The organism is Agrobacterium sp. K11 (assembly GCF_059429395.1).
Map to the genome: position 1 here is coordinate 115,344 of NZ_JCAHRB010000009.1, position 115,343 is coordinate 230,686.

General features: G+C 58.9%; 98 protein-coding genes and 2 riboswitches (2 of these 100 cut by a window edge). Of the genes, 47 read left to right on the forward strand and 51 right to left on the reverse strand.

The features are described from left to right. Window positions 1-191 carry the start of an NAD(P)H-dependent glycerol-3-phosphate dehydrogenase gene (locus AC5SEO_RS17160; protein ID WP_065688672.1) on the reverse strand. 793 nt of this gene lie to the left of the window's left edge, so 191 of the gene's 984 nt are visible here — the first part of the coding sequence; it begins with the start codon at window positions 189-191; the stop codon falls past the left edge of the window. Next, entirely contained in the window at window positions 191-1,288 is a 1,098-nt protein-coding gene (gene tsaD, locus AC5SEO_RS17165; protein WP_065688673.1) for a tRNA (adenosine(37)-N6)-threonylcarbamoyltransferase complex transferase subunit TsaD, read from the reverse strand. Before tsaD ends, AC5SEO_RS17160 begins: the two co-directional genes overlap by 1 nt. A gap of 73 nt (window positions 1,289-1,361) precedes the next feature. On the opposite strand from tsaD, the gene hemC reads away from it, so the two are divergent. From hemC to AC5SEO_RS17195, 6 genes are all read left to right on the forward strand, one after another. Beyond that, window positions 1,362-2,291, forward strand: coding sequence for a hydroxymethylbilane synthase (gene hemC, locus AC5SEO_RS17170; protein ID WP_019566045.1), 930 nt, complete (start codon window positions 1,362-1,364; stop codon window positions 2,289-2,291). 4 nt (window positions 2,292-2,295) lie between these two features. After that, window positions 2,296-3,036: a uroporphyrinogen-III synthase gene (locus AC5SEO_RS17175; RefSeq protein ID WP_065688674.1), complete on the forward strand. Its 741-nt coding sequence runs from the start codon at window positions 2,296-2,298 to the stop codon at window positions 3,034-3,036. A gap of 73 nt (window positions 3,037-3,109) precedes the next feature. Further along, on the forward strand, window positions 3,110-4,552 hold the full coding sequence (locus AC5SEO_RS17180; protein ID WP_065688675.1) for a COG4223 family protein: 1,443 nt from the start codon (window positions 3,110-3,112) through the stop codon (window positions 4,550-4,552). 3 nt (window positions 4,553-4,555) lie between these two features. Further along, window positions 4,556-6,163, forward strand: a complete 1,608-nt coding sequence (locus AC5SEO_RS17185) for a heme biosynthesis HemY N-terminal domain-containing protein (RefSeq protein WP_174068658.1) — start codon at window positions 4,556-4,558, stop codon at window positions 6,161-6,163. A gap of 10 nt (window positions 6,164-6,173) precedes the next feature. Then, window positions 6,174-6,662: a tellurite resistance TerB family protein gene (locus AC5SEO_RS17190; RefSeq protein WP_003516699.1), complete on the forward strand. Its 489-nt coding sequence runs from the start codon at window positions 6,174-6,176 to the stop codon at window positions 6,660-6,662. Further along, on the forward strand, window positions 6,652-7,383 hold the full coding sequence (locus tag AC5SEO_RS17195; protein ID WP_003516697.1) for a glutamine amidotransferase: 732 nt from the start codon (window positions 6,652-6,654) through the stop codon (window positions 7,381-7,383). Before AC5SEO_RS17190 ends, AC5SEO_RS17195 begins: the two co-directional genes overlap by 11 nt. Window positions 7,384-7,395: 12 nt before the next feature. Here AC5SEO_RS17195 and AC5SEO_RS17200 read toward each other — a convergent pair whose 3' ends face one another. Further along, window positions 7,396-8,628, reverse strand: a complete 1,233-nt coding sequence (locus tag AC5SEO_RS17200; protein ID WP_149910419.1) for an MFS transporter — start codon at window positions 8,626-8,628, stop codon at window positions 7,396-7,398. A gap of 137 nt (window positions 8,629-8,765) precedes the next feature. Here AC5SEO_RS17200 and AC5SEO_RS17205 point away from each other — a divergent pair, with 137 nt between their 5' ends. Both AC5SEO_RS17205 and AC5SEO_RS17210 read left to right on the forward strand, forming a co-directional pair. Beyond that, window positions 8,766-9,056: a YggT family protein gene (locus tag AC5SEO_RS17205; RefSeq protein WP_003516688.1), complete on the forward strand. Its 291-nt coding sequence runs from the start codon at window positions 8,766-8,768 to the stop codon at window positions 9,054-9,056. Continuing rightward, window positions 9,053-9,364, forward strand: coding sequence for a DUF167 domain-containing protein (locus tag AC5SEO_RS17210; RefSeq protein WP_174068659.1), 312 nt, complete (start codon window positions 9,053-9,055; stop codon window positions 9,362-9,364). Before AC5SEO_RS17205 ends, AC5SEO_RS17210 begins: the two co-directional genes overlap by 4 nt. A gap of 15 nt (window positions 9,365-9,379) precedes the next feature. Here the strand turns inward: AC5SEO_RS17210 and ppa are convergent, their stop codons facing one another. The 4 genes from ppa to AC5SEO_RS17230 all read right to left on the reverse strand — a co-directional run bounded on the left by ppa (window position 9,380) and on the right by AC5SEO_RS17230 (window position 14,835). Further along, on the reverse strand, window positions 9,380-9,913 hold the full coding sequence (gene ppa / locus AC5SEO_RS17215) for an inorganic diphosphatase (protein ID WP_003516686.1): 534 nt from the start codon (window positions 9,911-9,913) through the stop codon (window positions 9,380-9,382). Between the two features lie 169 nt (window positions 9,914-10,082). Beyond that, window positions 10,083-10,589, reverse strand: coding sequence for a GNAT family N-acetyltransferase (locus AC5SEO_RS17220; protein ID WP_174068660.1), 507 nt, complete (start codon window positions 10,587-10,589; stop codon window positions 10,083-10,085). A 215-nt stretch (window positions 10,590-10,804) separates the two neighbouring features. Next, on the reverse strand, window positions 10,805-12,625 hold the full coding sequence (typA, locus tag AC5SEO_RS17225) for a translational GTPase TypA (protein WP_003516684.1): 1,821 nt from the start codon (window positions 12,623-12,625) through the stop codon (window positions 10,805-10,807). A gap of 149 nt (window positions 12,626-12,774) precedes the next feature. Then, a complete protein-coding gene (locus tag AC5SEO_RS17230) occupies window positions 12,775-14,835 on the reverse strand; it encodes a M3 family metallopeptidase (RefSeq protein WP_111799124.1) in 2,061 nt (686 codons plus the stop codon). Window positions 14,836-15,011: 176 nt separating this feature from the next. On the opposite strand from AC5SEO_RS17230, the gene AC5SEO_RS17235 reads away from it, so the two are divergent. From AC5SEO_RS17235 to AC5SEO_RS17245, 3 genes are all read left to right on the forward strand, one after another. Beyond that, complete coding sequence (locus AC5SEO_RS17235) at window positions 15,012-15,437, forward strand: hypothetical protein (protein ID WP_013636902.1); 426 nt, start codon at window positions 15,012-15,014, stop codon at window positions 15,435-15,437. A 133-nt stretch (window positions 15,438-15,570) separates the two neighbouring features. Then, window positions 15,571-16,026 carry a MarR family winged helix-turn-helix transcriptional regulator gene (locus tag AC5SEO_RS17240; protein ID WP_003516681.1) on the forward strand — a complete coding sequence of 152 codons (456 nt, stop codon included), beginning with the start codon at window positions 15,571-15,573 and terminating at the stop codon, window positions 16,024-16,026. Between the two features lie 20 nt (window positions 16,027-16,046). Further along, complete coding sequence (locus tag AC5SEO_RS17245) at window positions 16,047-17,225, forward strand: multidrug effflux MFS transporter (protein ID WP_145166744.1); 1,179 nt, start codon at window positions 16,047-16,049, stop codon at window positions 17,223-17,225. Between the two features lie 55 nt (window positions 17,226-17,280). Here the strand turns inward: AC5SEO_RS17245 and AC5SEO_RS17250 are convergent, their stop codons facing one another. Next, window positions 17,281-18,504, reverse strand: a complete 1,224-nt coding sequence (locus AC5SEO_RS17250) for an argininosuccinate synthase (RefSeq protein WP_003516677.1) — start codon at window positions 18,502-18,504, stop codon at window positions 17,281-17,283. 339 nt (window positions 18,505-18,843) lie between these two features. Between AC5SEO_RS17250 and AC5SEO_RS17255 the strand changes: the two genes are divergently transcribed. Both AC5SEO_RS17255 and AC5SEO_RS17260 read left to right on the forward strand, forming a co-directional pair. Further along, complete coding sequence (locus AC5SEO_RS17255) at window positions 18,844-19,698, forward strand: SDR family NAD(P)-dependent oxidoreductase (RefSeq protein WP_003516675.1); 855 nt, start codon at window positions 18,844-18,846, stop codon at window positions 19,696-19,698. A gap of 151 nt (window positions 19,699-19,849) precedes the next feature. Next, the gene (locus AC5SEO_RS17260; protein ID WP_003516674.1) at window positions 19,850-20,497 is read left to right on the forward strand and encodes a LysE family translocator; all 648 of its coding nucleotides are present in this window, start codon (window positions 19,850-19,852) and stop codon (window positions 20,495-20,497) included. A 45-nt stretch (window positions 20,498-20,542) separates the two neighbouring features. Here AC5SEO_RS17260 and AC5SEO_RS17265 read toward each other — a convergent pair whose 3' ends face one another. The 7 genes from AC5SEO_RS17265 to AC5SEO_RS17295 form a co-directional block, all read right to left on the reverse strand. Continuing rightward, window positions 20,543-21,337, reverse strand: a complete 795-nt coding sequence (locus tag AC5SEO_RS17265; RefSeq protein ID WP_019566037.1) for an ABC transporter ATP-binding protein — start codon at window positions 21,335-21,337, stop codon at window positions 20,543-20,545. Further along, window positions 21,334-22,215 (reverse strand): ABC transporter permease, encoded by an 882-nt coding sequence (locus AC5SEO_RS17270; protein ID WP_003516669.1) that lies wholly within the window; start codon window positions 22,213-22,215, stop codon window positions 21,334-21,336. Before AC5SEO_RS17270 ends, AC5SEO_RS17265 begins: the two co-directional genes overlap by 4 nt. A 96-nt stretch (window positions 22,216-22,311) precedes the next feature. Continuing rightward, entirely contained in the window at window positions 22,312-23,265 is a 954-nt protein-coding gene (locus AC5SEO_RS17275; protein ID WP_003516666.1) for an ABC transporter substrate-binding protein, read from the reverse strand. Between the two features lie 108 nt (window positions 23,266-23,373). Beyond that, window positions 23,374-24,546, reverse strand: a complete 1,173-nt coding sequence (gene rlmN, locus AC5SEO_RS17280; RefSeq protein WP_075807724.1) for a dual-specificity RNA methyltransferase RlmN — start codon at window positions 24,544-24,546, stop codon at window positions 23,374-23,376. A 266-nt stretch (window positions 24,547-24,812) separates the two neighbouring features. After that, window positions 24,813-25,316, reverse strand: a complete 504-nt coding sequence (locus AC5SEO_RS17285; protein WP_003516662.1) for an invasion associated locus B family protein — start codon at window positions 25,314-25,316, stop codon at window positions 24,813-24,815. A 298-nt stretch (window positions 25,317-25,614) separates the two neighbouring features. Next, window positions 25,615-25,995, reverse strand: coding sequence for a YkvA family protein (locus tag AC5SEO_RS17290; protein WP_003516660.1), 381 nt, complete (start codon window positions 25,993-25,995; stop codon window positions 25,615-25,617). Window positions 25,996-26,046: 51 nt separating this feature from the next. After that, window positions 26,047-26,352, reverse strand: a complete 306-nt coding sequence (locus AC5SEO_RS17295; protein ID WP_025594571.1) for a 4a-hydroxytetrahydrobiopterin dehydratase — start codon at window positions 26,350-26,352, stop codon at window positions 26,047-26,049. A gap of 80 nt (window positions 26,353-26,432) precedes the next feature. Between AC5SEO_RS17295 and AC5SEO_RS17300 the strand changes: the two genes are divergently transcribed. Then, window positions 26,433-26,912 (forward strand): low molecular weight protein-tyrosine-phosphatase, encoded by a 480-nt coding sequence (locus tag AC5SEO_RS17300; protein ID WP_174068661.1) that lies wholly within the window; start codon window positions 26,433-26,435, stop codon window positions 26,910-26,912. Here the strand turns inward: AC5SEO_RS17300 and thpR are convergent. Then, window positions 26,846-27,439 (reverse strand): RNA 2',3'-cyclic phosphodiesterase, encoded by a 594-nt coding sequence (thpR, locus tag AC5SEO_RS17305; protein ID WP_003516655.1) that lies wholly within the window; start codon window positions 27,437-27,439, stop codon window positions 26,846-26,848. The genes AC5SEO_RS17300 and thpR overlap by 67 nt on opposite strands. Before the next feature lie 68 nt (window positions 27,440-27,507). Next, on the reverse strand, window positions 27,508-28,158 hold the full coding sequence (locus AC5SEO_RS17310) for an arylesterase (RefSeq protein WP_003516653.1): 651 nt from the start codon (window positions 28,156-28,158) through the stop codon (window positions 27,508-27,510). Between the two features lie 90 nt (window positions 28,159-28,248). Here AC5SEO_RS17310 and AC5SEO_RS17315 point away from each other — a divergent pair, with 90 nt between their 5' ends. The 3 genes from AC5SEO_RS17315 to AC5SEO_RS17325 all read left to right on the forward strand — a co-directional run bounded on the left by AC5SEO_RS17315 (window position 28,249) and on the right by AC5SEO_RS17325 (window position 32,473). Then, the gene (locus tag AC5SEO_RS17315) at window positions 28,249-28,959 is read left to right on the forward strand and encodes an ABC transporter ATP-binding protein (RefSeq protein WP_003516652.1); all 711 of its coding nucleotides are present in this window, start codon (window positions 28,249-28,251) and stop codon (window positions 28,957-28,959) included. Then, the gene (locus AC5SEO_RS17320; protein WP_112290092.1) at window positions 28,956-31,517 is read left to right on the forward strand and encodes an ABC transporter permease; all 2,562 of its coding nucleotides are present in this window, start codon (window positions 28,956-28,958) and stop codon (window positions 31,515-31,517) included. Before AC5SEO_RS17315 ends, AC5SEO_RS17320 begins: the two co-directional genes overlap by 4 nt. A 218-nt stretch (window positions 31,518-31,735) precedes the next feature. Beyond that, on the forward strand, window positions 31,736-32,473 hold the full coding sequence (locus AC5SEO_RS17325; protein WP_149910413.1) for a Bax inhibitor-1/YccA family protein: 738 nt from the start codon (window positions 31,736-31,738) through the stop codon (window positions 32,471-32,473). A gap of 135 nt (window positions 32,474-32,608) precedes the next feature. On the opposite strand, the gene AC5SEO_RS17330 is transcribed toward AC5SEO_RS17325, so the two are convergent. The 3 genes from AC5SEO_RS17330 to acnA all read right to left on the reverse strand — a co-directional run bounded on the left by AC5SEO_RS17330 (window position 32,609) and on the right by acnA (window position 37,028). Beyond that, window positions 32,609-33,001 carry a DUF2794 domain-containing protein gene (locus tag AC5SEO_RS17330; RefSeq protein ID WP_003516645.1) on the reverse strand — a complete coding sequence of 131 codons (393 nt, stop codon included), beginning with the start codon at window positions 32,999-33,001 and terminating at the stop codon, window positions 32,609-32,611. Between the two features lie 397 nt (window positions 33,002-33,398). After that, complete coding sequence (locus AC5SEO_RS17335; protein ID WP_003516643.1) at window positions 33,399-34,139, reverse strand: DUF1223 domain-containing protein; 741 nt, start codon at window positions 34,137-34,139, stop codon at window positions 33,399-33,401. 195 nt (window positions 34,140-34,334) lie between these two features. Continuing rightward, window positions 34,335-37,028, reverse strand: a complete 2,694-nt coding sequence (acnA, locus tag AC5SEO_RS17340; RefSeq protein ID WP_003516634.1) for an aconitate hydratase AcnA — start codon at window positions 37,026-37,028, stop codon at window positions 34,335-34,337. Window positions 37,029-37,300: 272 nt separating this feature from the next. Between acnA and ccmA the strand changes: the two genes are divergently transcribed. From ccmA to AC5SEO_RS17365, 5 genes are all read left to right on the forward strand, one after another. Then, the gene (ccmA, locus tag AC5SEO_RS17345; RefSeq protein ID WP_174068662.1) at window positions 37,301-37,942 is read left to right on the forward strand and encodes a heme ABC exporter ATP-binding protein CcmA; all 642 of its coding nucleotides are present in this window, start codon (window positions 37,301-37,303) and stop codon (window positions 37,940-37,942) included. Window positions 37,943-37,985: 43 nt separating this feature from the next. Then, window positions 37,986-38,645 carry a heme exporter protein CcmB gene (ccmB, locus tag AC5SEO_RS17350; RefSeq protein ID WP_174068663.1) on the forward strand — a complete coding sequence of 220 codons (660 nt, stop codon included), beginning with the start codon at window positions 37,986-37,988 and terminating at the stop codon, window positions 38,643-38,645. Between the two features lie 74 nt (window positions 38,646-38,719). Beyond that, window positions 38,720-39,481, forward strand: a complete 762-nt coding sequence (locus AC5SEO_RS17355; protein ID WP_141193423.1) for a heme ABC transporter permease — start codon at window positions 38,720-38,722, stop codon at window positions 39,479-39,481. A gap of 4 nt (window positions 39,482-39,485) precedes the next feature. Continuing rightward, window positions 39,486-39,659, forward strand: coding sequence for a heme exporter protein CcmD (gene ccmD / locus AC5SEO_RS17360; RefSeq protein WP_013636916.1), 174 nt, complete (start codon window positions 39,486-39,488; stop codon window positions 39,657-39,659). Then, the gene (locus AC5SEO_RS17365; protein ID WP_013636917.1) at window positions 39,656-40,261 is read left to right on the forward strand and encodes a DsbE family thiol:disulfide interchange protein; all 606 of its coding nucleotides are present in this window, start codon (window positions 39,656-39,658) and stop codon (window positions 40,259-40,261) included. Before ccmD ends, AC5SEO_RS17365 begins: the two co-directional genes overlap by 4 nt. Before the next feature lie 18 nt (window positions 40,262-40,279). Here AC5SEO_RS17365 and AC5SEO_RS17370 read toward each other — a convergent pair whose 3' ends face one another. The 7 genes from AC5SEO_RS17370 to AC5SEO_RS17400 all read right to left on the reverse strand — a co-directional run bounded on the left by AC5SEO_RS17370 (window position 40,280) and on the right by AC5SEO_RS17400 (window position 47,706). Then, entirely contained in the window at window positions 40,280-41,467 is a 1,188-nt protein-coding gene (locus tag AC5SEO_RS17370; protein WP_162633736.1) for a GGDEF domain-containing protein, read from the reverse strand. 121 nt (window positions 41,468-41,588) lie between these two features. Then, the gene (locus AC5SEO_RS17375) at window positions 41,589-42,185 is read right to left on the reverse strand and encodes a DUF2585 domain-containing protein (protein ID WP_174068664.1); all 597 of its coding nucleotides are present in this window, start codon (window positions 42,183-42,185) and stop codon (window positions 41,589-41,591) included. Beyond that, entirely contained in the window at window positions 42,182-42,832 is a 651-nt protein-coding gene (locus AC5SEO_RS17380) for a septation protein A (RefSeq protein WP_003516625.1), read from the reverse strand. Before AC5SEO_RS17380 ends, AC5SEO_RS17375 begins: the two co-directional genes overlap by 4 nt. Before the next feature lie 2 nt (window positions 42,833-42,834). Beyond that, window positions 42,835-44,265 (reverse strand): signal recognition particle-docking protein FtsY, encoded by a 1,431-nt coding sequence (ftsY, locus tag AC5SEO_RS17385; RefSeq protein ID WP_111799130.1) that lies wholly within the window; start codon window positions 44,263-44,265, stop codon window positions 42,835-42,837. Between the two features lie 30 nt (window positions 44,266-44,295). After that, window positions 44,296-45,570, reverse strand: coding sequence for a tRNA (N(6)-L-threonylcarbamoyladenosine(37)-C(2))-methylthiotransferase MtaB (gene mtaB, locus AC5SEO_RS17390; protein WP_141193425.1), 1,275 nt, complete (start codon window positions 45,568-45,570; stop codon window positions 44,296-44,298). Beyond that, window positions 45,567-46,469 carry a diaminopimelate epimerase gene (gene dapF / locus AC5SEO_RS17395; RefSeq protein ID WP_038492432.1) on the reverse strand — a complete coding sequence of 301 codons (903 nt, stop codon included), beginning with the start codon at window positions 46,467-46,469 and terminating at the stop codon, window positions 45,567-45,569. The genes mtaB and dapF overlap by 4 nt, the downstream gene beginning before the upstream one ends. A gap of 121 nt (window positions 46,470-46,590) precedes the next feature. Beyond that, entirely contained in the window at window positions 46,591-47,706 is a 1,116-nt protein-coding gene (locus tag AC5SEO_RS17400) for an MBL fold metallo-hydrolase (protein ID WP_174068666.1), read from the reverse strand. Window positions 47,707-47,988: 282 nt separating this feature from the next. On the opposite strand from AC5SEO_RS17400, the gene ffh reads away from it, so the two are divergent. From ffh to trmD, 5 genes are all read left to right on the forward strand, one after another. Continuing rightward, window positions 47,989-49,560 (forward strand): signal recognition particle protein, encoded by a 1,572-nt coding sequence (ffh, locus tag AC5SEO_RS17405; RefSeq protein WP_003516616.1) that lies wholly within the window; start codon window positions 47,989-47,991, stop codon window positions 49,558-49,560. A gap of 11 nt (window positions 49,561-49,571) precedes the next feature. Continuing rightward, window positions 49,572-49,889, forward strand: coding sequence for a chorismate mutase (locus AC5SEO_RS17410; RefSeq protein ID WP_013636924.1), 318 nt, complete (start codon window positions 49,572-49,574; stop codon window positions 49,887-49,889). 33 nt (window positions 49,890-49,922) lie between these two features. Then, complete coding sequence (rpsP, locus tag AC5SEO_RS17415) at window positions 49,923-50,300, forward strand: 30S ribosomal protein S16 (protein WP_003516612.1); 378 nt, start codon at window positions 49,923-49,925, stop codon at window positions 50,298-50,300. A gap of 204 nt (window positions 50,301-50,504) precedes the next feature. Further along, window positions 50,505-51,071, forward strand: a complete 567-nt coding sequence (gene rimM / locus AC5SEO_RS17420; RefSeq protein ID WP_174068667.1) for a ribosome maturation factor RimM — start codon at window positions 50,505-50,507, stop codon at window positions 51,069-51,071. A gap of 4 nt (window positions 51,072-51,075) precedes the next feature. Then, a complete protein-coding gene (gene trmD / locus AC5SEO_RS17425; protein WP_174068668.1) occupies window positions 51,076-51,765 on the forward strand; it encodes a tRNA (guanosine(37)-N1)-methyltransferase TrmD in 690 nt (229 codons plus the stop codon). Here the strand turns inward: trmD and AC5SEO_RS17430 are convergent. Further along, window positions 51,762-52,508, reverse strand: coding sequence for a sulfite exporter TauE/SafE family protein (locus tag AC5SEO_RS17430; RefSeq protein ID WP_013636926.1), 747 nt, complete (start codon window positions 52,506-52,508; stop codon window positions 51,762-51,764). The two genes, trmD and AC5SEO_RS17430, sit on opposite strands and share 4 nt — an antisense overlap. A gap of 267 nt (window positions 52,509-52,775) precedes the next feature. Here AC5SEO_RS17430 and rplS point away from each other — a divergent pair, with 267 nt between their 5' ends. The 4 genes from rplS to AC5SEO_RS17450 all read left to right on the forward strand — a co-directional run bounded on the left by rplS (window position 52,776) and on the right by AC5SEO_RS17450 (window position 57,749). Next, window positions 52,776-53,315, forward strand: coding sequence for a 50S ribosomal protein L19 (rplS, locus tag AC5SEO_RS17435; protein WP_003492508.1), 540 nt, complete (start codon window positions 52,776-52,778; stop codon window positions 53,313-53,315). A 249-nt stretch (window positions 53,316-53,564) separates the two neighbouring features. Further along, a complete protein-coding gene (locus AC5SEO_RS17440) occupies window positions 53,565-55,301 on the forward strand; it encodes a type I secretion system permease/ATPase (RefSeq protein ID WP_019566022.1) in 1,737 nt (578 codons plus the stop codon). After that, window positions 55,294-56,607 carry an HlyD family type I secretion periplasmic adaptor subunit gene (locus AC5SEO_RS17445; RefSeq protein WP_174068669.1) on the forward strand — a complete coding sequence of 438 codons (1,314 nt, stop codon included), beginning with the start codon at window positions 55,294-55,296 and terminating at the stop codon, window positions 56,605-56,607. Before AC5SEO_RS17440 ends, AC5SEO_RS17445 begins: the two co-directional genes overlap by 8 nt. Window positions 56,608-56,786: 179 nt before the next feature. After that, on the forward strand, window positions 56,787-57,749 hold the full coding sequence (locus tag AC5SEO_RS17450; RefSeq protein ID WP_019566020.1) for a hypothetical protein: 963 nt from the start codon (window positions 56,787-56,789) through the stop codon (window positions 57,747-57,749). A gap of 123 nt (window positions 57,750-57,872) precedes the next feature. On the opposite strand, the gene AC5SEO_RS17455 is transcribed toward AC5SEO_RS17450, so the two are convergent. Beyond that, on the reverse strand, window positions 57,873-59,150 hold the full coding sequence (locus tag AC5SEO_RS17455) for an MFS transporter (RefSeq protein WP_003516599.1): 1,278 nt from the start codon (window positions 59,148-59,150) through the stop codon (window positions 57,873-57,875). Window positions 59,151-59,578: 428 nt separating this feature from the next. On the opposite strand from AC5SEO_RS17455, the gene leuC reads away from it, so the two are divergent. Further along, the gene (gene leuC, locus AC5SEO_RS17460) at window positions 59,579-60,988 is read left to right on the forward strand and encodes a 3-isopropylmalate dehydratase large subunit (protein ID WP_003516597.1); all 1,410 of its coding nucleotides are present in this window, start codon (window positions 59,579-59,581) and stop codon (window positions 60,986-60,988) included. A gap of 62 nt (window positions 60,989-61,050) precedes the next feature. On the opposite strand, the gene AC5SEO_RS17465 is transcribed toward leuC, so the two are convergent. Continuing rightward, entirely contained in the window at window positions 61,051-61,557 is a 507-nt protein-coding gene (locus tag AC5SEO_RS17465; protein WP_111802469.1) for a DinB family protein, read from the reverse strand. Window positions 61,558-61,654: 97 nt separating this feature from the next. Between AC5SEO_RS17465 and AC5SEO_RS17470 the strand changes: the two genes are divergently transcribed. Further along, on the forward strand, window positions 61,655-62,251 hold the full coding sequence (locus AC5SEO_RS17470; protein ID WP_113291880.1) for a TetR/AcrR family transcriptional regulator: 597 nt from the start codon (window positions 61,655-61,657) through the stop codon (window positions 62,249-62,251). 12 nt (window positions 62,252-62,263) lie between these two features. On the opposite strand, the gene AC5SEO_RS17475 is transcribed toward AC5SEO_RS17470, so the two are convergent. From AC5SEO_RS17475 to AC5SEO_RS17505, 7 genes are all read right to left on the reverse strand, one after another. Then, entirely contained in the window at window positions 62,264-63,724 is a 1,461-nt protein-coding gene (locus tag AC5SEO_RS17475; RefSeq protein ID WP_025594597.1) for a M48 family metalloprotease, read from the reverse strand. Between the two features lie 307 nt (window positions 63,725-64,031). Further along, a complete protein-coding gene (locus AC5SEO_RS17480; protein ID WP_174068670.1) occupies window positions 64,032-64,748 on the reverse strand; it encodes a thiamine ABC transporter ATP-binding protein in 717 nt (238 codons plus the stop codon). Continuing rightward, complete coding sequence (gene thiP, locus AC5SEO_RS17485) at window positions 64,745-66,370, reverse strand: thiamine/thiamine pyrophosphate ABC transporter permease ThiP (protein WP_003516578.1); 1,626 nt, start codon at window positions 66,368-66,370, stop codon at window positions 64,745-64,747. The genes AC5SEO_RS17480 and thiP overlap by 4 nt, the downstream gene beginning before the upstream one ends. 19 nt (window positions 66,371-66,389) lie before the next feature. Continuing rightward, the gene (gene thiB, locus AC5SEO_RS17490; protein WP_003516576.1) at window positions 66,390-67,403 is read right to left on the reverse strand and encodes a thiamine ABC transporter substrate binding subunit; all 1,014 of its coding nucleotides are present in this window, start codon (window positions 67,401-67,403) and stop codon (window positions 66,390-66,392) included. A gap of 38 nt (window positions 67,404-67,441) precedes the next feature. Continuing rightward, a riboswitch (TPP riboswitch) is annotated at window positions 67,442-67,552 on the reverse strand. Between the two features lie 45 nt (window positions 67,553-67,597). Beyond that, window positions 67,598-67,990, reverse strand: coding sequence for a VOC family protein (locus tag AC5SEO_RS17495; RefSeq protein WP_003516574.1), 393 nt, complete (start codon window positions 67,988-67,990; stop codon window positions 67,598-67,600). Window positions 67,991-68,081: 91 nt separating this feature from the next. Next, on the reverse strand, window positions 68,082-69,908 hold the full coding sequence (locus AC5SEO_RS17500; RefSeq protein WP_003516572.1) for an ABC-F family ATP-binding cassette domain-containing protein: 1,827 nt from the start codon (window positions 69,906-69,908) through the stop codon (window positions 68,082-68,084). Between the two features lie 4 nt (window positions 69,909-69,912). Continuing rightward, window positions 69,913-70,566: a thiamine diphosphokinase gene (locus AC5SEO_RS17505; protein WP_174068671.1), complete on the reverse strand. Its 654-nt coding sequence runs from the start codon at window positions 70,564-70,566 to the stop codon at window positions 69,913-69,915. A gap of 90 nt (window positions 70,567-70,656) precedes the next feature. Next, window positions 70,657-70,733: riboswitch (SAM riboswitch) on the forward strand. Window positions 70,734-70,815: 82 nt separating this feature from the next. On the opposite strand from AC5SEO_RS17505, the gene metA reads away from it, so the two are divergent. Then, on the forward strand, window positions 70,816-71,742 hold the full coding sequence (gene metA, locus AC5SEO_RS17510) for a homoserine O-acetyltransferase MetA (protein WP_003516567.1): 927 nt from the start codon (window positions 70,816-70,818) through the stop codon (window positions 71,740-71,742). A gap of 74 nt (window positions 71,743-71,816) precedes the next feature. Further along, entirely contained in the window at window positions 71,817-72,836 is a 1,020-nt protein-coding gene (locus AC5SEO_RS17515; protein WP_174068672.1) for an aldose epimerase family protein, read from the forward strand. Between the two features lie 15 nt (window positions 72,837-72,851). Here the strand turns inward: AC5SEO_RS17515 and mtgA are convergent, their stop codons facing one another. Beyond that, on the reverse strand, window positions 72,852-73,598 hold the full coding sequence (gene mtgA, locus AC5SEO_RS17520; protein ID WP_003516563.1) for a monofunctional biosynthetic peptidoglycan transglycosylase: 747 nt from the start codon (window positions 73,596-73,598) through the stop codon (window positions 72,852-72,854). A gap of 135 nt (window positions 73,599-73,733) precedes the next feature. Here mtgA and AC5SEO_RS17525 point away from each other — a divergent pair, with 135 nt between their 5' ends. Beyond that, on the forward strand, window positions 73,734-74,648 hold the full coding sequence (locus AC5SEO_RS17525; RefSeq protein WP_174042945.1) for a polyprenyl synthetase family protein: 915 nt from the start codon (window positions 73,734-73,736) through the stop codon (window positions 74,646-74,648). Window positions 74,649-74,680: 32 nt separating this feature from the next. Here the strand turns inward: AC5SEO_RS17525 and AC5SEO_RS17530 are convergent, their stop codons facing one another. From AC5SEO_RS17530 to AC5SEO_RS17555, 6 genes are all read right to left on the reverse strand, one after another. Continuing rightward, window positions 74,681-75,343, reverse strand: a complete 663-nt coding sequence (locus AC5SEO_RS17530) for a YiaD family glycine zipper/OmpA-like lipoprotein (protein WP_019566011.1) — start codon at window positions 75,341-75,343, stop codon at window positions 74,681-74,683. A gap of 66 nt (window positions 75,344-75,409) precedes the next feature. After that, window positions 75,410-76,660 (reverse strand): flavodoxin-dependent (E)-4-hydroxy-3-methylbut-2-enyl-diphosphate synthase, encoded by a 1,251-nt coding sequence (ispG, locus tag AC5SEO_RS17535; protein WP_003516555.1) that lies wholly within the window; start codon window positions 76,658-76,660, stop codon window positions 75,410-75,412. 120 nt (window positions 76,661-76,780) lie between these two features. Continuing rightward, window positions 76,781-77,971, reverse strand: a complete 1,191-nt coding sequence (locus tag AC5SEO_RS17540; protein WP_003516553.1) for an MFS transporter — start codon at window positions 77,969-77,971, stop codon at window positions 76,781-76,783. Between the two features lie 12 nt (window positions 77,972-77,983). Continuing rightward, window positions 77,984-78,784, reverse strand: coding sequence for a DeoR/GlpR family DNA-binding transcription regulator (locus AC5SEO_RS17545; RefSeq protein WP_174068673.1), 801 nt, complete (start codon window positions 78,782-78,784; stop codon window positions 77,984-77,986). 144 nt (window positions 78,785-78,928) lie between these two features. Beyond that, window positions 78,929-82,390, reverse strand: coding sequence for a pyruvate carboxylase (pyc, locus tag AC5SEO_RS17550; protein WP_038492474.1), 3,462 nt, complete (start codon window positions 82,388-82,390; stop codon window positions 78,929-78,931). Between the two features lie 106 nt (window positions 82,391-82,496). Continuing rightward, the gene (locus AC5SEO_RS17555; protein ID WP_003516548.1) at window positions 82,497-83,234 is read right to left on the reverse strand and encodes a LuxR family transcriptional regulator; all 738 of its coding nucleotides are present in this window, start codon (window positions 83,232-83,234) and stop codon (window positions 82,497-82,499) included. 337 nt (window positions 83,235-83,571) lie between these two features. On the opposite strand from AC5SEO_RS17555, the gene AC5SEO_RS17560 reads away from it, so the two are divergent. Further along, window positions 83,572-85,335 carry a glucan ABC transporter ATP-binding protein/ permease gene (locus AC5SEO_RS17560; RefSeq protein WP_013636948.1) on the forward strand — a complete coding sequence of 588 codons (1,764 nt, stop codon included), beginning with the start codon at window positions 83,572-83,574 and terminating at the stop codon, window positions 85,333-85,335. 430 nt (window positions 85,336-85,765) lie between these two features. Here AC5SEO_RS17560 and AC5SEO_RS17565 read toward each other — a convergent pair whose 3' ends face one another. Next, window positions 85,766-94,261, reverse strand: coding sequence for a glycoside hydrolase family 94 protein (locus AC5SEO_RS17565; protein ID WP_174068674.1), 8,496 nt, complete (start codon window positions 94,259-94,261; stop codon window positions 85,766-85,768). 567 nt (window positions 94,262-94,828) lie between these two features. Here AC5SEO_RS17565 and AC5SEO_RS17570 point away from each other — a divergent pair. Together AC5SEO_RS17570 and AC5SEO_RS17575 are read left to right on the forward strand one after the other, a co-directional pair. Further along, window positions 94,829-96,007 (forward strand): M20 aminoacylase family protein, encoded by a 1,179-nt coding sequence (locus AC5SEO_RS17570; protein WP_174068675.1) that lies wholly within the window; start codon window positions 94,829-94,831, stop codon window positions 96,005-96,007. A 452-nt stretch (window positions 96,008-96,459) separates the two neighbouring features. Continuing rightward, entirely contained in the window at window positions 96,460-97,563 is a 1,104-nt protein-coding gene (locus AC5SEO_RS17575; RefSeq protein WP_174068676.1) for an NAD(P)/FAD-dependent oxidoreductase, read from the forward strand. 13 nt (window positions 97,564-97,576) lie between these two features. On the opposite strand, the gene AC5SEO_RS17580 is transcribed toward AC5SEO_RS17575, so the two are convergent. The 4 genes from AC5SEO_RS17580 to denD all read right to left on the reverse strand — a co-directional run bounded on the left by AC5SEO_RS17580 (window position 97,577) and on the right by denD (window position 102,358). Continuing rightward, window positions 97,577-98,551 (reverse strand): threonine ammonia-lyase, encoded by a 975-nt coding sequence (locus tag AC5SEO_RS17580; RefSeq protein WP_174068677.1) that lies wholly within the window; start codon window positions 98,549-98,551, stop codon window positions 97,577-97,579. A 127-nt stretch (window positions 98,552-98,678) separates the two neighbouring features. Continuing rightward, window positions 98,679-100,463 (reverse strand): IlvD/Edd family dehydratase, encoded by a 1,785-nt coding sequence (locus tag AC5SEO_RS17585; RefSeq protein ID WP_003516539.1) that lies wholly within the window; start codon window positions 100,461-100,463, stop codon window positions 98,679-98,681. A gap of 9 nt (window positions 100,464-100,472) precedes the next feature. After that, window positions 100,473-101,375: an NAD(P)-dependent oxidoreductase gene (locus AC5SEO_RS17590; RefSeq protein ID WP_065662961.1), complete on the reverse strand. Its 903-nt coding sequence runs from the start codon at window positions 101,373-101,375 to the stop codon at window positions 100,473-100,475. Further along, a complete protein-coding gene (gene denD / locus AC5SEO_RS17595; RefSeq protein WP_003516536.1) occupies window positions 101,372-102,358 on the reverse strand; it encodes a D-erythronate dehydrogenase in 987 nt (328 codons plus the stop codon). Before denD ends, AC5SEO_RS17590 begins: the two co-directional genes overlap by 4 nt. 200 nt (window positions 102,359-102,558) lie before the next feature. Here denD and AC5SEO_RS17600 point away from each other — a divergent pair, with 200 nt between their 5' ends. From AC5SEO_RS17600 to AC5SEO_RS17625, 6 genes are all read left to right on the forward strand, one after another. Next, on the forward strand, window positions 102,559-104,004 hold the full coding sequence (locus AC5SEO_RS17600) for an FAD-binding oxidoreductase (protein WP_003516535.1): 1,446 nt from the start codon (window positions 102,559-102,561) through the stop codon (window positions 104,002-104,004). A gap of 119 nt (window positions 104,005-104,123) precedes the next feature. Next, complete coding sequence (locus AC5SEO_RS17605; RefSeq protein WP_003516533.1) at window positions 104,124-104,840, forward strand: FadR/GntR family transcriptional regulator; 717 nt, start codon at window positions 104,124-104,126, stop codon at window positions 104,838-104,840. Window positions 104,841-105,046: 206 nt separating this feature from the next. Beyond that, complete coding sequence (locus tag AC5SEO_RS17610; protein ID WP_121556834.1) at window positions 105,047-106,207, forward strand: fumarylacetoacetate hydrolase family protein; 1,161 nt, start codon at window positions 105,047-105,049, stop codon at window positions 106,205-106,207. Between the two features lie 116 nt (window positions 106,208-106,323). Beyond that, complete coding sequence (locus tag AC5SEO_RS17615; protein WP_003516529.1) at window positions 106,324-106,854, forward strand: TRAP transporter small permease; 531 nt, start codon at window positions 106,324-106,326, stop codon at window positions 106,852-106,854. A gap of 4 nt (window positions 106,855-106,858) precedes the next feature. Further along, a complete protein-coding gene (locus AC5SEO_RS17620; protein WP_003516526.1) occupies window positions 106,859-108,136 on the forward strand; it encodes a TRAP transporter large permease in 1,278 nt (425 codons plus the stop codon). Between the two features lie 36 nt (window positions 108,137-108,172). Beyond that, window positions 108,173-109,180 (forward strand): TRAP transporter substrate-binding protein, encoded by a 1,008-nt coding sequence (locus AC5SEO_RS17625; RefSeq protein WP_003516523.1) that lies wholly within the window; start codon window positions 108,173-108,175, stop codon window positions 109,178-109,180. A 105-nt stretch (window positions 109,181-109,285) separates the two neighbouring features. Here the strand turns inward: AC5SEO_RS17625 and acs are convergent, their stop codons facing one another. Then, window positions 109,286-111,241 (reverse strand): acetate--CoA ligase, encoded by a 1,956-nt coding sequence (acs, locus tag AC5SEO_RS17630; RefSeq protein ID WP_003516521.1) that lies wholly within the window; start codon window positions 111,239-111,241, stop codon window positions 109,286-109,288. 232 nt (window positions 111,242-111,473) lie between these two features. On the opposite strand from acs, the gene AC5SEO_RS17635 reads away from it, so the two are divergent. Next, window positions 111,474-112,178, forward strand: a complete 705-nt coding sequence (locus AC5SEO_RS17635) for a DUF1013 domain-containing protein (RefSeq protein WP_003516519.1) — start codon at window positions 111,474-111,476, stop codon at window positions 112,176-112,178. 109 nt (window positions 112,179-112,287) lie between these two features. Here the strand turns inward: AC5SEO_RS17635 and AC5SEO_RS17640 are convergent, their stop codons facing one another. Next, window positions 112,288-112,947, reverse strand: a complete 660-nt coding sequence (locus AC5SEO_RS17640; protein ID WP_003516516.1) for a YggS family pyridoxal phosphate-dependent enzyme — start codon at window positions 112,945-112,947, stop codon at window positions 112,288-112,290. Between the two features lie 193 nt (window positions 112,948-113,140). Here AC5SEO_RS17640 and leuS point away from each other — a divergent pair, with 193 nt between their 5' ends. Beyond that, window positions 113,141-115,343, forward strand: the 5' portion of a protein-coding gene (gene leuS, locus AC5SEO_RS17645) for a leucine--tRNA ligase (RefSeq protein WP_113291835.1). The gene runs 428 nt beyond the window's last position; 2,203 of the gene's 2,631 nt are visible here — the first part of the coding sequence; the start codon lies at window positions 113,141-113,143; its stop codon lies beyond the right edge, outside the window.

Genomic DNA, 115,343 nt, shown 5'->3' on the forward strand with positions numbered 1-115,343 from the left:
AATTCCAGCGCATCCGGCAGGTCTACACCCGGCAGGACAGCCTCGTGAATACGATCAGCCCTAAGATCGGCCATCAGGGACGCATCACGGCCGAGCAGGGTCACGTCATGCCGGTTCTCCAGCGCGATGACGACGGCGAGCGCGGTTCCGAAGGCGCCAGCGCCGATGACGACGATTTTCTCCCGCTGCATCAGGCCTTGGCTCCCCTTTTGCCGAAACCGATCAATGTCTCCGCGCTGCCATCAAGCGGCCAGCGCGAGCGCGGCGCGATCTCCAGCGCATCGGGTTCCCGGCCGCATGCCATCCGCTCCAGCCCGGCCCAGGCAATCATCGCGGCATTGTCGGTGCAGAGCCGGTGCGGCGGTGCGACAAAGCGGAACCCGTGGACATCACAAAGCGCCTGGAGGGTCTGGCGGATTTCCGTATTGGCGGCAACGCCGCCGGCCACGACCAAAGCGGGCTCCGTCTCGAGATGCGGAAACTCTTCCTTAAAGCGGGCAAGGCCACGACCGATACGGTCCTTGAGCGTGCGTGACACCGCCTTCTGGAAGGAGGCGCAGATATCGGCAATATCCTGATCCGAAAGCGGAGCGATCGCGGTTGCCGCCTGCCGCACCGCTGTCTTCAGACCGGAGAAGGAAAAATCGAGTCTCGTCTCGCCGACCATCGGGCGCGGCAGTGCAAAACGGTCAGGGTTGCCTTTCGCTGCTGCCTTTTCAACCGCAGGCCCGCCGGGATAGGGCAACCCCAGAAGCTTCGCAGTCTTGTCGAAGGCTTCCCCAAGCGCGTCATCAATGGTCGTACCCCAGCGCTCGTATTCACCCACACCGCGAACCAGCACGAGCTGGGTGTGGCCGCCGGAGACCAGCAGCATCAGATAGGGGAAGGAAAGACCGTCGGTCAGACGCGCCGTCAGCGCATGGCCTTCGAGATGGTTGATGGCGTAAAGCGGCTTGTCTGCAGCCTTCGCAATCGCCTTGCCGGTCATCAGGCCCACCAGCAGACCGCCAATGAGGCCGGGGCCGGATGTGGCCGCGATGGCATCGACATCGGCAAGGGTGACACCCGCCTGTTCCAGCGCTTCTTCCACCAGCGTGTCCAGCGCCTCGACATGGGCGCGGGCAGCAATTTCGGGCACCACGCCGCCATAGGCGCTGTGTTCCTCAAGCTGCGACAAAACGACGTCGGACACGATCTCGCCACGTCCGTCCGCATGCCGAACCACAATGGATGCAGCGGTTTCGTCACAGCTTGTCTCTATGCCGAGGATACGAAGAAAGGGGGTCATCAATTCTGTTCGTTCATTGCGATCATGCGCTGAGTTGGTCTAAGACAACTCCGGTAACAATGGATAGACGCGGATGCAAACAAAACCTTTCCGAATCGGCACGCGCGGCAGCCCTCTGGCGCTCGCACAGGCTTACGAGACCCGTAACCGGCTGATGTCGGCACACGGTCTGCCGGAAGATATGTTCGAAATCGTCGTGCTTTCCACCAAGGGTGACCGGATAACCGACCGCGCTTTGTCGGAGATCGGCGGCAAGGGCCTGTTCACGGAAGAACTGGAGAGCCAGCTTCTTTCCGGCGAGCTCGATATTGCCGTGCATTCCTCCAAGGACATGCCGACCGTTTTGCCGAAGGGCCTTTATCTTTCCGCTTTCCTGCCGCGCGAGGATATGCGCGACGCCTTCATTGGTCGCACCGCACCGAAGCTTCTGGAACTACCGCAGGGCGCCGTTGTCGGCTCCGCATCCTTGCGCCGCCAAGCGCTGATCCGCCGCCTGCGTCCCGACCTGAGCGTCATCATCTTTCGCGGCCAGGTCGAAACCCGCCTGCGCAAACTGGAGGAAGGCCAGGCGGATGCTACGCTTCTCGCCTTTGCCGGCCTGAAACGGCTGGGCATGGAGAATGTCCCGACGGACATTCTCGACCCGAAGGAATTTCCACCAGCCCCCGCGCAGGGCGCGATCTGCGTCGAGAGCCGTATTGGCGACACACGCATGGACGAGTTGCTTTCACCTATCAACGACATACCCACCTACGATGCCGTTACCTGCGAGCGCGCCTTTCTGGCCGCCCTCGATGGTTCCTGTCGCACCCCGATTGCAGGCTTTGCTACCTGCCACGGCGAGGAACTTCATTTCTCCGGCCTGATTCTCACACCGGACGGACAGACGAGCCACAGCGTCGAGATTTCCGGTGCTCGCAAGGATGCCGAGGACTTGGGTCGCAAGGCCGGTGAAGACGTGCGCGCCAGGGCAGGCAGCAACTTCTTCGACGGCTGGAGCTGAGCCGATGCGGATCGTCGTCACCCGGCCGCTTCGTTCGGGCGAAAAGACGGCCGCAAAGCTTGAAGCCCTCGGTCACGAGCCGGTGCTTCTTCCGCTGTTTCATCCCGTCCACCACGGCGAGCGCGCAATATCAGCGCTATCGGAGCCGCTGTCGGCCATCGCCGTGACCAGCGCCGAGGCCTTGCGGGCGCTTAGAGATTTCCGCCACCGACTTGCGTCCCATCTTTCAAAACCGCTTTTCGCCGTCGGCGAGGCGACGGCGGAAGCGGCGAGGGAAATCGGCTTCCGAAACATCCTCACCGGATCTGGCGATGCGGTGGCTCTCGCGGGGCTTGTCTCGGAGCATCGCCCCCTAACGGAGAGCACAGATCCATTGCTCTATCTTGCCGGCACGCCGCGAGGCGCCGTGTTCGAGGACGGCATTGCCGCCGCGGGAATTTCCTTCCGAACCGTCGATTGTTACGAAATGCAGCCGTCAGATCTTTCAGACGATATGCTCGAAACAGCACTTGTGAAGACAGCTGCCGATGTGGTCCTGCTCTATTCGTCGGAAGCCGCACGGGCCTTTTTCCGCCACGCATCGTCGGAAAAATATGTGGCGGCGCTGACCACCACACAATTCGTCTGCATCAGCCGCAATGTGCTTTCACTGGTTCCGGAAATCTTCCGCGCGAACGCCGCAGCCGCCGAAGGGGCAAACGAGGCAGCCATGTTTGAACTTCTCCACCGAAAGTCTGGAACCTAATTCAGGCTCGCCTCTTTCCTTTGCCGCCGTCACTGACTAGGTTTAGACTATTGCAGGCAGAAATGAGGTTGTCATGGTATCGGGAAAGCCGCCACGCCACTCCAAGTCAAACGCCGAACCGGTCACCATCGACCTGGACGCAAAAGACGTGAAAGCAATTTCCGCCGACGTGGATGCTGCAAAGACTGATGACAAGACCGGCGAGACGACACCGGCAGCAGCTCAGCCAAACGTTCCTCCCAAGCCAGAAGCAGCCGAAACGTCCAGCCCGGCTCCCGTCTGGGAACAGACGCATAAAACACCCATGGAGCCTGCACCGAACGTTCACAAGGCGGAACCGGCAACCGGCAAGCCCCAGGTGGAAAAACCTGCCGGCAACCAGCCCGAGACAGCTTCGCCAAAACCCGAAGCGAAACCGGTGACCAGCGCGACTGACGCAAGCGCTGCTTCCGCTTCCGCGGCGGGCGCAAAGCCTGCGACTTTTGCTTCCACATCGTCGTCCGCAGCATCCGGAAGCGCGACTACTGGTGCAAAGCAATCGACAGGCGCGTCATCCTCCGGACCTGCCAAGCCATCCACGCCACAGCAACCCGAGCGCAAACAGGCGGCAACCTCCGGTGTGATCGCGGCGGGTATCGTGGGTGGCCTCGTGGCGCTCGCAGCTGCTGGCAGCATGCAATATGCCGGCATTCTGCCCTCGTTTAATGTGAGCAAGACCGGAAGCGATGAGATTGCCGCATTGAGAACCGAGCTAGGGAGCCTGCGTCAGCAGCTCGCCAATGTTCCCGCAGCAGGAGGGGATACCTCGGCGCTGGAACAGCGCATCGCCGCTCTTGAGGGCGCAAAGGGCGAAGCCCCGCAGGTGGACGCACTTTCGGAAAAAATAACCGCGCTGGAATCCGCGCTCACGTCAGAGCGCTCCGCGCAGGCCTCAGCAACGGCGGAGCTGACACGCCGCCTGACTGACGCGGAAACCAAGATCAATGAACCGCGCGACGATATAGAAGTCGCCCGCGCCATTGCCTCGGCCGCACTGAAAGCCGCGATCGATCGCGGTGGGCCGTTCCTCACTGAACTCGACACATTGTCCAAGGTAACCCCGGACGATCCGGCAATCGCATCCTTGCAGTCTTTCGCCGCAACCGGCGTGCCGTCGCGCTCGGAGCTGATGCAGAAATTCCCCGACGTTGCGAATGCGATGCTTTCGGCGATCAATCGGCCCGACCCCAATCAGGGCATCATGGAACGTCTGACGGAAAGCGCCTTTTCGCTGGTGAAGGTCCGCCCCGTCGGAAACATCGAAGGCGAGACCCCCGACGCCACGATCGCGCGCATGGAAAACAAGTTGCGCAACGGAGATCTGCAGGGTGCGGCACTTGAATGGAATGGGCTTCCGGAGGCCGCCAAGACAGCATCCGCCGACTATAAAAAATCTCTGGATGTGCGCATCGAGGTCGAAAACCTGGTGGGAGGCACGTTAAACCGCGCCATCACCAGCACCGGCAAGCAGGGGTAAGGCATGACCAGAATTCTGACTTTCGTCCTCATCGTTCTGGCGCTCGGTTTCGGTTTCTCCTGGCTGGCGGACAGGCCCGGTGTCCTCTCAATCGTCTGGCAGGGCCAGCTGATCGAAATGAGCCTGATGGTCGCCGCCTCCATCGTTGCTGCACTGGTTGCGGCCGTCATGCTGGTCTGGTGGGTCGTCAATGCCATATGGACATCGCCGAACGCGGCACGACGCTATTTTCGCGCCCGCAAGCGCGACCGAGGTTATCAGGCGCTCTCCACCGGCCTCATCGCTGCCGGCGCCGGCAACGCCATTCTGGCCCGCAAGATGACGGCCCGCACGCAGGGGCTTCTCAGTGCTGATCAGGAGCCGCTGATCCACCTGCTCGATGCGCAGGCCGACCTCATCGAAGGCAAATATGACGAGGCGCGGCGCAAATTCGAGGCGATGGCCCGCGATCCTGAAACCCGCGAACTTGGCCTTCGCGGCCTTTATATCGAGGCGCGCCGACAGGGAGCCCATGAAGCAGCCCAGCAATATGCCGAGGACGCAGCCGAAAAAGCCCCTTACCTGCCCTGGGCAGCACAGGCGACGCTGGAAACCCGCTGCCGCAACGGCGAGTGGGATGACGCGATCCGCCTGCTCGACCAGCAAAAAGCAGCAGGCGTCATCCAACGCGGCGAGGCTGAGCGGCTGAAAGCTGTGCTTCTTACCGCAAAGGCCGGTGAAAAACTGGAGAGCGACCCGGTGGGTGCGCGCGAAGACTCAAAACAAGCCCTCAAGCTTGCAAAAAGCCTTGTGCCCGCAGCATTGATCGCAGCAAAATCCTATCTGCGCGAAGACAATCTGCGCAAGGCCGCAGCGGTTCTGGAACCGGTATGGAAGAACGATCCCCACTCGCAGATCGCCGATCTCTATGTTCGGGCGCGCAGCGGCGATACGGCCATCGATCGCCTTAAACGTGCCGAACGGCTTGAGAGCCTGAAACCCAACAACATCGAATCCCTGTTTGCCGTGGCGCAGGCAGCTCTCGACGCCAAGGAATTTGCCAAGGCACGTGCCAAAGCGGAAGCCGCCGCCCGGATCGAGCCGCGTGAAAGCATCTTCCTGCTGATGGCCGACATCGAGGAAGCCGAAACCGGCGATCAGGGGCGGGTCCGTTACTGGATGGCGCAGGCGCTGCGCGCACCGCGTGATCCCGTCTGGGTGGCAGATGGTGTCACTTCGGAGAAATGGCTTCCGGTTTCGCCCGTGACAGGCCGTCTCGACGCCTTCGAGTGGAAAGCGCCTTTTGGCCAGCTTGAAGGACCTGTCGAAGACCTGACAATCGAAAATGCGATTGCTGCAGCACCGGCAAGGACCGAACAGGCTCCGACCCCGATCGTTGTTGAAGTGGCACCTCAGCCCATTGTTGTGACAAAACCCGCACCAATCGAGGTCAAGCCGGACGTATCTGCCCCGAAGGAGAAAAGGCCGGCAACAAATGAAGTTCCGGTGGAAGCCAGGCCAGCGGATGCGAAGACAGAACCAGTGCCATTTTTCGGTGGTGCACCGGATGATCCCGGCGTCAAGAAACCCGGCGTGGAAGCCGAACCCAAAACCCGGCTAAAACTCTTCTGACAGGCTATCGATGTTCAACCAGATCCAGTCGTTTATACAAAACCTCGTTGGCCAGCATGCGGATGAATTCAGCCCCGATGATCTGAGGGTCGCGGTGGCCGCCCTCTGTTTTCAGGTGATGGAAGCGGACGGCACGGTCTCCAAAAGCGAGCGTGATCGCCTTCGTGAGATCCTCCACGACTATTATCATCTCGATGCCGGCAAGCTGGACGCGCTTCTTGCCGCCGGCCAGGAGGCAGGCAAGGAAGCGGTAGACTATTATCGCTTCACCACCGATATCCGCCGCCATCTCGATGAAGAGCAGCGCGTGGAGCTTATTGGCATCCTCTGGGATATTGTTTACGCTGACGGCGAACGAAGCGAGATGGAAGATCATGTGATCTGGCGCGTGGCCGATCTACTCGGTGTTTCCGTGCGCGACAGGGTTCTGCAACGTCAGCAGGCCGCCACCAGGTCCGGACCCGCTGAAGAAAGCGAAAACGAAGACGATGCTGTTTGACCCCTCCAGGCAACAGAGAAAACAACCTTCGCTGCTCGTCATCCTGCATCAGGAACGTTCCACGCCCGGCCGCGTCGGCCAGATGCTGGTGGAAAAAGGCTATCGGCTGGATATAAGGCGCCCCGCGCTTGGAGACGATCTGCCGCAAACGCTGGAGAAACATGCGGGCGCCATCATCTTCGGCGGCCCGATGAGCGCCAACGACCCGCATGACTATATCAAAGCCGAAATTGACTGGCTGAAAGTGCCGCTGAAGGAAAACAAACCCTTTCTCGGCATCTGCCTCGGCGCACAAATGCTGTCCAAACATCTGGGTGGTAAGGTAGAGGCCGACCGTGAAGGCAAGGTGGAAATCGGCTGGTATCCGCTTCATGCGACCGAACACGGGCGATTGCTGATGCCGCATTGGCCGAAGATGGTTTATCATTTCCACCGCGAAGGGTTCGATTTGCCGCGGGGAGCGGAGCTTCTGGCATCGGGCGAAACCTATCCCAACCAGGCTTACCGATACGGAAAAAACGCCTGGGGCCTTCAGTTTCACGCAGAACTGACCCGCGCGATGATGCACAGCTGGGTGGTGCGTGGCGCACAGCGCTTCGGCATGCCCAATGCGCAGGTCGGCAGCCAGCATCTGGAGGGGCGCATGTTGTTCGACACACCGCTCCGGTCCTGGCTTGGCAATTTCCTTGATCTGGTTTTCGAAGGCAAACCGCAGCGCTGAGGCGCGTCAGCTTCAGCGTGGTGCGTCGAGATTATCGATCCTGCGCAGCTTCGAAAAGCCGAGTGCCCAGATGACCGCAACCGCAAGCGTGCCCGCCCCGCCGATGACGACGGCTGGCACGGCCCCGACGACATGGGCCATGGTGCCGGCGCGGAACTCGCCCAGCTCGTTGGACGCCCCGACAAACACCATGTTCACCGCATTCACGCGCCCGCGCACCTCATCCGGCGTCCAGAGCGCAATCAACGTTTCCCGCACATAAACCGACACCATGTCCGATGCGCCCATGACCACCAAAGCGGCAATGGACACCCATGCGGTTTGAGAAAGTCCGAACACCACGGTGGAAATGCCGAAAAACCCGACACCGACGAACATCAGCAGGCCGGCATGGTGGCGGATGGGCCTGAACGCCAGAATGACCGCGACGGTTATGGCGCCGATACCGGGTGCCGCGCGCAGAAGCCCAAGCCCCCAAGGCCCGAGTGTCAGCACTTCCTTGGCGAAAATCGGCATCAGGGCGACAGCGCCGCCGAGCAACACGGCAAAAAGATCGAGCGAGATGGCGCCGAGAACCACTTTTTCCTGCGAGATGAATTTGAACCCGGCCAGCATGGTCTCGAGGCTGATCGCTTTCGCCGGACCCCGTTGCTCCGGTTTGCGGATCGTCACCGCCAGCATAGCGGACACGATGAACAGCACGAGCGCCACGCTATAGGCCACGGCAGCGCCGAGACCATAAAGCAGGCCACCGGCGACAGGGCCAAGAATGGACGCCATCTGCCATGAAGAGGAGTTCCAGGCGATGGCGTTCGGCAAATCCTCGACAGGCACAAGATTGGGAGCCAGCGATTGCACCGCCGGCCCCATGAAAGCCCGCTCTATGCCGAACACGACGAGAATGGCAAAGACCGGCCAGGGAGAAAAGCTGTGTGCCAGCGTCAGGCCAAGCAGAGCCGCCGCGCAACCGGCCGCGATCAGAAGGCATACGGCCATAATGCGCCGGCGATTGTGCCTGTCCGCCACCGTTCCAGTGACAAGGATCAAAAGCAGCGATGGCAGAAACTGGAAAAGACCGATCAAGCCGAGATAAAAGGCATTGCCGGTGACCTCATACATCTGCCAGCCCACGGAAACGCTGACGATCTGGATTGCGAAGGCCGAAAAAAACCGGGCGCTGAAAAAACGGCGATAGGAACTATGCCGGAATGCACCGAAGCGGTTTTCGGCAGAAGGCAGGGACATCGGCTGGGTGCTCTCGAGACAATATGAGAAGTCTGCAATAGAGCGATACGACAAGAATCGCCAGCCCTATAGGCGCAACACTTGCCGGTTCACGAGCGAATGTCTAAATGTCTTGCAATCAAGATACGGAGATATTGATGCTTGCCCTGTTTCAGACCATCGATCTGGCTTTGAACCTCTATACGTGGGTGCTGATCGCCAGCGCCATTTTTTCCTGGCTTTACGCCTTCAACGTCATCAACTCCCGCAACCAGTTCGTGAATGCCATCGGCAGCTTTCTGGTCAACGTCACCGAGCCGGTTCTGCGCCCAATCCGTAGCATTCTGCCTAATCTCGGCGGCATCGATATTTCGCCGATCATCCTTCTGCTGATCATCTTCTTCATCCGCTCCTTCATGTGGAATACGCTCTATCCCATGGTCGCTTGAGCGACCTCTGGCAAAAACACGACGATCACATACGCCTGTCCGTTCGCCTCACCCCGAACGGGGGACGCGATGCCATTGACGGCGTGGAGCAGGATGCTGACGGAAATGCCCATCTGAAGGCTCGCGTCAGCGCAGTGCCTGAAGGCGGCAAGGCGAACAAGGCCCTGGTCATTTTGCTGGCGAAAAAATTCGGCCTGCCCAAATCGTCCATCACCTTCATTTCAGGTGAAACAGCGCGTAAAAAAATCCTCCGGATCGATACCGACCCGGAGGATTTCGAAAAGCTTTTTAGAAAGCTGGAAGTCTAAGGCAACGGGCTGAAATCAGCCCTGCGTCTTGTAGCGCTCGATGGCTTCGACGATCAGCTTCTTGGCAACGTCGACATCCTGCCAACCGCCCATCTTCACCCACTTGCCGGGCTCCAGATCCTTGTAGTGCTCGAAGAAGTGCTCGATCTGCTTCAGCGTGATTTCCGGCAGGTCGGTGTAGTTGTGGACCTTGTCGTAACGGCGCGTCAGCTTCGGAACCGGAACGGCGAGGATCTTCTCGTCCTTGCCGCCGTCGTCTTCCATGATCATGACGCCGATGGGGCGCACATTGATCACGCAGCCAGGAACCAGCGGGCGGGTATTGCAGATAAGAACGTCGATCGGATCGCCATCGTCGGAAAGCGTGTGCGGCACGAAGCCATAGTTACCCGGATAGGTCATAGGCGTGTAGAGGAAGCGATCGACGATCAGCGCACCGGCGTCCTTGTCCATCTCGTACTTGATCGGCTGGCCGCCAACCGGCACCTCGACAATAACATTCACGTCTTCCGGCGGATTCTTGCCAATGGAAATTGCATCGATACGCATTCGCTTCCCTCATTCGACGGGGTTGGATTTGGTTTTCGATACTGGGAAAGTCGCCGTATTGCAACATGGCTTTAGGCGGATAAGGCAGAATGCCGAATTTGAGGGCATCGGGATTGCGAATGGCCGACCGGAAAAAATGAAACCGGCGTGAAATCACCCGGCTGCGTACTTAGTTCCAGACGAAACCGATCTTGCGCAGCGACCTGCCGCCGAAATCTTCCATGCCCTCGGCGATGTCCCGGCCGCCATGCGAACGGAAAAACCGATTGGCAACCTCGCTATCTTCGAGGCACCAGACCACAACACCGCTGCAGCCGAGCGAGGTCAGCAGCCGGCGAGCTTCCGTGAATAGCAGCGAGCCAAGCCCGATGCCCTGATATTCCGGCCGCAGATAAAGCTCGTAGATCTCGCCGTCATGCGGCAGCCCACGCGCACGGCTTAAGCCCAGCGTGGCATATCCGGCAACCACGCCCTTCACTTCCACCACCAGCATGGTTGCGGAACCCCGGGTCGCCTTCTTCCACCAGATTTCGCCGCGGCGCTCCAGCATCTGCGTCAGCGGTCGGTGCGGGATCAGCCCGGCATAGGCCTGTTGCCATGACAGACGGTGCGCTTCGGCTATTGCGCGCGCATCTTGCGGTTCGGCTCGGCGAACATCTATGGATAACGTTTTCATAACGCGATTCTGGCCCCGACCATGAAAACTTGCCAGCCATAAAGGTTAACGACAGCAAGCTTACCCACAGCCTATTCATGTGGACGACCGAGAAAAATTAACGCATCCTTAACCTTTGACACAAGGGTCTTTCGACTCATGCACAAATAAAACATGCGCATAAAAAAACCCGGCTCGCGGCCGGGTTTTTTCAAATTCTTTACGGGAAGCCGCAATCAAACTGCGAGCTTCGCCTTTTCGAAACGCTTGCGATCGTTGGCGTCGAGGAACATCTTGCGCAGACGGATGGACTTCGGCGTCACTTCCATCAGCTCGTCGTCCTGGATCCAGGAAAGCGCGCGGTCGAGCGTCATGCGGATCGGCGGCGTCAGCTTTACGGCTTCATCCTTGCCGGCGGCGCGGATGTTGGTCAGCTGCTTGCCCTTCAGCACGTTCACTTCGAGATCGTTATCGCGCGAGTGAATGCCGATAATCATGCCGGCATAAACCTTCTCACCCGGCTCGATGATCATCGGGCCACGATCTTCCAAGTTGAACATGGCGTAGGCGACAGCTTCGCCCGAACCGTTCGACAAAAGAACGCCGTTAACGCGACCAGCAATCGCACCCTTGTACGGCTGATAGTCGTGGAACAGACGGTTCATGATCGCCGTGCCGCGCGTGTCGGTCAAAAGTTCCGACTGGTAGCCGATCAGGCCGCGGGTCGGAGCGTAGAACTTCAGACGAACGCGATTACCGCCGGATGGACGGAGCTCAGCCATTTCAGCCTTGCGCTCGGACATCTTCTGAACGACGACGCCGGAATGCTCTTCATCGACGTCGATCACGACTTCTTCGATCGGCTCCATCATGGCGCCGTTCTCATCCTTGTGCATGACAACGCGCGGACGCGAAACTGCAAGCTCGAAGCCTTCGCGACGCATCGTTTCGATGAGAACTGCCAGCTGCAATTCGCCACGCCCGGAAACGAAGAACGAGTCCTTGCCTTCAGCCTCTTCAATCTTCAGCGCGACGTTGCCTTCGGCTTCCTTGAACAGGCGGTCGCGGATGACGCGGCTCGTGACCTTGTCGCCTTCGGTGCCGGCAAGCGGGCTGTCGTTGACGATGAAGGACATGGTAACGGTCGGCGGATCGATCGGCTGTGCGGTCATCGCCTCGGTGACGGAAGGGTCACAGAAGGTATCGGCAACAGTGCCCTTGGAAAGACCAGCGATGGCGACGATGTCACCCGCATGGGCTTCATCGATGGACGTGCGCTCAATGCCGCGGAATGCGAGGATCTTGGAAATACGACCGGTTTCGATCGTCTTGCCGTCCTGGCCAAGTACCTTCACGGCCTGGTTCGGCTTGATCGAACCGGAAGCGATACGGCCGGTGATGATACGGCCGAGGAAGGGGTTGGCTTCGAGGATGGTACCGATCAGACGGAACGGACCTTCTTCAACCGTAGGCTCCGGAACATGCTCGAGAACCAGATCGAGCAACGGTGCAAGACCCTGATCCTTCGGACCTTCTGGGTTGACGTTCATCCAGCCGTCACGGCCGGAACCGTAAAGGATCGGGAAGTCGAGCTGCTCGTCGGTAGCATCGAGATTTGCGAAAAGGTCGAAAACTTCGTTGATGACTTCTTCATGGCGGCCATCCGGACGGTCGATCTTGTTGATCGCGACGATCGGACGAAGACCAACCTTCAGCGCCTTGCTGACGACGAATTTCGTCTGCGGCATAGGGCCTTCGGAACTATCGACCAGAACGATCGCGCCATCCACCATCGACAGGATACGCTCAACTTCGCCGCCGAAATCGGCGTGGCCGGGGGTGTCGACGATGTTGATGCGAACACCCTTCCACTCCACCGAAGTCGCCTTGGCAAGAATGGTGATGCCGCGTTCCTTTTCGAGATCGTTGCTATCCATCACGCGTTCCGCAACGCGCTGGTTGTCGCGGAACGAGCCGGACTGCTTCAGAAGCTCGTCAACGAGCGTCGTTTTTCCATGGTCAACGTGCGCGATAATCGCGATGTTGCGAATTGCCATTGTTCAAAATCTCTGAGGTTGGGCGCTACCGTCGTGAGATGCGCCAATTTAGTTTGGCGCGCTCATAACCTTTTTTTTGCAAATGCGAAAGGGGGGCATTGTCATATGCCCCCTGCGCTCAGGTTCTAGCTCAAGAATATGACAGTCTTTTATACGAGACCGCGCTTCAAAAGCATGGCATCGGGACTTGGCATCTTGCCACGAAAAGCGAGATAGGCCTCCTCCGGATCGATCGAGCCACCGACTGAATAGATATTCTCTTTCAGCTTGCGCGCCATTTCACCATCGAAGGCATTGCCGGTTTCCTCGAAGGCAGAAAACGCGTCGGCGTCCAGCACCTCCGACCACATGTAGGAATAATAACCGGCCGAATAACCATCACCGGAAAACACATGCTGGAAATGTGGCGTCGCATGCCGCATGACAATGGACTTCGGCATGTTCAGGGCGGAAAGCACCTCACCTTGCACGACCATGGGATCGCCGACGCTGTCACGGGTATGGAACGCCATATCGACGATAGCCGAAGAAGTGAATTCCACCGTGCTGAAACCGGCATTGAAGGTCTGTGCTGCCAGAACCTTGTCCAGCAGCGCCTTTGGCATCGGTGCCCCGGTTTCATAATGCAGGGCATATTTCTCCAGAATTTCCGGCACGGTCAGCCAGTGTTCGTAAAGCTGCGACGGCAACTCAACGAAATCGCGCGACACACCCGTTCCGGAAACGGAAGGATAAGTGACATCAGATAACATGCCGTGCAGGGCGTGGCCGAATTCGTGAAACAGCGTGCGCGCATCATCGAGCGAAAGCAGCGCAGGCTTCCCCTCTGCCGGTTTTGCAAAATTGCAGACATTGTAGATGATCGGTATTTCACCGACAGTGCCGTTCTTCAAAGGCAGCTTGTGCTGCGACTGGAACGAACTCATCCACGCGCCGGAACGCTTGGACGGGCGGGCGAAATAATCGCCGAGGAACATGGCCTTCAGGTCGCCCTTGTCGTCGCGGATTTCAAAAACCCGCACATCGGGATGATAGGCGGCGACACCCTTGATCTCGACGGCACGAATTGCAAAGAGCCGGTTGGCCACATCGAAACACGCATCGATGATCTTTTCCAATTGCAGATACGGCTTCAATTCAGTCTCGGAGAAGCTGAATTTCTGTGCCCGCAGCTTTTCGGCGTAATGGCGCCAGTCCCAGGGCATCACCTCGTGGTTCTTGCCCTCCGCGGCGATGATGGCGGCAAGTTCAGCCTCCTCCTCACCCGCGCGCAGCACGGCCTTTTCCCAGACCTGGCCCAGAAGACCGTTCACGGCATCCGGCGTTTTTGCCATCGTGTCGTCCAGCTTGTAGGCAGCAAAATTCTTGTAGCCGAGAAGCTGTGCCTTTTCCTCACGCAGTTCCAGCGTACGGCGGACGGTTGCGCGGTTGTCGGTATCGCCACCATTTTCGCCGCGAGCCACCCAGGCCTTGAAGGCTTGCTCGCGCAAGTCGCGGCGTTCGGAGAAGGTCAGGAATGGCTCGATGATGGAGCGGGAAAGGGTAACGGCAAATTTGCCGTCTTCGCCATGTTCGCGCGCGGCACCCGCCATGGCATCACGCAGAAAACCGGGAATGCCGGAAAGCTCGTCATCGGTAGAAAGCAGGAGCTTCCAGCTCTTTTCATCCGCCAGAACATTCTGCCCGAATTTGGCACCGAGACCGGCAAGCTCTTCATTGATGGCCGCCAGACGCTCCTGACGGTCCTTCTGCAACTTTGCGCCGGAGCGCACGAAACCCTTCCAGTGCCGTTCGAGAACGCGTTTTTCCTCGCCGGTCAGGGAAAGCGCATCGCGCGTTTCCCACAGCGTGTCGATGCGTCTGAACAGCGCCTCGTTCATGCCGATCTTGGAATAGTGCCGTGACATTTTCGGCGCGATTTCCCGCTCCAGTGCCTGAATGACGCTGTTGGTGTGGGCACCCGCCTTGTTCCAGAACAGCGCCGAAATGCGCGAGAGTTCGTCGCCTGCGATTTCAAGCGCGGTCACGGTGTTTTCGAAGGTCGGCGCCTGCGGATTGCCGGCAATCGCATCGATTTCCTGTTCATGGGACAAAAGGGCGGCTTCAAAGGCCGGAGCAAAATCCTCATCCTTGACCGCATCGAATTTCGGCAGACCGTTCTGACCGTTCCAGGTAACGAGTGCGGGATAGGGCGCGGTCGTGGATGGCATTTCATCTTCCTTGTACAATTCCGGTTTACGCCCATATGGGCATGCCTCCACCGCCAATTCAATATGCCGGAATTTGGTGTGGAAGACATGATCGTCAACACCGCCAAGTATTGACCGGCATGTCGACGGCATGTTTTGATTTCTCGTAATAATATCCCATGATGGAGATATGTATTATGGAGATTTATTCTTTAAGGTCTGCCAATAGTTTCATTTTCAGGGACAATTCCAAAAACAGCAGACCCGTGGGAAGCCCCGATTTCGGCAAGGCAGCCCCATCCGACGCGGCCACCGGCTTTGAAGAAACGATAGACCGCATCGATTTCACCCGCGTCAGCCCCCGGCAATTGCGGGAAATCGCGCAGGAATATTACGACACCGGAAAAATCAGCCACGATACCTGGCTTGAGCTTTCGTCCGAACTTCCGGCACAGACGCTGAATGCCAATGGCGAGGTGATTGACATTGCCGACGTGACCGACGACACGGATTTCGACTTCGTGACGTATTTTTCTGACCGGATCGAGATTGCCCGTTCCATTGGCACAACGGATGAAGTGGAAAAAATGCAGGACGTATTGTCTTTTTTTGCTTCGACGTGACGATGACAGGCAATGTTGTTGGACGTCCCGCAATCGAACTGACGAATACTTTACGCAATTTTCGATAATATGATTTATGCGCCATTGCTTATCGTCCGAAACTTAGTAAGGCTGGCTTACCAAAAGGCGAAGCATGGGCACACGCGAAAAAGATTCATTGGCATTTTTGCTGAACAGCGGCGCACGCCTGCTGAACAGTGCATTTGAGCGCCGTATCTCGGAAGCCGGACTGGGCCTTACCCCCGGCGAAGCAAGAGCATTGCTGACAGTTGCGGTTATCGATGGCAGCAAACAGGCTGACATCGCCGCCCGTCTCGGCATCGAACCCATGACGATCTGCGCCTATCTCGACAAGTTGCAGTCACTCAATCTGATAGAACGCCAGCAGGACCCGCAGGACAGGCGTTCCAAACGTATCGTCCTGACGAAAACCTCCGCCGACATGCTGGAAGCTGTCGGTCATGAAATCGACCAGCTCGTTCTTCAGGCCACACAGGGACTGAACGAAGAGGAAGTCGCGCTTTTCCGTAGCTTCCTGCAGACGCTTCGCAACAATCTGCAACCGGAACAGCAGGGCCAGAACGGCTGATCGCAATGTCGAAAACGATCATGTCCAGAAAGCGCACGGCTTTGCTCGGAGCATTGCTGACAGCGCTGGCGCCCATTTCCATGTCGATTTACACGCCGGCCATGCCGGAACTGACACGGGTTTTCGCAACCACCGAGTCCGCCATAAAACTCAGCCTGTCGCTCTATTTTGCCGGTTTTGCCTTAGCCCAATTGCTTGCCGGGCCGGCATCCGATGCCTTCGGGCGGCGCAAGGCGAGCCTCGTCTTCCTGTCGATCTTTCTGGGCGGTGGTGTGCTCGCCCTCTTGGCCCCAACCATCGAAGTGCTGCTGTTCGCGCGCCTCGTTCAGGGCATCGGCGCTTCCGTTGGCATGACTGTTGCGCGCGCCGTGGTGCGCGATCAGTTCACCGGCCCGGAAGCCTCCAGCATCATGAACCTCATCGGCATCATGCTGGCGATCGGCCCTGCGATGGGGCCGACGATAGGTGGTCTGTCACTTGCGGCTTTTGGCTGGCAATCGGTGTTTTTCCTCATGGCCGGTCTCGGAGCTATCGCCATCCTTTCGGTGGTGCTTTTTCTGCGTGAAACGACGTTGCCTGACAAAACCAGGATCCGACCCCGACACCTTCTGTCGGCCTATGCCACATTGCTGAAGCAGCCGCGTTTTCTTCTGGCCGCCCTCGTGCTCGGCGGCTCCATCGGCGCGCTTTATGCGCAAGCCACCATGCTGACCTTCATCCTCATCAACGAAGTCGGCATGTCCCCCACGGCCTTCGGTGTCGGCATGCTGATGCAAACAGGCGCCTATTTCTTCGGGTCGATTGCGTTGCGTTACATCGCGCCGAGACTGGGCGACCGGCGTTCCGTCGTGCTTGGCCTTTGTTTTTCCGGCACGGGCGGTCTTCTCATCATGCTGTCGGTTTTCCTCGTGCCGCCATCCTTCCTCTCCATCATGGGGCCCGTCGCAGTGGCGACCGTCGGGATCGCGCTGTTGACGCCTTCGATGGTCACGGCGGCCCTCGCCCCCTTCCCGCATATCGCCGGCTCGGCATCAGCCATGATGGGTTTCATCCAGATGGGATCTGGTTTTGCGGGTGGGGCAATGGCCTCGCTCATCGGTTCCCCGCTGACCAGCTTCGGCATCATCATTCCGGTTATGGAATTCGTGGCCGTTGCCAGCTACATCGGCTTTCGCGCCGTTTCCAGAAGAGAGACATGAAAAAACCCGCAGGCGTTGCCACCTGCGGGTTTTTCCAATTCATACTTAAGCAGAATTACTTGCCGAGATTACGCTTCGCCAGGGTGCGCAGGCGCAGGGCATTGAGCTTGATGAAGCCAGCTGCGTCCTTCTGGTCATAAGCACCGTGGTCGTCCTCGAACGTCACCAGCGCGTCGGAATAGAGCGACTTCGCGCTCTCGCGGCCGGTCACCATGACATTGCCCTTGTAGAGCTTCAGCGTCACTTCACCTTCCACATGCTCCTGGCTCTTGTCGATCAGGGCCTGCAGCATCTCGCGCTCGGGCGAGAACCAGAAGCCGTAATAGATGAGTTCGGCGTAACGCGGCATCAGATCGTCCTTCAGATGCGCGGCACCCCGGTCGAGCGTGATGGATTCGATCGCGCGATGCGCAGCCAGCAGGATGGTGCCGCCGGGCGTTTCGTAGACGCCACGCGACTTCATGCCGACGAAGCGGTTCTCGACCAGATCGAGACGGCCGATGCCGTTTTCGCGACCATAATTGTTGAGCGTCGCCAGAAGCGTGGCAGGCGACATTTCCACACCGTTGATGGAGCAGGCATCACCCTTGCGGAAACCGACCTTGATAACGGTTGCCTTGTCAGGCGCCGCTTCCGGGGAAATGGTGCGCATGTGCACATATTCTGGGGCTTCCTTAGCCGGGTCTTCCAGAACCTTGCCCTCGGACGAGGAGTGCAGCAGGTTGGCGTCGACGGAGAACGGAGCTTCGCCCTTCTTGTCCTTGGCCACGGGAATCTGGTTCTTTTCGGCAAATTCCAGAAGGTCGGTCCGGCTCTTGAAAGTCCAATCGCGCCATGGGGCGATGATCTTGATATCCGGGTTCAGCGCATAGGCCGAAAGCTCGAAACGGACCTGGTCGTTGCCCTTGCCGGTGGCGCCATGCGCAATGGCATCGGCACCGGTCTTCTTGGCGATCTCGATCAGGTGCTTGGAAATCAGCGGGCGGGCGATGGAGGTACCGAGCAGATAGACACCTTCATAAACGGCGTTGGCACGGAACATCGGAAAAACGAAATCACGCACGAACTCTTCGCGGACGTCCTCGACGAAGATTTCCTTGATGCCCAGCAACTCGGCCTTCTTGCGCGCCGGCTCAAGCTCTTCGCCCTGGCCGAGATCGGCGGTAAAGGTCACGACCTCAGCGCCGAGTTCCGTCTGAAGCCACTTCAGGATGATCGAGGTGTCGAGGCCGCCGGAATAGGCGAGAACGACTTTCTTAACGTCTTTCGGGAGTGCCATTATGATGTCCATCTGCATGATGACGGCATCGGGGTACCGCCATTTCCTTGGGATTTCGGCACTTTTACAGTGCAACCCGAAAACTGTGAAGCGATTTTCGGAAAAGATGCCCGACAAAACAACGAATAGGACGAAAGGGCAATAGGCATTTGCGAAAGGTCAGATCCCCGCAACAGCGCGTCATGACTGGAACGAACGAATTGTCACATGCATTATGCGATTTCGCGCTTTAACATGAAGCGGCGCGATCAACTTGAAGACCGTGAATGAAGCCACTCAGGGTTCAGGCAACGTTGCAAACGGCTGGAAACAGCACAAAACGACGCGAAAGGAAAACCTATGACGACCATCCACCCCGCATTCAAGGAAGATAATGTCGCCGTCATCACCGGCGCGGCCTCCGGTATCGGACTTGCCGCGGCCCGGAAATTTGCCGGTTTCGGCATGAGCGTCGTCCTCGTCGATCTCGACGGTGACAGGCTTGCCGCAGCGCATGCCGATATTCTGACCATCGCAAAGGACGGCGAAGCACAGATCGTCGCAATACCGACCGACGTGTCGAAACTCGATGAGCTTGAGGCGCTGGAACGCGCTGTCATCCAGCGTTTCGGGCGGGTTCATGTGTTGATGAACAATGCCGGCATCCAGCCGGGCAGCGCCATCTTCGGCGCTCAGGCCAACTGGGAAAAAGTCATCAACGTCAACCTGATGGGTGTCGTGAACGGCAGCCGGGTGTTTGGGCAGGGCATGGTCGCCCATGGCGAGGCCGCGCTCATCATCAATACCGGTTCGAAACAGGGCATCACCACCCCGCCGGGCGATCCGGCCTATAATGTCTCGAAGGCCGGCGTCAAAGCCTTCACGGAAGCGCTACAGCACGAGCTGCGCAATATTCCGAACAGCGCGGTTTCCGCCCATCTCCTGATCCCCGGTTTCGTCTTTACCGGCCTCACGGCAAATGGCAGGACGGAAAAACCAGCAGGAGCCTGGACCGGCGAGCAAACCGTTGATTTCATGATCGAGAGCATCGCCAGGGGCGATTTCTACATTCTCTGCCCGGATGGCGAAGTGGATCGCCCGACGGACGAGAAACGCATTCTGTGGGCAGCTCAAGACATCGTCCAAAATCGTCCGCCACTGTCGCGCTGGCACACCGAATATTCCGCCGCCTTCACCAGCTTCCTCAAAAACTGATCGCCCGACGCCGCCGCACTTTGAAAGTTGCGGCGGCTATCCACTTTTGATCATCCCCGGTTTTCGTATCAATGTCCCGGCGCGCAAAAACATTGGCAGAAACGCGAATTCGCGTTAAGCAACGGCAGTCTCCAGCTTTACGGGTGCCGCGATGGATTTCGTTCCGAGCCTGCCAACACTTGCCGCCTTCACCGTCGCCATCCTGCTTCTGGCGGTAACGCCCGGGCCTGACATGACGCTATGGATCAGCCGGTCAATACGCGAGGGCCGGGCAGCGGGTTTCATGACCCTTGTGGGCACCAATCTCGGTATTACCGTGCATACAATGCTGGTTGCCTTCGGCGTCGCGGCCCTCATCGTCGCATCGCCGACAGCCTTCCTCATCCTGAAGACCGGCGGGGCCGCCTATCTTGTCTGGCTCGCCATTCAGGCGATCCGCAAGGGCTCGGATTTCGTGATGGTCAAGACCACGGGCGAAAAACAGCAATCCTCACTGAAATCCGCCTTGCTGAACGGTATTTGGGTCAATCTGCTCAATCCAAAGGTCATCATCTTTTTCATGACCTTCCTGCCGCAATTCGTCAGCGCATCCGATCCGCATGTCACCGGCAAGCTTATTTTCCTTGGGCTCTGGTCAATCATCGTGGCGCTGCCGATCGGCATCGGCATCGTCGTTGCCGCCGATGTGCTGTCGGCCTGGCTCCAGCGCAACAAGAAGGTTCTGCGCGGGCTGGATTATACGATCGCCGGTGTATTTTCGCTTTTCGCCGTCAAGATTTTCCTCACCCAGACGCGATAACGCACAAATAGAAAAGGCGCCCGCAGGCGCCTTTCGGATAACTCATCAGCCAATCAATAGCTCATCGTCATCAAGCGTCTGGCCGCGTATCTTGCGGAACATGTCGATAAGATCTTCGACCTGAAGACCCTTGCGGCTTTCGCCGGACACATCGAGCACGATCTCACCGGCGTGCAGCATGATCGTGCGGTCGCCATAGTCCAGCGCCTGACGCATGGAATGGGTAACCATCAGCGTCGTCAGCTTGCGCTCGGAAACCACCTTGCGGGTCAGCTCCATCACGAACTCCGCCATGCCGGGATCGAGTGCTGCCGTATGTTCGTCAAGCAGCAACACGTCCGAACCGGAAAGCGTTGCCATGACAAGCGAGACCGCCTGCCTTTGCCCGCCGGACAACAGGTCCATGCGGTCCTTCAAACGATTTTCCAGACCGAGATTGAGCGAAGCGATACGCTCCCGGAAGAAATCCCGCCTGCCGCGCCCAAGCGCCGGCAACAAGCCGCGACGCTCTCCGCGAGACGCCGCAAGCGCAAGGTTCTCCTCAATTGTGAGCGCGCCACAGCTGCCAGCCAATGGGTCCTGAAACACGCGCGCCACCCGCCCAGCCCGGCTGGCGGTCGTTTTGCGTGTGACATCGGCGCCACCAACCATCACCTTTCCGGCCGTCGGCAGGACATCGCCCGCGAGAACGCCGAGAAGCGTGGATTTGCCGGCACCGTTGGAGCCGATCACGGTAACGAAGGAACCATCCTCGATGGTAAGATCAATCTTGGCCAGCGCCTGCTTTTGCAGCGGTGTGCCACGCCCGAAGATGACCTGAATGTCGGAAAGGGAAATCACGATGTTGCTCCCCCGCGGCGCAGTCGAGGCAGGATCAATGCGATGGCTACCAGTACCGCCGTAACGAAATTGAGATCGGAGGCCTTGAGACCCAGCACATCGCTCGACAAAGCGAGCTGGATGGCAAGGCGGTAGGCGATGGAGCCGAAAACACAGCCGATGAGCGCAATCAGAATGCCCCGCGAGCCGAACAGCGTTTCGCCGATGATGACGGCCGCAAGCCCGACGACGATGGTGCCGACACCGGCAGTCACATCGGCAAAGCCATTGGTCTGCGCAAAAAGCGCGCCGCCGAGCGCGACCAGTGCATTCGAAAGCGCCATGCCAAGATAGATCTGGTTGCCGGTCTTCACCCCTTGGGCGCGCGCCATCCGCGCATTTGCGCCCGTCGCCCGCATGGCAAGGCCCGCGTCGCTCTCAAGGAAACGCCAGACGAGAATGACAGCGAGCAATACCAGAACGCCGATAAAGAGTGGCCGCACGAGATATTCGGAAAGACCGAGACCGTAGAACGGCGAGATCATCGTATCCTGATTGAGCAGCGCCACATTCGGTTTTCCCATCACCCGGAGATTCACCGAAAACAGCGCGATCATCGTCAGGATTGACGCAAGCAGGTTGAGTATCTTGAACCGAACGTTGAGCGTGGCCGTAACGATGCCAGCACCGGCGCCGGCAACCATCGCAATCGCCGTCGCGACCCACGCATTGAGGCCGGCGATGATCATCACGGCCGCAACGGCTGCGCCGAGCGGAAAGGAACCGTCAACGGTCAGATCAGGAAAATCAAGTACCCGGAAAGCGAGATAGACGCCGATCGCCACGAAGGCGAAGACCAGCCCCAGTTCCACGGCACCCCAGAAAGCGATTTGGCTCACGGTAATGTCCTTGTTATTGCCGCCGCGTCGGCGGATACGGGCACCATTGCGTGCCGCGCAAAGCGGGCGGCGAGTGACCGCCGCCCGAAGTCCGGTTTAGTCGATGACCTTGGTGGCGCGCTTCGTCACGCTTTCGGGGAAGGTGACGCCAGCTTTTTCAGCAGCCTTCTTGTTGATCACCAGATCGGTGCCGACGGCAACGGTTGCCGGAATGTCGCCGGGCTTCTCACCCTTAAGAATGCGAACAACGACAGCGCCGGTCTGCTTGCCAACGTCGAAATAATTGAAGCCGAGAGCCGCAACCGCACCGCGCGCAACGGAATCCGTATCGGCGGCATAAAGCGGAATTTTCGCCTCACTCGCAACGCCAGCTGCCGCCTCGAAAGCGGAAACGATGGTATTGTCGGTCGGCACGTAGATCACGTCGGCCTTACCGACCAGTGCGCGCGTCGCGCCCTGCACTTCGGCGGATTTAGTGGCGACAGATTCAACGACCTTCAGGCCGGCCTTTTCAGCCTCAGCCTTCAGCGCTGCAAGCGTCGAGACGGAGTTGGCTTCGGCGGAGTTGTAGATAAAGCCGATGGACTTGGCGTTGGGCGAAATTTCCTTGATCAGCGCCAGATGCTCAGCAACCGGCAGCATGTCGGAAAGTCCGGTCACGTTGCGGCCGGGCTTTTGCATGTCCTTAACGAGCTGTGCGCCAACCGGATCGGAAACAGCCGTGAAGACAACCGGAATGTCGCGCGTCGCTGCAACGACAGCCTGGGCGGACGGTGTGGAGATCGGTACGATGACATTGGGGGCTTCGCCCACGAACTGACGCGCAATCTGCGCTGCGGTGCCTGGATTACCCTGCGCGGACTCGTAGAGGAACTTGAGGTTCTCGCCTTCCTTGTAACCGGCTTCGGCAAGCGCTGCCTTGACGCCGTCACGTGCGGCGTCAAGCGCCGGATGTTCGACAATGGCGGTGACGGCAACGGTGACGTTTTCAGCCTTGGCCGGCAGAACGAGGGCGCTCGCGGCCGCGAGCGCCAGAATGAATGCACGCATAGGTATCCTCCAGTTGGTTTCTTATTGCCGTCTTATTAGAAACAAGACCGCCCGAAATCAATCAAAGAACCGTAACGAACCAAGCTTTCTGCCGCGATTGGCGTCGATTCAGTCGTCCGCACCGTGGTTGGCAATCATCATCGCCTCGAAAGCCAGCCTTTCGGTTTTGCGCATGCGCTCGGATTCCGATTTCAGCTGGCCGCAGGCAGCGAGAATATCGCGGCCGCGCGGCGTACGGATCGGCGAAGCGTAACCCGCCTGATTGATGAAATCCGCGAACTTCTCGATCTGCGCCCATTCGGAGCACTGGTAATTCGTGCCTGGCCACGGATTGAACGGAATGAGATTGATCTTGGCTGGAACGCCCCTCAGAAGCTGCACCAGCATCTTGGCGTCTTCCAGACTGTCGTTCACATCCTTCAGCATCACATATTCGAAGGTAATGCGGCGGGCGTTGGAGACACCCGGATAATTGCGGCAAGCCTCGATCAGCTCCTTCAGCGGGTATTTCTTGTTGATCGGCACCAGCATGTCGCGCAGATCGTCGCGCACCGCATGCAGTGAAATCGCCAGCATGACGCCGATCTCATCGCCCGTGCGGAAGATTTCCGGCACGACGCCCGAGGTGGACAGGGTCACGCGACGCTTGGAGAGCGACAGGCCGTCACCATCGGTGGCGATCAGAAGTGCGGTCTTCACATGTTCGAAATTGTAGAGCGGTTCGCCCATGCCCATCATCACGATGTTGGAGACCTTGCGGCCTTCGCTCGGCACATAGGCGCCGACCGGCGTCGAACCGTCAGGAAAATCGCCGAGCCGGTCGCGGGCGAGCAGAAGCTGGGAGAGAATTTCCTCAGCCGTCAGGTTCCGCACCAGACGTTGCGTGCCGGTGTGACAGAAGGAACACGTCAGCGAACAGCCCACCTGGCTCGAAATGCAAAGCGTGCCGCGTCCTTCTTCGGGAATATAGACCGTCTCGATCTCGACAGGACGTCCCGCACCGCGCGGCGGAAAACGCATCAGCCATTTGCGGGTGCCGTCGTTGGAAATCTGCTCCTCGACGATTTCCGGGCGGGCAATGGTGAAGGCTGCTTTCAGCTTTTCCCTGAGTTCCTTGGCAACATTGGTCATGTTGTCGAAATCCGAGACGCCGCGCACATATAGCCAGTTCCACAACTGGCTGACACGCATCTTCACCTGCTTCTGCGGCACGCCGATCTCGGCCAGCGCCTCGCCCATTTCCTCCCGCGTCATGCCGATCAGCGACGGCTTGCCGGACATGAGATCGCTATTGGCGATCAGGGGAGTTTTGACTGCCAGACCGGCAGGGGCATGCAATACGGACATCACGCTATCCCATCATCCAATGCATCGCACGACCGGCCTTTAGGAAAGGCGGAAAATCGTCTGCATGTCGAGAAAATCAAAGGCGGAGCACTTTTCGCGCATCCGCCTGTCAATGTTGCCGCGCCTTTAGCATCAAACAAGCAAAAACGCAAATGGCCGGTCAATGACCGGCCAATCACAAAGCTGACGAAGCGTCAGAATTACTTGCAGCTTTCGATCTGCTTGAAAGCAGCCGAAATGCCCGAAAGCGAATAGGAATAGGAAGTCGCGGTGCCGCGGCCGGAGACCGCCTTCACCGTCATCGACTTGCCGCCCTTCATCGCGGCCACGAGAGCGGGTTCTTCGGCAGCATTTTCAACCCAGGCAGCCTTGTCCTTGGTAAACATCACGAAGTTCTTGTTGTCGATCGTGACATTGACCTTGGAGCCCTGCTTCAGCGGGTAACCCACCATGGCCTGCGGCTCGTAGGAAATATTCTGGCCCGGACGCTGCGACACGATGAAGAAGATATCGCCGTGATCGACGCTCGCCGGTTCCTTGGAAGTGGGGATGGAAAGAACGTAGCAGACGGTGCTGTTGCCCGATTTGTACGAATAGGCGCCCCATGCATTGAACTGCTGGATGCGCGTGGGCGACTGTGCAGATGCTACGCCGACGCTGGTCAGCAAAATGGCCACTGCGGTTGCTACACTTCTTACAAACATAGAATTTCCTGCCGGGTTATTGTCTTCCATTGGCCCGAAGCAGCGGCGGGCTCCATGTTTATGGATCGGCCACGTTCAGGTGCGGATCGTCTTTTCTCATTGTGGTCAGGAAGCGGTTACCAAACCGTCAACAACACGTATAAAATGCCGAAAACGTCTTGAAGTGTTACAGATCGGCTACGCCCGCACCCTGAGAAGAAAGGCGTGGCACGCCCTCCCCGTCATGTCTATGACACACAAATTCAGGCAACAATTTGTCACCTGCCCGGCTCCGAGGAGCCTCGTCATCACAGACGTGTTATTCGGCCTCCTGCTGCCGTTTCAGCATGGCATCCGCCGCATCGTAATGCTCCATCTTGATGTGGGCGCGGATCATCGCAAGCGCGGCCGTAATGACCGCGATGTCGTCGGTAAATCCAACGACCGCCAGCATGTCCGGTATGGCATCAAACGGCATGATGAAATAGGCGAGCGCGGCCAGAATGATGCCCTTGGCACGCAGCGGCGTATCCCGGTCGATCGCGCAATAATAGGCTGCTGCCGCATCGCGCGCGAAGGGCACTTTGGTCATCACACGCTTCAGCTTCGGCCAGAATTTGGCGCGCACGACGCGTTCGCGTTCGCCCTGGCTGCCCGTTTCCCCGGGCAAAAGAATTTCACCGATTTTCACATCATCCATGATCGACGGTCCTCCGGTCACGGTTATTATATGGGAGTTAAAGCCCGCCGTTCAATTCCCACGGCCCGTTGCCGCCTTCTGCATGGCCTCCGCGAGCAGGAAATCCCGCTCGGTCACGCCTTGCGAATCGTGGGTGGTGAGGCAGACCCTGACGCGCGAATAGACGTTGGACCATTCTGGATGATGATTGAGCTTTTCTGCCACGAGTGCGGACTCGGCCATGAAACCGAAAGCCTCCGCAAAACTCGCAAACTTGAACGACCGGACGATTGCCGCCCCGTCCTCGCGCAAGGACCAGCCTTCGAGTTTTAAAAGCGCCTGCCGGACGGCTTCCGGCTCAAGTCTGGGATATTTCATGCATCTTGCCTCCGCTTGACATGCGATCCGCTGTTTCGGACAAACATTAACGCCTCAACGACCGGATCGACGCATATTCAATGAAACATACAGCCGTTCTTTTTGTCTGCATGGGCAATATCTGCCGCTCTCCGCTTGCCGAAGGCATTTTGACAAAACTTGCCGAAACCGAAGGCGTATCTCGCCAACTCACTGTCGATTCCGCCGGCACCGGCGGTTGGCACACCGGTACCGCCCCGGATCGCAGATCCATCGCAATCGCCCGCAAGCATGGCATCGATATTTCCCTGCAGCGTGCACGGCAGGTCAGCCAGGCCGATTTCGAGACCTTCGATCTCATCCTTGCCATGGACGGAGGAAATCTCGCGAAACTGCTCCGAAAGGCGCCCGAAAACCGGAAGCACAAAATCCACCTGTTCCTGGACTACGCTTCGGGACGCCACGAAAACGTGCCCGATCCCTACTTCGGTGGCGACGACGGATTTCTGGTCGTCTACAACATGCTTTTTGCGGGATGCAGCTCGTTGCTCGAGAAGATGGCGCTGGACCGCGCTTCGTGAAGCGGGAACACCTCTTCCACGATGTAGGGTCCGCCACCCACCGATTCCTTGGACGACATCAGCACGAAACGACCGACCGTGAAGGCGGATGTGCGGAAATTGCCGCGCCCGGAAAGATACTGCACCACATCGTCCAGCCGTGAAGAGCGCAACCGCGCCAGCGTCACATGCGGCATGAACTTGCGCGGATCCGGCGGCAGGCCGATCCTCTGACAGATCCTCTCGACCTCCGCCTGAAGCGCATTCATTTCCGGCGAGGGGGAAACCCCCGCCCAGATCGAATGCGGTTTCTTGGAGCCGAAGGAACCCATCCCGTTGAGACTGAGCTGGAATTCCGGCCTGTCGATCCGGTCCAGCCTGTCAACGACTTCATCGGCAGTTCTCCCGTCGATATCGCCGATAAAACGCAGGGTTATGTGATAATTCTCCACATCGATCCACCGGGCTCCCGGCAGACCACCGCGCAACAATGACAGGCTCATAGCCGCATTGCGCGGAATTTCGAGGGCGATAAACAGTCTCGGCATGGCGAGCTCCCCGAATCTCTTGGCAGAACAAGCATAGCGAATCATGCAATGCAGGCGGGCGCAAGTGCTTATTTTTTTTGCGCACCGATTGTCTTGATGAAGCTTTCAACAGCCGGCAAAGATTTCTCCACCATCATCGCCACACCCTGCGTATTGGGATGCATCTTGTCCTCCAGCTTCAACTTATCATCCGTCACCACGCCATCCAGAAAAAACGGATAAAGCGGCAGGTTGTATTTTTCTGCAAGCTTCGGATAGATCGGGTTGAAGCGCTTGGCGTAATCGTCACCCATGTTCGGCGGTGCCATAATGCCGACTAGCAGCACCGCTATGTTGCGTTTCTGAAAGCCGGAAATGATGGCGTCGAGGTTCTTTTCCGTCTGTTCCGGCGCAATACCGCGCAACGCATCATTGGCGCCGAGTTCCAGAATGACCCCGTCCGTGCCATCGGGAACCGACCACTCCGCCCGAGCCAGACCGCCTGAGGACGTATCGCCGGACACACCGGCATTGGTGACGGTAACATTGATGCCCTTGGCCTTTAATGCAGCTTCAAGCTGTGCCGTATAGCCATCGGTGGGGGGTAACTGGTAACCCGCCATGAGACTGTCGCCCAGGCCAACCAGTTGCAATGTCCGCTCCTGCGCCATGGCCGCCGAGGCGGAAAAGGCGGCGGCGAAAATGACGATGAAGTGAAACAGGGCAGCTTTAAATCTCATCACGGCTTTCCTAACTTGGTTTGCATTGTCTGAAATACCGTCCGCATCGACACCGCCAGACTGTTTTCATCATATATAGGAACGAGAATTGTGACGAAAAGCATCATAGAGCTTAAGAAGGCCGACCTCACGCTCGGCAACGCCGCCGCCTCCGTTCACGTTCTCAAGAGCATCGATCTTGCCATTGGCGAAAGCGAGGCGGTGGGGATCGTCGGCCCTTCCGGTTCGGGAAAATCGACCCTTCTGATGGTGCTTGCCGGTCTCGAAAGGCTGGATAGCGGCGAGATCGTCATAGCGGGCACGGAATTGCATAAGCTCGGCGAGGATGCTCTCGCGGATTTCCGCGGCAAGAATATCGGCATCGTTTTCCAGTCTTTCCACCTCATCGCCAATATGACGGCGCTGGAAAACGTAGCCGTTCCGCTGGAACTGGCCAACGTGCCGAACCCCTTCGAGATCGCCAAACGGGAACTCGTTGCTGTCGGTCTCGGCGAACGCCTCAACCATTATCCCGGCCAGCTCTCGGGTGGCGAACAGCAGCGTGTTGCAATCGCCCGCGCGCTTGCACCCTCCCCCGCCGTGTTGATCGCAGACGAACCGACCGGCAATCTGGATGCGGATACGGGCCAGCAGATCGCCGATCTTCTTTTCTCAAAACAGGCCGAACGCGGCATGACGATGATCCTTGTCACCCATGATCCGTCACTGGCCGCCCGTTGCTCAAGACAGATCAAAGTGCGCTCCGGCGAGATAGAGGGTGACAGCGCCACTGCCCATATGGCCCGGGCGGTATCGGCATGATCGGCTCCATTCTCCCGTCTGTTGCCAACATCAAAAACGCATTGAGGCTCGCGCGGCGCGAAATTCGCGGCGGCCTTCGTGGCTTCTATATTTTCCTCGCCTGCATCGCGCTCGGAACCGGCGCCATTGCCGCTGTCAACTCCGTGTCACGCGCCGTCACCAGCGCGATTGCGACGGAAGGCCAATCGATACTGGCTGGCGATGTGCGCTTCGAGCTGCGCAACAGGGAGGCAACCGCAGAGGAACGGGCCTACCTCGATGGCCTCGGCAAAATCGCCGTTTCCACAGGGCTGCGCTCCATGGCGCGCCTTGCCGATGGTTCCGAACAGACGCTGACGGAAGTGAAGGCCGTAGACGGCGCCTATCCGCTCTACGGCGCGTTCGTGGCAGATCCAAACCGGCCTCTGAGCGAGCTTCTGGCTGCGAACGGCGATACCTATGGCGCCGTGGCCGCGCCGCTTCTCCTGGAGCGGCTGGGCATTAAGGTCGGCGACGACATCCTTCTCGGTAATGTGAAGCTGAAACTGACCGGCACGGTTGTCGACGAGCCGGATGCCCTGTCCGACGGCTTCGGTTTTGCCCCAAGGCTGATGGTCAGCCGCGATGCGCTTTTCGCCTCAGGCCTCGTTCAGAACGGAAGTCTGGTCGAACACGCCTACAAGATCATGCTGAACGATCCTGCAGCGCGGGCAACTATGACCGATGCAGCCAACAAGACGTTTCCCGATGCCGGCTGGTCCATCCGCACGAGTGACCGGGCAGCGCCATCGCTTACCGAAAACGTCAACCGCTTCTCGCAATTCCTGACGCTGGTAGGCCTGACCGCCCTCATCGTTGGCGGCGTCGGCGTTGCGAACGCCGTTCGCGCCTTTCTTGATTCCAAGCGCACCACGATCGCCTCGCTGAAATGCCTCGGCGCGCCGGCTTCCGTGGTCACCATGACCTATCTCTTCCAGATCGTGTTCATTGCCGCCGTTGGCATCATCATCGGCCTCGCTGTGGGCGCCATCGCCCCGCTGATCGCCATGCGGTTTCTGGAGGGTGTGCTTCCGGTGCCGAAAGAGCTTGCCTTTTATCCAGCAGCACTTGGTCTTGCCGCCCTGTTCGGCATCTTGACGACACTTGCCTTCGCCATCGTGCCACTCGGCCAGGCGCGCGAAGTTCCCGCGACCGCCCTTTTTCGAGAGCAGGGGTTCGAGGAGGGCAGCTGGCCGTCCTGGCCTTATCTTGCAGTGACGGGCTTGTTGTTGGCTGCGCTGGCCATACTTGCCATCTTTTCGGCAGAAGAACGTTTCATCGCCTCGGTTTTCCTTGCCGCCATCGCCTTCGCGTTTGTGGTGCTGCGACTGGTGGCGTCAGGCGTCAAGGCCATTGCCAAACGCAGCCCGCGCGTTCATTCCGCCGCCCTTCGCTTGGCGATCGGCAATATTCACCGGCCGGGTGCGCTCACCCCCTCGGTCGTTCTCTCCCTCGGCCTTGGGCTGACGTTGCTGGTGACCCTGACGCTTATCGACGGCAATCTGCGCCGCGAACTGACCGACAGCCTGCCGGAACGAGCGCCGAATTTCTTCTTCGTGGATATTCAGGGCACCGAGTTGCAGGGTTTCCGCGATCTTCTCAGGCAAGAAGCACCTCAGGGCACGCTGACCGAGGTGCCGATGCTGCGCGGCCGCATTCTGGCGCTCAATGGCGAGGACGTGACGAAGATAGACGTGCCGCCATCCGGCCGCTGGCTGCTGCGCGGTGATCGGGGCATAACCTATTCGCAGGATGCTCCCGAAAACGCCAAGCTGACCGAAGGAACATGGTGGGGACCAGATTATAGCGGCGAGCCGCTGGTCTCTTTTGCGGCGAAAGAGGCGCAGGAACTGGGCCTCAAGATCGGCGACACCGTTACCGTCAACGTGCTCGGCCGCAGCATCACGGCAAAGATCGCCAATCTGCGCAATGTCGAATGGGAATCGCTGTCGATCAATTTCGTCATGGTGTTTTCACCCAATACCTTCCGTGGCGCACCACATGCCTGGCTTGCCACACTCGCCGACCCCTCCGCATCCGCAAGCGAGGAGGGCCAGATATTGCGCGCCGTTACCAACGCCTACCCGACGATAACAAGCGTACGCGTGAAGGACGCCCTCGATGTGGTCAACCGGCTGGTCGGCCAGCTTGCCACCGCAATTCGCGCCGCAGCGGCCGTTGCGCTCATAGCCTCCGTCCTCGTCCTCGCCGGCGCTCTTGCCGCCGGAAACCGTGCCCGCACCCATGATGCGGTCATCCTGAAAACACTGGGCGGTACACGCAGCCTGCTGATCCGCGCCTTCTCCTATGAATATATGATGCTCGGTCTCGCCACCGCCGTTTTTGCGCTTTTTGCCGGCGGCGTCTCCGCCTGGTTCGTCATTTCCCGCATCATGAAGCTGCCCTCCAGCTTCCTGCCGGATGTGGCGATCGGCACGGTCGTCGTCGCCCTCGTCATGACGGTAGGCATCGGCCTCATGGGCACATGGCGAATTCTCGGGCAGAAGGCCGCTCCGGTTTTGCGGCAGGCGGGTGAATAATCTTCGGTTGTGCGCTGCTTAACTTTAACGATTAATTCTTTGTAATGATCGCTGAAACGTGAGCGCTTTTCGCGCATATGGTGTCTTTTCGACTGTGAAAGGCCTTGTATCGGACACGTTCTGCCATCATATTCTTGGGCAGGCTTGCTGAAGCTCCGCAGCGGCGCCCGGGAGGTATCCCGACACCGTAGCAATTACGGAGCTCAAAAGAGGAAACAATGGCTGACTTCAATAACTACCAGAACCGCATGGCCCAGACCCGTGCACAGACTGGTGCGATGATCGACGAAGGTCTTCGCGCCTACATGCTCAAGGTTTACAACCTGATGGCGCTGGCTCTGGTCATCACCGGCATCGCAGCGTTCGGCACATATACGCTTGCAGCTTCGAACGAAGCTTTTGCCACTTTGCTTTTTGCGTCACCGCTGCGCTGGGTCGTCATGCTCGCACCGCTCGGACTGGTGTTCTTCCTTAGCTTCCGTATCCAGAACATGAGCGTTTCCGCCGCCCAGACAACCTTCTGGATCTATGCGGCGCTGATGGGCGTTTCTTTGTCCTCGATCTTTATGGTTTATACCGGCCAGAGCGTCGTACAGACGTTCTTCGTGACCGCTGCCTCGTTTGGCGCGCTCTCGCTTTACGGTTACACGACGAAGAAAGACCTTTCGGGCATGGGTTCGTTCCTGATCATGGGTCTGTTCGGCCTGATCATCGCGTCCATCGTCAACATTTTCCTCGCCTCTTCCGCGCTTCAGTTCGCGATCTCCGCGATTGGCGTGCTGATCTTCGCTGGCCTCACCGCCTATGACACGCAGAAGATCAAGGAAATGTATTTCGATGGCGACGAAGTTGCCGTGGCTGGCCGCAAGGCGATCATGGGTGCGCTGACGCTCTATCTCGACTTTATCAACCTGTTCATGTTCCTCCTGCAGTTCATGGGCAACCGTGACAAGTAAGGGCAGGAACCCAACTGGCAAACATGCAAAAGGCGGCCATTCGGCCGCCTTTTTATTTACAAGAAATTCGAAACCTGACCGTCTCCCAACCCGCTGTGGCATCAAGCGGCGGAATGGGTAACCCGTCGTCCCATCTCACTCGATAAGCTTCAGGACCTTGTCGAAAACCTTGAGAACCTGCGGCAGTTCGTGGCCACGTTTGAGAATGCGGCCATCCGTATTCACCACGCAATAGGCGCCCTGTTTCGCCGCCAGCTTGGGGTTCTTCTCGATCCTGTAGAGCGGCATTTCACCCGAGCGTTTAAAGACTGAAAATACCGCCTTTTCCCTCAAGTGGTCGATGGCATAGTCGCGCCACTCGCCCTCTCCCACCATGCGGCCATAGATGCGCAGGATCGCATCCAGCTCGCGCCGATGGAATGTGATTGGCAGAGGGTCTTTGTCTTTTTTGTACTCGCGGAGATCGACAACGGTGGAACTGTCGCGTGAAGCGGTCTGAACCTGCTGCACATCCGGTTGATCGGTCATCCAATACCTCCGATTCCACCCAAGTCGTCCGATTAATGTGAGCCGGAGAAGACAAAATTGCAAGTCTCGAACAGCCATTGAACGTGAGATCGCAACTTTGGAGAAGGGTTTTACGGTCTTAGGACGGCAGCGAAACCCGGCGTCTGCGACGCAGAAAGACACCAGCCGATGTCCATAAGGACGCTGCCTTAGAAAAAAGCAGGGGTAAAAAAGGTAACCATTTAGGCAGCCATTTTAGCATGGCCTGCCGTATTTCGGTCAAACCATGGCCCGAATTGAATGGAATAGTCCTATTGTCAATTGATGCCTAGGCACCAAGATGACCCGATCCGGTGCATTGACCCTTTACCCCCAGCCCCCAATGCCCGGATCGGATCTTCCATCGCCAGACAGGCGATCAGGGTGTTTCATTCCCCAGTAAAATACTTGCACCGACGATTGCCGCCGGATCGCCGCTGGCATTTGCCGTTTGCAACAGCACGGCGCAGCCGCCCTTTTTCACCTTTGCCACCACGCTTGCCGGAAGCTTCACCGTCATCGGTGAACCATCCCACATGCCGACGGTCTGCACGTCATAGACGCTGTGCCAGTAGGACATTTTCTTCCCCTGGTTTTCGCCCTTCTGCACGTCTACCGTCTGCTCGCGCGTGAAATAGGCGACCACGACGTCGGCCTTGCCGCTACCGGCGCCAATATCGATCTCCACCTCGTCACCGGCAAATTTGGACGCGACCGGCACGTTCAGCCCCTGGCCCTCGCGCTTGAAAGCATCCAGCCTGTCGTAAATCCCGCGGACATCCGCACCCTTGACGTGGTCGCGACCGTTCAGGATGGCCTGCGGCGTATAGACACCGTTGCGGCCGAGAGCGCGCATGTAGCCATATTGCCGCTCTGTATTTTCCTTCGATGCCAGGGAATCTGTCCAGCCAAGATAATTCCAGTAGTCGACATGGTAGGAGAGGCCGACCACATCACCCTTCTGGATCATCTTGCGCAATGCTTCGTCCGCCGGCGGGCAGGACGCGCATCCCTGCGATGTAAACAACTCGACAACGCCCTTCACAGCCTCCTGCGCATGCGCGGATGTGACGAGGAACGTGCCGAGAAGACATATCGACAGGGGCAATTTCAGCGGCATTACAAGAACCTTTGTCCGGAGCAGATATCCAGACGAATTGATGCGATCAACCCAACCGGATGCAAACCGGAAAATAACGTCTATTCCACTTCAATAGAAAGTCACGAAGGGGTGAGTGGCAATCACAAAAAAAGAGATGATGAAACGCAAAGACGCCGGGAAAAATCCCGGCGTCCTTTGTTGGTCTGAGCTTTGTCAGGCAACCAGATCGCGAAGAACCGTCTGCAGAATGCCGCCATTGTTCATGTAGATCACTTCATCCAGCGTATCGATGCGGCATAGAAGCGGAACTTCCTTCACCGAACCGTCGCTGTAGGTGATCTTGGCGATCTTCTTTTCACGCGGCTTGATTTCACCTTCGAGACCATCGATCTCGACGACTTCATCACCCTTGAGATCAAGGCTTGCCCAGGTCGTGCCTTCCTCGAAGACGAAGGGAACGACGCCCATGCCGACGAGGTTGGAGCGGTGGATACGCTCGAAGGACTGTGCGATGACCGCCTTGACGCCGAGCAGGTTGGTGCCTTTCGCCGCCCAGTCGCGGGAAGAACCGTTGCCATATTCGACACCGGCGAAGATGACGAGCGGAACGCCCTCCGCCTTGTACTTCATGGCAGCGTCGTAGATCGACATCTCTTCCTTCGACGGATAGTGGATGGTGTAGCCACCTTCCTTGCCGTTCGGGCCGAGCATGTGGTTGCGGATGCGGATATTGGCGAAGGTGCCGCGCATCATGACTTCATGGTTGCCGCGACGCGTACCGTACTGGTTGAAGTCGGCAACGCCCACGCCGTGCTCCGTCAGATAGGCGCCGGCGGGCGAAGCAGCCTTGATCGAACCGGCCGGGGAAATGTGGTCGGTTGTGATCTTGTCGCCGAAGAGACCGAGAACGCGGGCGCCCTTGATGTTCGTAAGGCCCGTACCGGTCTTGCCCATGCCCACGAAGTAAGGTGGGTTCTGAACATAGGTCGACTTGTCGTCCCAGGCATAGGTCTGGCCCGGGGGAACCTGAACGGCCTGCCAGTTCGCGTCACCCTTGAAGACATCAGCGTACTTCGATTCGTAAAGTTCGCGGGTGACGTATTTCAGGATAAATTCCTGGATTTCCTGCGAGGTCGGCCAGATATCCTTGAGATAGACCGGATTGCCGTTCTGGTCGTCGCCGATCGGCTCCTTCGTCAGGTCCTTCTGGACCGTACCGGCAAGCGCGTAGGCCACGACGAGCGGCGGCGAGGCGAGATAGTTCGCCTGAACATCGGGCGAGATACGGCCTTCGAAGTTGCGGTTGCCGGAAAGAACGCCGGCCGTGATCAGGCCCTTGTCGTTGATCGTCTTGGAGATCGGTGCGGGCAGCGGGCCGGAGTTGCCGATGCAGGTGGTGCAGCCGAAACCGACGAGGTTGAAGCCAATCGCATCGAGATCCTTCTGCAGACCCGACTTGTCGAGATATTCGGCAACGACCTGCGACCCCGGCGCCAGCGAGGTCTTCACCCACGGCTGGGACTTCAGACCCTTGGCAACCGCATTGCGGGCGAGAAGGCCGGCAGCGATGAGAACGGAAGGGTTGGACGTGTTGGTGCAGGAGGTGATGGCGGCAATCGCCACATCGCCATGGCCGAGATCGAACTCCTCACCCTCAACCGCATAGCGGCTGTGGAGCTGACCGGGCTTCTTGTAGTCGTTCTCGAGAGCCGTCGCGAAATTCGGTGCAATGGTTTCGAGCGGCAGACGGCCTTCCGGACGCTTCGGACCGGCCATGGATGGCACGACGTCGCCGAGGTCGAGTTCAAGGGTGTCGGTGAAGACGAGGTCGGAACCGTCGCCGGTCCGCCACATGTCCTGTGCCTTCGAATAGGCTTCGACAAGCGCGATACGGTCCTTGGTGCGACCGGACATGGTCAGATAGTTGATGGTCTCGCCATCAACCGGGAAGAAGCCGCAGGTAGCGCCATATTCCGGACCCATATTTCCGATGGTGGCACGGTCGGCCAGCGTCATCGAATCGAGGCCGGGGCCGAAGAATTCGACGAATTTGGAAACCACGCCCTTCTTGCGCAGCATCTGCACGACGGTCAGCACGAGGTCGGTCGCAGTCACGCCCTCCTTCACCTTGCCGGTCAGCTTGAAGCCGATGACCTCAGGCAGGAGCATGGAGACAGGCTGGCCGAGCATCGCTGCTTCAGCCTCGATACCGCCAACGCCCCAGCCGAGAACGCCAAGACCATTGATCATGGTGGTGTGGCTGTCGGTGCCGACGCAGGTATCCGGGTAAGCGATCGTTTCGCCGTCCTCTTCCTTGGTCCAGACGGTCTGGCCGAGATATTCGAGGTTTACCTGGTGACAGATGCCGGTACCGGGCGGAACTACGCGGAAGTTCTTGAATGCCTGCTGGCCCCACTTCAGGAAGCGGTAACGCTCGCCATTGCGCTCATATTCAAGCTCGACGTTTCGGGCAAACGCCGTCGGCGTGCCGAATTCGTCAACGATAACAGAGTGGTCAATCACGAGGTCGACGGGAACGAGCGGATTGATCTTTTCCGGGTCACCACCGAGCGACACCATGGCATCGCGCATAGCGGCGAGATCGACCACAGCCGGAACGCCGGTGAAGTCCTGCATGAGAACGCGGGCGGGACGATAAGCGATTTCGTTTTCGGTCAGGCCCTTATTGTTCAGCCACTCTGCAACGGCCAGAATATGCTCCTTGGTGACGGACTGGCCGTCCTCGAAACGAAGCAGGTTTTCCAGAAGAACTTTCATGGAATAGGGGAGCTTGGAAACGCCCTTCAGGCCGTTTGCCTCAGCCTTGGGAAGGCTGAAATAGACGTAGTCCTTACCATCAACGGTAAGGACGGAACGACAATGAAAACTGTCGAGTGATTTGGGCATGGATAAAGAACCCCGCTTACTCTGATAGCCAACACGTGCGTGCGGACACCTATGCACTCATGCACATCAGGATGCGGGTACGACCATTTCCGCTGTCCGCACGTGAAAATTGCTCCTCGCAATCGTCAAGTCCGGCGCAAGATGATGTTCACGCCGGCCGCTGGCGTGGTTGACACCCATATAGATAATTTCTCAGAAACGTGCCAGACCATTCAGGAAATCAAATCGATTTTTTTATGCGAGACGATGAAAATCTTATACGGAAACGCAGCATGGATTTGACGGCGGAAAATCTTGGCGTGCGACGCGGCGAAGATTTCATATTCATGAACATTTCCTTCAAGTTAAGTGACGGCGAAGCGCTGGTGCTGACCGGCCGCAACGGCTCGGGAAAATCCACGCTTCTGCGCACTGTCGCCGGCCTGCTGCGCCCCGAGCAGGGGTGGGTAAAGATAGCCGGCAAAGGAATAGAAACGGACATGCGCCCATCGGAGGCCTGCCATTATCTCGGCCATCGCAACGCAATGAAAACGGAACTGACGGTTTCGGAGAATCTGTGGTTCTGGAAAGACTTTCTCGGTGACTTCACCGGCGGCGCCGGTGTCGATATTGATGAGGCGGCAGACATCGTCGGCCTTGCGGGCATCACCCACCTGCCCTTCGGTTACCTGTCCGCAGGCCAGCAGCGACGTTTTGCCATGGCAAAGCTTTTGATCGCGTGGCGGCCGGTGTGGATTCTCGACGAGCCGACAGCGGCGCTCGACAAAGCAGCGGACGGCATGTTTACGGATCTGGTCAAGAGCCACCTGAGGAGAGGCGGCATCGTCATGGCTGCCACCCATCAGCCGCTTGGGCTCGACAATGCGCGGAAATTGCAGATGACGGGATTTGCAGGTGTGGAGGCTTGGGCGTGATGGGTGCGTGTGCGGGGTATGCCCGCCTACCGAGGCGCCTCCAATGACCGCCCTCTTCCTCCGCGACCTGAAACTCTCCATCCGCGCCGGCGGTGGCGCGCTGATCGGCGTCTTGTTCTTCATGACCGTTGTCGCCGTCATCCCCTTCGGTGTCGGGCCTGATCTCAATCTGCTTGCACGCATCGGCCCGGCCATCGTCTGGATCGGCGCGCTGCTCTCCACCCTCCTCGGCCTCGACAGGCTGTTTCAGGCAGAGCGGGATGACGGCTCGCTAGACCTCATACTCATGCAGGAAAACCCGCTTGTGCTGACCGTGCTCATCAAATGCCTGGCACATTGGGTGGGAACGGGTCTGCCACTGGTCATCGCCTCGCCGCTCATCGGCCTGTTCATGAACATGGACGAAGTGGCGATCGGCGCGGTGATGCTCACGCTCCTTGTCGGATCGCCCGCCATTACCTTCATCGGCGCGGTGGGTGCCGCTGTCGCCGTTGCCTTGCCGCGCGGCGGCCTTCTGGTCTCCATCCTTGTGCTGCCATTGGCCATTCCGGTACTGATCTTCGGCGTCAGCGCGTCCTATGCGGCGGTGCAGGATCCGGCACCCTTTCTGCCGCCCTTCCTCATTCTCTGCGCGATCACGTTATTTTCAGCCGTGACCGGTCCTTTCTTTGCCGCTTTGGCATTGCGCAATGTTATGGATTGATGAAACCGCAATTGCCGATCTACGATTGACGGCGATCAATTGCGGGGCAGCCATTCTCGGGTTACACAAACGGCATGAACGAGCAGACTTTCACCATCACCAAATTCAGTGATCTCGCCAATCCCACGCGGTTTCTGGCGCTCTCGGCACGCATTCTGCCGTGGCTTGCGGTCCTGACGGCACTGGTGCTGGCCGCCGGTCTCTATCTGTCTTTCACGACAGATGGCGACTACCAGCAGGGTTATACCGTGCGCATCATGTATGTGCATGTCCCCTCCGCCTGGCTTTCGATGATGTGTTATACCGTCATGGCGGTCTCAGCGATCGGCACGCTCGTCTGGCGTCATCCGGTTGCGGATGTCAGCCACAAGGCGGCCGCACCCATAGGCGCTGCGTTCACGCTGATTGCGCTTGTTACCGGCTCGCTCTGGGGTAAACCCATGTGGGGAACCTGGTGGGTATGGGACGCGCGGCTGACGTCCGTCTTCGTGCTTTTTCTGATGTATCTTGGCCTGATAGCGCTCAACCGCGCCATGGACGACCCTTCCAGAGCCGCCCGTGTCAGTGCCGTGCTCATCCTCGTTGGTTTTGTGAATATTCCCATCATCAAGTTTTCAGTTGAATGGTGGAACACGCTTCACCAGCCGGCAAGCGTCATCCGCATGGGCGGCTCGGCAATCGATTCGGAGTTTCTCTGGCCGCTTCTGACCATGGCGATCGGCTTCACGCTACTATTCTTCACGTTGCACATCGCCGCAATGCGTAACGAAATCTGGCGCCGGCGCGTGGCAGCCCAACGGCGGCTTGCCGCCCGCATGGCAAACCGGGAGGCATGAGAACATGACACACGCCTTTTATATCGGCATGTCCTATGCGGCGACCGGCCTTGTTGTCCTCTGTCTCATCGCCTGGGTCATCCTGGATGGTCAGGCGCGCAAACGGGAACTGAAGGAATTGGAGGCATCCGGCGTGCGCCGCAGGGCAAAAGCCGGTTCTGCGGGTGAAACCCGATGACGCAGGCCAGCCAGGACCAGAACACCAAAGCCAAAAGCACGGGGCGCACGCGATATGCCCTGGCGCTTCTGCCGCTTCTGCTTTTCGGCGGTTTTGCCATTATCGCCGGCAAGATGCTCTACGATCAGGACGTCAACGGGCTGGATATCAGCGCCATTCCATCGGCGCTCATCGGAACCAAGGCGCCCGCACTGTCGCTGCCGCCGCTGGAAGGCTCAAACCTGCCGGCCCTCAACGATGCCGCCGTCAAGGGTAAGCTGACGCTGGTCAACGTCTTCGCCTCCTGGTGCATTCCCTGCCGTCAGGAGCATCCCATCCTTCAGGAATTGGCGAAAGACAAACGCATCACCGTCGTCGGCATCAACTATAAGGACAAACCGGACAACGCGCTTCGTTTTCTCGGCGAACTCGGCAATCCCTTTGCCGCGATAGGCGTAGACCCGAACGGCAAGGCCGCGATCGACTGGGGTGTCTATGGTATCCCTGAAAGCTATCTGGTCGGCGCCGACGGCACGATCCTCTACAAAAAGGTCGGCCCCTTCGATGCCCGCAGCGTCGAGCGGGATTTATTGCCGGCGATCACCGCTGCGGCCGGAAAGTAGCCCGCGCGCCGAACGATACTATGCCTTGGAAATCACCCTTAGCGACGGCCCTTCGGCTGTCGCCTGCAAACCCATCCCTTCAAGCACGACCTGATTGCGGCCACCACGCTTTGCCGCATACAGGCTGTCGTCGGCGCGTTTGATCGCATCGTGAATTGAATGATCTCCCCTCGCGACAGCTGAAACGCCGAAGCTCGCCGTGACCTTGGTGGCCACGCCACGGCTACGCCAATCCAGCGACAGAAGGTTCAAACGCATGGCATTGGCAAGGTGACCGGCCGCGGCGGCGGTGTGGCCGGGCAGGAAAACCACGAATTCCTCGCCACCGAAACGCGCCACCAGAGCGTCGCCACGCGCGCTTTTCCTGAGAAGGTCTGAAAGGCCGATGAGAACGATATCGCCGGCGGCGTGGCCATAGTCATCGTTGATACGCTTAAAATGGTCTATGTCGCACGCAATTACTGCGCCTATTGGTGTCCCGCTGCGAAAATCGGGAACGCGCCGGTCGAACCCACGGCGGTTCAGCACATCCGTCAGCGGATCGTGCTCAGCCGCTTGCAGGTGCCGGTCGACAGTCACGGAAATCTGGCTCGCGAGTACGGATAGCGCAAGCAGAAAGCCGAATATGCTCGCGGCAAGCTGCATGTAGAAAGCATAATCGGATTCGAAGAATTCACTGAGTTCGATCATCGAACCGTTCGGCGTCATCACCAGCAACATGCCGATGCGCACCAGCGTTTCGAGCACCACGAGTGACGCAATCGCCACCATCAGCCTGTCTGCAAGCGCCAGGGGCCGCTTCCGCACGATCCAGACCGGGATGGCGAGCAGCAGGGCGCAGACAAGATCACCGATGACCAGCTCACGTTTCAGATCCGGTGTGACGAAGACATGGAACGAGACCAGCAAAACCGCCGCAGCCACGATCGACAGTCGCGCCGTCGTATAAAGCGGCCGTCCGAAATGGGTAAGCAGCGCATGGCCGTAGAGAAAAAAGGCAGAGAAAAACAACAGGTTCGAGACGATCGCCTGTACTTCGAAGGGCAAGCCGCCAAGCACCAGAGGTGCGGCAAAACCAAACGCCGCCGAAAGATATCCGAAACCCCAATATCGCGCCGAAGCGTGGCCGGTCCTCTGCAGGAACAGGAATACCACACCGAATGTCAGCATGATGAAGGGGAGAAGGTAGGCGAAATTATCTTGCACAGTGTTCTGCCGGACGGAAAGACGAGCCTTTGAGCCCGGACACTACCGCAATGCCCTTAAGAAAACTTGCATATAACGCAGGGTTTTCGTGCCTTTCCGACGCACGTACGGGCAGATATCTTCACATTGGCGGAAGCGCGTTCTGCCATTGCTTGATCGCTTCGACGGGCCAGACAAGCATCACTACGTTCAGCGTCAGATTATCGCGGATCAGCCAGCCGGTGAAGATTTCAAAGAAGATGGCGATCACAACCGTCAGCCACACCGGCACGCGGGCGGCGAAGAGGAAACCCAGCGCCATGAAAACGGTGTCCATCGCGGAGTTCAGGATGCTGTCGCCGGTGTAACCCAGCGCCATGGTCGCCGTGCGGTAACGATCGATGATGAGCGGCGAGTTTTCGAGAATTTCCCACGCTGCCTCTATCAAAACCGCAAAAGAAAGCCGCATGGAAAGGGGTTTCTTGCGAAACAGCAGCCAGGCGAGCCCGTAAAACAAGAAGCCGTGGATAATGTGTGAGGGCGTGTACCAGTCGGCAAGATGCTGGGAATTGCCCGGCGTGTTCACACCGGGTTCGAACAGCTTCACATAACCGCATTCGCAAATGGGAATGCGGCCCATGGCATAGAGGATGACGATCTGTAGAAGAAGAAGTCCGCCGGCGACACCGAACCATTTGAACGAGCGCGGACGGGAAGCCGGCATCTCTGCAACTGTCATTTTTCGTCCTTGTTCAGCGGTTCGAGCGAATGACGCATGACGAGCGGCATTTGCGCCATGGTGAAGATGATCGTGATCGGCATCGTGCCCCACACCTTGAACGCAACCCATGCGTCGGTTGAGAACATGCGCCAGACCACCTCGTTCAGCACGGCGAGAAAGAGGAAGAACACGCCCCAGCGCAGCGTCAGCTTGCGCCAGCCCTCATCGTTTAGCCTGAAGGCCGAATTGAAGACATAGCCAAGCAGCGACTGGCCGAAAAACAGGCCTCCCAGCAAAATGACGCCGAACAGCGCATTGACGATGGTTGGCTTCATCTTGATGAAGGTATCGTTCTGCAGCCACAGCGTCAGCGCACCGAACACGAGAACCACAATGCCTGATATCAGCGGCATGATCGGCAGCTTGCGCGTCAGCATCCATGAGACGGAAAGCGCAATTGCGGTTGCGATCATGAACAGGCCGGTGGCGATGAAGATCGGCCCGCCGAACTCCGTCAGTACCGGAAAAGTGGAGGCCAGCCATTCGCCGCGGGAATTGGCGAAAAAGAACACCATAAGCGGGCCAAGCTCGAGCACGAATTTCAGGAGCGGGCTGATTTCCGCCACCATCTTTTCGCTTTCCTTGGAATTGCTTTCAATATCCATACTCAAACTCCCGCAATGGCCTTGGCGAAATCTTCCGCCTCGAAGGGCTCCAGATCGTCCACGCCTTCACCCACACCAATGAAATACACCGGCAGCTTGTGTTTGGCGGCAATGGCCACGAGGATACCGCCCCGCGCCGTGCCATCCAATTTTGTCATAATCAGGCCCGAAACACCCGCAACATTGCGGAATATCTCCACCTGGTTCAAGGCGTTCTGCCCGGTCGTGGCGTCCAGTGTCTGAAGCACGGTATGCGGCGCATCGGGATCGAGCTTGCCGAGCACGCGCACGATCTTTTCCAGCTCCGCCATCAGCTCCGTCTTGTTCTGCAAACGGCCGGCAGTATCAATGATGAGCACATCGCTTTTTTGCGCACGCGCCTGCTCATAGGCGTCGTAAGCGAGACCCGAGGCATCCGCACCGAGCTTGGTGCCAATGAATTGCGAGCCGGTGCGATCCGCCCAGATCTTGAGCTGCTCGATTGCCGCCGCACGGAACGTATCGCCGGCCGCGAGCATGACCTTGAGGCCAGAGCCCGAGAGCTTGGAGGCGAGCTTGCCGATGGTCGTGGTTTTGCCGGTGCCGTTCACGCCGACGACGAGAATGACATGCGGCTTGTGTGAAAGATCGAGTTCCAGCGGCTTGGCGACTGGTTTCAGGACCTTGGTGATCTCACCTGCCATGATGCGCGCCACGTCCTCGCCGCTGACATCCTTGCCGTAACGTTCAGAAGACAAGGCGCCCGTGATGCGCATGGCGGTCTCGACACCCAGATCCGACTGGATGAGAAGGTCTTCCAGTTCGTCGAGCGTATCCTCATCCAGCTTGCGCTTGGTGAACAGCGCCGAAATCTGGGTGGTAAGTTGCGAGGAGGTGCGCGCAAGCCCGGCCCGCAGGCGCTGGAACCAGCTGAGCTTCGGCTGCGGCGCTTCGGCGACAGGCTCTTCCCGCTCGCTTGCCGCCGCAAAACCTTTCGGCAAGATCGGCGAAACGGCAGAGGGCTCGACGGCACCGGCAGCCTCCGCCTCATCGAGCAGCGCATCCATCGCATCCGCATCGAGCACGGCATCGGCAGGTTCGGGCAAAACCTCGGCCTGTTCTTCGGCAGCAGCTTCGGCCTGCAACAGCGACAGCGGAACAACGCCGATGTCTCCGGCCTGCTCGGCGCCGGGCAGAAGCGGCGCGTCCTCTTCCTCTTGGTCGTCGGAAAGGGCCGCATCGGCATCCGGAGCAGGCCCACCGGCCGTCTCAATCTCCAGTTCGGAAACAGGGTCTTTCTCGACAATGGGATGCGCTTCGGCTTCGCTCAGCGCCTCATCGAAAGAGACATTTTCTCTGGCGCGTTCAAGCGCGGAATCCTCTTGCGGCTTGCCGTCAGTCCCGGCCTTGTCCTTGCCGAAAGAAAAGACTTTTTTGATGAAGCCGAGGGCCATGGTCGTTCCCGTGTCTTTTCCTGTGCCGCTTCAGGCCGCGTCCGCTGCGAGAAGCTTCATGTTCAGATGTTTGCCGTTGTGGCCGGTAATCTCAACCTGCGCAAGAGTGCGCGGGAGAAGATCGGGCGCCGCCACCAGCGTGAAATTGTCGGTATGCGCAAAACCGGTGTTTTCAACGAGGATCGTTTGCGTCGAACCGAGCATGTTTTGCAGATGCACGAGCCTGAGTGCCTCGCCACGTTCACGAAGCCTCGCCGCCCGCTCCTTCACCAGCGCACGGTCGAGCTGCGGCATACGCGCCGCCGGCGTGCCGGCACGCGGGCTGTAGGGAAATACGTGCAGGCTGGAAATGCCGCATTCTTCCGCAAGCGTCGCGGCGTTTTCGAACATCTCTTCGTTCTCGGTCGGAAAACCGGCGATCATATCAGCACCGAATGCGATATCCGGCCGGAGCGACCGCACCTCGTGACAGAAACGGATGGCATCGGCCCGCAGATGACGGCGTTTCATGCGTTTCAGGATCATGTCGTCGCCATGCTGGAGGGACAGGTGAAGATGCGGCATGAAACGCGGTTCACCGGCAATCAGATCCATCAGATGGTGGTCGGCCTCGATGCTGTCGATCGAGGATAGCCGAAGTCTCAAGATTTCCGGCACCTGCTTCAGCAATGTCTTGGCAAGAAGCCCTAGCGAAGGTTCGCCCGGCAGGTCGGCACCGTAGCTGGTAGCATCCACCCCGGTCAGCACGATTTCGCAATAACCGCTTTCCACCAGCCTGCGCGCCTGCTCCACCACAGCGCCCATCGGCACGGAGCGGGAATTGCCCCGCCCATAGGGAATGATGCAGAAGGTACAGCGATGATCGCAGCCGTTCTGCACCTGAATGAAGGCACGGACATGCCCGTCAATGTGCTTGACCATCTGCGGCGCGGTCGCCTTGATGCTCATGATGTCGTTGACGCGCAGCTTTTCTTCCGCCGAAACGCCGAAATCCGGCAGCGCGCGATAGGAGGCGCTTTTCAGCTTTTCCTCATTGCCCAGCACCGCATCCACTTCGGGCATCTCGGCAAAGGTCTGTTTTTCAGTCTGGGCAGCACAGCCGGTCACGATGATGCGCGCATGCGGATTGTCGCGCCTTGCCCGACGGATGGCCTGGCGCGCCTGGCGCACCGCCTCGCCGGTCACCGCGCAGGTATTGACCAAGACGGCATTGTTGAGCCCGGCCTTTTCGGCCTCCGCCCGCATCACTTCCGATTCATAGGTATTGAGACGGCAGCCGAAGGTTATGACCTCGACGCCGCTCATATGGCCCCCTGCTCAGCCACGGCATCGCGCGACCAGGCGCCGTTGATGGGATCGACCATGCCGGACCATTCCCATTCGGCCGGCCCCGTCATGATGACGTGGTTGTCCTCGCGCCACTCAATTGTAAGCGGCACACGCACAGGGCTGGAGGCGACATCGATGGTGACCTTCCTGCCCGTGCGGCCGGTGCGCGCAGCGGAAACGGCAGCGGCACATGCGGCAGAACCGCAGGCGAGCGTCAGCCCGGCGCCGCGCTCCCAAGTGCGGGTGCGAAGCGCACTGTCGGAAATAACCTGCGCCAGCGTGATATTGGCCTTTTCAGGGAACATCGGGTGGTTTTCCAGAAGCGGGCCGAAGCGTTCCAGATCGAACTCCATCGGATCGCGATCCACCCAGAAAATGGCGTGCGGGTTTCCCATGGACATGACGGCCGGCGAATGCAGGATCGGCGCGTCGATCGGCCCGATCTGCAACTCGATGCGGCTGGTATCGTGGAACTCTTCAGAAAGCGGAATGTCGCTCCAGCGAAAACGCGGCAGGCCCATATCAACGGAAATCATGCCGTCTTCATGCTCAACGGCGTTCAGGATGCCCGCCACCGTCTGGAAGGTGAAGGTGGTCTTGCCGGTTTCAGAGGACAGCGCCTGCACCACGCAGCGCGTGCCGTTGCCGCAGGCCTGCGCCTTCGTGCCGTCGCAATTGAGGATATCGATGAATGCATCGGTGCCGCCGACACGCGGATCGTGGATTGCCATGATCTGATCGAACTGCGTGGCGGGATCGGCATTGAGCGCAATGGCCGCCGCAGGCGTCACCATATCCCTGCGGCCGCGCATGTCGACAACGAGGATCTTGTTGCCAAGCCCGTTCATCTTCGCAAATTCGACCGTGTCCGCCATCGTACTGAACCTGAAAACCACCTGAAACCGGAATAAAGACGGGCTTTGCCCGCACTTTCGCTCTATATGGCGGAAAGGGCGGCAAATTACCAGACTGTTGCGGCGCAAACCGCTGAGCCGCTCAGGCGGAAGGTACGTCGAAGACTTCGCCGGGCCGCATGGGCTGGAAGTGGCTCTCGTCTATCCCCTGCTCAGCAAGCGCTGCCTTCAGCGCGACAAGAGGAGCTTCGACCGCTTCATCGGTCAGTTGCACAGTGCCCCAATGATGGCCGCAGACATGTGCCGCACCGCAGATCTTCATGCCTTCCACGGCTTCCGCAGGGTTCTGGTGCTGGCCCTTCATGAACCAGCGCGGCTCATAGGCGCCGAAAGGCAGGTTGGCGAGACGGAACTCACCGTGTTTCTTGCGCGCGGCGTGATAATTGAGGCCGTCGTGGAAGCCGGTGTCGCCGATATGATAAATCTTGCCATAAGGCGTTTCGATGACGAAGGCCGCCCACAGCGCCATGCGCCGGTCGTTCAGCCCACGCGCCGACCAATGGTGGCACGGCTCGAAATGAATTTTGACCGAACCAATCTCAAGGACATCGCCCCAGTCCCCCACCTTGATGCGCGCTGCCTCGACGCCGGTGCGGATGATGGCGTCATTGCCAAGCGGCGTGATGAAAAGCGGCTTGTGCGCCACATGCAGGCGCTTCAGCGTTTCCATATCCAGATGGTCGTAGTGATTATGCGTCACCAGCACCAGATCGATCGGCGGCAAATCCTCAAAACGGATGCCCGGCGGGTTGACGCGTTTGGGACCGGCGAAGCTGAACGGGCTGGTACGCTGCGACCACACCGGATCGATGAGAATATTCAGCCCTGCCGTCTGGATAAGAAAGGAGGCGTGACCGACGAAGGTGACGCGAATGTCCTTGCCGTCGATGCGAGGCTCCGGCTTTGCGAACGGAAACGGGCTGGGGTAGTTTTCCGGCCACGTGGCGCGCTCGCCGTTGAAGCGCCATTTCAGGAGGCCCATGAAATTGCCGGGCGGCGAGCCGCCGGGATTGAAGAAACGCACCCCGTCGAAATGATCGGAGACCGGCCCACTATAATAGGCGCTGGCGTTAGAGCGGCGCGCAAACAGGCCGCCGCCCGCAAGAGCAAGCAGACCAAGTGCGGAAAAACGAAAGAAGTTTCGACGTTTCATGGGAAAGGTATAAGAAGCCAGGCGACGCCGTTCAAGCACCGCCATCGCAGCTTTCGTCTGATCACGTAAAGATGACAAGGCATGCTTTGCCGCATGAAAACCGGCACTGTCTTGACTTTCACGGCACTTTCCTGTTTATCGCGGCCAATCAGCTGGCAGTTTCACGACTCCAAGCCGCCGACCGGGACCCGCAAAGGTATAAAGAGATCCCGGAGGTCAACACCCGACAGCGCGATGCGCCCTCGGGTGCTTTTTGGCTTTGCGTCTTGTTTTTGGCAGCGAAAGCACCGACGTTTCGGAGATCCCGGAACGAAGAAGGAAGAAACGATGTTTGAAAACCTCCAGGACCGCCTTGGTTCCATTCTGAATGGACTGACCGGCCGTGGCGCGCTGACGGAAGCCGATGTTGCCGCCGCCCTGCGCGAGGTTCGCCGTGCGCTTCTGGAAGCGGACGTTGCGCTGGAAGTCGTGCGTTCCTTCACCGACAAGGTGCGTGAAAAGGCTGTCGGCGCAGCCGTTCTGAAATCCATCAAGCCCGGCCAGATGGTCGTCAAGATCGTGCATGACGAACTTGTCGAGATGCTCGGCACCGAAGGCGTCTCGATCGACCTGCATGCGGCCGCCCCCGTCGTCATCATGATGGTGGGTCTGCAGGGTTCGGGCAAGACCACGACCACAGGCAAGATCGCCAAGCGCCTGACCGACCGCGACAAGAAGAAGGTGCTGATGGCATCTCTCGACACGCGTCGTCCGGCCGCACAGGAACAGCTTCGCCAGCTGGGCGTGCAGACCGGTGTCGACACGCTGCCGGTCATCGCAGGCCAGTCGCCGACAGATATCGCCGCGCGCGCCGTGCAGGCCGCCAAGCTTGGCGGCCATGACGTCGTCATTCTCGACACCGCCGGCCGCACCCATATCGACGAACCCTTGATGCTGGAAATGGCCGACATCAAGAAGAAGTCCAACCCGCATGAAATCCTGCTGGTCGCGGATTCGCTGACCGGTCAGGACGCCGTCAATCTGGCGCGCAACTTCGATGAACGCGTCGGCATCACCGGCCTCGTGCTCACCCGTATGGATGGCGACGGACGCGGCGGTGCGGCCCTCTCCATGCGCGCCGTCACCGGCAAGCCGATCAAGCTGATCGGTATCGGCGAGCGCATGAACGAACTCGACGAGTTCCATCCGCGCCGTATCGCCGACCGTATTCTTGGCATGGGCGACATTGTCTCGCTGGTCGAGAAGGCCGCCGAGAATATCGATGCCGAAAAAGCCCGCGCCATGGCCGAAAAGATGGCCAAGGGCAAGTTCGACCTCAACGATCTCTCCGACCAGCTTGCCCAGATGAAGAAGATGGGTGGCATGGGCGGCATCATGGGGCTGATGCCCGGCATGGCCGGCATGAAGGACAAGATGGCTTCCGCAGGCCTCAACGACAAGATGTTCGACCGCCAGATCGCCATCATCTCGTCGATGACCAAGGCCGAACGCGCCAATCCCGATATCCTCAAACACAGCCGCAAAAAGCGCATCGCCGCCGGTTCCGGCACCGATGCCGCCGAAATCAACAAGCTTTTGAAGATGCACCGTGGCATGGCCGACATGATGAAAGCCATGGGCGGCAAGGGCAAGGGCGGCATCATGAAGCAGATGATGGGCGGCCTTGCGGGCAAGATGGGGCTTGGTGGCATGATGGGCGGCGGCATGCCTGATCTGTCGAACATCGACCCGAAGCAGCTCGAAGCGCTTCAAAAACAGGCTGAAGCTGCCGGTCTTGGCAAGCCGGGCGCAATGCCCGGTCTGGGTGGTCTGCCCGGCGGGCTACCCGGTCTGGGCGGGACAAAGCTGCCGGGTCTTGGCGGCATGCCGGGCCTGCCCGGCTTCCCGAAAAAGAAGTGAGGGCGACGCCAGTGAACAACGCAGAAGTGAAAGCCCAGCTTTCCGAATACCGCCAGTCGATCGACAATATCGATGCCGCACTGGTTCACATTCTTGCCGAACGTTTCCGCTGTACCAAAGCGGTGGGAGTGCTGAAGGCAAAATACAATTTGCCGCCGGCGGACCCGGCGCGCGAGGAATACCAGATCGAACGCCTTCGCCGTCTGGCGAAGGATGCCAATCTGGATCCGGATTTCGCCGAGAAGTTTCTAAACTTCGTCATCAAGGAAGTCATCCGGCATCATGAAGCAATAGCCGCCGAACATGGCGGTAATGAAAAGACCGCCTAACCGGCGGACAAGCTATCTCAAGGAGTAAATAACATGGCACTTAAAATTCGTCTCGCACGCGGTGGTTCCAAGAAGCGCCCGTACTACCAGATCGTCGTTGCTGACGCCCGTTCGCCCCGCGACGGCCGTTTCCTGGAGAAGGTCGGTTCCTGGAACCCGATGCTCGCCAAGGACAACCCGCAGCGCATCGAGCTGAAGGCTGACCTCATCAAGGAATGGATCGCCAAGGGCGCACAGCCGACCGACCGCGTTCTGCGCTTCCTCGCAGAGGCAGGCCTTGCCGATCGCGCCGCTCGCAGCAACCCGGAAAAGGCACTGCCGGGCAAGCGCGCTCTGGAACGCGTTGCAGAAAAGAAGCAGAAGGCTGAAGACGCAGCTGCTGCCGCAGCAGAAGCTTCTGCTGCAGAATAATCTGCAATAGAATTTTAGAGAACGGGTGGCGTGGTTTTCCATGCCGCCCGTTTTTTGTTTATTTTGGTATCAACAAACTTTAGAGCGTCAGGAACTATGCTCTAGCGCGTTGGATCTGCGCATCGTGCCCTGTGAAAATCGATTCCGATTTTTACGCTGATGCTGTAAACCAGACGCAACCAACACCAGAAGACGGACGGCCCGATGGCAAAGCTGGAAAACCCGATACTCATGGCAAAGATCGGCGGCGCACAGGGATTGCGCGGCGAAGTCCGCGTCAGCACCTATACGGACGAACCGATGGCGCTCGGCGATTACGGCAATCTGGTCAGCGCCGATGGCCGCGTCTTCGAAATTCTGGAAGTCCGCGAGGGCAAGAATGTGGTTGTCGTCCGCTTCAGGGGTATCAACGACCGCAATGCGGCGGAAAGCCTGAACGGGCTCGAACTGTTCATCGAACGCAACAATTTGCCGGATGACGAGCTGGACGACGACGAATTTTATTATGCCGACCTCGAAGGGCTGGAAGCCGTCGATGCCGAAGGCAAAAGCTATGGCGCCGTCAGCGCCGTTTACGATTTCGGCGCAGGCGACCTCCTGGAGCTTAAAGGTGCGGGCCGCCGTCCCGCCCTCATCCCCTTTTCGGAAGCAGCCGTGCTTGAAATTGATCTGGAGGCGAGACGCATTCTCATCGATCCCATGGCTGCCGGCCTGATCGACAATCCGGACGACAAAGACGAAACCGGCGCATCGCCTTTCGGCAAGAAATAAGGCCATGACATTCAAGGCTACAGTTCTGACGCTCTACCCGGAAATGTTTCCCGGGCATCTCGGATATTCGCTGGCGGGCAAGGCGCTGGAGCGCGAGCAATGGTCACTTGAGGCCGTGCAGATCCGTGAATTCGCCACCGACAGGCACAGAAGCGTGGACGACACCCCGGCAGGCGGCGGCGCCGGCATGGTGCTGAAACCCGACATTCTGGCCGCAGCCATCGACCATGTTTCAGATGGAGATCCGCGACCGCGTCTGCTGATGAGCCCGCGCGGCAAGCCACTGTCGCAGGACCGAGTGCGCGAACTGGCGGCAGGCGACGGCGCGATTATCGTGTGTGGCCGCTTCGAAGGCGTCGACCAGCGGGTCATAGAGGCGCGCGGGTTGGAGGAAGTGTCGATCGGTGATTACATTCTCTCCGGCGGCGAACCGGCCGCGCTGACGCTTCTGGACGCCATTGTCCGCATTCTGCCGGGCGTCATGGGCAACGATCTCTCAGGCGTGCATGAGAGCTTCGAGGGTGGGCTTCTGGAGCATCCGCACTACACCCGTCCGCAGGTCTGGGAAGGCCGCGACATCCCAGCCGTTCTCACCTCTGGCAATCACGCCGTCATCGACAAATGGCGGCACGAGCAGGCGCTGGCGTTGACGAAGGAAAGACGGCCTGACCTGCTGGAAAAGGCCAAGGTTTAAACCGCGAAAAAATAATAGGCCGTCAGTACCAGCCCGACTGCAATGACCAGCCAGCGGATGATCCACTGCGGCACCCGCCTTGCCGTGTGCACCCCCACATATCCGCCAAGCGCGGCCGCCGGGAACATGATGAGGGCGGCCCACCAGGAAACGACGCCGCCGCTGACGAAGATCGTAATGGCGATGATCGCGATCACCACCGAGAGCAGGTTCTTCAGGGCATTCAGATGATGATAGCTGCCACCCGAGGTCATTCCGAGGATGGCCAGCATCATGATGCCCATGCCCGCCCCGAAAAAACCACCATAGATGGAGGCGAGCCCCTGAAAGAAGAGGCTCGGCACATTACCGGGTGAACGCTCGGCACTGGCCTTCGGTCGCAGCCACGGGCCAGCGGCGAAAACAACGGTTGCGGCCAGAAGCAACCATGGCACAAGCTGGCGGAAGGAGGGGTTGTCGAGCGACAGGAGCAAAAGCGACCCCGCCAGCCCGCCGACGATGGAGACGGCCGACAGGAGGATCGCTTCGCGCCAGTGGGCGCGGATTTCAGGCCCGTAGGCGATCACGGAGGTGATGTAACCGGGAAACTGCACGATCGCCGACGTGGCATTGGCGACAATCGGCGGCAGGCCTGCAAGCGTCATCGCCCCGAAGGTCAAAAAGGTGCCGCCACCGGCAATCGCATTGACCACGCCAGATAGAAAGCCGGTCGCAAACAGCATCATGATAATAAGTACGGACATGGCCCCTCCCAAGGTTTTCATGCCATAACCGGGGAAACGCACCTTCGCAACAGCCCGTACGTCGCCCACAATTGATAAAATATTGTCATGAAGGGATGACAAATGGCGCTGCCTCGTGTATGTGCCCGCGTGGAATTGGGGTTTTCCCCTTTAACCGCAAGCAAAGAATGGCGAACCCGCTCCTGCCGCACGGCATGGTCTGAAGGCATTGACCGACAGACGAAACGTTGAGCGCTCTGGCTGTTTCAGAAGAAATCAGAGGTTAACATGACCAATATCATTCAGCAGCTGGAAGCCGAACAGGCTGCCAAGATCGAAGCAAAGCGCACCCTGCCTGAGTTTTCTCCGGGCGACACGCTGCGCGTCAACGTGCGCGTTACCGAAGGTAACCGTACCCGCGTTCAGGCTTACGAAGGCGTTTGCATCGCCCGTTCCGGCGGCGGCCTTTCCGAAAGCTTTACCGTTCGCAAGATCTCCTACGGCGAAGGCGTCGAGCGCGTATTCCCGATCTACTCCCCGCTGGTCGAAGGCGTTGAAATCGTTCGCCGCGGTAAGGTTCGCCGCGCGAAGCTCTACTACCTGCGCGACCGTCGCGGCAAGGCTGCCCGTATCGTTGAAAACACCGGTACGCGCGCCCGCAAGCTGAACGAATCCGAGCGCCAGGCAGTCGCCGAAGAAAAGGCACGTCTGGAAGCTGAAAAGGTAGCAGCAGCACAGGCTCTCGCCGCCGAAAAGGCAGCAGCCGAAGCAGCAGAAGCCAAGGCAGCGGAAGAAGCAGCAAAGGCTGCGGAAACTGCAGCGGAATAAGATTTCCATTTTGATGGATTTACGGAGAAGGCGGTCTTTGGACCGCCTTTTTTGTTGCATCGATGCGCCATAACACTCTGGTGGGCGACATAGCGTCACGTCCAGCCTTCGACCCCATCTCCGTATCGACAGATCAAGATCAAAGTCGTATTGCTACTTATCTCTTTGCCTAATTTATTTAGAACATTCTCTAATAGCATTGCCTAGTTTCACTTATTGTGCAATTTTCGCGCAGTTTTAGGTGTTGATATGTTTTTTTTTAATTCTTTTTTAACAAAAAATAAGCGCGCTTTCTTCGCTGTCGGCCTTGCCAGCGCACTCATGAATATTCTCAACCTTTCTGGCTCCCTTTTCATGCTGGAGGTTTATGACCGGATTCTGCCGAGCAAGAGTATTCCTTCTCTGGTCGCTCTCGTTGTTCTGCTGGTTATTCTCTATGCCTTTCTTGTGGGGTTCGATGCTCTGCGCGGCCGGATATTGGCTCGCATCTCGGACAATATGGACGACGAGCTCAATCAGAAGCTCTTCAGGGCATCAATCAGCGCACCACTTGCCGCCTACGGCAAGGTAGACGGGCTGCAGATCGTCGGCGATCTCGATCAGATACGTCAATTCCTGTCCGGGCCGGGACCAGCAGCTTTCTTTGATATTCCCTGGCTGCCCATCTATCTGCTGATCTGTTTTGCCTTGCATCCCTGGATCGGTTTTGCCGTGCTTGGCGGCGCCCTGGTCCTTGTCGTGCTGACGCTCGTAACCAACTGGCTGACCGAAAGGGCGACCAAACAGGCCTACACCGTGCGCGGACAGAGAAATGCACTCGTCGGCAGCAGCCAGCGCAACATCGAGTCCATAAGAACCATGGGCATGATGAATGCGGTGACGTCGATGTGGGACGATCTGCACTCCAATTACCGCGCCGTCACACTCTCGACGTCGGACACGGCGGGCATGCTCGCCGCAATTTCCCGAACATTCCGCCTTTTGTTACAGTCGGGTGTGATGGCAATCGGCGCCCTGCTGGTTATCGAGGGGCATGCGTCAGCGGGTAGCATCATCGCAGGCTCCATCCTCTCGGCCAAAGCGCTGGGCCCTGTCGAACACGCAATTGCAAACTGGCGCAGCTTCATGACTGCGCGACAGGGCTGGAAACGCATCAACGAGTTTCTCGAACTCGTACCGGAACCCGCACAGCCGCTTTCCCTGCCACCACCGAAATACACCGTTGCCATCGATCGCGTGACCGGCGGTCCACCCAATGGCGCGCGAGATACCGTGGCCGATATTTCCTTCACGTTGAACGCGGGCGATGGCCTTGGCATCATAGGGCCAAGCGCTTCCGGTAAATCCACGCTGGCGCGTTTGATAACCGGTATCTGGCCCTATGAGCGCGGCTCCGTGCGCTTCGATGGGGCCGCACTGAATCAGTGGGATTTCGAGGTTCTCGGTAAATCCATCGGTTACATGCCCCAGCAGGTGGAGCTGATGCCAGGCACGGTCGCGCAAAATATCGCGCGCTTCGACCGTGACGCAACGGCGGAAGCCATCGTTTCGGCAGCCAAGGCCGCTCAGGTTCATGATCTCATCCTGAACCTGCCCAATGGTTACGACACCTATATCGGCGACCGAGGAGAGGCATTGTCAGGCGGGCAAAAACAGCGCATCGGCCTGGCGCGGGCGCTTTTCGGGGAGCCATTCTTTGTCATCCTCGATGAGCCGAACTCCAATCTGGACAGCGAAGGCGAGGCAGCCTTGCGCAACGCCATTGGCGACATAAGGGCGCGAGGCGGCATCGTGGTCGTCATTGCCCATCGTCCGAGCGCCATCGAAAGCGTCAATCTTGTGATGGTGATGAGCAACGGCCGCATGCTTCGCTTCGGCACCAAGGAAGAGGTGCTTGCGCAAATCCTGCGTCAAAATATTCGCCAGGTGCCGGAAACAGAAGAAGAAGTACGCAAGCTGGAAAGCCGGGTGGGTGAAAATGGTTGAGGGAGAAAAAACCGGCGTGACGAAAACATCTATCGTCAAACACTCAACCGCCGTAGTCGTTCTTGCTGCCGGCCTTCTTTTCGGCCTGGGTGGCTGGGCGGCTCTCGCGAAGCTTTCGGGGGCGGTCGTCGCCACGGGCCGGGTCGTTGTCGAAGGCAACTCCAAGAAAATTCAACACCTTTCCGGCGGTATCGTCAGCCAGATCAATGTTGCGGAAGGTGACACGGTGGAGGCCGGTCAGGTTTTGCTGCGGCTGAGTGGCACGATCGTTCAGGCAAACCTGTCCATTGTCGAAAATACGCTCGCGCAGCTTTATGCACGCCGCGCGCGTCTGCGTGCCGAAATCTCCGACGCCACCTCTTTCACAACGCCGGAAGATCTGGCCGTCTTCACCAATTCGAAAGCTGCCAAAACATTCATCGACAGTGAGCAGAACCTTTTCAACAGCCGTCGCAGTGCACTGATTGGCATGAAGAAGCAATTGGTAACGCGCAAGGATCAGCTAGCCGATGAAGCGCGGGGCATGGACGTGCAGATTGAGGCAACCAACAATGAACTTGCTATCGTAAGGGAAGACGTCTCAAAGACACGGGAGCTATATGCCAAGGGGCTGGTAACGCTTCAGCGCCTCAACCTTCTCAAGCGGCAGCTTTCCAATCTCGAAGGTCAGCAGGGCCAGTATATGGCCGCGCGTGCGCAGACGGTAGGCAAGCTGAGCGAAATGGACTTGCAGTCGCTTCAGCTTGACGAGGACCGCAAGTCCGAGGTCACTAAAGATCTGACGTCAATCGAAGCCACCGTTGCGGAATACGAGGAACGGCTTGCGGCAACACGCGACCAGCTCGACCGCCTCGATATTCGCTCGCCGATTGCGGGGCGTATCTACCAGCTGTCGGTACACAACATAAACGGTGTCATCCAGCCGGGCGAAGTGCTTATGCTGGTGGTGCCGGCAAAGGAAGATCTTGCAATCGACGCCAATGTTCTTCCAAACGACATAGACCAGATCTATGTCGGGCAGCCAGTGACCATTCGCTTCACGGCTTTCAATCAGAGCACGACGCCGGATGTAAGCGCTGAAGTCGCAGTCGTCGCCCCGGACTTGCAGACAGATTCCCGAAGCGGGGCGTCATTTTACGCACTGCGCATCAAGCCGAGCAAAACTGGAATGGACCATATACCAGGTGGACGGTTGTATCCGGGCATGCCGGCCGAAGTCTTCATACAGACAAGCGAAAGAAGCGTTCTTTCCTATTTTGTCAAACCGTTCCAAGACAGGCTTAGAAAGACGTTCCTGCAGGAATAAAAGACTTTCATTACATGTTTTCTTAGAAACGATTCGCAAATACACCAAGAGCGAGAATTTTTCCAAAAAAACAATTTCTCATATTGTCTTGCCATTTATAATGTACTAATTATCACCCGCAATATTTATTAAATTTAATTTCGATACATCGAATTCTCAAAAATTTATAGGAGAGTAAAATGGCGTTAAAAGTAACTTTTGGTAATGGCGGCGCGGCATCGGTTTCGTCGCTCACCAGCCTGATCGATCAGGAAGCATATAAGCTCCTCACGGAATCCACAGCACAGGTCAAAAACGGCTCTACGCTCGATTCAGGCGCTGTCAGCGTTGGCGCTGTGGCGGTTGCCGGTACCGGTGCTGGTGGCACTGTCGATGTCGGCTACGACCCCAACGCAAACGGCTTCACATTTGACGTATCCTCGGCATGGAATTCGGTGAAGAACGCTCTCGCCCAGTCTGACACCTCTGAAAACCTTAAGTTCAAGGATTTCGTACAGGTAGACGTTCACCTCGGCGGCACCGGTTCGTCCACCGTTGAAGTTCTCAATGCCAAGCGCGGTAACATCACGACCGGCGCAGGCAACGACACGGTTACCGTATCTGTCGTTTCGAACGAAAAGACCTGGGTCAACAATTTCAACATCGACACCGGCGCAGGCAACGACACGATCACCGTCAAGGCCGGCGCTGCCTTCAATGACACGTCGGCTGCGGGCACGGGCGGTCTTGCCGCCAATACCGGCGCTGTGAATGGTGGTGCTGGTATCACCGACGGCAGCTACACCTCCGTCAAGATCGATGCCGGTGCGGGTAACGACTCTATCGACCTGAGCGGTGTAAAGCTCGCTTCGTCGCTGGTCACCGGTGGCAAGGGCATCGACCACATCATCGCAAGCGGTGGCGCCGATACCTTCGTCTTCAATCTGGGTGACATGGCGAAGAGCTTTGCCACAGATACCATCGAAGGCTTCAACGCCTCCATGGACAAGCTCAAGCTGGTCGGTACAGTGATCGATAACTGGGCGGTTTCGACCTATGATAACGATACCGTCCTCAGCTACAACGTTACTGGCGAGCACAAGGGTGAGAAGATCATTCTCTCCGGCGTTCACCTGACCGGCAGCGATTGGTTCACGGCGTAATTTCTCTCGAAGAGAATTTCATCTGTTACCGTTTAAATGGATCATGGCCCGGACATATCCGGGCCATGATTTTTTACATATGCGGCGGTTCGGAAATTATGCCGGCTGCCGCTATCTTGCAGATCAGGCGGCCTCGGCCTGATTGCCCATTTTTCGCGCCGCGATGATGACGAGCACACCTGCCAGCGCAAGGCAGAAGGCAAGGAAGAACATCGGCGCAATGGTGCTGCCGGTCTGGTCCTTGATCCAGGGCACCACGTTCTGCGCCACGAAACCACCGAGATTGCCGACGGAATTGATGGCGGCGATGCCGGCAGCGGCACCGGCTCCCTTGAGGAAGCGGCCGGGCAGGCTCCAGAACACCGGCTGGCCGGCAAAAATGCCCGCAGCGGCGATGCAAAGGAAGGCGAACTGCAATACCGGATCGCTGAGCAGCGCCGACATCAGCAGGCAAAACGCGCCGACGAAGGCAGGGCCGACGATATAAGGCGTTTTGTTTTTTGCCTTGTCAGCCGCCAGGGGCACGACGAAGAGAGCGACGGCCACGATCACCCAGGGGATGATGTTGATGAAGCCATTGGCGGTGTTGGAAACGCCGAAGCTCTTTACGATCGTCGGCAGCCAGTAGCTGAGACCATAGGCCGCCAGCGGAAAGCCGACATAGCAAAGCGCCATGAACAGCACGCGCGGATTGATCAGCGCCTTGAAGCCGTCCTCCGCATGCTCTTCCATGCCCTTGTTTTCTTCGGCCAGTCGGTTCTTCAACCAGTCCTTCTCGGCCTGCGTCAGGAACTTCGCTTTTTCCGGCGTATCGTCCAGATAGAAGAAGGTAACGATACCGGCGATCACGGCGGGAATACCCGTCGCCAGGAACACCCATTCCCAGCCGGCATAACCGAGGAAACCATCGAGATCGAGCAGCATGCCGCCAAGCGGTGCGCCGATGGCATTGGCAAGCGCACTGAAGATCATGAACAGGCCGATCATGCGGCCGCGATAATCGCGCGGGAACCACAGCGTCATCAGGAACAGCACGCCCGGGAAGAAACCGGCCTCGCAAAGCCCGAGCAGGAAGCGCAGGATGTAGAACATCGTCGCATTCTGCGTGTAGGCAAGCGCGATGGTGACGGCACCCCAGGACACCAGAATGCGGGCGAACCATTTGCTGGCGCCGAAACGGTTGAGGAAAAGGTTGCTCGGAACCTCAAAGAGGAAATAGCCGATGAAGAACAGCGAAGCGCCAAGTCCGTAGGCATATTCGCTGAGGCTCAGCGCATCGACCATCTGCAGCTTGGCATAGCTGACATTCTGCCGGTCGATATAGGCGATGAGATAGAGAAGGCCAAGAAACGGCATCAGCCGCCAGGTGATCTTCGAGATTAGGGATTTTTCCGATACCATGTGCTTTTCCCTCCCTTCGATTGCTCGTCGAAATGCAAATGATAAGGGGACCCATCTATATGTGCGCCGCAAGATACGCAAGTTGCATTGCATCATAACCAATGCCGAAAGGGCTGCGAAACCGGCATTTTAAAGCCCTGAGTACATGATGCGGCGCACATCAAAGCCGCCGGGTCACCGTTTTACGGTCTGCGTGCATTCATATTGCCGCGAAACCGGCAATCTGCTATGAAGACCGCCATGGGATCTAAATTCGGATGTCTCGCGCAGAATGTTTATGTGCTGCAGGACCACAAGCGTCTGCCGGCACGGTTTTTTGCGCGCATTTCCGGGGCGCTCAACAGCCGACTTAGGCTCGCCTGACAGCACCCGCTGTCCACCGCCTTACTGAACCCTGATTTTACCTTTCCATGACAAGGCATAGAGCCATGAGCGCACCCCGCACCTTATACGACAAGATCTGGGACGACCACGTCGTCAATCGTGACCCGGACGGAACCTGTCTTCTCTATATCGACCGTCACCTGGTCCATGAGGTGACGAGCCCGCAGGCCTTTGAAGGCCTACGCATCGCCGGCCGTCCGGTCCATTCGCCCACCCGCACGCTTGCCGTCGTCGATCATAACGTGCCAACCACAGCCGACCGGCTGGAAGGCATCAAGAACGAGGAAAGCCGTATCCAGGTGGAAGCGCTTGCGCAGAATGCCAAGGATTTCGGTGTCGAATATTATTCCGAGCGCGACAAGCGTCAGGGCATCGTCCACATCGTTGGCCCGGAACAGGGCTTCACTCTGCCGGGCATGACGATTGTTTGCGGCGACAGCCACACCTCCACCCATGGTGCTTTCGGCGCGCTGGCGCACGGCATCGGCACGTCGGAAGTGGAGCATGTGCTGGCGACCCAGACGCTGATCCAGAAAAAGGCCAAGAACATGCTGGTGCGTGTCGATGGCAAGGTTCCGGAAGGCGTCACCGCCAAGGACATCATCCTCGCCATTATCGGCGAGATCGGCACAGCAGGCGGCACCGGCCACGTGATTGAATTTGCCGGCGAGGCGATCCGCTCGCTCTCCATGGAAGGCCGCATGACGGTTTGCAACATGACCATCGAGGGCGGCGCCCGTGCAGGTCTGATCGCGCCTGATGAGACCACCTTTGACTACATCAAGGACAAGCCGCGCGCGCCAAAGGGCGAGACGTTGGAACAGGCCATCGCCTACTGGAAAACGCTGAAATCCGATGAAGGCGCCCATTACGACAAGATCGTGGTGCTGGACGCCGCCAATCTGCCGCCGATCGTCTCCTGGGGCTCATCGCCTGAGGACGTGACGTCCGTCGAGGGCATCGTTCCCAATCCGGATGATATCGAGGAAGAAAACAAGCGTACTTCCAAATGGCGTGCGCTGGATTATATGGGCTTGAAACCCGGTACGCGCATCACCGATATCGCCATCGACCGCGTTTTCATCGGCTCCTGCACCAATGGCCGTATCGAGGATTTGCGCGCAGCGGCAAAGATCGTCGACGGCCGCAAGGTCGCACCCACCGTCTCGGCCATGATCGTGCCCGGCTCCGGTCTCGTGAAGGAGCAGGCGGAAAAGGAAGGTCTGGACAAGATTTTCCTCGAAGCCGGTTTCGAATGGCGCGAACCGGGCTGCTCCATGTGCCTTGCCATGAATGACGACCGCCTGAAGCCTGGCGAACGTTGCGCCTCCACCTCGAACCGCAACTTCGAGGGCCGCCAGGGCTACAAGAGCCGCACCCACCTCGTCTCCCCCGCCATGGCAGCGGCGGCGGCCATCGCCGGTCATTTCGTCGATGTGCGCGAGTGGCAATAAAATCCTGAAGCCACGCTTTTATGGAAGCCACCTGCCCCGCACCGGGGCGGGTGGCTTTTGCATTACAGGCCTTGCAAACGCCGTTGCGGCTGCGTTCCGTGCAGGAAAACGGCAAAAGTATCCCAGGGCGGCGTGATGGAGAGCTGGCTCAAAATACGCGCAACCTCACCTCGATGAATACCTGCATGCAGGATCATATGTGAAACCATTTCGGCCCGGGACATGTAGCCTTTGTCACCGTCCGTAAAGGTGAAAGCGACAAATTCGCCAAGCGATTCCGGCGATGTTTTCTCGATGTAATCGAGATACCAGCCATCCAGAGCCGCGACCTCCTTCGCAAGATCATCCAGCTGCGGCGTTGCCTCGGTATTGTCGGAGAGAAAGCCGTGCGCCGTTCCGGTGAGATGGCCCGAAAAAATCCTTGCGACCACGTAGTAGTGATTGATGAGCCGAATTGCGGTATGCCGTTCGGATGCGTTTTGGCCGGGATCGAGTTGTTGCAGCTTCTCGAACAAATCCCTGTTCGCCCATGCGTGATAGCCGAGCAAACTCCTGAGTAAATCTTTCACGGCAATATCCTTTACATCCGGAAAATGTGAGCACTATGTTTATATTTTCGTCATGGAGGCTGCCTTGTCTACTCGCATTGCCAAACGCAAGACCACGATGCGCAAAGAGCCGCGTCAGGAGCGTTCGAAGGCCACGGTAGATGCCGTCGTCCACGCAGCTGCTCGCATTTTGAGCGATCATGGATGGGCGGGTTTCACCACCAACAGGGTCGCCGAAACCGCCGGCGTCAGCATCGGCTCGTTGTACCAGTACTTCCCCGACAAGATTTCGATTGTGGAGGCAGTGCGCCATCGCCACCTCGAGGACTGTCTGGTCGTCATGAAAAGAGTGGCCGAGCAGCGGAACGCCCTCCCGCAATTCGTGGAGGAACTTGTAACCGGCATGATTGTGGTCCACAGCATCCATCCCGGCCTTCACAAGGTCCTTCTGGATGACGCACCCAGCCATGAGGGAATGAACGATCCCAACAGCGCTTTCGAAAAACAATATCTCGGTCTTTATTCGGAAGCGCTTGATGCCCATATGACGGCCGGCTCAAGGGCGGAAAGCGGGACTATGGCACTGATCGTGTCCGACGCCATCGACGGCATCATTCACAACGCCGCCCGACGTGGGCAATTGCAGTCACCCAAAATCAAACGGGAAATGATCGCACTCGTTGAGGCTTATCTGTGCCGGGAAACCAGCAACTGAGAGACCGCCAAATTACTCCGCAATGATCTTCACCCGCTGGCCGGGCTGAAGCGTGGCGGTGGCGCTCATCGCATTCATCATGCGGAACATGTCGAGCTTGCGGTCGGTCCCCATCATCCTTGCGGCAATCGTTGCCACGGTTTCACCGGGCTTGACCGTCACCACGCGCACGCGCAGAGGTTTCAACGATGCGATCTCCTGCGGCGTCATCTTGCGGAAACTCGTGCGCAACACGTTGGCGATGGAATCGAGCTGCGTGTTACCCTTCGGCACGGCCGTCAGGAAGCGGAATATCTGCTGACCGACACGGATGACGGTAACGTCAAAGTCCCATTTGTCCGCCGTCGCACGGGCTGTCGCGGCCTCCAGACCGTTGATCTGCGTTTCCTTCACGGTTTCCGGCATCAGGCCGGCAACCCAGCCGCTGGTAAGGTAATTGGCAAGAGTGGTCTGTTTCGGATCGGCCACGCCGTCGAAACGGATCGCCACATCGCCCGGCCCCGTCGCAAGAACGGCCTCCACCTTGTTGTCGATGACGAAACCTTCCGGCACATCGAAACGGATACCGAGCGTTCCGTGCAGGAAGGTCTGGCCCCGGACATAACCCTCCTGCGGGCTGTCGCCGTAAAGCAGGCCGTCTATGCCATCCAGAAACCAGTCGCGACCACGATCCCCGACCTGACCGTCCTGACCGAAGGCGCGGGCATGCCGGCGTGCAAGCTCGATGCGCTGCGGCGTGTTTGGGTGGCTGGAAAGAAAGTCGAGGCTCTGGTCATTTTCGGGATCAGCCGAGGAGAAACGCGCATAGGCTGCCATGGAATCCAGAAACCGCGGCGATGCGAAGGGGTCGTAGCCGGCCTCACCCAACATGCGCACGCCAATCACGTCCGCCTGCAATTCCTGCTGGCGCGAAAAAGCCGCAAGCCGCAGCTTGCCGCGCGCAAGCGCCTGCTTGCCGGCGAGATCGCTCGACAGAACCTCGGCGACCACGCGGCTTGCAATCACCTCCGCCTCTTCCCGGCGCTGGCGCTCGATGCCGTGGTTTGCGGTAACGTGGCCCATCTCATGCGAAAGCACGGCGGCCACTTCCGAGGCATCGTTGGCGAGAGCCAGAAGCCCGCGCGTCACGTAAAGATACCCACCCGGCAGCGCAAAAGCGTTGATAGCAGGCGAGTTGAGGATGGTGATGCGATAGGATTGCTGCGGATTTTCCGAAACAGCCGTCAGCGCGCCGGCGATACGGGCGACAAGCCGCTCCGTCTTGGCATCACGATATTCGCCACCATAACTCGCCACAATACGCGGATGTTCGCGCGCGCCCATCTGCGCACGGGGATCGTTCTTCTGCACCTCTTCCACGGTCTGCGGATTGTCCGAAGGTCGCAAGGTGGACTGGTAGGCCGGGCTGAAGAGAGACTGACACGATGACAGGAATACGGCAGACGCCGTCAGCACGGAACACACGGCAGCCATCCTGCCCGAACGGCGAAGGCCTGAACGGGAGAAAAGCCTCCACTGCGCAGTCATGCTATTTCTCATTCTCTATGCCTGCCCCTAACGTTCCTGATCATCCGTTAATTGCAGACCAGAATAACAGATTCGCCCCAACGAGCCATGAATGTCGAAACGGTAAAAACGATCCATCAAGTCCGGAATATTCCTGAAGAACGCAATAATTCTCGTCTTTTCTCGGGCAACGACTTGAAACTGGCAAGTGCAAATTAACGCCATTGAAGTTATCTAAAGCGATTGCCAGCGGCACGCGTCGAAAATAAGGCGATCAGCCGTTCAGAAAACTGTCGACCGCCTTCACATTTTGTGTGGCGAAGAAATCTGTGGTCGAGCCAGCATAGACAACGCGGCCACGATCAAGAAAAACCACCCGCTGCGCCAGCTTTTTTATGTCGTCTGGATGGTGCGTAACAATAATCGCCGTATTTTTTGTTTCGGCATGCAAGTCGAGAAGCAGGGAGGTCATGCCCGCCCGCAGCCCCGGATCTAGCGCCGCGAAAGGCTCGTCCAGCAGCATGACCGGTTTTTTCCGGACCAGCGCACGCGCCAGCGCCGCCCTTTGCCTTTCCCCGCCGGAAAGCGTGCCCGGCAAACGTTTGTCAAAACCCGCAAGACCAACGCGTGCGAGCGCCACGTCGATCCTCTGCCTGTCTTCCGCCCGCAGCTTCAGCCCGGGGCTGATGCCGAGCGCGACATTGGTGAAGATATCGAGATGGGCGAAAAGATTATTATCCTGGAAGATCGAGGAGACCGGTCGTTCGGAAGGATCGAGCGCCTTCATGTCCCGCCCGCCGATCAGGACGCGCCCGGAATCGGGCAATTCAAAACCAGCGATGAGATTGAGGAGCGTCGACTTGCCAGAACCGGATGCACCGACGACGGCAGTCATCTGGCCTTGCGGGAATATACAATCGAGATCGAAATCCTGCGTTCCGAGCCACAGTCTGACCTTGTCCAACCCCACGGCAAATTCGTCACCCGTCATATGCTCGCCCTTGCTGATTGGGATTGCCGTGAAACGCCGCCCGCGGCAAGCAGCAGGCAGACGACGCCAAGGATGAACGCGTATCCGGCGGCATCATTGGTGCGGTAGCTGCCCATATTGCTATAGACCAGCCATGGCAACGTGACGAAATTTTCCGATCCGAACAGGGCGACCGCCCCGAGATCACCGAGCGACAGAGCCATGGCAAAGGAAAACGCCATCAGCAGCGGCCGCCGCAGTACCGGCAGATCGGCGAACCGCAGCCGCGTCAGTCCCTGAAGCCCAAGGCTGGCGGAGAGCCGGGACGTGCGTAAAAAATGGCTGGTGAAGGCTGGCTCCAGCACCCGCATGGCAAGCGGCAACGCCATCAGCATGTTGATGAGCGCCACGAGAACGGGAGCATAAAAACTGACATCTCCAAAGGGCCGCAGCAACAGGAACCACCCGCTTCCCAGCACGACGGGCGGCACCAGCAGCACCAGCGATGACCCCGCCCCGAGCGTGGCGGACAAAAGGCGCAAGGGCTGAGCCGCGTGCCGTCTGGAGCCCACGGCCTGTCGCGCACCGATAATCGCAAAGCAGCAGAGCACGACGAGAGTTGCGGAGAGCGCAGCGATTGCAAGGCTGGTCGCCGCCGCACGCAGGAAGATCGGCGCTGACAAAAGACGCGGCAGATCGGCCCCCAAACCCGAGACGGTTATGGCAACAAGCGGCAGGCCGACCAGCAGAACCGCAAAAATGATTGCCGCTCCGTCCCACAGGCGCGCGCCAACGCGCTTGCCGTCGAAACGGCGAACAGGGCGGCCAAGCGAGGCAATTTCCGCCTCGGGCGATGGCAAAAAGGCAAGAAGGCCGAGCAGAACTGCTGTGACTGCAATCTGCAAAACCGAAAGCGCGATTGCCCTTTGCGGATCGAAATCAAACCGCAGCGCCTGATAGATTGCGACCTCAAGTGTCGTCGCCGCCGGTCCACCGCCCAGCAGAAGCACTAGCGTGAAGCTGGTGGCGCACAGCATGAAGACAAGCCCGGCAATACCGGGAACAAGCCGCGAGACGGCCGGCCACTCGATGAAGCGGAAAACCGAAACCGGCCCCATGCCAAGACTTGCCGCCATCCGCCAATATTCGCCCGGAATCCGCTCCAGCCCGGCCAGCATCAGCCGCACCGCAAGCGGCAGATTGAAAAACACATGGGCGATGAGAATGCCGGAAAGGCCGTAAATACTGAAGGGCTGCTCCGCACCGGCAAAAACAAGGGCAGTATTCAAAACACCCTGCCTGCCCCAGATCGTGATGATGCCGAAGGCGCCGACGATGACCGGCAGCCCCATCGGCACAGCCATCAACCTGATAATCCAAATCCGCCCCGGAAAATCCTGTCTGCGGGAGAGCGCAAGCGCCACCGGCAGGCCGAGAACAATGGAAAGAACAGTGGACAACGTTGCCTGATAGAGCGTGAAGCGCAGGATGCGCAGCGTGTAGGCATCCACGATTCCGGTGGCGGATGTGCCGGCATCGAAAGACAGGAGTGCTGATACAGCAAGCGCCATGAACAGGAAAACGGCGGCAAACGCCGCCGTTCCGCCAATGATCGACCATCTGTAGTCGCGACGCAGCATCATGCGCGGGCGTGCCTCTTGCTCAGTTCATGCTCATGGCCGCAAGCCATTCGTCGATCCAGGCCTTGCGGTTCTTCGCCACCTCTTCCGGGTCCATCAGGAAGGTCTTCTGCGGTACGACGAGTTTGGAAAATGCCTCGGGCAGGGGCGTGGACGTTGCCGCGACCGGCATCATCCAGTTGTTTTCCGGAATGGCATCCTGAAATCCTGATGTGAGCGTGAAAGCGAGGAACTGCTTCGCCAGTTCCTTGTGCGGCGCGTTTTTGAGAAGGCCGGAAACCTCGATCTGGATGTAATGCCCCTCGGAAAAACCCGCGGCCTGATAGCGATCCGTCTTTTCCGAGACCATGTGATAGGCAGGCGACGTGGTGTAGGAGAGCACCATCGGCACCTCACCCTTGGTGAAAAGGCCATAGGATTCCGACCAGCCCGGCGTGACGGTGAGAATGCGCTTCCGGAGCTTCGCCCAGGCTTCCGGTGCCTTGTCGCCGTAAACGGACTTCACCCAGAGCAGCAGGCCAAGCCCCGGCGTGGAGGTGCGCGGGTCCTGAATGGCGATTTTCTGTGAAGGATCGCCGTCCACCAGATCCTTCAGGCTCGTCGGCGGATTTTTTATCGTCTGCGTGTCATAGACAACGGCGAAATGACCGTAGTCGTAAGGGACGAAAATGTCGTCCTTGTAACCGCCCGGCACCTTGGCCGCCGATGCATCGATACCGCTGATATCGAAGAGGCCGGTCTGTTTCGCTTCCGCGACCAGATTGGTGTCGAGACCAACAACGACATCCGCCTTCGACGCCGCCCCTTCAAGCTTCAGGCGGTTGAGCAGCGCCACGCCATCCGCCACACCGACGAAATTGACCGTGCAATCGCACACTTTCTCGAAGGCCTCTTTCACCTTGGGGCCGGGACCCCATTCGGAAACGAAGCTTTCATAGGTGTAGACGGTCAGTTCCTGTCTGTCCTGAGCAGTGGCAAGACCGGGCAGAAACAACGAAACGGCAACGAGGGAATTCAGGAAAAGACGACGGCGCACGGGTATCTCCTCAAAAAACGAAAAGGGAAATAGCCGCTTGCCTTAAGCCGTCTAATCCCTCCGCCGGTATGAACCGGATCAGGTTCTTCGGGTTGGCAAGCCTCTCAGCCTTTTGCACGCAAGCACAAAAGACACCCCGTTAGATCAAGATGATGATGTAGTCCCGCTGTCTCTGATTGGCAAGATGGCTGCCGTCAGGCCTGCTGCACCATGTGCACCAGTTCCCAGACATGGCCGTCGGGATCCTGAAAACTACCGGCATACATGAAACCGTGATCCTGAACCGGTTTCCAGCTGCTGCCACCCGAGGCGAGCGCCGTTTCGATCATCCGGTCGATTTCCTCACGGCTTCCCGCTGTGAGACAGGTCAGGACCTCGGTGCTGCGTGTGGCGTCGGCGATATCGCCATTGATGAAATCGCGAAAACGCTCCTCCTGAAGAAGCATCACGAAGATGTTCTCCTCAACGATCATGCAGAGCGTGCGGTCATCCGAATATTCCGGATTGAAGGTGAAACCGAGAGCCGTGAAGAAGCTTCTCGATGTCTCGATATTCTTGACCGGCAGATTGACGAAGATCATGCGCATTTTCTGAACTCCTCCGAACCCGCACAGGAAACGGCAATTCCGCCTCCCTGTCAAAGGTGGATGAGACCTCAGTCAAGAAATCGCGACCAAGTCACCCTTCAATTTCCTCGCGCAGCATCTCCAACTCCAGCCATTCCTCTTCCATGGCTTCGAGCTTTTCGCGCAGCTTCGTCATTTCCTGCGCCAGCGTATTGAAGGTAGCCGGGTCCTTGGTGAACAGATTGGGATCGGCCATACGCTGCTCACGCTTGGCGATTTCGCCCTGCGCCTTCTCCATTTCCTTTGGAAGGTTTTCGAGCGCAAATTTTTGCTTGAAGGAAAGCTTGCCCTTGGCCTTTGAGGGGTCCTGCGACGCGGAGGCGGAAGGGGCGGTCTTTGCCTTTTCCTGCTTCTCCGCCTTGCGCTTTTCTTCTGCGGCACCCTTGCGTTGCGCCATCATGTCCGAGTAGCCGCCGGCATATTCGATCCAGCGTCCATCCGGCTGGTCCGGATTGGCGGGCGCGATTGTGGAGGTGACGGTACGGTCGAGGAAATCGCGGTCGTGGCTGACGAGAATGACCGTGCCGGAAAAGCCCGCAACGATTTCCTGCAACAGATCGAGCGTTTCGATATCGAGATCGTTGGTCGGCTCGTCAAGGATCAGCAGGTTGGTAGGCCGCGCCAGAATGCGCGCAAGAATAAGACGGGCGCGCTCACCACCGGAGAGGTTGCGGATGGGCGTGCGGGCCTGTTCCGGCTGGAACAGGAAGTCCTTCATGTAACCCGTCACATGTTTCAACTCGCCATTGACCAGCAAATTGTCGCCGCGACCGTCGGTGAGGTAATGAGCGAGCGTATCGTTTGGATTGAGATCTTCACGCTTCTGGTCAAGCGTCGCGATTTCCAGATTGGTGCCGAGCTTTACCGTGCCGCTATCGGGCTGAAGCTGGCCGGTCAGCATCTTCAAAAGCGTTGTCTTGCCGGCACCGTTCGGCCCGACGAGACCGATGCAATCACCGCGATGCACCCGTAGCGAAAACGGCGCGATGATCACGCGCTCGCCGTAAGACTTGGTGATTGCGTCTGCCTCGATGACCAGTTTGCCGGATTCCCGCACCTCCGCAGCCGTCGCCTGCACGCTCCCCTGCGGTCCCTTGTGGCCGCGATAGTCCGCACGCATTGCCTGAAGCTCGCCCACGCGGCGCATGTTGCGCTTGCGTCTCGCGGTCACGCCGTAACGCATCCAGTGTTCTTCACGCTCGATGGCCTTGCCGAGCTTGTGCTGCTCCAGCTCTTCCTCTTCCAGCACCTTGTCGCGCCATTCCTCGAAATACGCAAAACCGCGATTGAGACGACGGGACTGGCCGCGATCCAGCCACACGGTCGAGGTCGAAACCTTTTCCAGAAAACGCCTGTCGTGCGAGATCAGCACCAGCGCGCTACGCGTCTGCTGCAACTCGCCTTCAAGCCATTCGATGGTGGGCAGGTCCAGATGGTTGGTCGGCTCGTCCAGCATCAGAATATCGGGTTCAGGCGCCATGACGCGGGCAAGGGCCGCACGCCGCGCTTCGCCGCCGGACAGGCTATCCGGATGTTCCTGTCCCGTCAGGCCCAGATGCTCGAGAATATAGGTAACGCGATAGGGATCGTCGCCAGGTCCCAGCCCCGCCTCGGCATAGGCCTGCACGGTGTCGTAACCGGCAAAATCCGGCGCCTGCTCCAGATAACGGATGGTGGCGGAGGGGTGACGGAAAACCTCGCCAGACTGCGCCTCGACCAGACCAGCGGCGATCTTCATCAGGGTCGACTTGCCCGAACCGTTGCGTCCGACAAGGCAGATGCGGTCGCCCGGCTCCACCTGAAGATTGGCGCCGTCGAGCAGCGGGGTTACGCCGAAGGTCAGCTTGATGTCATCGAGTTTCAAAATTGGGGGTGCCAAGGCGTCAGGCTCCGGTCAGATCATAAGGGCGGGCGAGCACGATGGCTTTTCCGCTTTTCAGCGAGAAATGCACAGGGCCGCCATTCGCGACATTGGAAATAGTGCGGGAAGAGCCGAAAGCAAGCGGGAAATCCTTGAGAGGATAACGCACATTGCCGATATCGAGCCCCACAAGGTCGGTAAACCCGGCAACGGAAAACAGCGCACCGGGTGGCAGATCAAGATCGAACGACCCTGCCAGCAGCGGGCGGGCCTCCTCTTCGCCGGAGGTCAGCGTAACGTTGAGACCACGCTCAGTAAGCGCCACCGCGTAAAGAAGGTGCTGAAGTGCGTGGTCGCTTCTCGCTCCACCAAGCGCACCGGCAAGCACCAGAGAACGCGCGCCGCGGGCAAGGGCCTCCGACACCGCAATTTCGCCATCGGTCACAGCCTTTGCAGCGGGATAGGGCTGTCGCACCACATCGGGCCAGGCGTCCAGCAGGTCCTTATCGGCGGAATCGAAATCCCCCACCCAGAGCTCGGGTGTGAGCCCGAGCGGTGCGGCATGGCGCATGCCGCCATCGGCCGCAATCACACGGCTACCCTCAACCGCCGCTTTGAGGCGGTCGGTAACGGTGACATCGCCGCCAAGCAGAATGGTGAAGCGTTCTCTATCCATGCCCTGCCTTATCGCACCTCAGGCAAAAATGGAAAGGCAGAAACCCGATGAAATCAGCCGATATTGATTTTCGTCGGCTTCGGGATTATGAAACGCCTCAGTGGTGATTTGCCGACCGGCTTGCAGCCACTTTAAAGAAGTCGCTAAAGGGTCGAGGAAAAGGGTAATTTCCTGGGACCGGCTGCGATTTCGCTGCCGGTTTTTTTGTTTTCGCAACGTTCTTTACGTCATCCGAAAAGAGAGTTCGACATGCCGATCAAGATTCCCGATACGCTTCCCGCCTTCGACACCCTCGTTCATGAGGGCGTGCGGGTCATGACAGAAACGGCGGCCATCCGGCAGGATATCCGCCCGCTCCAGATCGGGCTTCTCAATCTCATGCCGAACAAGATCAAGACGGAAGTGCAGATGGCGCGCCTCGTCGGCGCATCGCCGCTGCAGGTGGAGTTTTCGCTGATCCGCATTGGCGGCCATCGTGCCAAGAATACGCCGGAAGAGCACCTTCTGTCCTTCTATGAGACATGGGAGGAAGTGCGACACCGCAAGTTCGACGGTTTCATCATCACAGGCGCGCCCATCGAGATGCTTGATTATGAAGACGTGACCTACTGGAACGAGATGCAAAAGATTTTCGACTGGACGCAAACCAACGTCCATTCGACGCTGAACGTCTGCTGGGGCGCGATGGCCGCCATCTACCATTTCCATGGTGTGCCGAAATACGAACTGAAGGAAAAGGCTTTCGGCGTCTATCGTCACCGCAATCTCTGCCCCTCGTCGATATATCTCAACGGTTTTTCCGACGACTTTCAGGTTCCGGTCTCACGCTGGACGGAAGTGCGCCGCGCCGACATCGAAAAACACCCGGAACTCGAAATCCTGATGGAGTCAGAGGAAATGGGCGTATGTCTGGTGCATGAAAAAGAGGGCAACCGCCTCTATATGTTCAACCACGTCGAATATGATTCAACCTCGCTTTCGGATGAATATTTCCGCGATGTGAACTCGGGCGTCCCAATCAAGCTGCCGCATGATTATTTTCCGCACAATGATCCGGAGCTTGCCCCGCTCAACCGCTGGCGCAGCCATGCCCATCTGTTTTTCGGCAACTGGATCAACGAGATATATCAGACGACGCCTTATGACCTCGAAGCAATCGGCAAACTAGCGGCGTAAATTGCGGGATTGCGAATTGCCGGAAAATGACGCAACGTCCGCCGGCAATTCAAAGATATCGGGAGAATGACGCAATGAGCGACGCGGCGGCACGGGAGAATTTCGGTTTCACGGCAACCGGCGAAAAGGTTGAGCGCGTCACCATCTCGATGGGCGGGCTGACGGCCAAGGTTATCACCTGGGGCGCCGTCATTCAGGACCTGCGCCTCGATGGGCACCAGCCGCCGCTCGTTCTCGGCTTCGATACATTCGAGGACTACAAATATTCATCCTATTTCGGCGCCACACCCGGCCGCAACGCCAACCGTATCGGTGACGGAAAATTCTCGATCGACGGGCACGAATACCAGCTGGAACTGAACGAAAAAGGCGTCAGCCACCTGCATGGCGGCAGCGACGGGATGGGCAAACGTAACTGGATGCTGATGGAACACGGCGAAAGCCATGCGGTTCTGCAGATCATCGATCCCGACGGCCGCGCCGGTTATCCCGGCAATTGCACGGTGACCGCGACCTATACGATCCGCGACGGCGGCGTGCTTTCGGTGGTCTATGAAACGGTGACCGACCAACCGACCATCGCCAATATCTGCCAGCATTCCTATTTCAACCTCGACGGTGCTGATACCGCACTTGGACATGAGATCAGCATTGCCGCTGACTTTTATCTGCCAACCAACGACAAACAGATCCCGACAGGCGAAATCCGCTCTGTCGAAGGCACCGTCTTCGACCTGCGCCACCCGACGCCGATGCGGCGAACGGAGGATGGCGAGCAGGTGCTCTACGACCATAATTTCTGCCTTTCGCCCGAGCGTCGCGCCAAGCGCAAGGTTGCCCGCGCCTATTCGCCCGCCTCCGACATTGCCCTTGAGGTTCACACCACCGAACCCGGCGTGCAATTCTATTCAGCCTTCAAGCTGAATGTTCCCGTTCCAGGCCTCGATGGCCGCCATTATGGCCCCTTTGCCGGTTTTTGTCTGGAAACGCAGATATGGCCGGATGCCGTCAATCATCCCGATTTCCCCTACGCGATCCTGCGTCCCGGCGAGACCCTGCGTCAGGAAACCGACTATATTTTTAAGAAGGGTTGAGGCGGCGGGCTGGGCTCAGTCCAGCACGCATCCCACATAACCGCCCGATGCTCGGGCACGCCGTTCGATAAGGCCGGCAAGCCGTTGCAAACCACGCCCCGGCTTGCTGGCAACGCGATCGATGGGATTGGGCAGGGAAACGGCAAGCAGTGCCGCCTGGCGGGAGCTTAGCTTTGCCGCCGGTACCTTGAAATGGTGCTGTGCTGCGGCCTCGATGCCGTAAATGCCGGGTCCCCATTCCGCAACGTTGAGATAAATCTCCATCATCCGTTTTTTGGACCAGACGAAATCGGCAGCAATCGCCAGCGGCAACTCCAGCCCCTTGCGCAAGAACGAGCGGCCGTTCCAGAGGAACAGGTTCTTGGCCGTCTGCATGGGAATGGTGCTGGCGCCACGGGTGGACGCGCCTTCGAGCGCATTGTTGACCACGGACTGCATCTGGTTCCAGTCAACGCCGCCGTGGAAACAGAATTGTCCGTCCTCGGACATCATTACGGATTGCACAAGGCGCGGCGAAATATCCTCGAGCGGCACCCAGCGCCGGTCATAACCCTGAAGTGTCACCAGATCGGCAAGCATCAGCGTCGAGACCGGCCGCATGAAAGGCAGGGCATAAACCGGGATCAGCAGATAGGGCAGGATCAGCAACGCCAGCAAGGTCATGATGATACGCTTTGCCAACGTGCGAAAATCCACCTTCGGACTGCTCCGGTCTTCCGCCAGCACGGCGTAATCTGCGTCGCTTTCAGGCGTACTGCTCAATATTCGTCAAAGCCCCGCACCAATCGAAGCCTTTCATATTCCATTGCCGCCTTCAAGGCGAGTCCGGTCAAACAGTTGACCTCAGGAATCACGAAAAGGTTGCCTGACCCCGCGCGCCATGCCAAAGAGCGCGGCATGGACGCTCAGATGACGAATTTCGAAACGAAGCTGCGCGATAACGCGGCACAGACCGAATCCCTGCTTGGTCGCCTGCTTTCCGCAGAGGCGCGTGCGGATGAGATTACGCGCCCGCAAAACCTGCTCGACGCCATGCGTCATGGTGTGCTGAACGGCGGCAAACGCCTGCGGCCCTTCCTGGTCATAGAAAGCACGGCCTTGCTCGGCGGAAATGCCGAAGCAGCCCATCATGTCGGTGCCGCGCTGGAATGCCTGCATTGTTACTCGCTGGTGCACGACGATCTGCCAGCGATGGATGACGACGACCTGCGCCGCGGCCAGCCGACAGTGCACCGCAAATTCGACGAGGCGACCGCCATTCTCGCAGGCGACAGCCTGCTGACACTCGCCTTCGATATTATCGCATCGGACGAAAATCCTCTCGAGGCAGACCGCAAGGCGGCTCTCGTTCTCTCCCTTGCCCGCGCTGCAGGCATCGGCGGCATGGCGGGCGGTCAGGCGCTCGATCTGGCTGCGGAAAAGAACGCACCTGATGAGACCGGCATTATTACATTGCAGGCTATGAAAACCGGTGCGCTGCTGCGCTTCGCCTGCGAGGCAGGCGCGATCATCGCCGGCAGCGATGTTTCCGAAAGACACAGACTGCGCCTCTTCGGTGAAAAGATCGGCCTTGCCTTCCAGCTTGCCGACGATCTCCTGGATCTGACCGCCGATGCCGCCACCATGGGCAAGGCAACCGGCAAGGATGCCGCACGCGGCAAGGGAACGCTGGTGGCACTACGCGGTGAAGACTGGGCGCGCCTCAAGCTTCAGGAACAGGTGGCGGAAGCCTCCGAACTTCTGGCCCCCTACGGCGAAAAGGCCGCGATACTCATCGCGGCCGCCAGATTCATCGCCGAACGGAAAAGCTGAGCCGGTTTCCCGGCTCACCGTTTCTCAGCCAATCAGCCCTTGAGCGGCGAAATCAGCACTTCGACGCGACGGTTCTGGGCGCGGCCATCCGGCGTTGCGTTCGAAGCGATCGGCTGCGAGGGGCCGAAGCCGAGCGTCGAAATACGGCGCTGGTCGACGCCGCGTGCGCCGAGATAGTTTGCAACAGACGCCGCACGACGCTCGGAAAGCGCCTGGTTGTGCTGCTGGCTGCCGGTGGAGTCGGTATGGCCGTTGATGTCGATGAGCGTGCGGTTGAACTTGTTCAGCACGATGGCGACGGAATCGAGTGTCTGATAGAAAGGCGGGATGACCTGATCCTGATCCGTCGCGAAGGTGATGTTCGACGGCATGTTGAGAACGATGCTGTCGCCACGGCGGCTAACGGAAACGCCAGTGCCCTGAAGCTGGGCGCGAAGCTCGGATTCCTGACCATCCATGTAATTGCCGATTGCGCCACCGGCGAGTGCACCGATGCCGGCGCCGATGAGGGCTGCGTTGCGGCGACCGACCGGCGAACCGCCGACAGCCAGACCACCGAGAGCACCGACGACAGCGCCGATACCAGCGCCGCCCGCCGTGTTCGACATCTTCTGCTCACCCGTATAGGGATCGGTGGTGGTGCACGCGGAAAGATAGGTCCCGCAAAGGGCAACGATCGCGATTTTTTTGATCATGTGTTTTGATGCTCCGAAGGGTTCAGGCGGTATGACAGTGGAATTTCGGCATTTTCACGGTAGTTTTTACTCCGCCGCATCTTTCCGGCCAAAACGCTTTTCGATGTAATCGATCACAAGCGCTTCAAAATCCGCGGCGATGTTGGGACCGCGCAGGGTGAGCGCCTTCTCGCCATCGATGAAGATCGGTGCAGCGGGGCTTTCGCCGGTTCCAGGCAGTGAAATGCCGATATCGGCATGTTTGCTTTCGCCGGGGCCATTAACGATGCAGCCCATGACAGCAACATTGAGCGCTTCCACACCGGGATACTTTTCACGCCAGATCGGCATGTTCTTGCGAATGTCATTCTGGATATTCTGGGCAAGTTCCTGAAAGACGGTAGAGGTGGTGCGCCCGCAGCCGGGACATGCCGCAACCACCGGAATGAACTGGCGGAAACCCATGACCTGCAGCAATTCCTGCGCCACCTGCACCTCGCGGGTGCGGTCGCCGTTCGGCTCCGGCGTCAGCGAGACGCGGATCGTGTCGCCAATACCATGCTGCAGCACATAACCCATGGCGGCAGACGAGGCGACGATGCCCTTGGAACCCATGCCGGCTTCGGTAAGACCGAGATGCAGTGCATGGTTGGAGCGTTCCGACAGCATCGAATAAACGGCAATCAGGTCCTGTACCTGGCTGACCTTGGCAGACAGGATGATGCGGTTGCGCGGCAGGCCGATTTCTTCGGCAAGCTCTGCGGAAATCAGTGCCGACTGGACGATGGCTTCGCGGGTGACCTGACGGGCAGAGAGCGGAAAACCCTCCTCCTTGTTCTTGTCCATCAGCGTCGTCAGCAATTCCTGGTCAAGCGATCCCCAGTTCACACCGATGCGAACCGGCTTGTCATAACGGATCGCCATTTCGACGATTTCGCCGAACTGCTTGTCCTTCTTGTCCTTGAAGCCGACATTGCCGGGATTGATGCGGTATTTCGCCAGTGCTTCGGCACAGGCCGGATGATCGGCCAGAAGCTTGTGGCCGATATAGTGGAAATCGCCAATCAGCGGCACGTCCATGCCAAGGCGCAGCAGCCGTTCGCGGATTTTCGGCACAGCGGCAGCGCTCTCATCGCGATCGACGGTGATGCGCACCATTTCAGAACCGGCCTGGAAGAGTGCCGCCACCTGCTGCACGGTGGCGTCGATATCCGCCGTGTCGGTATTGGTCATGGATTGTACGACGACAGGCGCACCGCCACCCACGATGACGCCCCCTACGTCGACGGCAACGGATGCACGGCGGGGCTTTGGATCGTAATCGGCGTGTGACGTCATGGCGGTCTCTGGAGCTTGCGGCAAGGTCTGGCAATTGAGGTGAAACAAGGGGGCCTGCTTGTCAACACCCAACGCATAAGAGCTTCTACTTTACCGCAATCATGGCAAAATTCGAGACGCCTATTCCTTGCCCGCACCATCCGCATGCCGGGCGAGCCGCGAAAGTAGCAAAACCACCACATGCAACAACGGCAGAGCGAGAAATACGCTGGCGAGGCCGGTATGTTCGGCAATGAAGCCGATGGCCGAGGGTGCTACCAGAATCCCGGAATAACCCATGGTGGTGACGACCGACAGGCCGATGCCGGGTGCCAATCCCGGCATGTTCCCCGCCGCCGAAAAGGCGATCGGCACCATGTTGGAAATACCGATGCCGGCAATCGCGAAGCCGATGATCACAAACGTGGAATTTCCCGCAAGACCCGCAATCAGAAGGCCCGCAATCGACATGACCGAGCAGAACCGCAGGGTATTGACCGCGCCGAACCGGTCGCGCACCAGATCGCCGGCAAAACGCATGGCCGCCATGGTCATGGAAAAGGCCGCGAAAGCGAAACCGGACTGGGACACGGAAGCGCCGAGTTCATTGCGCAGATAAAGGGCACCCCAATCGAGGATCGCGCCTTCCGGAATCATCGAAAACAGCGCCATCAGACCGATAATCCACGGCAAGGGCGTCAGCGGCAAGCGACCTTTCGGACGCTCCTCCTCGGCATGCGGGCGATCCGCAAGAACGCGCGGCCACGCGACGACGAGCAAAACAAGGGCGATGACCGTCAACGCGATCGCATGCCCCTGCACGCCAATGGCCGTGATGAGATAGCCGCCAAGACCGGCACCGATCAGGCCGCCCAGGCTCCAGAAAGCATGGCACGACGACATGATGGCGCGGCGCATGTCACGCTCGACCGCCACCGCATTGGCGTTCATGGCGACATCCATCGCCCCTGTCAGCCCGCCGAACAGGAAAACCGCAATCACACCTGCCCAGATCGTGTCTGCCCAGGAGATGAAAAGCAGTGTCGGCAAGAAAATAGCCGCACTCGCAAGGCTGACCGTTCGCGATCCGAAACGGGCGATCTGGGAACCGGCGATCGGCATGAAAACCAGCGAGCCGACGCCGAAAACCAGAATGATCAGGCCAAGCGCACTTTCACTGAGGGATAACCGCGCCGCAAATTCCGGTATTTTGGGCGCCCACGATCCCATCATGAAACCGTTCATCAAAAACAGCAGGGATACACCGAGCCTGTGCCGCGTCAGATAGGACGAGCGCTTGACCGTCGGCGAAAATGTCGTGGGGCCGTTCATCGGTAATATCCTTCAGACTTGACCGTGAGAGAGTTGGACGGCGTCATCGCCGCCGAAATGAACTTGTACGCCTTTAGCCGACAGCGCCTCGACCAATGTGCGGTCGGCGTCATGTTCCAGCACCAGGGAAAGAGGCGGAGAAAAGTCGTGCACGTGAAACGCCGCCTTGTGGCCCAGCTTTTCCGTGGTGATGGCGGCAACAATCCGCTGGCTGGCGCTGCAGGCAAGCCGCTTGAACACGGCATCCTCGAAAATATCCGCCGACAGGCCGGTCTCAGCCGCAACACCGCAAACGCCAAGAATACACAGCTCGGGCCGCATCAGCTCGAGTTGCCGCAACGCCATGGCGTCGATGGCCGCACCGACGGCCGGATCGACCTTGCCGCCGATCATGATCAAAGCGATATCGGCGCGCCCCGTGAGTTCAGCGGCAATAGCAGGCGTATTCGTTACCACCGTCAATTTGAGACCGGCGGGGATAGCCCTTGCGATGGCCAGATTGGTGGAGCCGGCATCGATGAAGACGACCATGCCCGGCTCAAGCAGCGGAATTGCTGCGAGCGCCAACGAAGCCTTGCGATCGGCATCCTCGGTGATCCGTGTCTTCAGCGGCACCGTCTTGTTATCGGAAAGCAACGCCCCGCCATAGACGCGCAGACACTCCCCGCGCGCCGCCATATCCCGCAGATCCCGGCGGACCGTATCTTCCGAAACGCCGAAATTCTGGGCCAGATCCTGCGCAAGCACGCGGCCGCTTTGCCGCAACTGTGCAAGGATGAGCGCCTGCCGCTCGCTGACAAAATGATCGCTCATCGGGACTCATGCATAAACAGGAATAAACGTGCACAAACATGCATATTTGAGTTTTAGCGAAGGTGCAACAGCAAAACGCCCGCCGGGAGGGCGGGCGTTTATAACGAAAGACAAAATATCGGGGCTAGCGATGCCGTGTGGGCATCATTCCGCGTAGGCGATCAGCAGATCCTTTGCGTCGATCTGGTCACCCGGGCGCACGAGAACCTCGGCGACCTTGCCATCGCGTTCGGCGTGAAGCGCGGTTTCCATCTTCATGGCCTCGATGGAGAGCAGCACGTCGCCGGCCTTGACCTCCTGACCCTGGTTGATGAAGACGCGGCTGATCACGCCCGGCATCGGCGCACCAATATGTGTGCCATTGCCGAGTTCCGCTTTGCGGCGCACCGCAGAGCCGGATGCGCCATGAGCGCGATCCGGCACCTTGATGCGGCGCGGCTGGCCGTTGATCTCGAAGAACACCGTCACCATGCCCTTATCGTCAGTGCCGGAAGAGGCTTGATTGACGATGACCAGCGTTTTGCCGCGCTCGATATCGGCAAACAGCTCTTCACCGTCCTCCATGCCGTAGAAATACGCATGGGTGGGAAGCACGGAAACCGGACCGTAGGTCTCGGATGTCAGCGCGAAATCGGTGAACACCTTCGGATACATCAGATAGGATGCGAATTCGAAGTCGTTCACGGAACGCTCGAGTTTGGTCTCGATCGCCTTTCTCTCAGCATCGAGATCGGCATCCGGCAGCAATGAGCCGGGACGAACCGTATAGGGCGCGTCACCCTTCAGCGCCTTTTTCTGCAGGGCTTCCGGCCAGCCGCCTGGCGACTGTCCAAGATCGCCCTTCAGCATCGAAACCACCGAGTCCGGGAAGGACACTTCGCGATCAGGATTTTCCACGTCGGCGACCGTCAGATCCTGGCTCACCATCATCAGCGCCATATCGCCGACAACCTTGGAGGACGGCGTGACCTTGACGATATCGCCGAACATCCGGTTGGCGTCGGCATAGGCCTGCGCGACCTCGTGCCAGCGGCTCTCAAGACCGAGCGAGCGCGCCTGCTCCTTGAGATTGGTGAATTGCCCACCGGGCATTTCATGCAGATAGACTTCCGAGGCAGGGCCCTTCAGATCGCTTTCGAAAGCCGCATACTGGTTGCGCGCCGACTCCCAGTAAAAGGAGATGCGGCGGATCCATTCCGTATCGAGACCCGTATCGCGTTCCGATCCGGCCAGCGCTTCCACGATGGAACCGAGGCAGGGCTGGGACGTGTTGCCCGAAAGCGCATCCATGGCGGCATCCACCGCATCCACGCCCGCATCGACGGCGGCAAGCACGGTCGCAGCCGCAATGCCGGATGTGTCATGCGTGTGGAAATGGATAGGCAGGCTGGTCGCCTCCCTAAGCGCCTTGAACAGCACCTTGGCAGCGGCAGGCTTCAGAAGTCCCGCCATATCCTTGACGGCGATGATGTGCGCGCCTGCACGCTCCAGCTCGGCGGCGAGGTTGGTATAATATTTCAGGTCGTATTTTGGACGCGCGGAATTGAGGATATCGCCCGTGTAGCAGATGGCCGCTTCGCAGAGCTTGTTCTCCTCGGCGATCGCATCCATCGATACGCGCATATTCTCCACCCAGTTCAGGCAGTCGAACACGCGGAACAGGTCGATACCGCCCTTCGCAGCCTGACGGACGAAATATTTCACGACATTGTCTGGATAGTTCTTGTACCCGACGCCGTTCGCACCGCGCAGCAGCATTTGCAGCAGCAGGTTCGGCGCACCCTCGCGGATCAGCGCCAGGCGCTCCCACGGGTCTTCCGTCAGGAAGCGCATGGAAACGTCGAAAGTGGCGCCGCCCCAGCACTCCAGAGACAGAAGCTGCGGCAAGGCCTTGGCATAGACGCTTGCGACGCCGGCAATGTCATGGGTACGCATGCGTGTGGCCAGCAGCGACTGATGGCCGTCGCGCATCGTCGTGTCCGTTACCAGCACCCGCTTTTCGTTGCGCATCCAGTCGGCAAAGCCCTTCGGCCCCAGCCGGTCGAGCAATTGCTTGGTGCCATCAGGCGTCGGCGCATCGATATAGGGAACCACCGGCTGTGCCGCATTTGCCGGTGGCTTGACGCGGCCCTTGGTTTCCGGATGCCCGTTCACCGTCACATCGGCAAGATAGGTGAGCAGCTTCGTAGCGCGGTCCTGACGCTTGACCTGTGCAAACAGCTCCGGCGTCGAATCGATGAAGCGGGTCGTATAGGTGTTGTTGCGGAAACTCGCATGGCCAATGATGGCCTCGAGGAAGGTGAGGTTGGTCGCAACACCGCGAATTCGGAATTCGCGCAGCGCGCGGTCCATGCGGCTGATCGCTTCATCCGGCTGCGGCGCCCAGGCCGTTACCTTCACCAAAAGCGGATCGTAATAACGGGTAATGATCGCCCCCGAATAGGACGTCCCGCCATCCAGACGAATGCCGAAGCCGGACGCCGAGCGGTACGCCGTTATACGGCCGTAGTCGGGAATGAAATTGTGCTCCGGGTCTTCCGTGGTGATACGGCACTGCAGCGCATGGCCGTTGAGGCGGATATCCTCCTGTTTCGGCACACCCGATTCCGGCGTGCCGATGGCGGCCCCTTCCAGAATATGGATTTGCGCCTTGACGATATCGATGCCGGTCACGACTTCGGTGACGGTATGCTCCACCTGAATGCGCGGATTGACCTCGATGAAGTAGAATTTGCCGGTATCGACATCCATCAGATATTCGACCGTGCCGGCGCCGATATAATTGGTCGCAGCCGCGATCTTTAAAGAATAGGCGGCCAGTTCCTGACGCTGCGCTTCGCTGAGATAGGGTGCCGGCGCGCGCTCAACCACTTTTTGATTGCGGCGCTGGATCGAACAATCGCGCTCGAACAGATGCACGACATTGCCGTGGGTATCACCGAGAACCTGGCTCTCGACGTGGCGGGCGCGCTCGAGCAGCTTTTCGAGATAGACCTCGTCCTTGCCGAAAGCGGCCTTCGCCTCGCGCTTGGCCTCGGTGACCTCGCGTGCCAGATCCTCCTTTTTGCGGATGGCGCGCATGCCGCGACCGCCGCCGCCCCAGGAGGCCTTCAACATCACGGGATAACCGATCTCTTCGGCCAGCCGCTCCACCTCTGCCATATCGTCCGGCAGCGGCTTGGTTGCAGGAACAACGGGAACATTGACCGAGATCGCCAGATTGCGGGCGGCAACCTTGTTGCCGAGCTGGCGCATCGTATCCGCCGTCGGTCCGATGAAGGTGATGCCAGCCTTGTTACAGGCCTCAACGAATTCGGGGCTTTCGGACAAAAGGCCGTAACCGGGATGGATCGCGTCCGCGCCGGAAAGTCTGGCCACGCGGATGACCTCCTCAATCGAAAGATAGCTCTCGATCGGTCCCATATCCTTGGCGAGATGCGGACCCCTGCCGACCTGATAACTTTCATCCGCCTTGAAGCGGTGCAAAGACAGCTTGTCCTCTTCCGCCCAAATGGCGACGGTTTTTATCCCCAGCTCGTTCGCTGCCCGGAAAACTCGGATCGCAATTTCGGATCGGTTGGCAACAAGTATTTTCGATATTTTCAAGACGGTCTCCCCACACGCCAAAACAGAATTTCTGCTGCACTGCGGAATTAAGCAGCAAAACCCGGTCTTGAAAAGGGCAATTCGGGAGAGAAGCGTACTGTCGTAACTAGCTCAGCAAGCCGTTGCGAAAGGCGAGTGCTACAGTATGCTGCCTGTTCTTGGCGCTGAACCGACGCTGGATTCCATTGATATACCAGTCGACCGTGTGATTGGAGATCGATAGCTGGCGTCCAATTTCGGTTGAGGTCATGCCATCAGCCATCAGCGTCAGCACTTCCATTTCCCGCCTTGTAAGTTCCAGAGCGGAAACATTCGGCGCGTTGTTGAGGTTATGGACCTGGCCTGAAAGATCGAGCAGACGCCAGAACACCGCGCGCGTGGCCGCATCCAGCAGCTCAACGTGCAACGAAGGCAATTGCCGGTCCTCGCCGCCAAGGAACACCGCGCCGATGAATCCCGCGCGCCCGTGCACCGGAAAGGCGTACCCACCCTGCAGACCGTAACGGCCGGCATCGTGAAAGAACACATTCGCCCTTTTTCGATGCATCGCGCGGGGCAGGCCCTCAAGCGCCTCTTTCCACTGAAACGGCTTGTGCACCATGCCGATCACCTTACGGACGGGATCGACAAGATTATATTTCTTGGCGCGGTAGACCTCGATCCACCCTTCCGGGAGATGTTGTGCGAGAATCTGGCCGGTGGAAGCAAGCTCCCCGGTCATCCGCCGGCTGACGAGGAAATATTCGAAACCATATTCGCGAATAAGTGTTACAAATTCGGAGCGAACACGATCAGCGTTTCCCGCCTGGTAGCACGCAGAGATGAAGTGAAGAATATCATGCATAAAGACACATGCCCGGAGCTTGGCTGGAAGGGATGACATGAAGGACATGGTCCCGCGAGGACGTCATGTTACTCGGGCGCCGGTCGGTTCAGACTGAACATATCGTCGTTAGCAATCCCTGAAACGAACATGCAAAATCTTGTGACGGCGTCCCCTAGAAACATCGGGTTCAGTTTTTTTTCGGTTCGCACGCGTGCTCGGTTTGTTAAGCCGCCATTCAGACTGAAAGAGCGATAATTACACAAATTTCGCCGTCTCATGCAACCTTGCTAAAACAGCATTGTATTGAGACCGAACAATCAACCGCTCGAAACAGACGCTGGACTGGATTGAAAATTTGACCTTGTTTCAGGTTTACACACGCGCCCTGCGCTATCTGACCGTACATAAATGGCGGGTGTTGATCGTTGTCATCGCCAACATCATTCTTGCAGCGATCACCATTGCCGAACCCGTGCTGTTTGGACGGATCATCGACGCCATCTCTTCCGGCTCCGATGTCACGTCCATCCTCATCCTGTGGGCGGGTTTCGGCGTCTTCAACACCGTGGCTTATGTCGCTGTCGCCCGCGAGGCCGACCGGCTGGCCCACGGTCGCCGCGCGACCCTGCTGACGGAAGCCTTCGGCCGGATCATCTCCATGCCGCTCTCCTGGCACCATCTGCGCGGCACCTCGAACGCGCTGCATACGCTTCTGCGCGCCAGCGAGACGCTGTTCGGCCTGTGGCTCGAATTCATGCGCACGCATCTGGCGACTTTCGTCGCGCTCGTGCTGCTTATTCCGACAGCCATTGCCATGGACCTGCGCCTCAGCTTCGTCCTGATCGGTCTTGGCATCGTCTACTGGTTCATTGGCAAGTGGGTGATGGGCCGCACCAAGGATGGCCAGGCTTCGGTCGAGGAGCATTATCACAGCGTTTTTGCCCATGTCAGCGATTCCATCAGCAACGTGTCCGTCCTGCACAGCTACAACCGCATCGAGGCTGAAACGAAGGCGCTGAAATCCTTCACCGAAAAACTGCTGAGCGCCCAATATCCGGTGCTCGACTGGTGGGCTTTCGCAAGTGCCTTGAACCGCACTGCCTCCACCGTTTCGATGATGATCATCCTCGTCATCGGCACCGTGCTGGTGAAGAACGGCGAATTGCGCGTCGGTGACGTGATTGCCTTCATCGGTTTCGCCAATCTTCTCATCGGCCGTCTCGATCAGATGCGTCAGTTCGTGACCCAGATTTTCGAAGCGCGCGCAAAGCTCGAGGATTTCTTCGTGCTGGAGGATTCCGTCAAGGAACGGGAAGAACCGGGCGACGCCCGCGAATTGTCCAATGTCTCCGGCACCGTGGAGTTCCGCAACGTCAATTTCGGTTTCGCCAACACCAAGCAGGGTGTCCACGACATCTCGTTTACGGCCAAGGCCGGCCAGACGATTGCCATCGTCGGACCGACGGGCGCGGGCAAGACCACGCTCATCAATCTTCTGCAGCGTGTTTATGATCCTGATTCAGGCCAGATTCTGATCGATGGAACCGACATCTCGACGGTGACGAAGAACTCGCTCAGAAACTCCATCGCCACGGTGTTCCAGGATGCCGGCCTTCTGAACCGCTCCATCCGCGAAAACATCCGCCTTGGTCGCGAATCCGCTACCGACGCGGAGGTCGTGGAAGCAGCAGCCGCTGCTGCTGCGACGGATTTCATCGACAGCCGTATCACCGGCTACCTGACCCAGGTGGGTGAACGCGGCAACCGCCTGTCCGGTGGCGAGCGCCAGCGTATCGCCATTGCGCGTGCTATCCTGAAGAACGCTCCCATCCTGGTCCTTGACGAGGCAACCAGCGCGCTGGACGTGGAAACGGAAGCACGAGTTAAGGCCGCCGTGGACGCGCTGAGAATGAACCGCACGACCTTCATCATCGCCCACCGCCTTTCCACGGTACGCGATGCCGATCAGGTGCTGTTCCTCGATCAAGGCCGTATCATTGAAAAGGGCACGTTCGACGAGCTCAGCCAGCGTGGCGGACGCTTCACCTCGCTGCTGCGCACCAGCGGCCTGCTGACAGAGGACGAGGGCCAGCCCCGGCCGAAAGCCATCGCCTCCTGACACTCTGGCTTACGGAATATAATAAGGGCGGGCACCGTGGTGTCCGCCCTTTTTCTTTGTCCGTTTTCCAAGGTCTGCGAAGCTGCAGACATGTGCCTTGATAATGCAGGAAAGGGCCAAGCCTTAGCCTTGGCCTTGGCCTTGGCCATCAGCATTCAGCGATAAAACAGCGCAGAAACATGGCTCTGTAAAACTGCTCTGCCTGCGTGCCACGTCGAGAGGAGCACGGCTCACATTCTCGTTGGCCCTTGCAAGACCGTCGCGAGGCTGTGTCATTTCTCTAATTGAGATGATGCTGGAGATACCCGCCAGGACAAAGCTGTTACCGCGCCTCCGTACAGACAAACAATACCAGGGCAGCCACAATAAAAATTAAGGCCCCTGCGTCACCGCAGGAGCCTGATTTTAAAAGCAAACGTAGAGCCGGTCGTCAGTCGAACGGGATCACCCGATCGTCAGCCGACAGGGGCTTGCCGTCGACGGATACAGAGACCTCTGCCGTGCCGGCCTTACGGCTGACGACGATGTCCTTTGCTTTACCGTCCAGCGTGATCTTCACCGAGAAGCCGCTCCAGTCTTCGGGCAGCGACGGCGCGATGTGAAGCTTGCCTTCGGTTCGGGTGATACCGAGAATGCCCTCGATCGCGGCGCGATAGAGCCAGCCGGCGGAACCCGTGTACCAGCTCCAGCCGCCGCGACCCGCATAAGCGCCCTCACCATAGACATCGGCGGTCACCACATAGGGTTCGACCCGATAGGTTTCGGAGGATGCCGCGTCGAGCGCATGGTTGACGGGGTTGAGCAGCTTGAAGCAGTTCCACGCCTCCTGCGCACGCCCCTGCTTGGCAAGGGCAAGCACTACCCAGGTCGCCGCGTGGGTATATTGTCCGCCGTTTTCGCGCACACCCGGCGGATATCCCTTGATATAACCCGGATCATGCGGTGCCCGCGAGAATGGCGGGGTGAACAGACGGATGATACCGGCCTTTTCATCGACCAGATGCTCAATGACAGCGTCCATCGCCTGCCGTGACCGCCCTTCTTCACCCTCGCCGGAAAGAACGCTCCAGCTCTGGCCAAGTGAATCGATCTGGCATTCCTCGCTGGTGGCGGAACCGAGCGGCGTGCCGTCATCGAAATAACCGCGACGGTAGTAGCTGCCGTCCCAACCCGCAGTTTCGAGAGCATTGCGAAGCTTTTCGCGATGCGCCGACCACCTGCCGACACGGTCTGCATCACCGCGCTTTTCGGCGATCGCGATGAAATCGCGAAGCGCTCCGGCCAGGAACCAGCCAAGCCAGACACTGGTGCCCTTGCCGCCGATGCCGACACGGTTCATGCCGTCGTTCCAGTCACCGCCGAGGATCAGTGGCAGACCGTTTTCGCCGGTGCGATGGATCGCGAGATCAAGCGCCAGCGCCGCGTGTTCGTAGAGGCTAGCGGATTTGTCGCTCGTCTCCGGCTGGAAGAAGGCATCGTGCTGCCCCGGCATCAATGCCGGTCCCTTGATGAAGGGGATGTTTTCATCAAGGATGGCCGCATCACCCGTAGCCGAGACATACTGGTTGATCGCATAAGCGAGCCAGACCACGTCATCAGAGATCGTCGTGCGGACACCTGCGCCGGTCAAAGGCAGCCACCAATGCTGGACATCGCCTTCCGCAAACTGGCGGCCTGCCGCACGCAGGATCTGCTTGCGAGCGAGATCCGGCTGGTAGAGCAGGAATGCCAGCGTGTCCTGAAGCTGGTCACGGAAGCCGAAGGCGCCGCTCGACTGATAGAAGGCCGTGCGCGCCAGGATGCGGCACGCCAGCGCCTGATAGGGCAACCAGCTATTGACCATGTGGTTGAAGCCGGCATCGGGCGTGGTAACCTGCAACTGGCCGGTAAAGCCAGTCCAGAACGCCTTGCTGCCCTCCAGCACCGACTGGAAATCCGCCGCACGGACTTGTTCGACCAGCGTTGCCGCCTCCTCCGCATTGTCGGCATCGCCGAGAATGAAGGTCATATGCCGTTCTTCACCGGGCTTCAGGTGGATTTCCTGCATCAAGGCGGCGCAGGGATCGCCGTCCACCTCGGTGCTGCCACTGAGTGCCGCACCGGACACAATGCCCTGCGGAGCCTGTGCAGAACCGAAGCGGCCGATGAATTCACGGCGGCTGGTGGTGAAGCCGCTTGCCTCGCTGTCGAGCGTCAGGAAGGCAGTGCGGGTGCTATAGTCGATGCTGTAAGGGTTGGAAGCAAAAATCGCATTGCTGCCGGCATCGTGCCTGCTCAGGATGAACGGCGCAGATTTCTGGCCATTATTGCCCAGCACCCATTCCACATAAGCATAGACCTTCAGGCGGCGGCTTTTCGAACCCTTGTTGCGTACGATGAGCTGCGAGAACTTGACCGGCTTTTCACGGTCTACCGTCTGCGTCACCTCAACTTCAAGCTTATCCGTCTTGCCGGTCATTACGGAGTAACCGAGACCGTGACGGGTTTCGAACAGGGCTTCCGGATCACGCGAAAGGGCAGCACAGGGCGTATAGAGCTTTCCTGTTTCCACATCGGCAACATAGAAGGCCTCGCCCGGCCGGTTGATGACCGGATCGTTGCTCCAGGGTGTCAGCTGATAGTCACGGGAATTGCGGCTCCAGGTGAAACCAGCGCCTTCCGCCGACACATGGAAGCCGAAACTTTCGTTCGAGATGACGTTGATCCAAGGATGCGGCGTGGATTGCCCACCATGCAGGCGCACGACATATTCCTCTCCGCTTTTGGCGAAACCACCAAAACCGTTCCAGAAATCGAGATCGCCCGCATCCTCGACAGCCTCAGCGACGGGGAACGCAGGCACCGGCAGGCGAGCCTGCGCGGCCTCAGTCGCGCCGTCAGGACCGCGATGCGCCGCAAAAAGCGACACGGCGCGGTTGATCTGGTCGACAATCTTGCCATTCCGCACATGCAGCACGACACGGGAGGCCGCCAGAAGCGCGCTCCAGGTCTCTTCGTCCATCAAGTCGCGGCGAACGGAGAACACATGCGGCCTACCACCATCGGCGGGATTGATTCGACGCTGTGCCTCGGAAATATGATCCAGCGCATGCTGCATATCCTGTGCATACGACGCGGCCCGTTCGTTGACGATGACGAGATCGAAGATCACGCCGCGCGAACGCAGATATTCGTGGGCGCTGAGCGCCTCACGGGCAATATCCATGTCCATATCGTCATTGATACGCAGGCTGAAGATCGGGAAATCGCCCGAAATGGCAAGCGGCCAAAGCGCCCGCTGCGAAGCGAGGCCCGTTTTCAGCGTTTCCGAATCCGCGCGCAGATGCATGTCCGGATAGGTCAGATAACGGCCGAGATGCTGGAAAGCGGCGGCCTGCTGCGAAGTGACACCCACATGGCGCATCTGCACCTGCGTGCGCGTCCATGCATGTACGAGTTCATGGGCAAATGCGTCCGGATGGCGATAACGATCGATCGCCTTGTCGACTTCCTCGCGGCTCGGCGCGGCAATCGTCCAGAAAATTACGCTCACCTTCTTGCCGGCCGGTACGCGCACAGTGCGGCGCAACGACAGGATTGGATCGAGCGTGAAGCCGTCGGTGTTGGAAAGCGTAGCACCCGTATCGAATGCAGCCGCTTCACCGAGCGATCTGCCGCGGCCGATGAACTTGGCGCGGTCCGTCTCGAACTCCGTCGGGCGCGACGGGCCGGCGTTATCGGCAGCAAGATGCGCGATGATCGTTCCGGGCTCATTCGGGCTGCGGCGGTTACGCCAGGCGCGGATGACATCGCCGCGCCGGCCGATCTCCGTCTGCACGAACATGCGCGAGAACAGCGGATGGGCGTTGTCGTCGTCTTCCGACGCAATGACCGGCTCCATATAGGAGGTCACTTCAATGTAACGATCCTCGGAACCGACATTGAGCAGCGTGACGCGGCGGCCATCGGCATCGTGCTCGGTGGCGACGATGCATTCAACGACGCTCTGCAGATCGCCGACATTCTTGTGGAATTCGGCCTTGTCGTCGGTGAAGATCGTCTTGGTCTTTTCGCCTTCGATGACACGCGGCTCAGCCGTCGCACTCCACCATTGTCCATTGGTGGTATCGCGCAGGAAGATGAAGGTTCCCCAACGATCTTCGGTCGGGTCGGCCTTCCAGCGGGAAATCGCCTGACCGTTCCATTTCGAATATCCAGCACCGGTTGAGGTGAGCATCGTCGAATAATGGCCGTTCGACAGGAACACCACTTCGCGGTCGCGCACGGCCGGGTCGGCGATGGAGCGCACTTCCGCACGCAGCAGGTCTGCCTGTTCCTTGCCTGGGGTTTCCGGCTCGTATTTGGCGCTCATGACAGGCACTTCGCGCGGTGCCTTTTCCTGCAACAGGAGTTCGGCCGCCTCGATTACCGGGTCGGAATGGAAGAGTTCGCGCAACACACCGTCAAAGGCGACGTTGGCGACAGCCGCGATCGACATGCCGTGGTGGTGGGCATAATAGTTGTAGACCACCGCGCAGACCTTGCCGTCAGGCACACGTGTCGGCGTGAAATCCACGGCATCATGGAAGCCGTACTGTCCAAGCGCGCCAAGCTTGCGCAGCTTGTCGAGGTTTTCCAGCGCACCGTCAGGATCGTACTGGCTGGCGAGAATCGACGCATAGGGCGCGATGACAGCATTCTGGCCGAGACCGCGCTTGAGGCCAAGCGTCGGCACACCGAAGTTGGTGTACTGGTAGTTCATGTTGTGATCGCGGGCGTTGAACGCCGCTTCGGAAATGCCCCATGGCGTGCCGAGACGGCGGCCGTGGTTCATCTGTTCCTTGACGATCAGATTGTTGGTCTGGTTGAGAATGCCACCCTGACGCTCCTGCATGACGAGCGGAGGCATCAGATATTCGAACATCGAACCCGACCAGGAGACCAACGCGCCCTGCGCACCGATCGGCACGACCTGGCGGCCGAGACGGTACCAGTGCTCGGTCGGCAGATCGCCCTTGGCGATGGCAAACAGGCTGGTCAGGCGGCATTCGGACGCCAGAAGGTCGTAGCAGGCCTCGTCCAGTTCCTTGCTTTCGACGCGGTAGCCGATCGACAGAAGACGGCGATCCTTGCGATAAAGGAACGTGAAATCCATCGAGAAAGCGAGGTTGCGGCTGCGGTCGCGCAGCGATGCAAGACGCTGGCGTAGCGGCTCCATATTGGTGAGGTCGATGGCGCTGTCTGAAATATGCGCCTCGCAGCAATCCACGAGCAATTGCGCCCAGCGGGTCACTTCCGCGCTCTGCGCAGACTTCACTTCGTGATCGACATTGGTAGCGAGCTTCTGGATGTCGCGCGCGAGTACCGCAAGATTGATGACGCGGATCGATGCGAATTCATGCTCGCGCTTGACCGAGGCAAGAGCGTTCGAAAAACCGATGATGCGTTCTTCGAGGCGGCGATGCAGCGGACGCAGGTTCTTGCGGTCGTCAGGCAGCGCTTTCAGCGTTTCGCGCAGAATACCGGCGAGATCGCCGATACCGTCGAGATTACCCTGAAGATGCGCGGAAGGCGCTTCTGCCCACTGGCGGCAGGCAGACGAAACCGCAATCAGGTGACCGGCGAGATTACCGCTGTCCACCGCCGAAACGTAACGGGGACCAAGCGTCTGCAGCGTGTCCGTATGGTACCAGTTGTAGAGATGGCCGCGATGTTTCTCCATCTTCTCGACGGTCTGGATCGTGTTCTCGATCCGCTCCAGCGTATCGGCAAAGCTGATCCAGCCAAACTGGCGCGCCGAAATGATGGAAAGCAGGTAAACGCCGATATTGGTAGGCGATGTACGCGAGGCAACAATCGGCTCCGGCGTTTCCTGGAAGTTGTCCGGCGGCAGGTGGTTTTCCTGTGGCGTCACGAAGGCTTCGTAATAACGCCACGTGCGACGAGCGATCTTGCGAAGCTCGAAAGAGACGTGTTCCGAAACGAACAGCCGGTCTTCGGTTTCCGCCGACTGGCTGACATACCAGGCAACGGCGGGAGACAGAACCCAGAGCAGAGTAAAGGGAATGCCGATCAGGAAGGCATTGTCACCGGGCAGCGCCGCAAACAACAGACCGAGCATGGCCACAACAGGCGCATGCCACATCTGGCGGAAATAATAGGTGATTCCGCCCTGGGCGCTAGACTGCATGCTGGCGGCGGTGCGCCATTCCAGCATCAGCTTGTGGCTGACAAGCAGACGGTAGAGCGAACGGACAATTGCATCCGTCATCATGCAGGCAGAATCGGCAATGAAGACGATACGCAACGCAACCTGCGCATTGGTGGCGCGGATTTCCGACCAGATGGTGTGGAAATGCGCCTGAGGCACGATATCAGTGGAGCGCGGCACGAGCCCGGAAAGCAGCGAGAGCGTCGGAGCGACGAACAGCGAGAAGATCAGCAGGATCTGCCAGATCAGCGCACCGAGCGGGTCCATGAAATACCAGCCGAGGATCGAGGCGAAGAACCAGGCAATCGGCGTCAGCGAACGGCGCAGGTTATCGACCATCTTCCACCGGCCGATCGCGGTAACACCACGGGCGCGGTCGAGAATATAGGGAAGCAGCTGCCAGTCGCCACGCGCCCAGCGATGCTGGCGCGAGACTTCCACCTCGTAGCGGGTCGGGAAATCCTCGACCAGTTCCACATCGGTCACCAGCGCGCAGCGCGCAAAGGATCCTTCGAGCAAATCATGGCTGAGGATGGAGTTTTCCTCGATCCGGCCCTTAAGAGCCGCCTCGAAGGCATCCACGTCGTAAAGACCCTTGCCGGTGAAGGTGCCTTCGGAGGTCAGGTCCTGATAAACGTCGGAAACGGTAAAGACGTAGGGGTCGATACCGCGATTGATCGAGAAGACACGCTGGAAGACGGAGGCATCCTTGCCCGTCGTCAGCGAAGGCGTAACGCGCGGCTGCAACAGGCCATAACCTTCAACCACACGTCCCGAGACCGGATCGATGACGGGGCGGTTGATCGGGTGATGCATCTTGCCGACGAGTTTGGTCACCGCATCGCGCATCAGGCGCGTATCGGCATCAAGCGTCATGACGTATTTGACATCGGCCGGCACGATATTGGCGCCACCGAGGAATGTCGTGTCCTTGTCGCCGCGCAGCAGCATGTTCAGTTCATGCAGCTTGCCACGCTTGCGCTCCCAGCCCATCCAGCAGCCTTCGGACGGGTTGTAGATGCGGCGGCGGTGCAGCAGGTAAAAACGCGTCTTGCCATCGAAGGCATAACGGCTGTTCAGCGCCGCCAGTTCGCGCTTGGCATATTCGAGAATCTCGAGATCGTCGCCGGACTGCTCATATTGGGCATCGCGCCAGTCGCTGACCAGCGCGAAATAAATCTCGCCGTGCGGATTGGCGAGATAATGCACCTCGATATTGCGCATCATCTCGTCGACGCTGTCGCGGCTGGTCAACATGCAAGGCACGGCAACAAGCGTGCGGGCGTCCTGTGGAATACCGTTCTTGAACTCGTATCCGACCAACCGGAACGGCTTCACGAAGAAAGTGACGAGCGTGTTGAACAGACCGGTCGCGCCTTCCGAAGCAGGCAATGCAAACATCAGGAGGAATGCGGTTACCACATACCAGGGCATACCCGCTTCGGCCAGGAACCAGCCGACGGCAAGCATGACGAGCGCGGTGATGAGAAACACTGGCGCCGCAATTGCGAGCCAATTGAACTTGCGCATAGACCGGACGATATGCTGCGAGACCAGCGGCCTGTAAGCGAGTACCTTTTCAAGCTCGAACCGGCGCTGGCCGACGAGTACGGAGCCGACATTGACGCGATGGTTTTCAGACACCTCGGCAGGCTCGCCGGATCTCGCCATTTCCACGGCGGCACGCGCGACCTCTACCTCTGTCTTGGGGGAGCGACGCGCCAGAAGCTCGATCGTGTTGCGATAGGTGTTGCGAGAACCGAAATCGAGAATCTCGTAATCGGTTTCCTCGCGCAGGACCTTGTCGATATGGCTGACTTCCTCGAACCACACCGACCATTCGGTATCGTCGATTTCCCTCAGGCTCTTGACGATATTGCCCATCGTCACATTGCCGGAGGCCAGCCGGTTGTGCTCCGACATCATGACGTTTTCAGCGTCGGTGCCCGCAGCATGCAGGCGTTCTTCAAGCCAGGCCACCGCAAAACCCGAAGTCTGCGAGCCGTTTCTGAGGCGATAGAGGAACTGCGTCGCAAACGTCGGGTCGTCGACCAGCGAATCGACCTGCTTGAGAAGCGCTGCGGAGGCTTCCGCATCGTTCAGGCGAATGATTTCGTCGACGACTTCATTCGCCTTCTGGCGCATGCGGCGCGAGCGTTCCACGCGAATGGAGATGCGGCGAAGATTTTCGATGAGGACAAAACGGATGATGGAGGGCAGCGCCCACAATTCACCGATCTGCAGCGTCTTCGACGTCTGGTAGCCATCCACCAGCGCCGTCATATTCTCGCGCGAGACCGTGCTGTGGGTATGGGCGACATAAAGCCAGCCGAGCGCCATGACCCGCGGGATCGTCACGCCGCCCACCGTCATTGTCGGCAGCTGGCGATAGAACTTGCGCGGAAAATCGCGGCGGACTTCCTGGATCGCCTCTTCGATGACGTAGTGGTTGTCGAGCAGCCATTCCGCCGCCGGCGTTATCGTCGCGCCATTTTCCGCGTCGACGGCCGTTGTGCGGTAGACCCGCAGGATTTCCTTCTCGTTCTCACGGTGGCGCTCGAAGAAGTCGAACTCCATGAAGCCGGGAAGGGTATCGGCACCGTCGCGCGAAAGCGCGGCACCGGCATCATGCAGTTCCTCGACCGTCATATAGGACGCGCGGATCGAATCATTGTGATCGATCTGCTTCGTCTCGGAATCACGGGCGGCGGCGGTCGGGGTAATATGAAATGACATCGGCTCGTATTCTGAACTTTATGGAGAATTGTTCGACTTGACCGGCGTTTCGTCCGTGGCGGGAATACGCACGAAATCGGGCCACGCTATATTTATGACTTATCCTGAACCTTCGGTGAACCGGATCAGACGTTGTGTGCAACGCATCGTCAAACGGCGAATATCCGCAAGCACGGCGTTTTGCTGCGCGATCCCTCCGAGCATGCAAAGCCGGGGATCTCTGCGGAGAATGGATTTTCGACGACAGGAAAATTTCGCCCTATGGCCCGGCAATGCCGTTCCAACCGGATTTCGCACCTTCCCCCACGGCGAAAATTGTTCGCGCAACGTCAGATAGTCCCCCTTTGACACCTGAAGGGCAACGCGAGGCCGAGAAGGCCTGCGCCACATCCGAAACGCTAATGCCCCAGGACGTCTATAGTTCCATGCCACCTGTCGCGATACGATGCAAGCGATGAATTTCAAGGCATTCCGGCTCCGGGAACGCCCCTTACATGCCCGCGTATATGCTGCTATGAAATTTGCAAAAAGCGCTGGAAAAAAGCGGCGTAACCAGGGACTTCGAAAATGACCAGACAGACCGCAAACATTGCCTCCTTCGCCAACCATATGCCGGATGTGGTGGCAATCCGCCGCCACCTGCACCGGCATCCCGAAATCGGTCTTTCCGAATTCCAGACCTCGGATTTCATTGCCGGACAGCTGGTCGAAATGGGTTACGAAGTAACGCGCGGACTTGCCGGAACCGGTATCGTCGCCACGCTCCGCAATGGCGACAGTGCCCGCACGCTCGGCATTCGCGCCGATATCGATGCCCTGCCGATCCGAGAGGAAACCGGAGCGGAATATGCAAGCGCCAATGATGGCGTCATGCATGCCTGCGGCCATGACGGACACACGGCCATGCTCCTGGGAGCCGCGAAGATCATCGCCGAACGCAGGAATTTCGATGGGACCCTGCATCTGATCTTCCAGCCGGCGGAGGAGAATTTCGGCGGCGCCCGCATCATGATCGAGGACGGACTGTTCGACCGCTTCCCATGCGATGCGGTTTTTGCCCTCCATAACGATCCCGGCGTGCCCTTCGGGCAATTCGTCCTGCGCGACGGCCCAATCCTTGCCGCCGTCGATGAATGCAGGATCACCGTCAACGGATATGGCGGCCACGGCGCCGAACCGCAGGATGCGGCCGACCCTATCGTTGCGGGCGCCAGTATCATCATGGCCTTGCAGACGGTGGTGTCCCGTAACATCCATCCGCAACTGTCGGCGGTCGTCACTGTTGGCGCATTTCATGCTGGTGTTGCGAGCAACGTCATTCCCGAGAAGGCGGAAATGCTGCTCACCATCCGGTCCTTCGACGCGGGTGTGCGCGACGAACTGGAAAAGCGTATCCGGGCGATAGCCGAAGGCCAGGCGGCCAGCTATGGCATGAGTGTCACGCTCGATTACGAGCGCGGCTACAATGCGACCGTCAACCACAAGGCGGAAACGGATTATGTCGCCGGTCTGGCCCGTCGTTTCGCCGGGGCGGAAAAGGTGGTTGAAATGCAGCGCCCGTCCATGGGCGCGGAAGACTTCGCCTACATGCTTGAAAAACGGCCCGGCTGCTACTTCTTCCTCGGTACCGCGCGCACCGCAAACGACCCGCCGCTGCACCATCCGAAATTCGACTTCAACGACGATATCCTGCCAATCGGAACAGCCTTCTGGGTCGATCTGGCGGAGGATTATCTGAAGGTGTGAATGAATATAAAAAGGCCGGTCGGAGGAGCGACCGGCCTTTTTTTCTCAAGTTTCCTGATGAGAAAATCTGGGAGGATCAGGGAACGAGACCGAGTATGACCGCCGCGACAAAAGCCACGCACACGCCGACAAGAGCCGCGTGAACCGAATCTCTCCAGTTTCGCTGCGACTGGGGCTGCGAGACAAAGTCTTTTGCTTTTCCGGCCTTGGAATAAGACATTGTACAACTCCCTTCCCTGCTCGGCCCGTCAAAGCGGGCACTGCTTATTTCCCGTGAAGAATAGCTTTATTCCCCACTGTTTCAGTAGAGATAAAATTCCATAAGTTCGGCGCATTGGGAAAAATACGGATCGCGACTTGCCGCCGGACAAGCATCAATCTACCCATTGCGCAGGATCAACGTCGCAGACGGCATTTCCGTTCAAAATCATTGGCAGGCTCGGATAAGGACCATGACGGATATCGACGCCATCATCATAGGAGCCGGGGTGATCGGACTGGCGACGGCCCGCGAGCTGGCGATGCGTGGTCTTTCCGTCATCATCCTCGAAGGCGAAAAGGAATTTGGTTCCGCCACCTCTTCGCGCAACAGCGAGGTTATTCACGCCGGGCTTTATTATCCTGAAGGCAGCCTCAAGGCACGCCTTTGCGTTGAAGGCAGGGAGCGGCTTTACACGTTCTGCCAGAGCCATGGCGTTTCGCACCGCCGCTGCGGCAAACTCATCGTGGCAGCGAACGCGGACGAGACGGCTCTCTTGGCGACCCTCAAGGAAAAGGGTAACGCCAATGGCTGCGACGACCTCGCACTGATCGATGCCACGCAGGCGCTGTCGCTCGAGCCTGCGCTCACCTGCGTAGCGGCCCTGCTTTCACCTTCGACCGGTATCATTGATAGCCATGGTTATATGCTGGCGCTGCTCGGCGACGCGCAAGACCATGGCGCAGCCCTCGCCCTGAATGCACCATTCGAAAGCGCGGAAGCGACCGGCAACGGTTTCCGCGTTCACGTTGGCGGCAAGGAACCTCTCAGCCTGACATGCCGGCTCCTCGTCAACTCCGCCGGCCTTCTGGCACCGCTGGCGGCAAAACAGATCGAGGGATTGCCGAAGCACACGATCCCGGAGGCGCGTTTCGCCAAAGGCAGCTATTTTTCGCTGACCGGCAAGTCGCCTTTTTCACGGCTCATCTACCCCGCTCCGCACACCCACGGCCTTGGCGTGCACCTGACGCTGGATCTTGCCGGTCAGGCCCGTTTCGGGCCGGATGTGGAGTGGGTCGACACCATTGATTATGCCGTCGATCCCCGCCGCATGGAGGGTTTTGGCGACGCGATCCGCCGCTATTGGCCGGGCCTACCGGAACACGCGCTGATCCCGGCCTATTCGGGCATCCGGCCGAAGATTTCAGGACCCGACGAACCGGCCATGGATTTTCGCATCGACGGGCCGGAAACCCACGGCCTTACCGGTCTCGTCAATCTTTTCGGCATCGAAAGCCCAGGCCTCACCGCCTCGCTGACGATAGCCAACGAGGTTGTGGCACGGCTCGAGGCCTGATCCCACCCCGTTATCAGCCGAAACGGGACAGTGCGCTCGCCATGATCTCCGGATCGACATTGCCGCCGGAGGCGACCGCAATCACCGTTTCGCTCTCCAGCTCCTTGCCGTGAAACAGCGCCGCCGCCAAGGCCACCGCGCCGCCCGGCTCGACGACGACTTTCAGCCTGTTGAAGGCGAGAACCATGGCCCGCAGTGCTTCCTCTTCGGTCACGGCAATGCCTTTTCCGCAAAGCCCAACCATAATCGGGAAGGTGATGTTACCGGGCTGAGGCGTGACGATTGCATCGCAGATCGAACCGGAAGTCGTTGCATTCCGCTCGATCCTGCCCGCTGCGAGTGAGCGCGCCACATCGTCGAACCGCTCCGGTTCTGACGTCCTGACCTTGTAGTTCGGCGCTTTCGCCGCAAGGGCAAGGGAGATGCCGGATGTGAGGCCGCCGCCGCCGCAGGGCACGAGAACCTCGGCCGCATCGATACCGAGTTCCAAGCCCTGTTCGGCGATTTCCAGCCCGACAGTCCCCTGCCCTGCAATCACCAGCGGTTCGTCGTAGGGCCTGATCAGGGTCAGTCCGCGCTCGCTCGACAGGCGGTCGCCAATGGCGTCGCGATCGTCATTCGCCCGGTCATAGAGCACCACTTCCGCACCATAGTCGCGGGTATTGTCGATTTTGATTTTTGGTGCATCGGAGGGCATGATGATGACGGCAGGCACGCCATGCAGACGAGCAGCAAGCGCGACGCCCTGCGCATGGTTGCCCGAGGAAAAGGCGATCACGCCACGGGCGCGCACATCGGCCGGCAGACCGGATACCGCCGACCAGCCGCCGCGAAATTTGAACGAACCCGTTCTTTGCAGGCACTCGGCCTTCACGAACAGCTTCCTCCCGGCAATCTCATCCAGAAAATGCGACGACAGAAGCGGTGTCCGCACCGCATGTTCGCCGATGCGCTGGCGCGCTGCCTCAATCATCGAAATATCTGTCATGCCCTGCCCCTGTAATGCGGATGTTGGGTGTACATTAGGAGGTCGCAATTAATAGTGAAACCGGCTGGACAAGAAAAATCCCCGGTCTTGGCCGGGGATCTTTCGTCATGCGCTTGCAAATGAATGCTCAGTGGTTGTGCCGGGGCATCTTCTCGGCAATCCGGCGGAAATCCGCGGCCCCTTCCAGAACCGCACCGTCCGAAAGCTGGGTCACCGATTGACGATAGATGCGCTGCCAGGGCGTGGCATCCGCAGGCACCGCAGGAATGCCATCGGCCTTTCGGGCAGCAAGCTCTGCATCCGGTACCAGCGCGTCGCACTTGCCTTGATTGAAGTCGATGCGGATCACATCACCGGTGCGAAGCCATGCCAGTCCTCCACCGGCGGCACTTTCTGGCGAGGCATTGAGGATCGACGGGCTATCCGCGGTTCCCGATTGCCGGCCGTCGCCGATTGTCGGCAGGCTGGTTATGCCTTTTTTCAACAGCGCGTCCGGCGGCTGCATGTTGACGACCTCAGCCGAACCCGGCCAGCCGAGCGGTCCGGCCCCGCGAATGACGAGAATGGTGCGCTCATCGATATCGAGAGACGGATCGTTGATACGGGCGTGATAGTCTTCCGAACCATCGAAAACCACACATTTGCCCTCGAAAATCCCCTCTCGACCCGGCTCACTCAGATAACGCTGCCGGAATTCCGCCGAGATCACACTCGTCTTCATGATGGCGAAATCGAACAGATTGCCCTTGAGGACGAGGAAACCGGCCCGTTCCTTGAGCGGCTTATCGTAAGGAAGGATCACGTCGCGGTCGGTCGATTCCCGCCCGTCCAGATTTTCCGCCACGGTCTTGCCGGTCACGGTCGGACAGCTCCCATCAAGCTTGCCTGCCTTCAGAAGCTCCCACATGATGGCGGGCGTACCGCCGGCACGGTGATATTTCTCGCCCAGCCATTTTCCGGCGGGCTGGACATTGGCGATGAGCGGAATGTCATAACCGTGAACCTGCCAGTCTTCCTCGCGAAGTTCGACGCCCGCATGTTTCGCCATCGCCGCCAGATGCGGCTGGGCATTTGTCGAACCGCCGATTGCCGAATTGACGCGGATCGCGTTCAAAAACGCCTCGCGCGTCATGATATCCGAAGGCTTGATATTCTCGACAACCAGTTCGACGGCGCGGCGGCCGGTGCGATAGGCCATCTGGCCGCGTTCGCGGTAAGCGGCCGGGATTGCGCCGCAGCCGGTCAGCGACATGCCGAGCGCTTCGGCAATGGCATTCATGGTAGAGGCCGTGCCCATGGTGTTGCAGTGACCGACCGACGGAGCGGATTCCAGCGCCGCCTGCAGGAATTCCTCGCGGGTGATTTCGCCGGCGCCGTATTTGCGGCGCATGCGCCAGATGACCGTGCCGGAACCAACCAGATCGCCGTCATGGTACCCGTCGAGCATCGGCCCGCCGGATAAGACGATAGCCGGAATATCAACCGTGCTTGCCGCCATCAGCGCCGAAGGCGTGGTCTTGTCGCAGCCCGTGGTCAACACGACGCCATCGAGTGGATAACCGTAAAGCACTTCCACCAGGCTGAGATAGGCAAGATTGCGGTCAAGCGCCGCTGTCGGTCGCTTGCAGTTTTCGAACATCGGATGGGTCGGAAACTCGATGGGGATGCCGCCCGCATCACGGATACCATCGCGCACCCGCTTGACCAGTTCGACATGGACGCGGTTGCAGGGCGTCAGGTCGCTGCCGCTCTGCGCGATGCCGATGACCGGCTTGCCGGAACGCAGCTCTTCCGGCGTCACGCCATAATTCATGAAGCGCTCCAGATAGAGCGCCGTCATGTCGAGATGGTCAGGGTTGTCGAACCAGTCCTGGGATCGCAGCCGCCGCACGGGTGTCTTGTCGTCGCTCATGAGACCGCCTCAGCCCTGTTCCCGGTTGTTGAGTTTTTCGAGGTAAAGCAGGATACCGCTATGGTCGATATCGGCTCCACCATCGCTGACGAAATCATCGAACTCCCGCGTTACCTGCTGGGTCAAAGGCAACGTCAGGGACAAATCCTTCGCCGTCGCCAGCACCCCGTTCAGATCCTTGAGCTGGAACTTGGAGGGTCCGCCTGGCGCGAAATTGCGCTTCACCATGCGTTCGCCGTGCAATTCCAATATCCGGCTTTCGGCAAAACCGCCACGTATGGCGTTACGGAACCCTTCGCGGGATGCCCCGCCCGCTTCCACAAGCATCATCGCCTCGGCAACCGCGCCGATGGTGATGGCGACGATCTGCTGGTTTGCGAGTTTGCAAAGCTGGCCCGCACCGGAGGGGCCGACATAGGTGAGCCTGCCCATCGGCGCGAAGAAATCCGAAAGACCAGAGATCAGCGCCTCATCGCCACCGGCCATGATCGCGAGCGTACCCGCCGTTGCGCCCGGCACACCGCCGGAGACCGGCGCATCGACATGATGAATGCCCATTGCCCGTAGCCGGGAGGAGTGTTCGCGCGCAATAGGCGGCGCAATGGAGCTGCTGTCGATGACAACAGCGCCTTTTTCCAGCGCGTCCGCCACACCCGCCTCGAACAGCACCTCGCCCACGGCTTTGCCGTCGCTCAGCATGGTGATGACGATATCGGCACCCCTGGCGGCTTCGGCCGGCGATGCCGCGAGAACCGCGCCATCGGCAACCAGCGCCTCAGCCTTTTCGACGCTGCGGTTCCACACCGCAACCGAAAAGCCCGCGCCCAGCAGACGCCGGGCCATCGGCCCGCCCATCAGGCCTGTGCCGATAAAGGCAACCGACCGCTTCTTCTCCTCCCCGCCGACACTCATTTCAGTGAACCTCCCAGTTCGTCCTCGATATGAACCTGAATGATCTCTTCGAAGGAGCTTTCAGCCGTAAAGCCAAGTTCACGGGCGCGCTTTGCTTCGAAACCGGGCGCCCAGCCTTCGCACATGCGCATGATCATCTCATTCGGCTCGCGGCGAATGAGGGCAACAGCCTTTTCGCCCGCAACCTTGCGCAGCGCTTCAATCTGTTCGCCAACGGTGGCGCTGAGGCCGGGCATGGACAGGTTGCGGCGCGGACCGACCTTTTCCACGTCGATCGTCGCGCCATGAAGAAGGAAACCAACAGCGGAACGCGGCGAAGCGTGCCAATGGCGAATGCTTTCCGGCACCGGCAGAACCGCTTCCTGACCAACCAGCGGCTCGCGCAGAATATTGGAGAAGAAGCCGGAAGCAGCCGCATTGGGCTTGCCGGGGCGAATGCAGATCGTCGGCAGGCGAATGCCGATACCGTCGAAGAAACCGCGACGGCTATAGTCGGAGAGCAGCAGCTCGCAGATCGCTTTCTGCGTGCCGTAGCTGGTCAGCGGCGTGGTGTGGAACTCATCCGGAATCGGATAAGGGAGCGGCGCACCGAATACGGCGATCGACGAGGTGAAGACCACGCGCGGCTTGTAACCGTCCTTGCCGTTGGCAATGCGGATGGCGTCGAAGAGATAACGCGTGCCATCGAGATTGATACGGTAGCCCTTGTCGAAATCAAGTTCGGCTTCACCGGATACGATGGCAGCAAGATGAAAGATCACATCGGGGCGGGCTTCGACCAGCTTTTCGGCTTCGCCCGGCGCGGACAGATCGGCTGCGCGCGCATCAACCGCACCGGAGAAGCCGGCGGGCGCTTCAGGCTGAAACACGTCGATAAGCGTGAATCTGTCAATCGACTTGCCGCCAAGCGATCCATCCTTGACGAGACGCTGCGTCAGCTTACGGCCAACCATGCCTGCAGCACCGATGATTGCGATATGCATATCTTCCTCCTCTTTGGCCCGGTCATTCTCCCGAGACCGAAAAAACATCATCGGCTCGTGAACCGATAAATTAGCTTGTAAGGTTGTCTGATAACCTTATATGGTTTGATTGAAAATAGTATTTTTTCACAAACCGGCAAAAGCAAGGGCGAAAGACCTTTGCCCGGATATTTTAGGGCGGATTGGACGGAGAGGGTGGAATGACGATCGTGAGCGAACACGATATCGAGGAATTGCGGTTCTCGCTGAAGAACAGGCTGGGCGAGGCATTGCTGCTGACATCGCAGGAAGACATGCTGCGCTATTGCCGCGACTGGCATGGCGACGTCACCAGTTCGGCGGTAGCCGTCATCCGCCCCCGTTCGACCAAGGAAGTCTCCGATACGGTTCGCGCCTGCGCTGAACTCGGTCTCGCCATCATCCCTCAGGGCGGCAATACCGGGCTGGTGCTCGGCGGCATTCCCGATGAGCCAAAGCGTCAGGTCGTGCTGAGCCTCGAGCGCATGAACGCCATCCGCACCATAGACAGCGACGATTTTTCGGCTGTCGTTGAAGCCGGCTGCATTCTGTCGGAATTCAAGGATGCGGTTCAGGACAAGGGAATGTTCTTTCCGCTGTCGCTCGGCGCGCAGGGCAGCTGCCGCATCGGCGGCAACGTCTCGACCAATGCTGGCGGCATCAACGTTCTGCGTTACGGCATGACCCGCGAACTGGTGCTCGGTCTCGAAGTGGTATTGCCTGATGGCACCATCTGGAATGGCCTGTCGACGCTGCGTAAGGACAATCGTGGCATTGACCTGAAGCAGCTTTTCATAGGCGCGGAAGGAACACTCGGCATCATCACGGCCGTGTCCGTAAAGCTCTACCCCAATCCAGAACATGTCGAGACGGCACTGCTCGGCCTCAATTCGCTGGATGACGCCATCAAGCTTTATCGCCGCGCCCGCCGCGAATGCTGCGACCTGATGTCCGCCTTCGAATTCATGCCGCCCGTCGCCTTCACGCTCGCAATCGAAGCAATCCCTGACCTTAAAATGCCGATCGCCGGAGATTATCCGGCCTATGTGCTGATGGAAATTTCCGGCTCGGGGCTAGTAGACACTGCCGACCTGATGGGACGGTTCCTCGAGGGCGTCATGGAAGACGGTCTGGTGCTGGACGGCGTCATCGCCTCCTCGCGAGCACAGGCGCAATCGCTGTGGCTTTTCCGCGAGGGCATGAACGAGGGTCAGGCGCTGCGCGGCAGCCATATGCGCACCGATATTTCCGTGCCGCTGTCAAAACTTGCGGCGTTCGTGGCCGAAGCAGAGGCTGAACTGGCGGAAAAACTGCCGGAATGCCTGGCGGTTTCCTATGGCCATGTCGGAGACGGCAACGTCCATCTCAACGTGCTGCCGCCAAACGGAGCAACGCCGCAGGAGCGCGAAGCTTTCATCTACAAATCGAAAACCCTCGTCAACGAAGTCCTTGACCGTTACGTCGGCAGCATCAGCGCCGAGCACGGCATCGGCCGCCTGAAACGCTCCGATTTCGAAAGCCGGCTATCTGATGTGCAGCGCCGGATGATCACGGGTTTGAAAAATGCCTTTGACCCCGATTTGCGTATGAATCCCGGTTGCCAGATAACCCTGCAACCGGATAGCTAATCGACAAACAGCAAAGGCGGCGGAATACGCTGCCTCTGAAAACCCCGCTGACGGCGAAGGAGGAAGTCGCCTGCTGCGGGAAAAAACGGACCAATCGTTTCTGTGGAACGGGAGCAATCATGACGCTGGAGTTCAGTCAGATACATCGCAACGATCATCTGCCCGGCCGGATCGCCGCGGAGATCGCCCGCGAAATCAATGATTCGAAACTCGGGCCGGGCGACAGGCTGCCGACGGAACATGTTCTGGCGAAAACCTTCGGCGTCAGCCGCTCGGTCATTCGTGAAGCGATCGCGCAATTGCGCAACGAAGGTTTTGTCGAAACACGGCAAGGCGTGGGCGCTTTCGTCACCGATCCCCGGCAGAGACTGTCCATTCGCATCGAGCGGTCCCGTCTGAACGATCCGGAAAATTTCCGCGATCTCTTCCAGCTTCGCATGCCGATGGAAATCGAGGCGGCGGGTCTGGCAGCACTCCACCGCAACCCGCAGCAGCTGGCGCGGCTGGCGGCGGCACTGGAAAAGATGCGAACGACCGACGACTGGTCGACGGAGGGCGTTGCGGCCGATCTCGACTTTCACCGTATTCTGGCGGAAGCGACGCAGAACGAATATTTCCTGATGTTTCTCGGCTTTATCGCAGAACGCATCAGCTCGGCTATCAACATCGCCTTCTCCCGTGCTATTTTCGGGGAAATCCTGGAGGTGACGATCGCCGAACATGTGGCAATCTTCGAAGCCGTCGAACGCGCCGATGCGACTGCGGCCAAGGATGCGATGCGCAAACATCTGCTCGGGGCAGCAAGCCGGGTCAATCTGGAACTGGATATCTTCTGAGCCGCAAACAGAAGCTTAAACGGCAAAGCTATAGGACAGGTTTCGCTGCTTTCCGGCAATCCAGAGGCGAAAGACGATAATTTTGTCTGCGGTGCCGCTAGACTCGCTGTAAAAGTCATACTAAGAAGAATGAGATTAGGTTGTCAGACATCCAGACAATATGACCGCAGGAGGCGGCTGTCGGAGGGCTGAAGGGGAGGATATATATGACCGGCTCAAGGTCCATCGACGCTACCGCTATTTTGCCTGAAGACTTTGAAAACGCCCTGCTCGTCGGCCGCGTATGGTCGAAAAGCGAAGGCGGCCCCTGCCCCGTTCTGCTAAAAGGCGGCGTGCTTTACGACCTCACCTCTCTTTCGCCGACCATGTCTGAACTTCTGGAAAAGACGGATCTGGTGGAGCTGCTTGCAGACACCGGCACATTCGTGGCGCTTGGCGCGCTCGAGGCCTTTCTGGATGGCTCCGCTGGTGAACTTCTCGCCCCCAACGATATTCAGGCCGTCAAGGCTGCAGGCGTGACCTTCGCCGACAGCATGCTGGAACGCGTGATCGAGGAGCAGGCCAAGGGCGATCCACTTCGCGCGCAGGAAATACGCGGACGGCTGGCGCCGGTTCTCGGCGACAATCTCAAGGGACTTGAGGCCGGTTCGGAAAAAGCAGCCGAAGTGAAGAAACTGCTGCAGGAAATGGGCCTGTGGTCGCAATATCTGGAAGTTGGCATCGGTCCGGATGCGGAGATATTCTCCAAGGCGCAGGCCATGGCCTCCGTCGGCTGCGGCGCGCTGATCGGCGTTCACCCGAAGTCGCAGTGGAACAACCCGGAGCCGGAAGTGGTGCTGGCCATTGCCTCCGACGGCCGTATCGTTGGCGCGACGCTCGGCAACGACGTCAACCTGCGTGACTTCGAGGGCCGCTCCGCGCTCCTGCTCAGCAAGGCAAAAGACAACAACGCATCCTGCGCAATCGGTCCCTTCATCCGCCTGTTTGATGGACGCTTTACCATCGAAGACGTGAAGAAGGCGCAGATATCGCTTCTGGTCGAAGGCGAGGACGGCTTCACCATGACCGGTGCAAGCGCAATGCAAGCGATCAGCCGCACGCCGGAAAACCTCGCTTCCCAGCTCTTGAACCGCAACCATCAGTATCCTGACGGCGCCGTCTTTTTCCTTGGTACGATGTTTGCGCCGGTAAAGGACCGCCATGGCCCGGGTCTCGGCTTCACCCACTCCAAGGGCGACCGTGTCGAAGTCTCCACGCCCAAACTCGGCAAGCTGATCAACTGGGTCACGACGACAGACGAATGCCCGGAATGGACATTCGGCACCGCGGCCCTCATGCGCAACCTGGCGAAACGCGGGCTGCTCTAGGCAATCCAGCAAAACTGCATCGCGGTTTTGCGCCCAGAATTGCGAAAACCCATAGGTGGAGCATTGAGGGCGATCCTTCGTCGAAAATGCTCCAGATATTTCTTCGGGAGGGGAAAATGCAAAAGACCATCAATCTCTTTTACCGGATTCTCGAAATCATTCTCGTCCTGCTGCTCGCCGGCATGTCGATCATGGTCTTCGTCAACGTTGTCATGCGTTACACGATGAATTCCGGCATCAATATCTCGGAAGAATTGTCGCGATACTTCTTCGTATGGCTGACCTTCATCGGCGCCGTACTGACCTTCCGTGAAAACAGCCATATGGGCATCGAAACTCTCGTGATGTTCCTGTCGCGCCGCGCCCGTGTCGTGTGCATGGTCTTGTCGAACATCATTATTCTGGGCTGTTCCGCCATCTTCTTCTGGGGAACATGGAAGCAGTCTGCCATCAACGCCAGCATGCATGCGCCTGTCACCAAGCTGTCGATGATCTGGGTCTACGGCATCGGCATGTTCACCGGCGGCCTGATGTTCATCATCGCTCTGGAACGCCTCTACCGTTATGTGACGGGCCGCGTGACAGAGGATGAAATCGCCCAGTTCGCCGGCGAGAACCTCACGATCGAACAGCTTTCGGAGCGCTGATACCATGACACTTTTCGTTTTTGTCGGCTCTCTTCTCGGAGCCATGGCGATTGGCGTTCCCGTCGCTTTCTCGCTGATGTTCTGTGGTGTCGTGCTCATGTGGTACATGGGCATGTTCAACACAGCGATCATCGCCCAGAACATGATCTCGGGCGCGGACACCTTCACGCTGCTCGCCATCCCCTTCTTCATTCTGGCTGGCGAACTGATGAACTCCGGTGGTCTTTCCCGCCGCATCATCGACTTTGCGATTGCGCTTGTGGGCCATATCAGGGGCGGTCTCGGCATCGTGGCGATTGTCGCGGCCATCATCATGGCCAGCATCTCCGGTTCGGCCGCTGCCGACACCGCAGCCCTTGCCGCAATCCTCATCCCGATGATGGCGAAAGCCGGTTACAACATTCCGCGCTCCGGCGGCCTCATCGCTGCAGGCGGCATCATTGCCCCGGTCATTCCGCCCTCCATGGCCTTCATCGTCTTCGGCGTCGCCGCGAACGTTTCGATCACCCAGCTTTTCCTTGCCGGTATCGTACCCGGCATTCTGATGGGCATTTCGCTGATCATCGCCTGGCTGATCGTGGTCCGAAAGGATAACATCAAGCCCCTGCCCAAGACCTCGGGCAAGGAACGTCTGGTTGCCACGGTCCGCGCTGGCTGGGCGCTTGGCATGCCGGTCATCATTCTGGGCGGCATCAAGGCAGGCATCATGACGCCGACGGAAGCCGCCGTTGTCGCTGCCGGCTACGCTCTTTTCGTCGGCATGGTGATCTACCGCGAACTGAAGCCGGCGGATCTGTTCCACGTTCTTCTGCGCGCTGCCAAGAGCACCTCGATCATCATGTTCCTTGTCTGCGCAGCCCTCGTCTCCGCATGGCTCATCACGGCTGCGAACATTCCAAACGAAGTCGCCGGTTATATCGAACCGCTGATCGATCGTCCGATGCTTCTGATGGTTGCCATGATGGTGCTGGTCTTCATCGTAGGAACCGCGCTCGACCTTACACCGACCATCCTGATCCTGACGCCCGTTCTGATGCCCATCGTCAAGCAGGCAGGCATCGACCCGGTCTATTTCGGCGTCCTCTTCATCATCAACAATGCCATCGGCCTGATTACCCCGCCGGTCGGTGTCGTGCTGAACGTCGTCTCAGGCGTCGGACGCATCCCGCTCGGCAAGGTCACGATCGGTGTCTGGCCTTTCCTCGTTGCAGAAACCATCGTTCTGGCGTTGCTCGTGATTTTCCCGGACATCGTGATGGTTCCGCTGCAGTACCTTCGTTAATCGCCACTTCTCAACCAAAATCCAAGGGAGGATATTATGAGAAAGCTTCTTCTGACCACCACGGCCATCGCTTTCGCGGTGGGCGCCGCAGCCCCGGCAATGGCTGAATTCAACAGCCGCAACATCCGCGTTTCGAACGGCATCAACCAGGACCACCCGGTCGGCAACGGCATCAAGGCGATGCAGGCCTGCCTCGACGACAAGTCGGGCGGCAAGCTGAAGCTGACAGCATTCTGGGGCGGCGCTCTCGGCGGTGACCTCCAGGCGACGCAGGCCCTGCGCTCCGGCGTTCAGGAAGCAGTTGTTACGTCCTCGTCACCGCTCGTCGGCCTGATCCCGTCGCTCGGCGTCTTCGACCTGCCGTTCCTGTTTTCCAACGCCAAGGAAGCCGATGCCGTGATGGATGGCGCCTTCGGCGACATGATGAACAAGAAGCTGGAAGAACAGGGCCTCGTAAACCTGGCCTACTGGGAAAACGGTTTCCGCAACCTCTCGAACTCCAAGCACGCCGTGAACAAGTGGGAAGACTTTTCCGGCCTGAAGGTTCGCGTGATGCAGAACAACATCTTCCTCGACACCTTCCAGAACCTCGGCGCCAATGCAACGCCGATGGCTTTCGGTGAAGTGTTCTCGGCACTTGAAACCAACGCGATCGACGCACAGGAAAACCCCTATGTGACGATCGACACCTCCAAGTTCTACGAGGTGCAGAAGTACATCACCGAGACGAACCACGCCTACACGCCGTTCCTCTTCCTCTTCTCCAAGCCGATCTTCGACAGCTACACGCCCGAAGAACAGACGGCCCTGCGCGAATGCGCAGTCGTCGGCCGTGACGAAGAGCGCAAGGTCATCCGCGAACTGAACCAGAAGTCGCTGGAAAAGATCAAGGCTGCAGGACTTGAAGTGAACTCGCTGTCTGCGGAAGAGCAGGCACGTATCCGCGAAAAGTCGATGGTCGTCTACGAAAAGCACAAGGCTGAAATCGGTGCCGACGTCGTTGACGCCGTTCTGGCGGACCTGAAGAAGATCCGCGGCCAGTAATCCTGTCTGGATAAAATTAAAACACCCGGAGGTCAGCCTCCGGGTGTTTTTGTTTATGCGAATACAGAAAAGAAAAAGGCTGCCAAAGCAGCCTCTTCCAGAAAATCAGGACGCCGTGCGGTTTTGCCGGTTGGCGATGAGATCTTCGACCACCGCGGGATCTGCAAGCGTCGATGTATCCCCAAGCGCGCCGAAATCATCCTCCGCGATCTTGCGCAGAATACGCCGCATGATCTTACCCGAACGGGTCTTCGGCAGGCCTGGCGCGAACTGGATCTTGTCTGGCGTCGCAACCGGCCCGATCTCGTTGCGGACGTGCTTTACCAGCTCCTCGCGCAGCGCATAGTCGCCGCTCTGGCCTGCCATCAACGTGACATAACAATAAATGCCCTGCCCCTTGATGGCATGGGGGTAACCCACGACCGCCGCTTCCGAAACCTGATGATGCGAAACAAGTGCCGACTCGACTTCGGCGGTGCCGAGGCGGTGGCCGGAGACGTTCAGCACGTCATCGACGCGGCCAGTGATCCAGTAATAACCGTCCTCATCGCGCCGGCAGCCGTCACCGGTGAAGTACTTGCCCTTATAGGTCGAGAAGTAGGTGTCGACGAAGCGCTGGTGATCCCCGTAAACAGATCGCGACTGGCCCGGCCAGCTGTCGATGATGCAGAGATTGCCGTCGGCCGGCCCCTCCAGCACGTTGCCTTCGGCATCGACCAGCTGCGGCTGCACGCCGAAGAACGGCCTTGTCGCCGAACCCGGCTTCAGGTCCGTCGCACCCGGCAGCGGCGAGATGAGAATGCCGCCCGTTTCCGTCTGCCACCAGGTATCGACGATGGGGCTCTTGTCCTCGCCGACCACATGGTAATACCACTCCCACGCTTCGGGATTGATAGGCTCGCCCACCGTGCCGAGAAGCCGCAGGCTTTCGCGCGACGAACGCGTGACGAACTGGTCGCCCGCCCCCATCAGGGATCGGAGCGCCGTCGGTGCGGTGTAGAAGATGTTGACCTTGTGCTTGTCGATGACTTCCCAGAACCGTCCCTGATCCGGGAAGTTGGGAACGCCTTCGAACATCAGCGTCGTCGCACAGTTCGCCAGCGGCCCGTAGACGATGTAGGAATGGCCGGTGACCCAGCCGACATCGGCGGTGCACCAGAAGACCTCCCCGTCCTTGTAGTCGAAGACATATTCATGTGTCATCGACGTATAAACGAGATAGCCGCCCGTGGTGTGCAGCACGCCCTTCGGCTTGCCGGTGGAGCCTGACGTGTAGAGGATGAACAGCGGATCTTCCGCTCTCATCTTCACCGGCGGGCAATCCGGTTTCACCGTGGCGATTTCCTGATGGTACCAGATGTCGCGGCCGGGCGCCCAGCCCGTCTTGCCGCCGGTGCGGCGCACGACCAGAACCTTGTTGACGATGACATATTGCTTGGCAGCAATATCGATCGCCTTGTCGGTATTTTCCTTGAGCGGGATCGGCTTGCCGCCACGCACGCCTTCATCGCAGGTAATGACGAAGGTGGACTGGCAATCGACGATGCGGCCGGCCAGGGCTTCCGGCGAGAAGCCGCCGAACACGACCGAATGAATGGCGCCGATGCGGGCGCAGGCGAGCATGGCATAGGCCGCCTCGGGTATCATCGGCATATAGATGGTGACCCGGTCGCCCTTCTTGACACCATGCTTCTTCAGCACGTTCGCCAGGCGGCAGACATAGTCATAGAGCTGATTGTAGGTGATCTTCTTGTCGATATAGGGATTGTCACCTTCCCAGATGATCGCCGTGCGTTCGCCATGCGTCTTCAGGTGCCGGTCGATGCAGTTGTAGGAGACGTTCGTCAGGCCGTCCTCGAACCACTTGATCGGCACTCTTCCCTTGAAGGACGTGTTCTTGACCTTGGTATAGGGCTTGAACCAGTCGATCCGCCGGCCGTGCTTGTCCCAGAACTTCTCGGGATCCTCGACGCTCTCCTGATACCATTTCTGGTAACGCTCATTGTCGATGAGCGTGCGGGCTTTCGCCGATTTGAGCACGGGGTAGATTTTGGCAGACATGAACTCCTCCTGGAACCAGATATGGCTTGATATGCGCGACCTTGAGACTCCCACCTCAGGCATGTGTTGAATTCATAGCAGTTCAAATGCACACGGCAATTAGACAAAGGCATTTGTTTCGCAAAGAATTGCAATTATGATGCAATCCGGTTATAGAGCGCCAATATCCCGGAAATCAGTGGTTGATACCACGCCCGCGACCCCGGCGCGGACGGACAGAAGGACTGTATCTATGGCTCAACAATTGCTCATGCCAAAAGCTACGGCTGTATGGCTGGTAGACAACACCGCGCTGTCGTTCGATCAGATCGCCACGTTCTGCAAACTGCATCCGCTCGAAGTCAAGGCAATCGCCGACGGTGAAGCCGCGCAGGGCATCAAGGGTCTCGACCCGATCGCGACCGGACAGCTTTCCCGCGACGAGATCGCCCGCGCTGAAGGCAACCCGAACCACAAGCTCAAGCTTTCCGAGCCAAAGGTTCGTGTGCCGGAATCCAAGCGCCGTGGCCCGCGCTACACGCCGGTTTCCAAGCGTCAGGATCGTCCGAACGCCATTCTCTGGCTGGTCCGCAATCATCCTGAGCTGAAGGACGCGCAGATTTCGCGTCTTGTTGGCACCACCAAATCCACCATCGAGCAGATCCGCGACCGCACCCACTGGAACTCGGCAAACCTCACCCCGATGGACCCGGTAACGCTTGGTCTCTGCAGCCAGATCGATCTCGATCTTGAAGTTGAACGCGCATCGCGCGGCCGCCCGCTGCCGACAGCAGAAGAGCTTGGCAACACGCTGCAGCCGGCAACGGCGACGGAAGGTCTGGATTACAACTTCCAGCGCGACGAAGAAGAAAAGCAGATCGACGCGGATGCCGTCTTCAAGAAGCTCAGCTCGTTGAAATCGGCTCCGAAGGACGAAGACGAGGACGATCACTACTGATCGAAAGTCTTTCCGTTTATGAAAACCCGGCCGTCGAGCCGGGTTTTTTTGTTTTCAGAGCTTCAGGGCACTTCCAGTAAACCGGCTATGCGCTTTTACCGGAAATGCTCTAGCGGGCACCGAAGATTGCCGAGCCGACACGCACACTGGTGGCGCCGAATTCTATCGCCGTCTCGAAGTCCCCCGACATGCCCATGGAAAGCTTCTCGAGGCCGCATTGTCTGGCAAGCTTCGCCAGAAGCGCAAAATGCGGACCGGGATTTTCATCCGCAGGCGGAATGCACATCAGGCCCTCGACCGACAATTTCAGCTCGTCCCGGCAAAAAGCCACGAAGGCGACGGTCTCGCGTGGATCGATGCCAGCCTTCTGTGGCTCCAGCCCGGTATTGACCTGCACATAAAAACGAAGGCTGCGGCCCTGTTTGACGCACTCCTCGGAAAGCGCACGGGCGATCTTTTCCCGATCAACGCTCTGTACGACGTCGAACAGCGCAACGGCATCCGCCGCCTTGTTGGATTGCAGCGGCCCTATCAGGTGCAGCTCTATACCCGATGTCTTTTCTTTAAGCGCAGGCCACTTGCCCTGCGCTTCCTGTACGCGGTTCTCGCCGAACACGCGCTGGCCGCTGTCGATGACCGGCTGGATCTCTTGAGCATCGAACGTCTTCGAGACGGCGACGAGAGAAACATCCGTCGCCTTGCGGCCGGACTTTTCCGCTGTCTCCGCTATGCGTTGCCTGACATCCTCAAGACGTGCTTCGATTTCCATCACAGGACCTCTATTTGAAACATTCTGAACGCTAACTAGACGCCGATTGCCTTGATGCCAAGCGGGTTTAGCACCATTTGAGGCACGCTGGCCAAGATTGAACGCCCGGAGGCCCCGCCAAACTTGACGCCCCGGTCGTTTCATGGTGAAGGTCAGCGCAAATTTTTCCCCTCGATACCCGGAATTCTAAACAATGGCCATCGAACGTTACAATCCTCGCGACGCCGAGCCGCGCTGGCAGCAGAAATGGAACGAAGACAAGGTTTTCGTGACCGACAACAGCGATCCGCGCGAGAAGTATTACGTTCTAGAGATGTTTCCCTACCCGTCGGGACGCATTCACATGGGCCACGTCCGCAACTACGCGATGGGCGATGTCGTTGCGCGCTACAAGCGCGCGCGCGGCTTCAACGTTCTGCACCCCATGGGCTGGGACGCCTTCGGCATGCCTGCCGAAAACGCGGCTATGCAGAACAAGGTTCACCCGAAGGACTGGACCTATCAGAACATCGCCACCATGCGTGGCCAGCTGAAATCCATGGGCCTGTCGCTGGACTGGACCCGCGAATTTGCGACCTGCGATGTGGAATATTACCACCGCCAGCAGGCGCTGTTCGTCGATTTCATGGAAAAGGGTCTGGTCTACCGCAAGCAGTCCAAGGTGAACTGGGATCCGGTCGACCATACCGTTCTGGCCAATGAGCAGGTCATAGACGGCCGCGGCTGGCGCTCCGGCGCGCTGGTCGAACAGCGCGAATTGACGCAGTGGTTCTTCCGAATCACCGATTTCAGCCAGGATCTGCTGGACGAGCTGGACACGCTGGATCAGTGGCCGGAAAAAGTGCGCCTGATGCAGAAGAACTGGATCGGCCGCTCCGAAGGCCTGTCGCTGCGCTGGCAGACCGTTGCTGGCACAGTGCCGGAAGGCTTTGGCGACATAACCGTTTATACCACGCGTCCCGACACCCTGTTCGGCGCATCCTTCCTGGCAATCGCCGCCGACCATCCGCTGGCAAGAGAGCTGTCGGAGAAGAACCCTGATATTGCCGAGTTCTGCGACGAGTGCCGCCGCCATGGCACGTCTCTCGCAGCGCTGGAAACAGCGGAAAAGAAGGGTATCGATACCGGCGTCAAGGTCGTGCATCCGCTGGACCCGACGTGGGAACTGCCGGTCTATGTCGCCAACTTCGTGCTGATGGACTACGGCACCGGCGCGATATTCGGCTGCCCTTCGGGTGACCAGCGCGATCTGGATTTCGCCCGTAAATACGATTTGCCGGTGGTGGCCGTCGTTGCGCCGGAAGGCCCCGACGCCGCCAGCTTCACCATTGAAGACGTCGCCTTCACCGATGATGGCGTGATGATCAACTCCGGCTTCCTGAACGGCATGAACACGACTGACGCCTTTGAGGCGGTCGTGCAGAAGCTCTCTGCCCAGACGCTGGGCAACACGCCGCAGGCCGAGCGCAAGGTCAATTTCCGCCTGCGCGACTGGGGCATTTCCCGCCAGCGTTACTGGGGTTGCCCGATACCCGTCATCCATTGCGAAGTCTGCGGCGTAGTTCCGGTTCCGAAGAAGGACCTGCCGGTCAAGCTGCCCGACGACGTGACCTTCGACGTGCCCGGCAACCCACTGGATCGCCACCCCACATGGCGTCACGTTGCCTGCCCGCAATGCGGCCATGACGCACGCCGTGAAACCGACACGATGGACACATTCGTCGATTCCAGCTGGTACTACACGCGCTTCACCGCGCCTTGGGAAGATGAGCCGACGGATCCGAAGGTCGCAAACCACTGGCTGCCGGTGGACCAGTATATCGGCGGCATCGAGCATGCTATTCTGCACTTGCTCTATTCGCGCTTCTTCACCCGCGCCATGCGCGAGACCGGCCATGTCGGCGTCAAGGAGCCCTTCAAGGGCCTGTTCACGCAGGGCATGGTTGTGCACGAGACCTACAGCCACGGTGAAGGCCTGACCCGTGAATGGGTAGCGCCCGCCGACCTGCGCATCGAAGAGACTGACGGTGCCCGCCGGGCATTCCTCTTGTCCTCCGGTGCGGAAGTTAAGATCGGCTCGATCGAGAAGATGTCGAAGTCGAAGAAGAACGTGGTCGACCCGGATGATATCATCGCATCCTATGGTGCGGATACCGCTCGCTTCTTCGTCCTGTCGGATTCCCCGCCCGACCGCGACGTCATCTGGTCCGAAGCCGGTGTGGAAGGCTCAAACCGCTTCGTACAGCGCGTCTGGCGTATCATCGGCGAAGTCGCGACCGAACTGAAGAGCGTCACGCCGAAGCCCGCGAGCGAGGGCGAGGGCCTGGCAGTATCCAAGGCGGCCCACAAGACGCTGAAGGCCGTTCAGGAGGATCTGGACAAGCTTGCCTTCAACA

Coding starts and splice junctions, on each gene's coding strand:
- AC5SEO_RS17240 (WP_003516681.1), top strand. CDS start 15,571: ATGGGCACACGCGAAAAAGATTCATTGGCATTTTTGCTGAACAGCGGC.
- AC5SEO_RS17180 (WP_065688675.1), top strand. CDS start 3,110: ATGGTATCGGGAAAGCCGCCACGCCACTCCAAGTCAAACGCCGAACCG.
- AC5SEO_RS17330 (WP_003516645.1), bottom strand. CDS start 33,001: ATGACCGATCAACCGGATGTGCAGCAGGTTCAGACCGCTTCACGCGAC.
- hemC (WP_019566045.1), top strand. CDS start 1,362: ATGCAAACAAAACCTTTCCGAATCGGCACGCGCGGCAGCCCTCTGGCG.
- AC5SEO_RS17480 (WP_174068670.1), bottom strand. CDS start 64,748: ATGACGGGTGACGAATTTGCCGTGGGGTTGGACAAGGTCAGACTGTGG.
- AC5SEO_RS17245 (WP_145166744.1), top strand. CDS start 16,047: ATGTCCAGAAAGCGCACGGCTTTGCTCGGAGCATTGCTGACAGCGCTG.
- acnA (WP_003516634.1), bottom strand. CDS start 37,028: ATGCCCAAATCACTCGACAGTTTTCATTGTCGTTCCGTCCTTACCGTT.
- AC5SEO_RS17440 (WP_019566022.1), top strand. CDS start 53,565: ATGTTTTTTTTTAATTCTTTTTTAACAAAAAATAAGCGCGCTTTCTTC.
- AC5SEO_RS17375 (WP_174068664.1), bottom strand. CDS start 42,185: ATGACAGTTGCAGAGATGCCGGCTTCCCGTCCGCGCTCGTTCAAATGG.
- AC5SEO_RS17470 (WP_113291880.1), top strand. CDS start 61,655: ATGCGCAAAGAGCCGCGTCAGGAGCGTTCGAAGGCCACGGTAGATGCC.
- AC5SEO_RS17565 (WP_174068674.1), bottom strand. CDS start 94,261: ATGTCATTTCATATTACCCCGACCGCCGCCGCCCGTGATTCCGAGACG.
- AC5SEO_RS17260 (WP_003516674.1), top strand. CDS start 19,850: ATGGATTTCGTTCCGAGCCTGCCAACACTTGCCGCCTTCACCGTCGCC.
- AC5SEO_RS17190 (WP_003516699.1), top strand. CDS start 6,174: ATGTTCAACCAGATCCAGTCGTTTATACAAAACCTCGTTGGCCAGCAT.
- AC5SEO_RS17185 (WP_174068658.1), top strand. CDS start 4,556: ATGACCAGAATTCTGACTTTCGTCCTCATCGTTCTGGCGCTCGGTTTC.
- denD (WP_003516536.1), bottom strand. CDS start 102,358: ATGCATATCGCAATCATCGGTGCTGCAGGCATGGTTGGCCGTAAGCTG.
- AC5SEO_RS17455 (WP_003516599.1), bottom strand. CDS start 59,150: ATGGTATCGGAAAAATCCCTAATCTCGAAGATCACCTGGCGGCTGATG.
- AC5SEO_RS17195 (WP_003516697.1), top strand. CDS start 6,652: ATGCTGTTTGACCCCTCCAGGCAACAGAGAAAACAACCTTCGCTGCTC.
- AC5SEO_RS17355 (WP_141193423.1), top strand. CDS start 38,720: ATGAACGAGCAGACTTTCACCATCACCAAATTCAGTGATCTCGCCAAT.
- AC5SEO_RS17615 (WP_003516529.1), top strand. CDS start 106,324: ATGCAAAAGACCATCAATCTCTTTTACCGGATTCTCGAAATCATTCTC.
- AC5SEO_RS17175 (WP_065688674.1), top strand. CDS start 2,296: ATGCGGATCGTCGTCACCCGGCCGCTTCGTTCGGGCGAAAAGACGGCC.
- AC5SEO_RS17525 (WP_174042945.1), top strand. CDS start 73,734: ATGGACGCTCAGATGACGAATTTCGAAACGAAGCTGCGCGATAACGCG.
- ccmB (WP_174068663.1), top strand. CDS start 37,986: ATGACCGCCCTCTTCCTCCGCGACCTGAAACTCTCCATCCGCGCCGGC.
- AC5SEO_RS17505 (WP_174068671.1), bottom strand. CDS start 70,566: ATGGATAGAGAACGCTTCACCATTCTGCTTGGCGGCGATGTCACCGTT.
- AC5SEO_RS17205 (WP_003516688.1), top strand. CDS start 8,766: ATGCTTGCCCTGTTTCAGACCATCGATCTGGCTTTGAACCTCTATACG.
- typA (WP_003516684.1), bottom strand. CDS start 12,625: ATGGCAATTCGCAACATCGCGATTATCGCGCACGTTGACCATGGAAAA.
- rplS (WP_003492508.1), top strand. CDS start 52,776: ATGACCAATATCATTCAGCAGCTGGAAGCCGAACAGGCTGCCAAGATC.
- AC5SEO_RS17255 (WP_003516675.1), top strand. CDS start 18,844: ATGACGACCATCCACCCCGCATTCAAGGAAGATAATGTCGCCGTCATC.
- trmD (WP_174068668.1), top strand. CDS start 51,076: ATGACATTCAAGGCTACAGTTCTGACGCTCTACCCGGAAATGTTTCCC.
- AC5SEO_RS17590 (WP_065662961.1), bottom strand. CDS start 101,375: ATGAGTGTCGGCGGGGAGGAGAAGAAGCGGTCGGTTGCCTTTATCGGC.
- AC5SEO_RS17635 (WP_003516519.1), top strand. CDS start 111,474: ATGGCTCAACAATTGCTCATGCCAAAAGCTACGGCTGTATGGCTGGTA.
- AC5SEO_RS17475 (WP_025594597.1), bottom strand. CDS start 63,724: ATGGCTGCCGTGTGTTCCGTGCTGACGGCGTCTGCCGTATTCCTGTCA.
- ppa (WP_003516686.1), bottom strand. CDS start 9,913: ATGCGTATCGATGCAATTTCCATTGGCAAGAATCCGCCGGAAGACGTG.
- rlmN (WP_075807724.1), bottom strand. CDS start 24,546: ATGTCCGGCAAGCCGTCGCTGATCGGCATGACGCGGGAGGAAATGGGC.
- AC5SEO_RS17625 (WP_003516523.1), top strand. CDS start 108,173: ATGAGAAAGCTTCTTCTGACCACCACGGCCATCGCTTTCGCGGTGGGC.
- AC5SEO_RS17380 (WP_003516625.1), bottom strand. CDS start 42,832: ATGGATATTGAAAGCAATTCCAAGGAAAGCGAAAAGATGGTGGCGGAA.
- thiP (WP_003516578.1), bottom strand. CDS start 66,370: ATGATGCTGCGTCGCGACTACAGATGGTCGATCATTGGCGGAACGGCG.
- AC5SEO_RS17235 (WP_013636902.1), top strand. CDS start 15,012: ATGGAGATTTATTCTTTAAGGTCTGCCAATAGTTTCATTTTCAGGGAC.
- AC5SEO_RS17300 (WP_174068661.1), top strand. CDS start 26,433: ATGAAACATACAGCCGTTCTTTTTGTCTGCATGGGCAATATCTGCCGC.
- AC5SEO_RS17335 (WP_003516643.1), bottom strand. CDS start 34,139: ATGCCGCTGAAATTGCCCCTGTCGATATGTCTTCTCGGCACGTTCCTC.
- acs (WP_003516521.1), bottom strand. CDS start 111,241: ATGTCTGCCAAAATCTACCCCGTGCTCAAATCGGCGAAAGCCCGCACG.
- AC5SEO_RS17575 (WP_174068676.1), top strand. CDS start 96,460: ATGACGGATATCGACGCCATCATCATAGGAGCCGGGGTGATCGGACTG.
- AC5SEO_RS17545 (WP_174068673.1), bottom strand. CDS start 78,784: ATGAGCGATCATTTTGTCAGCGAGCGGCAGGCGCTCATCCTTGCACAG.
- ispG (WP_003516555.1), bottom strand. CDS start 76,660: ATGACGTCACACGCCGATTACGATCCAAAGCCCCGCCGTGCATCCGTT.
- AC5SEO_RS17610 (WP_121556834.1), top strand. CDS start 105,047: ATGACCGGCTCAAGGTCCATCGACGCTACCGCTATTTTGCCTGAAGAC.
- dapF (WP_038492432.1), bottom strand. CDS start 46,469: ATGGCGGACACGGTCGAATTTGCGAAGATGAACGGGCTTGGCAACAAG.
- ftsY (WP_111799130.1), bottom strand. CDS start 44,265: ATGGCCCTCGGCTTCATCAAAAAAGTCTTTTCTTTCGGCAAGGACAAG.
- AC5SEO_RS17220 (WP_174068660.1), bottom strand. CDS start 10,589: ATGAAAACGTTATCCATAGATGTTCGCCGAGCCGAACCGCAAGATGCG.
- AC5SEO_RS17230 (WP_111799124.1), bottom strand. CDS start 14,835: ATGCCATCCACGACCGCGCCCTATCCCGCACTCGTTACCTGGAACGGT.
- AC5SEO_RS17530 (WP_019566011.1), bottom strand. CDS start 75,343: ATGATCAAAAAAATCGCGATCGTTGCCCTTTGCGGGACCTATCTTTCC.
- AC5SEO_RS17570 (WP_174068675.1), top strand. CDS start 94,829: ATGACCAGACAGACCGCAAACATTGCCTCCTTCGCCAACCATATGCCG.
- AC5SEO_RS17320 (WP_112290092.1), top strand. CDS start 28,956: ATGATCGGCTCCATTCTCCCGTCTGTTGCCAACATCAAAAACGCATTG.
- AC5SEO_RS17600 (WP_003516535.1), top strand. CDS start 102,559: ATGACGATCGTGAGCGAACACGATATCGAGGAATTGCGGTTCTCGCTG.
- AC5SEO_RS17445 (WP_174068669.1), top strand. CDS start 55,294: ATGGTTGAGGGAGAAAAAACCGGCGTGACGAAAACATCTATCGTCAAA.
- AC5SEO_RS17285 (WP_003516662.1), bottom strand. CDS start 25,316: ATGTTTGTAAGAAGTGTAGCAACCGCAGTGGCCATTTTGCTGACCAGC.
- AC5SEO_RS17640 (WP_003516516.1), bottom strand. CDS start 112,947: ATGGAAATCGAAGCACGTCTTGAGGATGTCAGGCAACGCATAGCGGAG.
- AC5SEO_RS17310 (WP_003516653.1), bottom strand. CDS start 28,158: ATGAGATTTAAAGCTGCCCTGTTTCACTTCATCGTCATTTTCGCCGCC.
- AC5SEO_RS17495 (WP_003516574.1), bottom strand. CDS start 67,990: ATGCGCATGATCTTCGTCAATCTGCCGGTCAAGAATATCGAGACATCG.
- AC5SEO_RS17430 (WP_013636926.1), bottom strand. CDS start 52,508: ATGTCCGTACTTATTATCATGATGCTGTTTGCGACCGGCTTTCTATCT.
- AC5SEO_RS17400 (WP_174068666.1), bottom strand. CDS start 47,706: ATGGCGGTGCTTGAACGGCGTCGCCTGGCTTCTTATACCTTTCCCATG.
- AC5SEO_RS17540 (WP_003516553.1), bottom strand. CDS start 77,971: ATGAACGGCCCCACGACATTTTCGCCGACGGTCAAGCGCTCGTCCTAT.
- AC5SEO_RS17290 (WP_003516660.1), bottom strand. CDS start 25,995: ATGGATGATGTGAAAATCGGTGAAATTCTTTTGCCCGGGGAAACGGGC.
- metA (WP_003516567.1), top strand. CDS start 70,816: ATGCCGATCAAGATTCCCGATACGCTTCCCGCCTTCGACACCCTCGTT.
- rimM (WP_174068667.1), top strand. CDS start 50,505: ATGGCAAAGCTGGAAAACCCGATACTCATGGCAAAGATCGGCGGCGCA.
- tsaD (WP_065688673.1), bottom strand. CDS start 1,288: ATGACCCCCTTTCTTCGTATCCTCGGCATAGAGACAAGCTGTGACGAA.
- ccmD (WP_013636916.1), top strand. CDS start 39,486: ATGACACACGCCTTTTATATCGGCATGTCCTATGCGGCGACCGGCCTT.
- AC5SEO_RS17325 (WP_149910413.1), top strand. CDS start 31,736: ATGGCTGACTTCAATAACTACCAGAACCGCATGGCCCAGACCCGTGCA.
- AC5SEO_RS17295 (WP_025594571.1), bottom strand. CDS start 26,352: ATGAAATATCCCAGACTTGAGCCGGAAGCCGTCCGGCAGGCGCTTTTA.
- ffh (WP_003516616.1), top strand. CDS start 47,989: ATGTTTGAAAACCTCCAGGACCGCCTTGGTTCCATTCTGAATGGACTG.
- AC5SEO_RS17250 (WP_003516677.1), bottom strand. CDS start 18,504: ATGGCACTCCCGAAAGACGTTAAGAAAGTCGTTCTCGCCTATTCCGGC.
- AC5SEO_RS17275 (WP_003516666.1), bottom strand. CDS start 23,265: ATGCGTGCATTCATTCTGGCGCTCGCGGCCGCGAGCGCCCTCGTTCTG.
- AC5SEO_RS17585 (WP_003516539.1), bottom strand. CDS start 100,463: ATGAGCGACGACAAGACACCCGTGCGGCGGCTGCGATCCCAGGACTGG.
- AC5SEO_RS17200 (WP_149910419.1), bottom strand. CDS start 8,628: ATGTCCCTGCCTTCTGCCGAAAACCGCTTCGGTGCATTCCGGCATAGT.
- thpR (WP_003516655.1), bottom strand. CDS start 27,439: ATGCCGAGACTGTTTATCGCCCTCGAAATTCCGCGCAATGCGGCTATG.
- leuC (WP_003516597.1), top strand. CDS start 59,579: ATGAGCGCACCCCGCACCTTATACGACAAGATCTGGGACGACCACGTC.
- AC5SEO_RS17580 (WP_174068677.1), bottom strand. CDS start 98,551: ATGACAGATATTTCGATGATTGAGGCAGCGCGCCAGCGCATCGGCGAA.
- AC5SEO_RS17515 (WP_174068672.1), top strand. CDS start 71,817: ATGAGCGACGCGGCGGCACGGGAGAATTTCGGTTTCACGGCAACCGGC.
- AC5SEO_RS17620 (WP_003516526.1), top strand. CDS start 106,859: ATGACACTTTTCGTTTTTGTCGGCTCTCTTCTCGGAGCCATGGCGATT.
- AC5SEO_RS17365 (WP_013636917.1), top strand. CDS start 39,656: ATGACGCAGGCCAGCCAGGACCAGAACACCAAAGCCAAAAGCACGGGG.
- AC5SEO_RS17555 (WP_003516548.1), bottom strand. CDS start 83,234: ATGCATGATATTCTTCACTTCATCTCTGCGTGCTACCAGGCGGGAAAC.
- rpsP (WP_003516612.1), top strand. CDS start 49,923: ATGGCACTTAAAATTCGTCTCGCACGCGGTGGTTCCAAGAAGCGCCCG.
- AC5SEO_RS17605 (WP_003516533.1), top strand. CDS start 104,124: ATGACGCTGGAGTTCAGTCAGATACATCGCAACGATCATCTGCCCGGC.
- mtaB (WP_141193425.1), bottom strand. CDS start 45,570: ATGAGCGGCGTCGAGGTCATAACCTTCGGCTGCCGTCTCAATACCTAT.
- ccmA (WP_174068662.1), top strand. CDS start 37,301: ATGGATTTGACGGCGGAAAATCTTGGCGTGCGACGCGGCGAAGATTTC.
- AC5SEO_RS17450 (WP_019566020.1), top strand. CDS start 56,787: ATGGCGTTAAAAGTAACTTTTGGTAATGGCGGCGCGGCATCGGTTTCG.